Origin of the sequence: Pseudomonas sp. T1.Ur, from assembly GCF_023516725.1 — a bacterium.
Lineage (GTDB): Bacteria > Pseudomonadota > Gammaproteobacteria > Pseudomonadales > Pseudomonadaceae > Aquipseudomonas > Aquipseudomonas alvandae.
In genome coordinates this window covers 1,988,503-2,103,845 of record NZ_JAMGSN010000001.1, presented here as the reverse complement: position 1 = coordinate 2,103,845, position 115,343 = coordinate 1,988,503, and the positions used below count along the sequence as shown (strand labels likewise).

Below are 115,343 nucleotides of genomic sequence, written 5' to 3'. Positions count from 1 at the left end.
GCTTGCCACCACGCCAACTCCACCGGTTCGGCGGCTTCGCTGCGTACGTGCAGGTCGCTGCAATAGTCGCGATACGCATCCGGATTCACGGCGGGCAGCGCTTGCTCATTGATCAACGCGAACAGTTCATTGAGCACGATGTAGAACGTGGCCAGGTCGGCAGCGATGTGATGAATCACCAGCAGCACGGTGTGCTCGATACGACCGGCCTGGCCATTGCTCAACAGGACGACCCGACTGACGTCGCCGGCCTCCAGGTTGAACGGCTTATCGGCCCACTCGGTGATGCGCTGCTGCAATGCCTGCGCATCGGCCGCCTGCAACGCCACGCGCTCCAGCGGCCGGACGTGCTCGCGATGGCTCCACTGCAACAGGTCGCCATTGCGCTCGGCATAGGCGGTGCACAGCATCGGGTAGCGTCGCTGCACCGTTTCCCAGGCGTCTTGCAGGCGCCGGGGCAGATCTTCGGTGACGAACTGCGCCTTGATGCGTCCGGCGTAAGCGATGTTATAGGCGCAGCTGTCCGGCTCCAGGCGCTGGAGAAACCAGAGCGCCTGCTCGTTATCGGTCAGCGGGCGCGCCGCAAAATAATCGGCGTGCAAGGCCAGCCATTGCAACACCTCGGCGCTGTGCGCCGTCAGTTCGCGAGCCAGTTCATCGTCCAGCGCCTTGGATGATCCGGGCGTGATAACCAGTTGGTCTTCGGCTTCCGACAGGCGAATTCCACGCAGCCAGCAGCGATGCATCAGGCGATCGAGCATTTGATGTCCTTCATTTTGCTTGTTTGGAGTAAGCCGCCCAATACGGCGGCTTAATGCAAGAGCGTCGGGCTCAACCCGCCGGAGCAGGCTCGGCCATGGCGACCACGACCTTGCGCGCGCCCTGGAATGTCGAACGACCGTGGGCCACCAGCATGTTGTCGAGCATCAGCACGTCACCCGCCTGCCAGGGGAAGCTCACTTGGCAGCGCTGCAATACCGCTCGAACATGCTCCAGGGCTTCGAGTTCGATAGGCGAGCCATCGCCGTAGAAGACGTTACGCGGCACGCCCTCTTCCCCCACGATGGAAATCAGCGTCTCGCGCACGGGTGCGGCGAGATTGGAGATATGGAACAGATGCGCCTGGTTGAACCACACCCACTCCCCGGTCCCCGGGTGCTGGGCCACGGCCTGGCAGACCTGGCGCGTGGACAGCTCACCGTCATCCTTCCATTGGAACTGGATCTGGTTGGCGCGGCAGAAATGTTCGACTTGGGCGCGGTCTTCGGTGCTGAACGCCTGTTGCCAGGGCAAGTCGAGGCCATTGCCGTAGTTGCGCACGTACATCAGGCGCTTCTCGGCAAAGCGCTGGCGGATTACGGGGTCGAGTTGTTGGTAGACCTTGCGGCTGTCGGCGATGGGGGTTTCGCCGCCTATCGGAGAAGCCTGCACGCAGTGGAACCAGATTTTCATCGGCCAGTTGAGCGAGTAGGACTGCTCGTTGTGCAGCGGGATGACCTGGTGGGCCGGGTATTCGGTGGAGGTGTAGACCCGGTTGTTGAGCTTGGTGCGCGGCGTCGAGGCGTAGTCGTAGGTCAGCAGTTCATGACCGAAACTGCGGGCGAACTCTTCAAAATCCGCTTCGCCCTTGAACGCAAAACCACGAAACAGAATGCCGCCCGCCAGCGGCAACTCGGCTTCAACCGCCTCCAGGATCTGCGCCCGGCTGTCCTGCCAGATAGCCCCCGCGCCTGGTGCCTGGACAATGAACGGCAAGGTCAGTTCGTCACCCGGTACGCCTTCCATGGATTGAACCTGTGCACGCGCCAAACCCGTTTCCATCTGTGATCCCTCGCCATTCCGATGAGCGTGTTTTTTTCGAGAGCACAAACTAATACAAACGAGTAACAACCGCAATAGAGAATCATTGTCATTAATGACTTTTGTATGACAATCGCTACAAAGTCACTTGGCCTGAAGCACGCTCTCTCGCTCGGCAATATGGGACATCAGCAGGTAGGCGGAACCCAGCAAGCCCTGCATCGTATCGGCATAGCGGCTGCGGTTCAGGTAGAGAAACTGGCGGTTCTTCACCGCAAACAGGTTCTGCCATTGAGGTGACTGGCGAAACGCAGCCGTGCTGGCTTCCGAATCGAGCAGCTCCTCGTAGGTGTCGATAATGAAATCACTGTCGAAGTCGCCGATTCGCTCCAGGCTGTAAGGCACGTTCTGGCGCGCCTCGCGATACGCGGCGACACGGCCCAGGCCGAAGTCCTTGATGACGTCATCCATACCGCCACGGCCGATCAGCTGGAAACCATCGGTATAGACTTCGAGCGTCGTGACCGTGATGCGCGAAGGATCCTTGACGCGCTTCTTGAACTCGCCGACGACCCATTCGTATTCGTGGAGCATTTCTTCGTAGCGCTGCTGCTTGCCGACCAGTTCGGCGAGCTGCCTGGCGTAGGTCTTGATGTCGCTTTCCCGCGAGGGCAACAGCACGACCGGTGCGATTTTGCTGAGCTTTTCCTTGAGGTCCGCGTGGTACGACAGGCCGATGATCAAGTCAGGCTTCAACGCAGCGATGGCTTCCAGGTCGGGGGCCTGGTGCGAGCCGATGTACTGGATGCCCGTCACGTCGAAGCGCTCCTGCGCACCACGGAACACCACGTCCGAGAACAGCTTCTTGCGGCCGGTCGAGCCACAGGGCTTGATGCCCAGCTCCAGCAACTGATCAGTCAAGCTGAAATCGTGCAGGGAGACGATGCAGTGAGGTGAAACAGGTACTTCGACCCGCCCGAAACTGTTCTCGAACACCTTGGTTTCAGCCGCACCGGCGTGGATCGACATCAATGCCAACGGCACGCACAGCATGCCGAGCACTCCTTGGAACATTCCCTTCACTCTTTCCCGCACGCATTTTTCTCCAATGTTTTCCAGATATGCATCGCTGTGTCTTCAGCGACTGCGTTGACGCGCCAACAACAGGATCAGATAAGGCGCACCGATGATGGCGACGACCAGCCCCGCCGGTAACTGCAACGGCGGGAAAAGTCCTCGTCCCAGCGTATCGCCCGCCAATACCAGCAACGCCCCCACCAACGCCGACAACGGCATCAGCGCACCATGACGATCACCCGCCAGTTGGCGCGCCAGGTGCGGAGCCACCAGCCCGACGAAGGTCATGGTGCCGACATTCGCCACGGCCGCCGCCGTCAGCATGACGCTGCACAGCAACAGGAAAATCATCACGCCCGTGACGTTCAGGCCACGGCTGAGCGCGACTTTTTCGCCCAATTGCAACAGGTTCAACTGACGGTGGAAAAACAGCAACGGAACCCCCGCCAGCAGCAGCCAGATACCGAGGCTACGGACCTGAGGCCAACCGGCCCGGTGCAAGCTGCCGCCCAGCCACATCAGCGCCGATTCCACCTGATCGATGTTGCCGTAGGTGATCAACAGGTCGGCCACCGCACTGAGCATGGCGGTCAGCCCGACGCCGACAAGAATCAACCGCAGCGGTGAAATGCCCTGGCGCCACGACAGCAATGCGACGAACAATGCCACGGCCAACCCGCCCGCCAGTGCCGCCAACGGATAGAGTTCCAACGGCAGCAGCGTGGGCCAGAGCACGATGATCAGCAGCATCGTGACACTGGCGCCCGATTCCACACCCACCAGGCCCGGCGCCGCCAGCGGATTGCGCGTCAACGACTGCATCAACAGGCCTGCCAGCGACATGGCCATGCCGGCGAGAATCGCCAGCACGACACGCGGCAATCGCAACTCCCAAAGCAGGTTGCGCATCGTCGAGTCGACACGGCCAGGGGACCACAAGGCTTGCCAGGCCTGGGCGACACCCAACGAATAACTGCCGACCGTCAAGGCGTACAACGACACGGCAACCAATGCGAACATCAACACCAGCACCCAGATCACATCGATCGGCCGGGCCACCCAAGGCAACCAGGGCAGCGCCCTGGGCAAGGTCAGTCCCAGGCGCGTCATTTGACTTTCCTCAACACCAGCGCCACGAAAATCGGCCCGCCAATCAGCGCCGTGACAATCCCGGTGTTGAGCTCGAAGGGACGCACCACCGTTCGTGCGGCGATGTCCGCCAGGATCAGCAGCAGCGCGCCGAGCAAGGGCGCGGCCAGCAACAGCCGTCGATAATCGTCACCGAACAACAGGCGCGCAGCGTGAGGCACCACCAGCCCGACAAAGCCGATCGGCCCCGCCAGAGCGACCGCGCACCCCGAAAGCAGGACCACGGAGGCCAGGCCGAACAGGCGCATCTTCAACAGATTGACGCCCATGCCAGCGGCAGCCTGTGGACCCAGTCGATGGGCGTTGAGTGCCCGGACATTGACCAGGCACAGAAGCATGCCCAACACGACGTACGGCCAGACCCACGCCTGCATCGAGCCTCCGGTCACGCCAATCGACCCGGTGAGCCAACGGCGCAGGCTGTCGAGCCCCTGCTGGTCGAGCAACAGCAGGATCGAAGTGATGGCGCTGAACAATGCCGCAATCATCGCCCCGGACAAGGTCAGCCGGATCGGGTTATGCCCCCGGCCCGCCAGTAGCAGGACGCCGATGGCTGCCACCAGCGCGCCACTGAACGCGAACAACGGGATCATCGACAGGTCGTGCCCCGGCAATACCAACAAGCCGAACACCACGAATAGTGCCGCGCCACTGTTGATGCCGAGGATGCCCGGGTCGGCCAATGGATTGTCGCCCACGGCCTGCATGATCACCCCGGCCAGGCCAAGGCTGGCACCCACCAGCATGGCCACCAGCAGGCGCGGCAGGCGGCTGCCGCGAATGACGCTCTGGTCGGCGTTGTCCGGCGCATAAGCCACCAGCGCCTGCCAGGCTTCGCTCCAAGGGATGCTCTTGGCGCCAACCGCGAGGTGCAGCAGCGCGGCCAAGCCGATGGCGACCAGCAAGCCCAGCCACACCGGCAATCGCAAACCGTGACTCACATCGCCTCCCGCACAGCCGAGGGCTGGCTACGGGTGGTTTGCGGGACACACAGTGGGTCGCCCGAATAAGGGTCGGTGATGATGTGCGCATCCAGGTCGAAGACCGCCTTGAGGTTCTCGCGGGTGAAGACGTCGACGGGCGCGCCCTGGGCCAGCAAACGGCCTTCGCGCATCATCACCAAGTGATCGGCATAACGCGCGGCCTGGTTGAGATCGTGAAGCACGGCGACGACGGTCTTGCCTTGCTCGCGCAGGTCCACCAGCAGTTCGAGCAAGGTGATCTGATGCGCGATATCGAGAAACGTCGTGGGCTCATCCAGCAGGATCACCGGAGTGTCCTGGGCCAGGGTCATGGCAATCCAGCAGCGCTGCAATTGGCCGCCCGACAGCGTGGCCAGCGAACGATCGAGCAAAGGCGCGATGCCCGCCAGGTCGATGGCACGATCGATTGCCCGCTGATCCTGCTCGGACCACTGGCGCCACCAGCTCTGCCAGGGAAAACGCCCCTGCATCACCAATTCCCGGACGCTCATGCCGGCCGGCGAGGTGGTGCGCTGGGGTAACAACGCCATGCGTTGCGCCAGCGCCCGGCGCGAATACTGGCCCAGGGCCTTGCCGGACAGCTGCACCTCGCCCGCGCTCGGTCGCAGCATGTGCGCCAACACATTGAGTAGCGTGGTCTTGCCGCAGCCGTTGGCTCCGATCAACGCCGTGAAGCAGCCTTCGGGAATATCCAGGCTGACACCGTTGAGAATCTGTTGCTCGCCATAGCTCAGCCGCACGTTGCTGGCTTTCAGCATGACTGTCCCTCCACCGCCCTAGAGGGCCTGATCGAATCGTCCATCGTACCGAACCCTCGCAATCGTTTCCCGGTGACAGCACCGCAAAACCCATCGAGGGCCAAAAAGTGGGGCACAGAATATGTCGAAACTAAAATAATTTCCCTACAAGACTGACAATATTAATGCAAACCCTTATCATTCACAGTCAGATTATGGCCAGTAGACACTAACCTCGCTCGCCTGCCTGACGCCGCTGGACCGGGACAGCAGGCTCGCGAAGATGAAAAACAACCCCAAGGACCTCCTCGATGCTCGAAAGAAAAACAACAGTTGGCACCGATAAACGTTACGTCTCGCGTCACCCGGCTTTTCACCTGAGCACTCTGGCCCTGGCCTTGGGGAGCATCTTTTCAGCCCAGGCGATTGCCGCACAGGAAGAGGCCGCCGCCAACGCCCCTCTTCAGTTGGGCGAAATCAACATCAATGCCGCCGCCGTGGAAAATCCGACGGCGCCGCTGACCGGCAAGGTCGCCCTGCGCAACGGCAGCGCCACCAAGTCCAACGCGGCCATTACCGAAACGCCGCAATCGGTGTCCGTGGTCACCGCTGATGAAATGCGCGATCGCAAGTCCGACACCCTGGCGGACGCCCTCAGCTACACCCCGGGCTTCACTAGCCAACCGAGCAGCTTCAACCGCACGGCCGACCGGTTCCGCATGCGTGGCTTCGACGTCGAGTCCGCCACTGGCGGCTCGCTGCGCGACGGCATGCGCCTGCAATACAACTCTTATGACGGCGTCCAGGAACCCTTTGGCCTGGAACGCGTGGAAGTTGTCCGTGGCGCGGCTTCGGTGCTGTACGGCCAACTGTCGCCTGGCGGCTTCGTCAACGGTGTCAGCAAACGACCGACCGAAACCCCGCTCCATGAACTGGGGCTGCAATACGGCAACCACGATCGCAAGCAACTGACCGCCGATTTCAGCGGCCCGCTCGGCGACAGCGATGTCCTCAGCTACCGCCTGACCATGCTCAAGCGTGACAGCGACACCCAGCAGGACTACATCAACGACGACAAGCTCTACATTGCCCCAGCCCTGACCTGGCGCCCCGATGAAGACACCTCGCTGACCCTGCTCTCGTTCTACCAGAAGAGCGACACGCGCTTCTCCGCCCCACTGCCCTACCAATTGGTCAAAGGCGTGGGCAAAGGGCCGTTCACCATTGGCCGCCACGATTTCATCGGCGAACCCGACTACGACGACATGAACGGCGAGATGTCCGCCATCGGTTATGAGTTCGAACACCGGTTTGACGAACACACCCGTATCAGCAACAAGCTGCGTTACTACGAAGCGGATGTGAAGTGGAAGTACATGCAGGCACAAACCAGCACAGTTGCCGTCAACGGAGCAGCCAATACCGGCGTCCTCCGCCGTCAGTACAGTGACCGGCGCGAGCGCTCCCGGGCGTTGGCCAGCGACACCAACATCGAGACGCGTTGGAACATTGGCGGTATTGAAAACACCTTCCTGGTGGGTGCCGACACCTATGACGCGTCTTACGATTCACATAATTTCCGGGCGAACTCGACCTCTATCAATATTGGTGACTACAACTACGGGCAGCCGGTCGTCGTGAACAAGTCCCGGATAAATGATCGCGGTTCGCAGATCGACACCTTCCAGAAAGGCATCTACCTGCAAGACCAGATCAAGTTCGACGATCACTGGCTGTTGCTGCTAGGTGGCCGCCACGACTGGGCGGATCAGGATCAGGAAGCGTTCAGGACGGGGCTGAAGGAGAGCCGGGACGACGAAGCCACCACCTGGCGCACCGGCCTGGTGTATCAAGCAGATAACGGCCTGGCCCCTTACATCAGCTATAGCGAATCGTTCTTCCCGGTCGCAGTGGCTGAAGCAACGGACCAGACCTTCGATCCTACCGAAGGCAAGCAGTACGAAGTCGGCATCCGCTACCAACCCCCTGGCAGCAATATATTGCTCAGCGCAGCGGTCTATGAGCTAACACAGGAAAATGTCGTGAAACGCGACCAGGCTGGGGGCAATCCCCAGCAGATTGGCGAACAGCGTTCTCGTGGTTTGGAATTGGAAGCCAAGGCCGACGTCACGCCTCAACTGACGGTCATCGCGTCGTACGCTTATACCGATGCGCGTATCACCAAAAGCCAGGTTCAAAGCGAGGTAGGCCAACGCAGCGAGGATACGCCTTACCATCAGGCGGCTCTTTGGGCTGACTACAACTTTGCCCTCTTCGGCGTGCCACAACTGAAGGTGGGTGGTGGAGCTCGCTACAAAGGAACTACCCAGGCCTCGCTTATCGATTCCCAACTACCCGCCTACACGCTGTTCGATGCAATGGCGAGCTATCAGATCGACAAGAACTGGGATATCGCCCTCAACGCCAACAACGTGACGAATAAAAAATACGTCTACTGTGAAGCATCCACCTGCCGCTACGGCGACGAGCGTGAATTGGTGACCTCCGTCAACTTCCGCTGGTAAAACCCCTGGCTCGGTCGGCGCCCACAAGCGTCGACCGAGTCATTTCACACCGTACAAGCACCTCTCTGCCCCGCCCATAATTCCCTTCATCGCACCATCCTCCTGAATCCTCTTTTGACCTTGACGCATCGGATGACGATCGTCATATTACGATCATCATAAGCCAGACAAAAACCGGCCAAGGGGATTAATCCATGGAAACTGGAACTGCATCAGCGATTGCAGACGCGCAGCCACACGCATCGAGTCCAGCCCTGACCGGCCGAATCGTCGCGTTGCTCGCCGGCCTCGCGGCCATCGGCATGCTCTCCACCAATATCATCCTCCCGGCGTTCCCGGTCATCGGCGACGACCTCGGCGTGACTGCCCGGGAACTGGGCCTGACGCTCTCCAGTTACTTCGTCACGTTTGCCCTGGGCCAGTTGGTGGTCGGGCCGCTGGCCGATCGTTATGGACGGCGGAAACTGGTGCTGGGCGGACTCTTGGTATTTATCGTCGGCACCGTCATCGCAGGATTCGCCACCACGCTCGATGTCATGATCGCCGGACGCGTCGTCCAGGCATTGGGCGTGTGCGCGGCCTCGGTGCTGTCGCGCGCCATCGCTCGGGACCTCTTCGAAGGCGAGACCTTGGCCCGCGCCCTGTCATTGACCATGGTTGCCACGGCCGCTGCGCCAGGTTTTTCGCCGCTGGCCGGCAGCGTCCTGTCCGTCACGCTCGGATGGCGCGCCATCTTCATCCTGGTGGGGTTGGCCGCCGTGGTGCTGGCGTTCTTCTACGTTCGCGATCTTGGCGAAACCCATCCGGCCGACCGCCGGGCGCCGCATTCCACCGGCAGCGTCCTGCGCGCCTACGCAAGGCTGGCGACGGACAAGCGCTTCATCCTCCCTGCCCTGTCGATGAGCCTGTTGCTCAGCGGCTTGTTCGCCTCTTTTGCCGCCGCCCCGGCCATTCTCATGAAAGGCATCGGCCTGACCTCGGTGCAGGCCGGCCTTTATTTCGCCTCGACGGTGTTCGTCGTGTTCGCCGCCGGCATGGCCGCACCGCGCCTGGCCCACCGCTATGGCCCGCGGAACATTGCGTTGCTGGGGATTACCTGCGCCATGGTCGGCGGAGGGCTGCTCATCGTCGGGCCGGCCCATCCGGGCCTCGGCTGGTATGCCGTTTCGATGGTGACGTTCCTCTGGGGGATGGGGTTGGCGAATCCGCTGGGCACGGCGATCACCATGGGACCTTTCGGCAACGAGGCCGGGATGGCCTCGGCGCTGCTGGGTTTTCTCTCCATGGGTGCAGCAGCGTTGACCACCTGGCTCGCTTCCGTATTGAGCTTTGCGCCCATCACCACGCTGGGCGCGATCCAGGCGTTGACCTGCCTGGTCGCGCTGGGCCTGTTCTTGCGGCGTCGCTGACGCGGCGTCAGTCTTCCCAGCGACGGAACAACACGCTGGCGTTGACGCCACCGAAGCCGAACCCATTGGACAGCGCATGGGTGATCGGCATTTTCCGCGCCTTCAAGCCAACCAGATCGAGCCCGTTGGCCGCCTCATCGGGATGGTTCAGGTTCAAGGTCGGTGGCACGACCTGGTCACGAAGCGCCAGGACCGTGAAGATCGCTTCGATGCCGCCCGCCGCGCCCAACAAGTGGCCGGTGGCGGATTTGGTGGACGTGATCGCCACACCGCTGCCCGCGCCGCCGTCCGGACCAAAAATCGCACGAATCGCCGCCAGCTCACCGGCATCGCCGACCTGGGTAGACGTCGCATGGGCGTTGATGTGCTGCACCTCGGCGGGACTGACATCGGCCTGGCGCAGCGCCTGTTCCATGGCGCGGCGGGCGCCGTTGCCATCCTCGGGACCAGCGGTCAGGTGATAGGCATCGGCGCTGGTACCGTAACCGACCAGCTCGGCCAGGGGCTTGGCGCCACGGGCCAGTGCGTGTTCCAGCGACTCGATCACCAGCAACCCGGCACCTTCGGCCATGACGAAACCGTCTCGATCCCGGTCGAACGGCCGCGAGGCCTCTTGCGGACGCTCGGCAAATCCCGTGGACAACGCCCGCGCCGCCGCGAAACAACCCAGGGTCACGCGGTCGATCGCGGCCTCGGTGCCGCCGCAGATGGCAATGTCGGCCTCGCCACTCTTGATCAGCCGGGCGGCATCGCCAATGGCTTGTACGCCGGCAGCGCAAGCGGTAACGGGTGCACCGAGCGGGCCTTTGAAACCATGCCGGATGGAGACCTGCCCGGCCGCCATGTTGGCCAGGAAAGCCGGCGCGGTGAACGGCGACAACCGTCGCGGACCGCGCGCATCCGTGGTGCGCACCGCATCGGCAATCGTGGCGAAACCACCGACGCCCGAGGAGATGATCGTGGCGGTCCGTTCCTGATCGACGGCTTCGACCGGATGCCAGCCCGCCTGCTCCAGGGCTTCGTGAGCCGCCACCAGGGCGAACTCGATAAATCGGTCCATCTTCTTGCGATCCTTGGGCGCGATAAGGCGCTCCGGGTCGTAACCGGCGATGCCATCCTCTTCCAACGTTGGCACCTGCCCGCCCACGGCGACGCCGGTGCCTTCGGTGACATCGCCGGACAGGTTGCGAATGCCGGAATGCCCGGCCAGCAACCGCTTCCAGACCTCTTCGACAACGCAGCCCAGCGGTCCGACCATGCCAACGCCGGTGACGACGATGCGTTTTTGACCTTCTCGATTTTTCATGAAGCCCTCTTCGTATCAGGACGGATCTTGAACCAGATGGAATACATCGCTGGCAGGAACACCAGCGTCATGATGGTGCCGACGAACGTGCCGCCAATCAGGGTGTAGGCCAGCGTGCCCCAGAACACCGAATGCGTCAGCGGAATGAACGCCAGGATCGCCGCCAGCGCGGTGAGCAACACCGGTCGCGCCCGCTGCACCGTGGCTTCGATCACCGCGTGGAACGGATCGAGGCCTTCGCTGGCATTGTGATGGATTTGCCCGATCAGGATCAGCGTATTGCGCATCAGGATCCCCGACAAAGCGATCAGGCCGACCAGCGCGTTGATACCGAAGGGCTGGTTGAAGATCAGCAACGTCGGCACCACGCCGATCAGCCCCAGCGGTGCGGTCATGAACACCATGATCATGGCCGAGATCGAACGGACCTGCAGGATGATGATCAGCAACGTCATGGCGACCATGATCGGCACCAGCGGCACGATGGCCTTGCCGGCCTTGCCCGACTCCTCGATCGCGCCCGCCTGCTCGATCCGGTAACCGGCGGGCAGGCTGTCAATGACCGGCTGCAATTGCTTGATGATGGCGCTGGAGACGTCCGGTGGTTGCAAGCCCTCGGCGATGTCGCCGCGCACGGTCATGGTCGGGGTGCGATCACGACGACGCAGGATCGGGTCCTCCATGCGCACATCGACTTCGCCGACCTGGGACAGCGGAACACGCTGGCCCGTCGCGCCCACCAGGGTGAAGCCTTCGATCTTGGCCGGATCGAGGCGGATGTCCCCCGCTGCGCGGCCGACCACCTGCACCGAGCGGATGTCCTCGCGAACCGCCGTGATCGGCACGCCGGTGAGCAGGAATTGCAACTGCTGGGCGACCGCGCTGGAGGTCAGTCCCACGGCCTGCAAGCGGTCCTGGTCCAGGTTGAAATGCAGGGTCGGCACCAAGGGTCCCCAGTCGGTGTTGACGGTCCTCATCAGCGGGCTCGCCTGCATGATGCCCTGGACCTGGCTGGCGATCTCGCGCAGCTTCGAAGGGTCGGGCCCCATCACCCGATACGCCACCGGGAACGGTGAGTACGGGCCAAACACCAGTTGCGTCACCCGCACCCGCGCCTCGGGCGCGAGCCCATCGGCGATCGCTTGGCGGAGGCGGAACTTGAGGGCTTCGCGCGCCTCCTGGCTGTCCGTCAGCACGACAATCTTCGCAAACGACGGATCGGGGAGTTCCGGCGCCATCGCCAGGTAGAAACGCGGCGCGCCTTGGCCAATATAAGCCGTGACGATCCGAGCCTCTTCCTGCTGATGCAGCCAGGCCTCGACCTTGGCGGTGGTGGTGCTCGTCTGCTCGATGGAGGTGCCGTACGGCATCTGCACTTCCACCAGCACCTCCGGCCGGTCCGAAGTCGGGAAAAACTGTTTCTTGACCAGGCCCATGCCGAGGATCGCCACCACGAATGTCGCGATCACCGTACCGGCCACCCACCATTTGCGCGCGATGACCCGCGTCAGCACCTGGCGGAAGCGGTTGTAATGGCGAGTGTTGTAGATGGCCGCATGGCCGCCTTCGACCTGCTTGATGTCGGGCAACAGTTTCACGCCCAGGTACGGCGTGAAGGCTACCGCGACCACCCAGGAAGCGATCAGGGCAATGCCGACGATCCAGAACATGTTGCTGGTGTACTCGCCGGCGGTCGATTGCGCGAAACCGTTAGGCATGAAGCCGATGGCGGTCACCAGCGTGCCGGAGAGCATCGGCGCGGCCGTGTGGCTCCAGGCATAGGCGGAGGCCTTGATCCGGTCGTAGCCCTCCTCCATTTTCACCACCATCATCTCGATGGCGATGATCGCGTCGTCCACCAGCAACCCGAGCGCGAGGATCAGTGAGCCGAGGGTGATGCGGTCGAAATTCTTGCCAGTGGCAGCCATGACCACGAACACCACGGCCAACGTCAACGGCACAGCCGCCGCCACCACCACACCGACGCGCCAGCCCATGCTGAGGAAGCAGACGATCATCACCACCAGCAGCGCGACGAAGAACTTGACCATGAACTCGCCGACCGCCGAGTCGATGTTCACCGACTGATCGGTGACTTTGCTCAGGGTCATGCCCAGCGGCATGCCCTCGTTGATTTTGCCCGTCTCGGCGTCCAGCGCCTTGCCCAGGTCCAGGCCGTTCCAGCCCTCGCGCATGATGACGCCGAGCAGCAGCGCCTCTTCGCCGCCGCTGCGCACCAGGAATGAGGCCGGGTCTTCATAACCGCGCTCGACGGTGGCCACGTCGGACAGTTTCAGCGAGCGCCCCTGGACCGTGACCGGCGTGTCGCGAATCTTCTGCAGCCTGTCGAAGGCGCCGTCCAGGCGCAGGAAAACCTGCGGCCCGGCGGTTTCGATGGAGCCGGCGGGTGTGAGCATGTTCTGGCTGTTGAGGGCGGCAAAAATGTCCTGGGGCGAAACACCGAGGGTCGCCAGGCGATCATGGGAAAACGACACGAAGATCCGTTCGGCCTGCTCGCCAATGATGTTGACCTTCTTCACGCCCGGTACGTGCAGCAACCGTTGGCGCAACGCCTCGGCATCGCGCACCAGCAAGCGCTGCGGCTCGCCCTTGGCTTTCAGCGCGAACAGCGCGAAGGTCACGTCGGCAAACTCGTCGTTGACCATCGGCCCGATGACGCCCGCCGGCAGCTTGATCGCCTCGTCAGCCAGCTTCTTGCGCGCCTGGTAGAACTCTTCCTGCACCTGCGACGGTGGCGTGCGGTCGACCAGCGACACCATGGTGAAGGCAAGTCCGGGGCGGGTGTAGGTTTCCGTGCGGTCGTACCACTTCAATTCTTGCAGGCGTTTTTCCAGCGGTTCGGCGACTTGGTCCTGCATCTCCTGGGCCGTCGCGCCCGGCCAGGCCGTGATGACCGTCAGTTGCTTGACCGTGAACGGTGGGTCCTCGGCGCGGCCCAATTGGAAAAACGCGAGGACGCCCGCGACGGCGATCAGGAACAACAGGAAAACGGTGATGGAGCGCTCGCGAACGGCGAGCGCCGACAGATTGAAGCTCATGGGTGGTTCCCCGCAACCTTGACGTCGCCCGGAGGAGCCACATTCACCGCCTCGCCTTCGTGCAACAGATGCGTGCCCAGCGCGACGATCCGTTCACCCATTCTCAAGTCGCCGGAGACCTGCGCGGCATCGTCGCTCAAGCCGAGGACCTGGACGGGGCGCCAGGCGACTTTCGCCGGCTCGCCCGTGATGACCCAGACGCCGGTGCCCTTGCCCGCATCGTGCACGGCGGCAATCGGCACTTGCAGCACCTGCCCTTGCCGAGCGCCCGCGGCGATCCGAAGCGTGACGGTCGAACCCAGCGGCGCATTGCCCAACGCGCCCTCCAACACATACCGCGCCTCGAAGGTACGCGTTACGCGGTCGGCGGAATCCGACAGCAACCGCAACTTCGCGCTGACCACTTGCGAAGCGTTGCCATACAGCGTTGCCTGCGCAGTGGCCCCCGGGGCGGGCCGCAGCGTCTCGGGCAATTGCACAACGGCTTCACGTTGCCCGGCCCGCGCCAGTCGAACCACGATCTGTCCCGGAGACACGACTTGCCCCGGCTCGGCCAATGTCTCCATCACCACGCCATCGGCGTCGGCGAGCAGCACGGCGTAGCCGGAGGCATTGCGGGCCACATCGGCCTGGGCCTGGGCCGCGCTGAGTTGCGCTTTTGCGGTGTCGGCGGCGGCCTTGATCTGGTCGTAACCCGAGGCGGAGATGGCGCCTGCGGCGACCAGTTCCCGATAACGAGCCTCATCGTCGGCGGTCTGCTTGGCCCTGGCCCGGGCGGCGGCGACAGCCTCTTCCTGGGCCCGCGCCTGCAGGCCGAGGTCGATAGGGTCCAGGCGCATCAGCGGTTGCCCGCGCTTGACGGTCTGGCCGGTATCGACCAGGCGTTCCAGCACCTTGCCCGACACACGGAAACCGAGGTCGCTCTGGACCCTGGCCGTGACTACGCCGGTGAAGGAACGTGAGATCTCGGGGGAGCCCAATACTTCGGCCACCCTCACCAAGGGCGCCGCCGTACGAGGATCTTTCTCGGTGGATGACTCGCCACACGCCGTCAGGACGAGAGGCAACAGGCAAGCGGCAAGGGTGACAGGTCGACGCCGGAGCATAGGGTCCCTTCTTGAACGGACTGATGGAAAGCGTATTCTCATTCTCGTGACCATTTCTGTCAATCGTCACACACCAGTCAATTTCTGTTCTCTTCAAGCCCCCCTTTGCTACCGGACCTCTATCATCCTGAATCCCGTTGAACGCCTTAACGAGCCTGATTGACAGGATGTGACCATACCGTAATATGGTCACAATTCACGTCCCCCAAGGAAACGCCATGCCTCCCCTCCGCCCACTTGCGCTTCTACTGAGCACCTGCTTGATGGCAGGTTGCGCAGTCGGCCCGGACTACCATCGTCCGGCCGCCCCGCTTTCAAGTCGGTACCTGGGCCAACCTTCGGTCGAACAGCGGTCCTCGACCAGCCAGGCCGAGTTGATTGCCTGGTGGGATAGTTTTGGCGACCCCATGCTCGCGGGCTTCGTCGTCAAGGCGCTTGAACAGAACCTGGACTTGGCACAGGCGTCGGCGCGGGTGACGCAGGCCCGGGCGGGACTGGGTGCAGCGAACGCTGCTTTGCTGCCCTCGGGCAACCTCAACGGCCAAGCCGCGCGCGCCTACCAATCGGTCGAGACGCCGCTCGGCCAGGTGCTGGATTCCACGCCTGGCTATGATCGATACGGAAGTTCCTACGAGCTCAACCTCGGTGCCAGTTGGGAGATAGACGCCTTTGGTGGCCTGCGGCGCGGACGCGAAGCGGCGCTGGCCGATTACCAGGCATCCGAGGCCGGCGCTGTCGCCACACGACTGGCCGTTGCCGCGCAAGTCGCCGATACCTACATCACGGTTCGTGGATTGCAGGCCCGGCTGGACATTGCCAACCGACAGGTCAGCACGCAGCAAGACCTGCTGGAAAAAGTCCAGTTGCTCTACAGCAAGGGCCTTGCCGCCAGCTATCAGGTTCGCCAGGCCGAGGGGCAATTGGCTCAAGTCCAGGCAACGATACCGGTACTGCGGACAGGATTGGATGCAGCAATGAACGCCCTGGATGTCATGCTCGGCACGCCGCCCGGCACTCATCGACCACAACTGGCCGAGCGCCGCGAGATTCCCCTTGCGCCGCAAATAACTGCCATGGGAACCCCTGCGGACCTGCTGCGCCGCCGGCCAGACCTCATCGTCGCCGAGCGCCACCTGGCGGCTTCCAATGCACGCATCGGCGAAGCCGTCGCCGAGTACTATCCGAAGTTCTCCCTGAGCGCCCTGCTCGGCAGCGCCACGGCAGTATCGAGCGGTAACCTGTTCAGCGGCGGCGCCAGCCAGTCGGCGGGCGTGCTGGGCCTGCGTTGGAGGCTGTTCGATTTTGGCCGCATCAATGCCCAGATCGACCAGGCCAAGGGACAGGAAGCCGAAGCGCTGGCGGCCTATCGCCAATCCGTGCTGCGCGCCACCGAAGACGTCGAAAATGCGCTCAGCGCCCTGGTCAATCGCGAAGCCCAGGCAACCACCCTGGCGCAAGGCGAAACATCCTTGAGCGAGGCCCGCCAGTCATCCTTCGTCGCCTATCAAAAAGGCACCGCGAGCTTGATCGATGTGCTTAACGCCGACGAGACGCTATTGCGCACCTCCGACACCCGGGCGCAGGCGCGAACGGAATCGGCACGGGCAGCGGTCGCGGCATTCAGGGCGCTTGGCGGTGGCTGGCAGTCGCCGGGGGAAGGTCCGCTGGCGACTCGCTGAGTGCACCAGCGTCCTGACTGCAAACAGTCTTGAGAGCGAATCCGTAGCTACAAGCGTGACCAGTAGACAAAATGGTCACGTTTCTGCTCGATCTGCTTCAGGATCGCATGGACGCGCCGTCAGTCGAAGCCTCAGGGCATCAGGCTGCGCAAAATGAGATTGGCGGTCAGCGCAGGACCCTCTTCGACGAAGTCCAGGCTGTGCTGCAGCAGCAATGGATTGACGAAAGGCCGCAGGGTCAAGTGGATGGCATCCACGGTTTCGTCCAGTGGCGTGCGGCGTTCAAACTCACCGAGCTCACGGCCCTCGCGAATGATCTGCAACACGAACCCCTTGATCCTGGCGTCGTAGACGCGGGAGCTGGGCCAGCGTTCCGAAGCCGAGAAGGCCGCGATGTCGTAGAGCTTCCGATCGTTGAAGAACAGGCTCACCCCGGTAACCACCAAGGTCTTGACCAGCCGACGAAAACGCTCGGTCGCCGAAATCCCCTCTTCATTGATGGCCTTGTCCACGGCGTCGACGATCGTCGACAGACAATTGGAGCAGATGGCTTCGCCAATGGCCTGCTTTGAGTCGAAGAACTTGTAGATGTACGCTTTGGAAAAACCGATGGCCTTGGCCAGGTCGGAAACCGTGGTCTTGCCGAAGCCGTACTGGCTGAAATGTTCGTGGGCAGCCGCGATGATCTGGTCACGAATTTCGTGATCGGCTGGGCCGCGGGCGCTGGGCGGTGCTATCGATGGCGGGTTCATGGGGGCAGCTTACGCATCCATGGGAGGGTTGACAACTTATGACCAAATTAAGATTCAGTCACAATCAAACCAACCGTTGTTTCGATAACTTGCCACACCGCCGCTACCCGATCACCCGCGCATACACCGACCTGTCGACATTGCCACCAGACAGAATCACCCCGACCTTTTTCCCCTCCATCCTCCCCCGCTCCTGAATAAGCGCCGCCAACGCCGCCGCGCCAGCACCTTCGGCCAGATTGTGGGTGTCGGTGTAATAGACGCGCATGGCCTCGGCAATTTCCTCATCGTTGACCGCCACGATCCGTGCCGCCCCGGCGCTGTAGATGGCGAAGGCTTCTGGAATCGGCTTGCGCACGGCCAGGCCGTCGGCAAAGGTGTTGGCTGAGTCCGTTTCGTGGATTTCCCCGGTTTCGAAGGATAATTTCGCCGCCATCGCCTCGGTGGACACCACACCCACGATTTCGGTCCGCAAGCCCAGGGCATCGCGGGCGGCGATCACCGCGCAGATTCCCGAGCCACAGCCGATGGGCACGTAGACGGTGTCCAGGTCAGGCGCGGCCTTGAACAACTCCAGCGCATAGGTGGCGACGCCCTTGACCAGCTCGGGGTGAAACGGCGGTACGAGATAGAGTCCCTGGCTTTGCGCCAGGCGTGCCGCTTCTTCCCGAGCCTCATCGAAATCGCGCCCGTATTCGATCACTTCGCCGCCGAAGCCACGCATGGCCTCGTTCTTCTCGATCGAATTGCCCTCCGGCACCACGATCAGCGCCCGCAGCCCCGCAGCGCTCGCCGCCAGCGCCTGGCTCTGGCCATGGTTGCCGCGGGTCGCGGTGACAATCCCTTTCGCTTGCGGATACTCGCGCTTGAGCCACTGCATGAAGGTAATGCCGCCACGTACCTTGAACGCGCCCGTCGGGGTGTGGTTTTCATGCTTGACCCACACCGTGCAACCGAGGCGCTGGGCCAGCAACGGCCAGGCGTACTGGGCCGTGGCGGGCATGACCTGGTAGACCTGGCGAGCTGCTTGTTCAATATCGTCGAGCGTGAGTGGATGCATGGTGGGGCTCCTTGAGTTTCGGCCAGTCTAGTCAGAGACGCCGGACCCAGGCTTTCAAAAAACCGACCTGACTTTTATGCCGCCGCTTCACTACTATGGACACCATGAGCCATCGAAACCGCCCGCAGCCACCGCGCCCGACTGAATCGACCCGTCGCATCGAGGCCGGCCCGTGGCTGATCGAATTGCTCCCCGGCAGCGCCTACGCGGCTCGATACGTCGCGACCGAGGCGGCGATCGGCTTTGCCTTCGACAGCCAGCGCGGCCAGCACGCCATCGGCAGCGATCGGGTACTGCCTTTCAATGCGATGCCCAACGGCCTGGCGTTCGTCCCGGCCCAGTGTGATGTGTACTCGGAGTCGGCCCATGGCGGTGAATACCTGCGGGTGACGCGCACCGACGGCGTCGTGTTGGCGGGCGATCGAGCCTTCAACAATCGCATCGACCCGCGCGCCATCGCCCTCGCGCAACGCATGCGTCGCGCGCTGCTGCTCGGCTCGATCGACGATGACTGGGAAGCCTGGGCCCTCGCGCTGGCTGAACGCGCAACGTCGGTCAACGCCCTGTCGGCACGGCCCCAAGGCTCTATCACCGACAGCCGCATGCGTCTGCTGGATGAGTTCATCGATGCCGGCCTCGACCAACCGCTGGGCGTACAGGTCATGGCGCAACTGCTGGGGTTATCCGAAGGGTATTTCATGCGGGCCTTCAAGATCGCGACCGGTAACAGCCCCCACGGCTACCTGATCGACCGGCGCCTGGCCAAGGCCCGGGCACTGATACGTGACTCCTCGGCGACCCTCGCAGAAATCGCCCACGCTTGCGGCTTCAGTTCGCAGGCGCACATGGCAACGACGTTCAAGCAGCGTCTTGGCGTGAGCCCGACACGATTGCGTTAAATGACGAAGTGCATTTGACGCCTTTGACTTAATGGTCCAGTTTTTAAAAGACGCCAAGACAGCATCCCGTTCGTTAATCAGAGGGCCACTGCCGCCTATGAGTGAAGTACGAAGGACCTTCCCCGTCGTTGAACGTCGTTGGGCATGCCAGTGCCGTTGATCCCTCTGGTTGTGTGTGACGACTCCACCATGGCGCGCAAGCAAGTGCTGCGCGCGCTGCCGCAAGACTGGCCGGTTGCGGTCACCGAGGCCGCCAACGGCCGGCAGGCCATGGATGCCATACGCCAGGGATTGGGGCACGTCGTGTTGCTCGACCTGACCATGCCGGAGATGGACGGATATCAAGTGCTGGGCGCCTTGCGCGCCGAAGGCCTCACGGCGCAAGTCATCGTGATATCAGGGGACGTCCAGGACGAGGCCGTGCGCCGCGTCCATGAACTGGGCGCCTTGGCCTTCCTGAAAAAACCGTTCGACGAAAACGAACTGCGCCAGACACTCAACCGGTTGGGACTGCTGACCCAACCCGGCAAGGCGCCGCTGCAGAACCGGCCGGCATCGAACGCGGCCATCAGCTTCCAGGACGCGTTTCGCGAAACGGTCAACGTTGCCATCGGCCAGGCAGCGGCGCTGATTGCCAAGGTGCTGGGGGTCTTCGTGCAACTGCCAGTGCCGAACGTCAACGTTCTCGAGGTGGGCGAATTGCACATGGCCTTGAACGATGTCGGCAGCTCCCAGCAACTCACGGCCATCTGCCAGGGCTTTATCGGCAGCGGCATCGCCGGCGAAGCCCTGCTGATCTTCCACGATTCGGAGATTGGCGATATCGCGCAACTGATGCAGCGCCAGAGCGTCGATTACTCTGATCTGGAAATGTTGGTGGACCTGTCGAGCATCCTGATCGGCGCATGCCTGAGCAGCATTGCCGAGCAGATCGACGTGATTTTTTCCCAAGGGCATCCGCAGATTCTTGGCCAGCATGCGGCTATCGAAGAACTGATCCAGGCGAACCGCGTCCGTTGGAAAAAGACCTTGGCGGTGGAAATCAGCTATAGCCTGGAGGGGCAGAATATCCGGTTCGATCTGTTGCTGCTGTTCACGGAGGACTCCATCGAGCGGCTGACCCACAAACTCGCCTACCTGATGAACTGAGCCATGAACGAATCCATCGATCTGAACGAATTCCACTGGTTGCTGGCCATCGTTCAGAGCATCGACGTCGGCGTGGTGGTGCTCGATCGCGAGTACCGCGTGCAAGTCTGGAACACCTTCATGGAGAACCGCTCCGGCGTTCAGCCCAAGGACGCCCAGAACCGGAACTTCTTCAGCCTGTTCCCGGAAATCGACCGCCAGTGGTTCAGCCGCAAGGTGGAAAGCGTCGCGACCCTCGGCACCCCCGCGTTCACGGTCTGGGAGCAGCGGCCGTACTTGATGCGCTTCAAGAGCTACCAGCCGATCACCGGCCAGGAAGAGTTCATGTACCAGAACACCACGCTGCTGCCGCTGCGCTCGCCGGACAACCGCATCAACCACATCTGCCTGGTGATCTACGACGTCACCGACGTCGCCACCAATCGCCATCAGATCCAGGCCGCCAATGCCCAACTGCAATTGCTCTCCAGCACCGATCGCCTGACCGGCCTGTACAACCGCGGCCATTGGGAAGGCAGCCTGAAAGCCGCCTACGCCCGGCACCAGCGCTACGGCAATGCGTTGAGCCTGGTGATGCTGGACATCGACCACTTCAAGCACGTCAACGATACCTACGGCCACCAGGCGGGCGACAAAGTCATCGAGCAGCTCGCCCAACTGCTGCGCGAGCATGCGCGCGAGTCCGACGTGCCCGGGCGTTACGGCGGAGAGGAGTTCGGTGTGGTGCTGTCAGACACCGACCAGGCCGGCGCACGGATTTTCGCCGAGCGCCTGCGCCAGGCTGTCGAGCAGCTGTTGGTGCAATACAACGGCCAGGACATCCGTTTCACCATCAGCCTGGGCGTGGCCGACCTTAGCGTGCCGGCAAACGACCACGCCGAACTGATCGCCCGGGCCGACCAGGCGTTGTACACGTCGAAGAAAACCGGGCGCAATCGCGTGACGATCCACGGTCACTGACCTACCAAAACTTTGTGGGAGCGAGCTTGCTCCGGGCGGCGATCCGACGAAGACGTCGGCACATCCACCATCACTGCAAGCTGATCCACCGCTTTCGCGAGCAAGCTCGCTCCCACAGAGATCCTGGGTGTCCATGAGCTTTGCATTCAGCGCAGGACTATTGTGGGAGCTAGCGTGCTCCGGGCGGCGATCCGATGAAGACGTCAGCACATCCACCATCACTGCAAACTGATCCACCGCTTTCGCGAGCAAGCTCGCTCCCACAGAAATCTTGGGTGTCCATGAGCTTTGCATTCAGCGCAGGACTATTGTGGGAGCGAGCTTGCTCCGGGCGGCGATCCGATGAAGACGTCAGCACATCCACCATCACTGCAAACTGATCCACCGCTTTCGCGAGCAAGCTCGCTCCCACAGAGATCTTGGGTGTCCATGAGCTTTGCATTCAGCGCAGGACTATTGTGGGAGCGAGCTTGCTCGCGATAGCGGTGGTTCAGCTTGCATCCATGTCATGTCTAAGATCGCCATCGCGAGCAAGCTCGCTCCCACAGGGAATTTCGCGACGATCCGGAATCTGATTCCACCGTGTGGAGGCGAGTTGGCTCGCGCTCACGACTATTGGTCAGTCCAATCTATTTTTTTAACGATTGGTCTTGCCAATATTTTTTTTGGCGCGTAGTTTCGAATCGGCATCAGCGGTACATCGCTGCCGCCCATTATAAAAAACAGCGCCTCGGTTCCAGCAGCCGTGCGCCCAAACCCTCCTCCCGCCTGCGCTCACGCATTGCCTGCAGGCACGCCAAGGAGCCTCACCATGCTGACGGTCATCTGCAACGAACCCGGTTCATTAACCGCCCTCGAACGTGAAAAACCCCTCAGGAAACCGGGAGAAATCCTCATCCGGGTCAAGCGCGTCGGGGTCTGCGGCACCGACCTGCACATCTACACCGGCAATCAACCGTATCTCGAATACCCACGCGTGATGGGCCACGAATTCTCCGGGACCGTGGACGCCACCGACGATGCCAGCGAGCTGGCGGTGGGTGACGTCGTCTATGTGATGCCCTATTTGTCTTGCGGATCCTGCATTGCCTGCCGCCAAGCAAAGACCAACTGTTGCACGCGGATCCAGGTGCTGGGGGTTCACTGCGACGGTGCCTTCACCCAATACCTCAGTGTTCCCCATCAATTCGTGCACAAGGCCGAGGGGGTTTCCCTTGATCAGGCAGCGATGATCGAATTCCTCTCGATCGGCGCTCATGCCGTGCGTCGCTCCAGTATCCAGGCAGGGCAAAACGCCTTGGTGGTCGGCACTGGCCCGATCGGCATGGCCGCGGCGATCTTCGCCAGCCTGCGCGGGGCGAAAGTCACCGTGCTGGACACCCGCGAGGATCGCTTGTCGTTCTGCAAGGAACACCTGGACATCCACGCGGCGGTGCAAATCGGCGAAGGCGACAAGCTAGCCCTGGCCGAACTGACCGGAAATGATTTTTTCGACGTGGTATTCGACGCCACCGGCAATGCCCGGGCGATGGAGCGCGGGTTCGAGTTCATCGCCCACGGCGGCACCTACGTGATGATTTCCGTGGTGCGGGATTCCATCACCTTCTCCGACCCTGAATTCCATAAGCGTGAAGCCACGCTGATGGGCAGCCGCAACGCCACCCGGGAAGACTTCCGGCACGTCGAGCAATGCTTGCGCGACGGGTTGATTCCCGATGCTGCCCTGAACACCCACCGACTGGCGCTGGCCGACGTGCCCGACTCGTTCGCCACCTTGCTCGACCCCAAGCAAGGCGTCGTCAAGGCCATCATCGAGTGCTAGGAATCGGAGGACGCAGCATGAACCCAGCTTCTTCTTTGCTTGTCCTGGCACCCGGCGATGACGTCGCGGTGGCCCGGGGCGATATCGTCGAAGGCCAGGCGGTGAGCGCCGACGGCATTACACTGACCGCTCGGCAAACCATCCCATCTGGCCACAAGATCGCCCTGCGCAAAGTGTTGGCCGGCCAGCGCGTGCTCAAGTACGGGCAGGTCATCGGCGAGGCGACCCAAGGCATCGAACCCGGTGAGCACGTCCACGTGCATAACCTGGACATGCCCGCCAGCAACGCCGGACACAGCGTACGAAACGTCTACGTACCCACGTCGCTCAGCCCCCATCCCGCTACGTTCGAAGGCTACGTGCGTGATGACGGGCGCGTCGCCACCCGCAACTACATCGGCGTCGTCTCCAGCGTCAATTGCTCGGCCACCGTCTGCAAGCAGATCGCCAACGCCTTCTCTGCCGAGCGCTTGAAAGACTTCCCCAACGTCGACGGCGTCGTTGCAATCACCCATGGCAGCGGCTGTGGCATGGGCGCCAAGGGCGAAGGTATCGACATCCTCAAACGCACCTTGCGCGGCTATGCCGACCACGCCAATTTTGCCGGTGTGCTGCTGATCGGACTCGGTTGCGAGGTCAACCAGCTCACGCCGTTGATGAATGAACTGGGGAATCGCCCCGCTGCGCTCAAGACCAGCCTGGTCATCCAGGAGGAAGGCGGTACCCGCGAAACCGTGCAACGCGGCATCGCCCATGTCGAAGCGATGCTGCCCCTCATCAACCAATGCCGGCGGGCGACCGTTGCCGCCAGCCATTTATGCGTCGGCTTGCAATGCGGCGGCTCGGATGGTTACTCGGGCATCACGGCCAACCCGGCGCTTGGCGCCGCCGTGGACCTGCTGGTGCAACAGGGCGGCACCGCGATTCTTTCGGAAACACCTGAGATCTACGGAGCCGAACACTTGCTGACGGCCCGCGCCGCGTCCGTCGAAATTGCGGAAAAACTGATGGAGCGAATCCATTGGTGGGAAGCCTACGTTCGCCACAACGACGGCGACATGAACAACAACCCATCTCCGGGCAACAAGGCTGGGGGCATCACGACCATCCTGGAAAAATCCCTGGGCGCGGTGGCGAAAGCCGGTGCGAGCGGACTGATGGGCGTCTACCAGTACGCCGAACCGGTCGATGCCCCAGGGTTGGTGTTCATGGATACACCTGGCTACGACCCGGTGTCGGCGACCGGCCAGGTGGCGGGCGGCGCGAATCTCATCTGCTTCACGACAGGTCGCGGTTCGACCTATGGGTGCAAACCCACGCCATCCTTGAAGATCGCCACGAACACCCGGCTGTTTCAGCGCATGGAGTTGGACATGGACTTCAATGCCGGCGGTATCGTCGATGGTGTGGAGTCGGTGGCGCAGGCCGGGGAGCGGTTGTTTCGGCTGATGCTGGAGACCGCTTCCGGACGTCGCACGTGCAGTGAGGAGAACGGCTTGGGCGATAACGAATTCCTGCCCTGGCAGATCGGCGCGGTGATGTGAGACGGCGTCATTGCTACCCTTTTCCTGTGGGAGCAAGCTCGCTCCCACAATCAGGCGCCTATGGTAGCCTTGGCCCATTCTCCGATGGACGCCACCCATGGTTTCACCGATCAACGCCACCGAACGCAAGCCGTATCAGAAAATCGCCGATCAACTGCGCAGCTACATTGCCCAAGGGGATTTCAAAGCGGGCTCCAGGCTTCCTCCCGAGCGCGACCTGACCCAACTGCTGGGGGTTTCCAGGCCGTCGCTGCGTGAAGCGCTGATCGCCTTGGAAATAGACGGCGACATCGAGATCAAGATGGGTTCCGGTGTGTACGTACGAGCCAGGTCCAAGGACGGAAAAAGCCAGGCCATGACCTTGGGCGAGAGCCCTTCCGAGCTGATGCAGGCCCGTGCGTTGATCGAAGGTGAGTCGGTGATCCTGGCCTGTTTGCATGGCAAGAAAAGCGACCACCGCTACCTGCAGGAATGCATCGACGCCATGCGCGCAAGCATTGCCAACGGCCTGCCGCCGCTGGAGGACGACCGCAAGTTCCATCAGCGCCTGGCAAAAATGACCGGCAACTCTGCCCTGGTCCGAATCATCACCGCCCTCTTTGATGAACGACACACCCCCCTCTCCGCTCACCTGAGCAAGCACTCGGAAAACGCCCTGACCTGGGAAGCCGCCGTCGTCGAGCATGAGGCGATCCTGCACGCCGTCGCCAGCAAGGACGTGCTCGGTGCCCAGACCTCGATGCGCCAGCACCTGAGCCGTTCGGAGAACCGCTGGCTGCAAGCACTGGAACCGGAAGACAACAGCGACTGAGCCCAAGGATTGGCTTCTGCGGCGAGGGAGCTTGCTCCCGCTGGGTTGCGCCCCGTAGGAGCTGCGTAGGAGCTGCCGAGTGCAACGAGGCTGCGATCTTTAACCTGCTCGTTGAGTCGTGAGCGAAAGATCAAGATCAAGATCAAGATCAAAAGATCGCAGGCTTCGCCAGCTCCTACAGAGCCCCGTAGGAGCTGCCGAGTGCAACGAGGCTGCGATCTTTACCCTGCTCGTTGAGTCGTGAGCGAAAGATCAAGATCAAGATCAAAAGATCGCAGGCTTCGCCAGCTCCTACAGAGCTGCGTAGGAGCTGCCGAGTGCAACGAGGCTGCGATCTTTAACCTGCTCGTTGAGTCGTGAGCGAAAGATCAAGATCAAGATCAAAAGATCGCAGGCTTCGCCAGCTCCTACAGAGCTTGCTCCCTAGCCACAAGGTTAATGTGCCGTCTGCTGCAGTTGCTGGCGCACCGCCAGTTCCACGCCACGGATTTCCGCCAGGCCCTTGAGGCGACCGATGAGCGAGTAACCGGGATTGCTCTTGCGCTGCTGGTCGTCGAGCAGTTGATGCCCGTGGTCCGGACGCAGCGGCAACCGCGGGCCGCCTTCGCGTTCGCGCCGGCGTTCTTCAGCCACCAAGGCGCTGATGACCCCGACCATGTCCACGTCGCCGTCCAGATGATGCGCCTCATGGAAGCTGCGCGGGTCGGCTTCCCGGCGGGTCGAGCGCAGGTGGGTGAAATAGATGAATGGCGCAAATTGCTTGGCCATCGCCACCAGGTCGTTGTCTTCGCGCACGCCATAGGAACCGGTGCAGAACGTCAGGCCATTGGCCGGGCTCGGCGCCGCATCCAGCAGCCATTGCGCGTCCTCGGCGGTGGACAGGATGCGTGGCAAGCCAAGCAGTGCCCGAGGCGGGTCGTCCGGGTGGATCGCCATGCGCACGCCCACCTCCTCCGCCACCGGGATCACCGCGCGCAAGAAGTAGCCCAGGTGTTCACGCAGCTTGGCCTCGTCGATGTCGGCGTAGGTGCCCAGCAGGTCGCGGAAGTTATCCAGGCTGTAGTGTTCTTCGGCGCCGGGCAAACCCGCGATCAACGTATTGACCAGGGTTTCGCGCGCGACCGGCGTCAATTGCTCGACATAGGCCTTGGCCTGCTGGATATCCTCGGCGCTGTATTCGGCCTGGGCACCGGGGCGCTGGAGTATGAACAGGTCGAAGGCGGCAAACGCGGTCTGATCGAAACGCAACGCCCAGCCACCGTCCGCCAGCTCATGGAACAAGTCGGTGCGGGTCCAATCCAGCACCGGCATGAAGTTGTAGCAGACGATATCGATGCCGCAGCTCGCCAAGTTGCGCACGCTTTGCTGGTAGTTGGCGATGTACTCGTCGCGCCGCCCGCAGCCGCGCTTGATGTCTTCATGCACCGGGATGCTTTCCACCACCGACCAGCTCAGGCCGGCCGCTTCGATCATCGCTTTGCGCGCCGCGATGGCCTCCACCGGCCACACCTCGCCATTGGGAATCTCATGCAGCGCGGTGACGATGCCGGTCGCACCGGTCTGGCGAACGTCCGCCAGGGAAATCGGGTCTTTGGGGCCAAACCAACGCCATGTCTGTTCCATGTTGTTCTCCTTGTCTGTCAGTGGGGTGTGGCAACGGTCTGCAATAGGTTGCCCACGCCGTCGCGGGCCAGGGCGCTGTAGGCGCGGTGCACGGCATCGCGAAAGGCCGGGCGTGCCGACAATGCCGGCGGGAATATTTCGTCCAGGCCGAGAAACGCGTCCACCCGCGATGCGCCGTCGAAGCGCCCGGCAAGATCGGCGAAGGTGGCGCTCAACGGGTCGTCGACCACATGCGCCGCACGTCCGGGCAACGGCTGCGTGCAGTAGTGAATCCAGGCGGCGATGCCCAGCGCGGTGCAGTCGATGCCGCGTCCCTGGTCAAGCAATTGCTGGGCGCCGAGCAACCAGCGTTGCGGCAGTTTCTGCGAGCCGTCCATGGCGATCTGGCGCAAGCGGTGCTGCAGGCTGTCGTTGGCAAAGCGCGTCCGAAGATCTTCGGCATACTTCATGAGATCAATCCCGGCCGGCATGTGCAAAGTGGGCACCGCTTCCTCGGTCATGTAGCGCTCGATGAGGCGCGCCAGCCGCCCATCGTTGACGGCTTCGAAGACTGATTCATGACCCGCCAGCAAACCCACGTAGGCCAGCAGCGAATGGCTGCCATTGAGCATGCGCAGCTTCATCGTTTCAAACGGACGCACGTCATCGACCATCTGCACGCCTTCCACTTCCCAGTCCGGGCGGCCGAGGGGAAAGTGATCCTCGACCACCCATTGACTGAAGCTTTCGCTGACCACTGCCGCGCGGTCGTGGCAATCCAGCTGCTCCAACCGGCGGAACGACTCCTCGTCCATGGCCGGCACGATGCGGTCGACCATGCAGCTGGGAAACGCCACCTGCTGCTCGACCCACTGCGCCAACGCTGGATCTTGCAACGCCGCCAGGGCTCCCACGGCCTGGCGGGTGCGCTGGCCGTTGTCGGGCATGTTGTCACAGCACAACACCGTGAACGCCGCGATGCCTGCGGCGCGACGTCGGCGCAGGGCTTCCAGGACGATTCCCGGCGCCGAGCGTGGCGTGTGTGGATGAGCGATGTCATGGGCAATCGTCGGATCATCGCGGCGCAACTGCCCGGAAGAAGGGCTCAGGCAATAGCCTTTTTCGGTGACGGTGAGCGTGACGATCCGGGTTTGCGGCGCGGCCATGCGCTCAAGCAGCTGCTCCAGTTCATGACCGCCCTCGCCCGCATACAAGGCCTCGCGCAGCACCCCGATTTCCCGGAGCGTCACTTGCTCGCGATCGCGGTACTCGGCCACATGGTAGCGGCCGTCCTGCTCGCGCAATTGCTCGACCAAGGTGCGATTGGAGCGCAGGTTGGCGCTGCACAAACCCCAGTCGCTTGCGCCATGGCGATTGAGATGACGTTGCAGATAAACCGCCTGGTGGGCGCGATGAAACGCGCCCAGGCCCAGGTGCACGATACCGATCTGCGTTGCGCTACCGGTGCAAGGTACGCGGTTCACTACGGGCATCGATTCACTCCTTCTGTTCAGGGATGGCCCAGGGCCGACGCGGGTTGCGGGCTTTGTGCCGCCGAGTTGCCGGTGTCCGCCACCGCCAGCGGTTTCACGTAGCGCGCCACGCACACGGCACCGATCACGGTCAGCAGCCCGGCGAGCAGGAACGCACTGGTGAACGAACCGGTGAACTGCACCAGGAAACCCGTCAAGGTCGGGCCGACAATGCCCGAGGTATTCGCCAGAAAATGCATGAAGCCACTGACGCCACCCACCCGCGCCGCCGGGACGGTGTCCTGGATGATCGCCCAGTAGATCGCACCGGTGAGGTAGAGGAAGAACACCGCCAGCGCGACGAGAATCACCGCCGGATACAAGGTCGTGACCATCCCCGCACAGGCGATGCAGGCGGCGCAGGCCAGCAGGCAGGTCACGAGCACGACTTTGCGGGAGAACATCATCCGCCCGGTCTTCTTGAACACGAAGTCGGAGATGAAGCCACCGAGGGCCAGGCCAATGAACCCCAAGACCCAGGGAATGACCGTGGCGATGCTCATGTCCTTGACGTTCAGGCCGTGGGCCATGGTCAGGTAGCTGGGGAACCAGGTCAGGAAGAAGAACAGCGTGTAGTTATAGGAAAAGAACGCCAGGGAGGTGAACAGCACCGTCGGCTGCTTGAGGTAGAAACGCAGCGGGAATACCGGTTGCGCCGCCATTTCGCTTTGCCCCTCGGCCCGCAGGATGTCCTCGGCGCCCTCGCCTTCAGGCCGTTCCTTGACGAACTTGAACCACACGGCCGCCCAGATCAGGCCGACCAGCATGATGATAATGAATGACACCTTCCAGCCGTAGGTGACGGCGATAAAGCCCACCACCGGACCGGAAATCGCCCCACCCAGCGGCGTGCCGGACATCGACGCACCAATGGCCCGCGCCCTGCGCTTGGGGGTGTACCAGTTGTTCACCATCTTGCTGGTGGTGACGCTCAGCGGTCCTTCGCCCATGCCGAACAGGATGCGGATGAGCACCAGCGATGCGAAGCCCACCGTCAGCACGGTGAGGCCGCTGAACAATGACCACAAGACCATCGCCAGCAACAAGGTGGTCTTGGCGCCGTAACGGTCGGCGGCCCAGCCACCGATGAAGTTGAAGGCGGCATAGCCGACAAAGAAACTACTGAAGATCATGCCCATCTCACCCGTACTCAGACCGTAGTCCTTCTGGATGAAAGGCGCCGCCACAGACAACGCCGACCGGTCGAGGTAATTGATGACCCCGGCCAGGAACAGCATGATGATGATTAAGCTACGTCCTTGACCAAACATGGTGGAACCTCCCGCTTGTTGTGTTTATTCGGTGAGGGTGCCCATGACGGGCACGATGGAACGGTGGTACAGACGGCTCAGTGATGGGCGTTCGTCAGCTCCACCAGCACTTTTCGGGTTTGCTCGGGGTGCTTTTCGATCAGGTCGATGGCGCCGGGCATCTCGTCGAAGGTGACGCGATGACTGATCAGGTCCTGGACCTGCAACTTGCCGCTGGCAATCAACTCGATCACCCGGGGGAACTTGCGGTTGTTGAGCCGCGAACCCACCAGGGTCAGTTCCTTCTTGATCATTTCCAGCTGCACCAGATCGCTGGGCGTCGCATTGAAACCCAGCAACCCGATGCGCCCGGCCGGCGAGGCCAGGCGCACCATCTGCGGCATCAGTGCCGGTATGCAGGCGGCATCGACGATCAACGGCACACCTTCGCCGTCAGTCAGTTCGCGCATGACGGCTTCGACATCGACTTCCTGGCCGTTGAGGGTCCGGCTGGCGCCCAGCGCCCGGGCCGTCTCCAGGCGACTGTCGATGACATCGGTGACGGTGATGTCAGTCATTCCCAGCGCCTTGGCCATCTGCACCAGGGTCAGGCCGATCACCCCGGCGCCGTAGATCAGCACGCTGTCGCCCGGCTGCGGCTGCATGCGATCGAGCACATTGAGGGCAATGGAATAAGGCTCGACGAGAGCGCCGTGGCTGAGGGACATCGAGTCGGGCAAACGGTGGGCGTTCTCGGCCGGTACGCAAACCTGCTCGCTGAAGCCGCCGTCGCGGTGTACGCCGATCACTTGCAGACGCGTGCAGACATTCGGCCTGCCGATGCGGCACGGGTAACAGCTGCCGCAACTGATCACCGGATCGATGCACACCCGGTCGCCCGCCCGCAGATGTTCAACGCCTTCACCCACTTGCCGGATCACCCCGGAGAATTCATGGCCGGTGACACGGGGAAAACGCACGAATGCGTTCTGCCCATGAATGATGTGCATGTCCGAGCCACAGATGCCGGCGTAAGCCACATCGACCTGGACCTCACCCGGGGCAACCTCGGGTCGGTCGACCTGGGCCAGCCCGAACTCGAACGGTGCTCTTACCTGGAACGCTTTCATCGGGTCACTCCTGGCGGGACGTTCGCCCCGCTTCCTCAAAGGGTTAAAACCGTTTCACCAATGCCAGAGCGTGCCGTCTTCAAGACGGTTGACCGGCAGGCTGGCGCGCTTGTAGGGGTACTGGCGGGCGAGGTCTTCATCGATGTCGACGCCGTGCCCCGGTGTTTCGCCCGGCGTGAAGTGGCCGTCCTCAAAGCGATAGGCATGGGGAAAGACTTCATCGATGCGGTCCTCGTGAGGCATGTGTTCCTGGATGCCGAAGTTGGGCACCCATGTATCGAAATGCAGCGCCGCGCCCATGCACACCGGGGACAGGTCGGTGGCGCCGTGAAAGCCCGTGCGCACCTGGAACAGCGCGGCGAAATCGGCAATCCGGCGCACATGGGTAATGCCGCCGGCGTGCACCAGCGTCGTGCGGATGTAGTCGATCAACTGTTCCTGGATCAGCTCGCGGCAGTCATGGATGGAGTTGAACACCTCGCCCACGGCCAACGGCGTGGTGGTGTGCTGGCGGATCAAGCGAAAGCTCTGCTGGTTTTCCGCCGGTGTGCAGTCTTCCAGCCAGAACAGGTTGTACGGTTCCACGGCCTTGCCCAGGCGCCCGGCTTCGATCGGCGTCAAGCGATGGTGTACGTCGTGGAGGATGTGCAAGTCGTCGCCAAAGCGTTCGCGCACGGCGGCGAAGAGCTTGGGCACGTAGTTGAGGTATTTGGCGGTGTCCCACACGTGTTCGGCGGGCAGGTCGCTGTCGGCCGGCTCATAACGCTCGCCGCTGCGCTTGGCGACGCCGTAGGTGGTGGCGATGCCGGGCACGCCGCATTGCACGCGCACGGCTTTGTAGCCCAGCTCGACGTGACGGGCGACTTCGTCCAGGCACCCTTCGATGTCCTTGCCCGTGGCATGCCCATAGACCATCACCCGCTCGCGGCTCCTGCCGCCGAGCAATTGGTACAACGGCATGTTCGCGGCCTTGGCCTTGATGTCCCACAGCGCCACGTCGACGGCGGCGATGGCGGTCATGGTCACCGGCCCCCGGCGCCAGTACGCACCGCGATACAGGTACTGCCAGATGTCCTCGATGCGGTGGGCATCGCGACCGATCAGCGCGGGCAGGACGTGTTCTTCCAGGTAAGCGACGACCGCCAGTTCGCGGCCATTCAAGGTTGCATCGCCGATACCGTAGAGGCCTTCATCGGTGACGATTTTCAAGGTGACCAGGTTGCGCCCCGGGCAGGTGACAATGACGCGCGCTTCAATGATTTTCATAAAGTCAGGCCTGTGCAACAGAAGGAAGTGAGGACGCGCCCATGTTCGGCATGGCCGCCTTGGGAATCAGCGCGCCCCGGTACTGGACGACCTGGGCCGCCAGGCGATGGCCCCAGCGAGCGGCCTGCTCCGGATCGCCGCCGCGCAGGCGGCAGGCGAGGTAGGCAGCGCTGAACGAATCGCCTGCGGCGGTGGTGTCGACGACATGGGCGACGGTTTGCGCAGGGACTTCAAGGCGCCCCGTCGGGCACTGGATCAGGCAACTGGCGGCGCCACGCTTGAGGGCAACTTCGCGAATGCCTGCCTCGGCGTAGGCGCTGAACAAAGCCTCCGCGTCGCGGTAGCCGAACAGCAGCGCATCGTCTTCCCAGGTCACCAGCGCCAGGTCAGTCAGGTGCAGGACGTCGCGGTAGGCCTGCCGGGCCGTTTCAGGATTGGACCAAAGGTGGGGACGGTAATTGTTGTCGAAGACGACGCGCGTGCCCGTTCGACGAGCGTGATGCAGGGCCTGGACCAAACGTTGGCGCCCTTGCGGCAAGAGGATCGCCAGGCTGATGCCGCTCAAGTAGACGTAGTCGTAATCGGCCAGCGCATCGAGCATGGCTTCGGCTTCGGGCCCCTCGAACATGCGCCGCGCAGCCGCTTCCCCGCGCCAATAGAGGAAACGTCGTTCGCCATGAAGATCGGTCTGGATGAAGTACAGCCCAGGCAACGCATCTTCGAGCACACGCACATACGCGTCGCCGATGCCCTCGTCCAGCCAGGACCGGCGCATGGCAACGCTGAACGCATCGCTGCCCACCGCCGTCATGTAGTCCACGGCCACTGCGCCACGCGGGTTCAATCGCGCCAGGTAGACCGCGGTGTTGAGCGTATCGCCACCGAACGTCTGGGTGATCGCCGCACCCGGCTCGCCGCGCATCTCGATCATGCATTCCCCTACCAAAGCAACCTTCAGCGGGCGTGTATCTGGGCAATGATTAAGCGTCAAATCCATCATTACGCGCCTTTCTTGTTTTTAAAACGGCGTTTCATTTTTATCTCAAGGCCCGAGTCTAGTCAGATTTCCAGTCGCGTCAAGCAAAAATGAAACAGCGTTTTGTTCTGCTAGCGTATATCCTTGGGTTTTACTTTCACGTTGGAGCCTTCATGGACAACAGCGTCATTCCCAATAACGATCTGGTGTCGGCGGTGGGCCGGACCATGGCCGTGCTCGAGGCCCTGGCCGAGCATCCGGAAGAAAGCGGCGTGTCGGAAATCGCCACCAAACTGGACATGTCCAAGGCCACGGTCTATCGCTTCTTGCAGTCGCTCAAGGCCCGTGGGTATGTGGTGCAGGACGCCGAGGATCGCTATCGCCTCAGCGTCCGCTTGTTCGAATTGGGCGCCCAGGCCCTGCCCCACCTGGACATCGTCCGGGAAGCGGAGCCAGGGATGCGCCGGATCAACGAACTGACGGGCGAGACCGTGCACCTGGGGATTCTCGATGAGGGCAGCATCGTCTACGTGCACAAGATCGACTCCAAGTACAACCTGCGCATGTACTCGCGAATCGGCCGGCGGGCGCCGTTGTACTGCACCGGGATTGGCAAAGTGCTGATGGCCTGGCTCGAAGAAGACGAGCTGCTCGACCACCTCGCGCAGGAAAGCTTCGAGCGTCGCACGGCGAACACCTTGACCAGCGTCGAGGCGTACCTACAGGAATTGGAAATCGTCCGCCGGCAAGGCTATGCCGAGGACCACGAAGAGTTCGAAGACAACATGCGCTGCCTCGCGGCACCGATCCGCGACCGTTTCGGCCATGTGATCGGCGGGATGAGCGTTTCATTCCCGTGCTTTCGCTTCAGGGAAGAGTTGAAGCAGGACTATGTGAAGCAGTTGATGCAAGCCACCCAGCAGATCTCAGGTCAGTTGGGCTGGCATGCGCGGTAATACCCATCAGTCAAGCAAAGCCCCTGTGGGAGCGAGCCTGCTCGCGAAGGCGATCCGACGAAGGCGTCGGCACACCCAACATCATTGCAGGCTGATCCACTGCTATTGCGAGCAAGCCCGCTCCCACAGGCTTCAACTGGCGGGCATCAGAACCAGGTTTCCATCTGGATGCCGTACTGCCACACGCCGCCAGCGTTGAAGTCGGTCTTGCCGAAGGAATCCGTGGTGCTGTACCTGTCCAGGTCCGACGACCAATTCATGACGCTGGCGAACAAGCGCAACTCGGGACGCGTGAGCAGATCGCCCAAGTCGGGTTTGAAGGTCGGGGCGACCGTGAATTTCCAGAAGTTACCGTCGACTGCGTTGCGTTGCAGGTAGCCCTTGGGGTCAAGCTTCATGGTTTGCCAGCTCATCTCATAGGCCATCTCGAAATTGCTGTTGATCGCATTGGCCAACCGCACGTTGAGGGTCATCCAGCGATAGTCGTCGCCCTTGACGTAACGGTCCTTGCTTTGTTCGGCCAGCAGGCTCGGGCCGATGCGCCAGTCGGAGGCCAGGGGCGTTTCGCCGTACAACGCCACGCGCAGGGCTCGGGCGTCGTCGATCAGCTCACCATCGGCGCCAACGTTCTTGACCTCGGCACCCAATCCTTGGCCGTAGAGCAACGCCGTCTTGAGGAAGCCTTCGCGACCGAAAAAGTTTTTCTGGTGATTGGCAACCATGGTGTGCAAGCCGGAATCGGCCGGTGCCAGGCCTGCTTCGTTGACGCGGGTGCCGAAGTCGTTTTTCTTCGAGCCGATGGCGTTGAACATCCATTGCCACTGCCCACCGTCGAAAAACTGGTTGGACGTCAGGATGTAGCTTTCCACATCGGCATTGACGCCGCCCTCGCTGAAATCCCCGTAGTTGCGACCGATCAATGAGTAATTCGAGCGCCAATTCCTGTTCATCTGCACATCGTAGATACCGCCGCCGGTACCCGCCAGATAGACAACATCGGAGTCCAACCAGTGGATGTCGAAATTGTCCCTGTCGAAGCGCTTGCCTGCCCACAGGGTCGAGTTTTCGAACATCGCGTTGCCCTTGAATGCCGCGAGGTGATCGAGTTCAGTGAACACCTGGCGCACATTGAGGTTGCTTTCTTCAGCGGTCCAATCGTTGGAGCTTTCCACGCCGTCGGCAATGGATACCGTGAATTTGGAGCGGGTGCCGTTCTGCGCGTACAGCTCTTTCGACAGGTCGATGCGCATGTAGGTGTCGTCCTCGTTTCCGAGTCGCCCGACGGCGCCACCGACAGAACCGGCCGGGGTGGTGTACGGACCGCCACGCCCACCGCCCAACCCATCGTTGATCAGCAAGCCGGAACGGGCGTAGCCCTTGAAGCTGAAGCCGTCGGTGAGGTGCGCGCCACTGCCCGGCTTTTCCGTGCTTTGCTGGCTGGCCTCGAGTTTTGCCAGGCGGGCATCGACCGTCGGCGTCGCAACGGCGGCAACAACCGGTGGCGTGGCGAGTTTGAGTTGCTGCAGTTCCCTGGCGAGTGCCTGGGTTTGCTGTTCGGCGGCGGCGGCGCGTTTTTCCGCTGCGCTGGCACGGGCTTCAAACGCCGCCATGCGCTCTTCCAGAGTGGCGGCTTGAGAGGTGGCTGCCGAGGCGCCGAGCGCGCTTGCGAGTAGCCAGCTTGATGCTTTTTGCATGTGGAATTTCCCTGTCTTGTTTTTATTGTCCGGTGGCCGCAGCCGGTCTTTTCGCCAAGGTTCCGAGTTATCGATCCTGAGAAAAAAAAGGATGCCTCGTTGCGAATACACTGCTACATTTGGCGATGTTAACGTTAACTTTTCCAAAAACAAAAATAAAGAGGGCTTTATGAAACAGCTCAAATCGCTCCTTCCAGCGGCGGTGCTTGGCCTTTGCATCGGATTTCCGTCCCTGTCGACGGCTGCCAACCTGACGATTTCCTGCGGTGCCGTGGGTGCCGAATTGCAACTGTGCAAGGAGGCTGTCGAGGCGTGGTCGAAGCAGACCGGCAACAGCGTCGAAGTGGTCTCCACGCCTAACTCGGCGACCGAGCGGCTGTCGTTCTATCAACAGATCCTCAGTGCGCAATCCAGCGACATCGACATCATCCAGATCGACATGGTGTGGCCGGGCATGTTGGCCAAGCACTTGATGGACCTGCGCGAGGTACTGCCTGCCAACGCGACCCAAGGTTACTTCCAGGCCCAGGTGGACAACGCCACGGTGAACGGGCGCTTGGTGACGATGCCGTGGTTCACCGACTCGGGACTGCTGTATTACCGCAAGGACTTGCTCGAGAAGTACAACAAGCCCGTGCCCCAGACCTGGGAAGAAATGACGAGCACCGCCAGGGCCGTCCAGCAGGCCGAGCGTGATGCCGGGAACGCCAACGCATGGGGTTACGTTTTCCAGGGGCGCGCCTATGAAGGCCTGACCTGCAATGCGCTGGAATGGATCAGCAGCCAACCGCAAGGCGGGCTGGTCAACGCCCAAGGCGAGATCGTGGTCAACAGCCAGGCCTCAAGGGCGGCGTTGACCTTGGCCAAAAGCTGGGTGGGCGACATCGCCCCCCGTGGCGTGCTCAATTACACCGAGGAAGAAGGACGCGGCGTCTTCCAGTCCGGCAATGCACTGTTCATGCGCAATTGGCCGTATGTCTGGGCCCTGGTGCAAAGCCCGGACAGTGCGGTCAAGGACAAGGTCGGCGTCGCTCCCCTGCCCCGCGGCGGCGCCACGGGCAGCCACGCGTCCACCCTCGGCGGCTGGGGCCTGGCGGTGTCGCGCTACAGCGCCAACCCCAAGCTCGCCGCCGAACTGGTGAGCTACCTGAGCAGCGCCCAGCAGCAGAAACACCGCGCCCTGGTGGGTGCCTACAACCCGGTGATCGAGTCGCTCTACCAGGACCCCGAGTTACTCGCCGCCATGCCTTACTACAGCCAACTGCACAGCATTCTCAACGACGGGGTCATGCGCCCCGCCTCGATCACGGCCGACCGCTATCCACGGGTGTCCAATGCATTCTTCGATCAAGTGCACGGCGTGCTCGCGGGCGAGCGACCGGTGGACCAGGCGCTGGCCGAGTTGGAAAGCGAACTCACACGGATCAAACGCCGGAGCTGGTAAGCCCCAAGGAAGGAAATCACCATGTCTGTCTCCACGACTCTCGCCCCCGGCGATGACGAGCAACTGTTCCCCCGGGAAACACCGGTACAACGCCGTCGCGTTCGCGCCGCCTGGCTGTTCCTGACCCCGATGTTGCTGTGCCTGGCGATGGTGGCAGCCTGGCCGTTGCTGCGCACGTTCTGGTTCAGCCTGACCGACGCCAGCCTGGCCGCCACCGGCGACGCCACCTTCATCGGCTTTGGCAACTACCTCTTCCATAGCGGTTCCGCCTGGTCAGGCCTGCTCGTCGATCCACAGTGGTGGAATGCGGTGCGCAACACCTTGCATTTCACCGTGGTGTCGGTGGGGCTGGAAATTGTCCTCGGGCTGCTGGTGGCGCTGCTGCTGAACGTCAAGTTCACCGGTCGCGCCCTGGTGCGGGCGTTGATCCTGATCCCCTGGGCGATCCCGACCATTGTCTCGGCGAAAATCTGGTCATGGATGCTCAACGACCAGTTCGGCATCATCAATCACCTCATGCTCGGCCTCGGCCTGATTGACGCGCCCCTGGCCTGGACAGCCGACGCGGACCTGTCGATGTGGGCGGTGATCATCGTCGACGTCTGGAAGACCGTGCCCTTCGTCACGCTGCTGATGCTGGCGGCCTTGCAGATGTTGCCCAGCGACTGCTACGAAGCCGCCAGGGTCGATGGCATTCACCCGGTCAAGGTGTTCTGGTGGGTCACCCTGCCGCTGCTGATGCCGGCATTGTTGGTGGCAGCGATCTTCCGCATCCTCGATTCGCTGCGGGTATTCGATGTCATCTACGTGTTGACTTCGAATTCGTCGAGCACCATGAGCATGTCGGTCTATGCCCGCCAACACCTGGTGGAATTCCAGGACGTCGGCTACGGCAGCGCCGCCTCGACCTTGCTGTTCCTCGTCGTCGCGGTGATCGCCATGGCCTATCTGTACCTCGGACGCCGTCAATTGGAGGTGCGCTCATGAGCCCTCGCCTGTTGAAAAAAGCCTTGTTGCGCCTCGGCTTCTGGAGCCTGATCGGGACCTTGCTGGTGTATGCGGTCTTTCCGTTCTACTACGCCATCGTGACGTCGCTGAAGCCGTCCAGTGCCTTGTTCCAAGTGAGCTACTGGATCGATAACCCGGACTTCTCCAACTATGCCGCCGTGCTCAACCAGGCTTCGTTCCTGCGGGCCATCGGCAATTCGCTGGAGGTTTCGCTGTGCGTGGTCGCCCTGGCCTTGTTCCTCAGCCTGACCGCCGCCTATGCCTTGGGCCGGGTGAAGTTTCGCGGACGCGGCCCGGTGTTGATGATGGTCCTCGGCGTTTCGATGTTCCCCCAAGTCGCGGTGCTGTCGGGATTGTTCGAAGTCATCCGTGCCCTGGGCCTGTACAACACTTCCTGGGCGTTGATCCTGAGCTACACGATTTTCACCCTGCCCTTCACCGTCTGGGTGCTGACCACCTTCATGGGGCAACTGCCCCATGAGTTGGAAGAGGCCGCGATCATGGACGGCGCGTCCCCCTGGGTCACGCTGACCCGCGTGCTGCTGCCGCTGCTCTGGCCGGCGCTGGTCACTACCGGCCTCTTGGCCTTCATCGCAGCGTGGAACGAGTTCCTCTTCGCCCTGACCTTCACCCTCACCGATTCGCAACGCACGGTCCCGGTCGCCATCGCGCTGATTTCCGGCGGCAGCCCCCATGAGCTGCCTTGGGGCTTGTTGATGGCGGCGTCGGTGCTGGTCACGGTGCCCTTGGTGATTCTGGTGCTGATCTTCCAGCGCCGCATCGTTTCCGGCCTCACTGCCGGTGCGTTAAAGGGTTGAGGCCCAACACAGACAACAAAGGAACAGCATCATGATCAAGTTGAAGCTGGATAACGTGAACAAACAATTGGGCGGCGCACGCATTCTTCGTGACGTCAGCCTGGAAATCTCGGCAGGCGAATTCGTCGTCTTCGTCGGCCCGTCGGGCTGCGGAAAGTCCACCCTGCTGCGGCTGATCGCCGGGCTGGACTCGATCTGTGGCGGCGACCTGCTGATCGACGGACGCCGGGTCAACGACCTGGAGCCGCGCGAGCGTGGCGTCGGCATGGTGTTCCAATCCTATGCGCTGTACCCGCACATGAGCGTCTACGACAACATCGGTTTTGGCCTCAAGCTGGCCAAGACCGAAAAGACCAGCCTGCGCGAGCGGGTGCTGAAAACCGCGCAGATCCTGCAATTGGACAAACTGCTGCAACGCAAGCCAAGGGAGCTGTCGGGCGGCCAGCGCCAGCGCGTGGCCATGGGCCGGGCCATGGCGCGGGAGCCGGACATCCTGTTGTTCGACGAACCACTCTCCAACCTCGACGCCTCCCTGCGCGTGCAGATGCGCAACGAAATCGCCCGCCTGCATGGGCGACTGGGTTCGACCATGATCTACGTGACCCATGACCAGGTCGAAGCGATGACCCTGGCCGACAAGATTGTCGTGCTCAATGGCGGTCGTATCGAGCAGGTCGGCTCGCCACGGGAACTCTACGAGCGTCCGGCCAGCCGTTTTGTCGCCGGTTTCCTCGGCTCGCCCAAGATGAATTTCCTGCCGGCAAGCCTGCATCACCCAGGCGAAACCAGCCTGATCGACAGCCCCTTGTCGGGGATGACGCGCCTCCCCATCGACAGCACCCACCTGGCGACGAACAGCCCGCTGAGCCTGGGGATTCGTCCGGAGCACGTCTCGCTCAAATCGACCCAGGGAAACGCCGGGATCGTCGTGGCCGGGGTCGAATACCTGGGCAGTGAAACCTACGTCCACCTGGAAACAGGCGACGACGAACCGCTGATCTGTCGCTGCGAAGTCAACGCTGGATGGCGGGTGGGTGATCGGGTCGAACTGCAACTGGATATCGACCACCTGCACGTCTTCGACGGGCACGGCACGGCGTTGAAGCGCCGCACCCTTGAAAACCTGCCCGACGGCCTCGCCTCGCGCTCGGCCCATGCGGGCGCCCTATGACCTTGTCCTTGAATACCATGAGCAATCCAACACCCGCTTCTCTCGAAATGGCCCAGCAGGCTCTGGAAGATGGCCTGCCGCGCCTGATCCACGACTATCGACCCGACTATCACCTGGCCCCGCCAACCGGTTGGATGAACGACCCGAACGGGGTGGTGTTCTTTCGTGGCGAGTACCATGTGTTCTACCAGCACCATCCCTTCGCCGCCCAGTGGGGCCCGATGTACTGGGGCCACGCCAAGAGCGCCGACCTGGTGCATTGGCAGCACCTGCCCATTGCCCTGGCGCCGGGCGATGACTTCGACCGCGACGGTTGTTTTTCCGGTAGCGCGGTGGTGTGTGGCGACACCCTGGCGCTGATCTACACCGGGCATACCTGGTTGGGCGACGTCGGTGACGAACGCTTCATCCGCCAGGTCCAGTGCCTGGCCACCAGTGTCGACGGCGAGCGGTTCGTCAAGCATGGCGCCGTCATCGAGCACGCGCCGCAAGCGGGAATCATGCACTTTCGCGACCCCAAGGCCTGGCACGCGGATGGCTACTGGTACCTGATCGTCGGGGCGCGCCTGGGCGATACGCCGTTGTTGCCGCTGTACCGCTCCGCCGACCTGCGCGACTGGGAATTCCTCGACTACGTGTGCAGCGGCAATGACGGCGATGGCTACATGTGGGAATGCCCGGACCTGTTTCGCCTGGACGGGCGCGATGTGCTGCTGTATTCCCCGCAAGGCATGAAGCCCGAAGGTTACGAACGGCTCAACAAGTACCAGACCGGTTATCGCATTGGCCGCCTCGACAGTGACTGGCACTTCTCCGGCGGGCCGTTCATCGAACTGGATAACGGTCACGATTTCTATGCTGCGCAAACATTGGAAACCGTCGATGGTCGGCGTCTGGTGTGGGCCTGGCTGGACATGTGGGAAAGCCCGATGCCGAGCCAGGCCCATCACTGGTGCGGCATGCTCGGCTTGCCGCGCGAGCTGGAACTGCAAGGCGATCGCCTTGGTGTGTTCCCGGCACGGGAACTGGTCGCGTTGCGCCAGGCGCCATTGCCGAGCGTCGCGCCGTGGGGCGAATCGGGCTACCGCTGGGTGCGGCAAGTGACGGGCGACAGGCTCGAAATCCATGTGCACCTGGACCTGCTCGGCTGCACCGAAGGCCAATTGGGCATCGCCTTGCGCTGCAGTGCCGATGGGCAGGAACAGACCTTGCTCTATTACGACGCGGCACTGGGACGCCTGGTGCTAGACCGCGACCGCTCGGGTGCGCAAGTGAGTGGCCAGCGCAGCGTCTCGATAGCGCCGGTGGAAACGCAACTGCACCTGCGGGTGTTCCTCGATCGTTCGTCCATCGAGGTGTTCGAGGAAAACGGCCGCTTCAGCCTCAGCAGTCGCCTCTACCCACGGCCCGACAGCCTCGGGGTGAAGCTGTTGGCAAACGGGACAGGTGGGCGTGTCGCCATTCCCAAGGCGTGGCCGCTGGGCTCGGGATGGCTGTGAGTCGCGTCAATCGAGTCGCGAGAAACCGGGGGCCTGTGTCATGATTCGGCGTCAACCTGACTGGCCACACCTCGCATGACTTCCGTGAAAGACGTTGCACAGCTGGCCGGCGTATCCCTGATGACGGTTTCGCGCGCGCTCAACACGCCGGAAAAACTGAGCCCCGAAACCCTTCAACGGGTACGTCGCGCCATTGATGAACTGCAGTTCGTACCGAGCCTGTCGGCGCGCCGGATGCGCGGCGACAACTTGCAGGCGCGCACCATCGGTGTGTTCGCACTGGACACCGCGACCACGCCGTTCGCCGTCGAGTTGCTGCTGTCTATCGAACAGACCGCACAGCAGGCTGGCTGGAACGTCTTTATCCTCAACCTGCTGAGCAGTCCGCCCACCGACCAGAACATCGACTTGATGCTGTCGCACCGTCCCGACGGCTTGATCTTCAGCGCCATGGGGTTGCGCCAGGTGAGCATTCCCGAGCGACTCAAGAGCAAGCCTCTGGTGCTCGCCAATTGCCTGGCCGATGACAGCCAACTGGTCAGCTATGTGCCGGATGATGAAGCTGGACAGTATCGCGCCGTGCATCATGCGCTGAGCCAAGGCTATCGGCGTCCGCTGTGCATCAATCTGCCCAGGAAGAGTGTCGCCTGGAACCTGCGCCAACAGGGCTTGCAACGCGCCTGCCAGGCATTCGGGCTGGCGCCAGGCGCAGTCCTGCAATACGACCTTTCCGACCACGATGCCTATGGTGAAACCGCCGCCATCCTGGAACGGCATATCGTCGACGGCTCTCCGCAATTCGACATCCTGGTCTGCGGCAACGACCGCATTGCCTTTTGTGCCTATCAATGGTTGTTGGGCCGTGGCCTGAACATTCCCGACGACGTGGCTGTGCTCGGCTACGACAACATGATCGGCATCGCCGAACTGTTCATGCCGCCACTGACCACGGTCCAACTGCCGTACTACGAGATTGGTCGCCAGGCGGCCCGGCACCTGATCGAGACCCTCGAGGTCTCGGGCACCCAGCCCGTGGATTGCCCTCTGGTGGTCAGGGCGTCGTTGTAATCCGTCCGAGGCCTACGTGCGAGCTTGCTCCGGGCGGCGATCCGACGAAGACGTCGGCACAGCCAACATGTTGTCGTGGCAAGGGAGCTCGCTCCCGCTGGGGCTGTAGGAGCTGCCGAGCGCAGCGAGGCTGCGATCTTTCCAAGAACATTGGACCTCAAGCGAAAGATAAAAAGATCGCAGGCTTCGCCAGCGCCTACAGAGCCCAGCGGGGCGGTGCGACGTCTCGCTAAATCCCCTCGCCACAAAAGCCTGTTCAGCCATTTGTAACTGATAGCCCGATCACTGCAAACTGATCCACCGCTTTCGCGAGCAAGCTCGCTCCCACAGGGACAGTGAGTGTTCATGAGCCTTGCATTCAGCTTGCTCCCACAGTCTTTAACGCCCAACCGTTACTTCGCGAACAGCTGGCCCATGTCCTTGAACGCCTTGAACTCCAGCGCATTGCCGCACGGATCGAACAGGAACATCGTCGCCTGCTCGCCGACCTGGCCCTTGAAGCGCACGTAGGGTTCGATCACGAATTGCGTGCCGAAGGATTTCAACCGCTCGGCCAGCGCTTCCCATTCAGCCCAGCCCAACACCACGCCAAAATGCGGCACCGGCACATCGTGGCCGTCCACCGCATTGCTGTGCACGCTTTCCTGGGACGCGGTCTTGGGATGCTCGTGAATCACCAGTTGATGCCCGTAGAAGTTGAAGTCGACCCACTGCTCGCTGGAACGGCCCTCCTCCAGTCCAAAGACCTGGCCATAAAAAGTGCGGGCTGCCGCCAGGTCATACACCGGAATCGCAAGGTGGAAAGGTGAGAGGCTCATCGGGACTCCAAGAAGGTTTTTTGTTTATCAGGTACGCAACGGCGCGTGCATTCCATCGTAGGCGCGCACGCACAACAAAAAAATCAATATAAATTTCTTAGAAACACAACTAATGTTGATCAATGATCAAAGAACTCAAGACCCTCATCGCCGTGGCGCGCGAAGGCACCTTCGCCGCCGCCGGGCACAAGATCGGCCTCACCCAGGCGGCGGTCAGTGCGCAGATCCAGCGCCTGGAAACCGAGCTGGGCTTCGACCTGTTCGACCGCAAAGGCCGCTCGGCCCACCTCAACAAGCGGGGCCAGCAGATACTCCTGCAAGCCCAGGAGCTGATTCGCCTTTACGAGAATCTCGGCGCCACGACGCCCGGGCTTCCACCCAGCGTGCTGGTGAACATCGGTGCGATCGCCTCCGTCCAGCGCGCCTACCTGCCGGATGCCCTCGCCAGGTTCCACCAGCAATGCCCCCAATGCCGAACGCGTGTCGTGCCGGGCCTGTCGGTCGAGTTGATCAACCTGGTGGACGCCGGCGAGATCGACATGGCGGTGATGATTCGCCCGCCGTTCTCGCTGCAAAGCGATCTGCGCTGGACGACGCTGGCGCTTGAGCCTTATCGGCTGATCGTGCCCCGTGGGATGCCGGGCGAGGATTGGTCGGCGCTGCTGTCCAGCCAACCCTTCATTCGTTATGACCGCTCTTCTTTCGGCGGCAGGCAAGTCGATCGCTTCCTGCGGCAGATGCATTTCACACTGCGTGAGGTGTGCGAGCTGGATGAACTGGACGCGATCATCAAGCTCGTCGAGAAAGGCGTCGGTGTCGCCCTGGTGCCGCAGACATCAGCCCATCAGCCATGGCCCAAGGGCGTGCGGGCGCTCGACCTCGGGGCGCACACGTTTCATCGTGATATCGGCCTGATCCACCGGTCGAGACAGAGCCTGGCAGACCCCGTCGCGATCCTGGCCGAACTGATCATCGAGCAGGCCGGCGGCGGGATCGGATAGACCCCGCCGTGGACCCTCACCAGACCGCGATATGCGAATCCGCCCGAGGCTCGGTCCCGCCGCACAGGACGCCGCTGACGGGATCGCGCAGGATGATCTGGCCGCGTCCGTAATCGGTCAGGTCACTGGCAACCACGACTTCGTGTCCCCTTCTTGCCAGCGCATTGATCAAGTCCCGCGAAGCCCCCTGCTCGATCCCGACCTTCATCCCGCCCAGCCATTGCCAACGCGGCGCGTCCAGGGCCGCTTGCGGGTTCAGGCCGAAATCCACCAGGTTCATGACCATCTGTACATGCCCCTGGGGCTGCATATAGCCGCCCATCACGCCGAAGGGGCCGAGGGCCTCGCCATTGTGGGTGAGGAAACCCGGGATGATGGTATGAAAAGTCTTCTTGCCCGGCGCCAGGCAGTTGGCGTGGGTCGGATCGAGGCTGAACTCCTGACCGCGATTCTGCAGGGCAATGCCGCTGTCGGGCAGCACTACGCCGGAGCCGAACCCGTGGTAGTTGCTCTGGATGAACGAGACCATGTTGCCCTCCCCATCCGCCGTCGCCAGGTACACCGTGCCGCTGGCGTGGGGATCGCCGGGCTTGGGCGGTTGGGCCTGCTCGCCGATCTGGCCGCGACGGCGGGCGCTGTAGTCAGCGCTGAGCAGATCGGCGACCGCCACGCGCATGTGCAGGGGGTCGGTGATGTGGTGCAGGCCGTCGCTGTAGGCCAGCTTCATCGCCTCCAATTGGCGATGCCAGGTCTGTTGGCTGTCGCGGTGATCGAAGTTGAAACCCTCCAGGATATTCAACGCCATCAACGCCACCAGACCCTGCCCGCTCGGCGGGATTTCCCAGACATCCACGCCTCGGTAATTGACGTGGATGGGCTCCACCCACTGGGCGCGATAGTCCTTGAGGTCCGAGGCGCGCAGGTAGCCGCCGCTGGCCCGGGAATGGGCGTCCAGGCGCTCGGCCAGGGCACCGCGATAGAGGCTTTCACAGCCGGTGTCGGCCAGTTCCTGGAGCGTGCGGGCCTGGGCCGGATTGCGAAAAATCTCCCCGGCCCGAGGCGCGCGGCCATCGATCAGGAAGGTCTCGAACCAAGTGTCCAGCACGGCATCACGGTGGGGCGTGAACTCGTTCACCGCGACCTGCCATTGATGGGCGACCACCGGTGACAAGGCAAAGCCGTCCCGCGCCAGGCTGATGGCCGGCTGCAGCAGCTCGGCGAAGGGCAGTTTGCCGAAGCGTCGGGACAACTCGGCCCAGGCTGACGGGCAGCCCGGGACCGTCACCGGTGTCCAGCCATAGACCGGCATCTTTTCATGGCCGGCGGCCTTGACCGCCTCGATGCTCAAGGCGGCCGGCGCATGGCCGTTGCCGTTGAGGCCATGCAGCTGGCCCTTGCACCAGACCAGGGCGAAAGCGTCACCGCCCATGCCGCAGCCCGTGGGTTCCACGACAGTCAATGCTGCCGCCGTGGCGATGGCGGCGTCGATGGCATTGCCGCCTTTTTGCATGATCTCGATGCCCGCCTGGGCGGCCAGGGGCTGGGACGCGGCGACCATGCCGCGACGGGCGAAGACGCTCTGGCGCTGCGATGGATAAGGGTACTCATGGGCAGAAAATTTCAGCATGGCGAAAGGCTCTTCAATGCAGGAATTCAGTCGCTGGAAAAAGTCATAGCACCCGGCTGAGAAATGCCCGGGTACGCGGATGAGTGGGGTGGCAGAAAATCTGCTCCGGCGGCCCCTGTTCGATCAGCTCGCCCTGATCGAGCACCACCACGCGGTCGGCCACTTCCCGGGCAAAACCCATTTCATGGGTCACCACGACCATGGTCATGCCCTCCTCGGCCAGTTCCTTCATCACCTGCAGCACCTCGCCGACGGTCTCCGGATCGAGGGCGCTGGTGGGTTCGTCGAACAGCATGGCCTGGGGTTTCATCGCCAAGGCACGGGCAATTGCCACCCGCTGCTGCTGGCCGCCGGAAAGCATCGACGGATAATGACCGGCCTTGTCCGCCAGCCCGACCCGCTCCAGCAACCCGCGGGCCTGTTCCAACGCGGCGGCGCGCGGCACGCCGAGCACCTGGATCGGCGCCTCGATGATGTTTTCCAGCGCCGTCATGTGCGGGAACAGGTTGAAGCGCTGGAACACCATGCCGATGTCGCGCCGCTGCCGGGCGATGTTGCGCTCCGACTCACGCACCAGGCTGCCATCGGCCCGCTCGCGGTAGCCCATGGCGCGGCCATTGACGCGGATGCGTCCGCCCTGGATGTCTTCCAGCAGATTGATGCAACGGATGAAGGTGGTCTTGCCGGAACCCGACGCGCCGATCAGCACCACCACTTCGCCGCGCCGTACTTGCAGGGAGATGCCCTTGAGAATCTGCAACTCGCCAAAGGACTTGTGAACGTCCAGCGCCTCGATGATCAACTCTTCGCTCTTGTGCGCCATGGTCAACGTGCCCTCAGCAGGTTAAGGGTGCTGCGACCGAACATCCGCATCGATGCCGGTGGCGGTGACGAGGGCCGGTCCGACTGGCCGAAGCGGGCCTCCAGCCAACGCTGGAAAAAGCCCCACAGGGTGGTCAGCAGCAGGAAATAAATCGCCACCACCAAATACAACTCGAACACCCGGAACGTCGCCGACGTGACCATCTGGGTACTGAGCAACAACTCCTGCACGCCGATCACGCTGACCAGCGTGGTGTTCTTGAGCATCACGTTGAACTCGTTACCCAGCGGCGGCACGATGACCCGGAACGCCTGGGGCAAGACGATGCGGCGCATCAGCTTGGCGAAGGTCATGCCCAGGGAGCGTCCGGCCTCGTATTGGCCCTTGTCCACCGCGCCGATGCCGGCGCGAATGATCTCGGCCATGTACGCGCCCTCGTTGAGGCCCAGGGCAATGATCGCTGCCTGGATATTGCCGGGGATCACCAGGCCAAAGAGTTCGATGTCTTCGAAGCGGAAGATCCCGCCGGCGGCCAGCGCCGTGTAGAGGAAGACGATCTGCACCAGCAGCGGCGTACCGCGCATCAGCCACACGTAAAAACGCACCGGCAGATGCAGCAACGGGTTCCTCGACAGCCGCAGCAGCGCGGCGGCCAATCCCAGCACGCAGCCCAGCAGCATCGCCAGCACACTGATCACGCAGGTCAGCCAGAGCCCGGTGAGGTACACCCCGCTGGGTTGCAGCAGGTACTGCCAGAACACATCCCAATTGAAATTCATCAAGGGTCTACCTCAATCAAGTGTGTCACTGGCGACATGCCATTTGCCGAGCAGTTGGCTGTAGCTGCCGTCGCCGCGCATGTCGCTGACGACTTGCTGCACGGCGGCGGTCAGTTGCGGATCGTCCTTGCGAATGCCCAGCCCGGTGAGAATCCGACTGAAGGCTGGCACGCCTTCCTCGAACAACTCGGGCGCCATTGCCGCGTAGTAACCGGCGGTTTCCACGGTGGTGCCATAGGCGTCGACCTGGCTGATGCGCAGGGCCTGGAAGGCATCGGTGTCGGTGTTGTAGACCACCAGTTTCATCGGCGGCTTGCCGGCCTTCGCCAGGCTTTCATTCTCGGCGTCGAGCAGGGTCTTGATGGTGGACCCGTTGAGCACCGCAACCTTGTGTCCGGAAAGATCCTTGAGCGTCTTGAGGCCCTTCGGATTGCCCTTGGGCACCACCACCGCCTGGCTGGAATACATGTAGTTGACGATGTCGATCACCTCACGGCGCTCGGGCTTGTCGAACAGTTGATCGACGATCATGTCGCACTGCCGGGCCAACAGCGCCGGCAACAATCCGGAGAACGGAATCACCCGCCACTCGACCTTCTTGTTGCCCAGGCGCTTGGCGATTTCCAGCCCCAGGTCCACGGTCAATCCCTTGGGTTTCTGCGCCTCGTCGAAGGACACCAGCGGCGGCGAGTCCATGCCCGAGCAGTAGACGAGTTTATCGGCCTTGAGCAGGCGCTCCGGGACAACGGGCGCGGCAGCCGCCCACTGAGCACAGAAACCCAAGGATAAAGCGGCGACCAACAGGCGAGGCTTATGCATGACCAGACACTCCAGTTCATTAATGACGGGCAGTACTCAAAGTCAAAACACGGGGTAGGTTCAGCGCCTACTCTCGTTATTTTTTCGATTGCAGGAACTCGATCAGTTCAGGAACGGTGCCTTCGATGTGCGCACGCACCACCGCCTCGGCCTTATCGGCATCGCCCGCACGCAGGGCATCGAGGATCAGCATGTGTTCCTGGCGCGCACTCAGGGGCTTTTCGACGTGCTGCAGCCACAGGCGCATGGGCGCTTCGATCAGCGAATAAAGCGCGCTGATCTGCTTCAGCAAGCGCGGTCGACCGCTGAGGCTGCACAGGTATTCATGGAAGGCGCGATGACGGCTGACCCACTCGGCGCTTTCCTCGCGATAGTCGTCCATCTCGTCCAGCAGGCGCTCCAGGGCGGCCAGTTGGCGTTCGCCGATTTTCGCCGTGGCAACGCGGACCGCCAGGCCTTCGAGGGCGCTGCGCATTTCAAAGACTTCGTGCAATTCGTCAATGTCCAGGCCACTGACCACCGCGCCGCGATTGGGCCGCAGCGTCACCAGCCCCTGGGCATCCAGGCGCCGGAAAGCCTCGCGCACCGGCATCCGGCTCATGCCGATCTCATTGGCGATGTCCTCGGCGATCAGCCGGTCACCCTTGCGCAGGCGACCGCCGCAAATGGCTTCGAGCAGGAAGTTGTAGGCTTCTTCTTCGGCGGTGATTGGCGCTCGTTCAGCGTAGGTCGGGGCAAACTGCATGGCAGCACCTTCTGCATTTTTGTATCCAATTATCCATGGATTCATAAAAGCAGAATGCGTGCCAACCGCACCGCTGGCTGTGCAAGGGATTGATTTTCAGGAATTTGTCGAAGAAAACCGCGAGCACGCTACAGGCTGGGTCGCAACCGGTGTGCTACCAAACAGCTCAGTGGGTGCCTTTTATGGGTGCAGGGCGGGATGGTTGGGTAACACTGCGGCCCATCAAGCCGGTGCCCGGGGTGTGTCCGAAGGCGACTCACCGAACAGTGCCCGGTAATGGGCGGCGAAGTGACTCAGGTGGAAAAAACCCATCGCCACGGCGATCTCGCTGACATTCAGTGCGGCCGCACGGGTGCTGATCAACCGTCGACGCACGGCGTTGAGCCGCAGGTTGCGCAGGTACTCCACCGGACGCATACCGGTGACGGCCTGGAAGCTGTTCTGCAGGGTCCGGCGGCTCACGCGCAGTTGCTCGCACAGGTCCAGGATGCTCAACGGTACTTCGGTGCTGGCCATGACCATTTCCTGGCAGCGCTTGACCAGGTAGGCATTGACGGCCACGTTGCCACGACGTCCACGCACCTCGTCCGAGGCGTGGTTGAACAGATCGAGGAAAGCGTTGAGCAGCACGTCTTCGAGGATTTTCTCCACGGCGGGGTTGACGGCGTCCGCTTGTTCCAAAAGGTGACGAAACAGCGGCTGGATCTGTTGCTGGACCCTCGACAGCACCGCTTCATCCACGCTGATTTGCGAAACGCTCTTCAAGCGCTTGAGCTGCTGGTCCGGCAACTCATAGGCCGCCAGCTTGGCAAAACGCACCGTGTCGACATTGGCCGCGAAGAAATGCGTGCCTTCCGGGGCGTGCAAGGTGAAATCCTCGCCATCGCGCAACAGCACGACGCTGTGGGCGCCGACTTGGTGCCCCTGGACCACCGGCGCGTTGCCCAGCGACAGGGCAATGCACAAGCGCCCTTTCGGCGCGCTACCGCGTTGCACCACGCGCTTGTCCAGCACCTCCTGGAAGATCTGGAAGCGCTCGGCGCACACCTGCCGCAATTCGCTGGACAGGCAGCCACGGCCGAGTTGGTCATAGACCTGCTGCCAGCCCAGGATCGAACCGGCGTGTTGCTGAGGATCATTGAAGGTACGGACTTCGGCGAACATGATCGTTGTTCCTCGGTGGATCTGTGCCTATACCTGAAGCTGCGCAGGAGCTGCGTAGGAGCTGCGTAGGAGCTGCCGAGCGAAGCGAGGCTGCGATCTTTCCCCAGACACTTGAATCTCAAGCGAAAGATCAAAAGATCAAAAGATCAAAAGATCAAAAGATCGCAGCCTTCGGCAGCTCCTACGGGAAGACCAAAGCCAATTCCGTGCCAAGCATGTGCAAGCGGTATTCAGCGGTCTTGATGTCCAACGGCGCCAACAACGACCCGGACAGCACCACCTGCCCCGCCTCAACGCATTGCCCGTCCGCCAGCAATCGCCGGATCAACCAACACAGGTTCGCCACCGGCGTGTCCTCGCGCGCCAGGACGTTTCCTTCGCCGCACGTCACCCCGTCGCATTCCAACCGATAGTTCACTTGGGACAATTGATCAGGAGTGAACCTCACCCGTGGCCCCAGGCAATACAGCCCCGCAGCGGCATTGTCGGCCAGAAACGCCCCGACGCCGAAACGCCAGCCCTGCCAGCGACAATCGGCAATCTCGAATGCCGGCGCGATCTCGGACACGGCGGCGAGTATGTCCTCGTCGCTGTAGAAACCCGGCACCAGCGTGCGCCCCAGGGCAAACGCCAGTTCGATTTCCAGCTTCGGCTGGATCAACCGGGCAAGCGGCACCGTACAGCCGGGCTCCAAGGCCATGGCGTCGGTCAACCCGCCCAATACCGGCTCATCAATACCAAAGCGCTCCTGCGCTGCGCGGCCGGCAAAGGCGACTTTCCACCCGGTCGATCGCTCGCCACCGGCCTGGCGTCGGCGCAATGCCTCGCGTTGCAAGGCATAACCCGCCGGCAGGTCGTAAGCCTCTGGCGCCAACGACGGTAACGCGTGTGCGGTCCGCCCGGCGTCGTGGAGCCGCACCAACACATCGTCTTCGTGCCTCATGACAATTGCTCCGCCAACTTGCGCAAGACCCCGTCGAGCCTTTCCGGCGTGGTGATCGCCGCGACAAACCGATCCGGCCGCACTACCACGATGCAATCACGCACCTTGGCAAACCACTCGCCCAGGCGATTGTCGACGTCTTCGATGCAGATGGCGCCGCTGGCCGACAAGGGTTGGTTGCGCCCCGCACCACTGCGCGAGCGATTGATCTGGATGAAGCGAGTACCCCAGCGCGCCCAGTAGGCGGCGGTGTCTTCACCCAGGTGCGCCGCCGGATTGACCCGATAACCGAGCACCGCGTACGAGTGTCCCAGCACGTCGTCCAGATGCCGACGTTGTCCCTGGGCATCCTCCACGGCCGGCTGGATGAACAGTTGCCCGACCAGATCATCCTCATGCAGCTCGGCACGCTCGTGATAGACCAGACCTTTGGTGATGGTCGCCTTGGGCTTGAACTTGAATTCGAGCAAGTGCGAGCGAAGGTTGTCGACGCTGTTCACGGCCTGGAACAGCCAGTCCCGCACGCCGGCCATCAGCGGGTTGGTCAGCCCCAGCACCGCGCCCATGTTGTCGGCCAGCGCAATGAGGTCCGTCGCATGGCCGCGACGTTCCTGGTCGTAGCTGCCGAGGATCGACGGCGACGCCCGGCCCTGGAGAATCGCCGCCAGCTTCCACGCCACGTTGACCACGTCCCGCAGCCCCGAATTGAGCCCCTGCCCGGCCCACGGCGGGGAAATGTGCGCCGCGTCGCCCACCAGGGCCACGCGCCCCTCGACGAAACGCGCCGCCACGCGGGAATTGTGGGTGTAGGCGCGGATCCGGATGATCTCCAATTGATCGACGGCCTCGCCGATATGACCCCGGATCAACGTGCGGATCGTCGCCTCTTCGCACATGCGGGCCTCGTCCTCGCCTTCCAGCAGCATGAACTCCCAGCGCCGCTGCTGGTACGGCAAATAGATGCAGACGAAGGGTCGCTGGGGATCGGCGTGCAATGCCGTATAAGGCGCATCCAGGGTGTCGTTGGCCGTGTCCACCACCACCCATTTGCGCGGATGGGTCAGCCCCAGCAGCTCGATTCCGAGTTTCTTGCGCACGCTGGAACGCCCGCCGTCGGCGCCGATCACGTACTGCGCCTGCAGCTGATACAGCTCACCCTGGGCATCGCGCACCTGCAAGGTCACGCCCTGGTCGTCCTGTTCCAGGTCGAGCATTTCATGGCCTTGGCGCAGATCGACACCCGGGTGCTTGCCCAACTGCTCACGCAAGGTCCCTTCAAGCAGCTGCTGCATGAAGATGTTGCGCATCGGCCAGCCGTAGTGGGCCGTGCTCGGCTTGACCTCGGCAAAGCACACGCCGCGCGCATTGTAGTAACGCAGGGGCACGTTGCAGATCATGTCCCGCGCAGCCAGCTCCGCGATGCCGATGCCTTGCAACACGCGCAGCGCTTCATCGTCCATGCCCACCGCCCGGGGATACGGCAGGATGCCCTCGGCCAATTCGAGGACGATGCAGTCGATCCCGTACAGCCCCATGTAATGCGCCGCCGTGATCCCGTTCGGGCCGCCGCCCACGATGACGACCTGGGTTTTGTCCTGCTTCATCGCTATCCACCGCTCTATTGTTGTAATTGCAAGAGTTGGCCGCGCAGGTAATCCGCGACGACCTGGTTGAACACTTCGCCCTGGTCGTCATGGACATAATGGCTGGCGTCGGCGACTTCCGCTGTCTGCACCTGCGCATTGGCCTCCCGCATCGCCTCCAGGGTTGCCAATGGGAGAAAATCCGAACGCACGCCACGAATGAACAGCGTCGGGCAATCCAGCGCTCGCACCGCTGGCCACAGGTCAGTCGGCGTAATGCTCAGGCGCGCCTCGGCAATGCCTTTCTGGTCGTGACGCCATTCGATGCCTTCAGGCGTTTGCTTCATCGAGTAGGCTAACCGGGAGGCCAGGCCCTCGGCCGACAAGCCCGGTCGCGATTGCCGCCAGAATTGCGCGGCACTGTCCCAGTCTGGAAACAGCAGCGGCGTCTGGCTCATTTCGCGGCGGATACGCTCGGCGCCCTCGCCGCGGATCGACGAGCCGGGGCCGATGTCCTCGATCACCAGCGCTTGCAGCCGTCCGGGATTGAGCCGGGCGTATTCCAGCGCGTTGGTCCCGCCAAGGGAATGCCCCACCAGGACAAAACGCTCCAGCCCCAAGTGAGCGACCCAGTCTTCCAGGTCGCTCACATAGGCTTCGGTGCGATAGCTGGAAGCCTCGCCCCAATCGCTCTGACCACGGCCGCGCTGGTCCAGGGCATGGCAGCAATAATGCTCGCCCAGCGCATCGGCCAAGGGCGCCCAGGTCTGGGCGAAGGAGCGCAACCCGTGGAGCAGCAGGACCGGAATGCCGGACGGGTTGCCCCACCGCACGTAATGCAGGCGCATGCCCGATCGATTGCTGAAAAACTGACTGTTTGCAGACATTGGTCGTTCCCCCGCGATCAGCACGCCTCAATACAGGCCGTCATTGCCCTTGACGTCCGCCGCCTGCAGGCCGCCCAGGCGCGCATGCAAACGCCCGCGCGTGGCAAAGGCCCAGATGATGACCAACTCGTCCGCCGCCGGACCGTCGCCGAACGACAGCGAAATGCTGTCGTAGTGGGAACGGACATACAGCGCGTCCTTGTGGGCCAGCGGCACGTCGATGGTCACGCCAGGCCCGCCACGCTTGCCGGTGGACGGCACCCAGGACTTGCCGCCGCTCAGCGCACCCCGGATCGGATCCGCGGCCGGGTTGGTCAGCAACGCATTGCCATGCTCGTATTCGCCCTGGCTGCCCACCAGGCACGCCTTGCCGTAGCTGACGATCTCGCGCTGCCCAGCCATTACCCGAATGCGTCGGCCAAACTCCTGGCCCAACAACGGCGAAGGCTCGACCAGCTCCGCCAGGCTTTCGCTGAAGCGTCCGGCATACGGGTTGGCGATCACCGCGCCGATGGCGTATTTGAACAACGGCTCGCCATCGGCCAACTGGCCGGTTTCGTTGGCCAGGGTTTCCTCGACGAAGCTGTACCATTTGCGGATGTGATAGCTGGCGAAATTCGCGGTTTTCATGACAGGAGTCTCATCAAAGTGGATCGAGATTGAAATGCCGGCTGGGCGCGCCAGCGGCCTTGAAGCGGGCCTTGCCGCGCGCGTCGTCGTGTTCGGACTCGAGGAAGAATTCCATGCGGTTGCCGTCGGGGTCGTTGAAGTACACGCCATTGCCGATCTCGTGATCGGTGATCTTCACCACCTCGACGCCCTTGCTCAGCAACATGCCGTAGAGCTTGCGCAAGGTGGTCATGTCCCCAGCGATTTCCAGCCCGTAGTGCTGCAGCCCCAGGCCGCCCTGATGCGCGCCGGGCGCTGCCTGGATCAGCGCGATGTCGTGATGCTTGGCACCGAATGCCATCATGATCCAGCTTTCTCCCCGGGCACTTTCATGCATGCCCAGCACGTCGGCGTACCAATGTGCCGACGCTTCAGGGTCGCTCACGAACAACGACAGGTGAGTACGAACGACTTCGACTTTCATCGCGCGATACCTCAGTTTTTCTTGACGATGGATTGATGCCCGGACTTGATCTGCGCCACGGCGGGCGTCCAGAGCACATCAGCAATTTCGCTGAATTCACGCCACTGCTTCTGCCAGCCATCACCGCCGTTCTCGGACGTGAACAAATGGCCGTACTTGGTGCCGGCGACGATCTGCCGAGGATTGGCCGGGTTCAAGGCAATTGCCCAGACACAGGAGTTGGGTTGTTGCGGCAGCGGCAGCACTTCCCAACTGACGGCAGCGTCCCTTGAAACGAGGACTTTGCTGGTCGTGCCCGGGGTGCCGTCGGAAATGCTCAGGTAAAGGGTGTCTTCGCTGCCCAGCGCGGCATTCATGGCCCGCACGTAATACAGGCCGAAGGCTTCCCGGGCGATGATCCCGGTCCAGGTCTGCCCTTCGTCGAGGCTGCGGTAGACCGCGTTGACGCAGACCACCACGATGACTTTCTGCCCGTGGTTGGGCAGGACCAGGATGTTGTGCACGTCCGAGTTGTAGTCCCACAGCAAGCGGTCATCGACACGGGTCCAGCTGTCGCCACCGTCGCGACTGTGGAACAACCCGCCCTCTTCCAGGCCGAACCAGAGCTGGTTGCGATCCGTCGGGTCGTAGGCGAAGGCCAGCAAGCGCGGCCGGCTGACGCCGTCGCAGAATTCCGGGATCTCCACCGGGGCACGGTCCCAGCTTTCGCCGCCGTCGAGGGTGCGCCAGAGCACGGCGCGGGAAGGCGCGCCGGTGCCGACGAAAATGCGCCGTGCATCCTGGGGATCCACCGCGACTTTCCAGACAGTCTGCCCATTGAACGGCGAATCCACTCGCTGCCAATGGCCGCCGGTGTCGCGGCTGACGCACAGACCGATATCGGTACCGGCGTAGATCACTTCAGGCGTATCGGGATGGACACTCAGGGACCGGGTGATCGCATCGAATTCCAGGTCCTGGCCCAGGCCCAAGCGATGCCAGGTACGGCCATCGTCGGCACTGCGGATGACCGCCTGCCCCACGGTGGCGACCAAAAGGGTTCCGTTACTCATCACGGGTTGCTCCTCAAATGAAGATGCCACGGGTCAAGCCGCCATCGATGCCAATGGACTCCCCCGTCACGGCGCCGGCCTTGGGGGATGCGAGGAAACCGATCAGCCAGCCCATCTCGATGGGCGCCAGGGTGCGCCGGATCGGCGTCGCGTCGATGTAGCCCTGCTCCACCTGCGCGGGGGTCTTGCCCTGCTTGACGCCTTCGCGCTCATACAGCTCTTGGATATGCGGGGTGTCGACCACGCCGGGGTGGATCAGGTTGACGGTGATGCCGGCAGGGCCCAACTGGTCGGACAGAGTCTTGGTCATGTGGGCGATGGCCAGGTTGCGCATGCCCGAAAGCACCTTGCTCCCACGCCCGGTCAGGCCGCCAATGTTGATGATCCGTCCGAAGCCACCGGCCTTCATGTGCGGGGTCACGGCCTTGGCGCAACGGAAATAGCCGATCACCTTGGTGTTGAGGTCCGAGAGCAACTCATCGTCGCCGGCATGTTCGATGTCGTTGCGCACCACACCGGATGGGGCCGCGGCGCCGTTGACCAGGATGTCGATGCGGCCAAAATGCTTGTGGGCCGCCTCGACCATGTCGGACACGGCCGACATCTGGTTGGTGTCACAGAACAACGGCAGCACCTCGTTGCCGGTTTCGGCGGTGATTTCCTCGGCGGCCTGCTGGAGAAACTCCATGCGCCGGGCGCAGATCACCACCTTGCAACCTTCCTGGGACAGAAAACGCGCGACTTCCTTGCCGATGCCCATGCCACCGCCGGTGACGATGGCCACACGGCCCTTCAATTCCAGATCCATAGCAGTTCCTCTTGTGATTGTTCGGCTCAGGCCAGATCGACGAAGACACTTTTGGTTTCGGTGTAGGCATCGATCACGTTCTTGCTCATTTCCCGACCCCAGCCGGATTGCTTGTAGCCACCGAAGGGCGAAGCCGGGTCAACGACGTTCCAGCAGTTGATCCACACCGAGCCGGCCTTCAACTGCGCGGCCACGCGGTGGGCGGAACGCAAGTCACGGGTCCACAGGCCAGCGGCCAAGCCGTAAGGCGAGTCGTTGGCGCGCAGCACCAGTTCGTCGATGTCGGTCCAGCTCATGACGGTCAATACCGGGCCGAAGATTTCTTCCCGGGCGACACAGGCGCGCTCGGCGCGATCGAGAAACACGCTGGGGCGGATGAAATGGCCGCGTTCAAGATGGGCTGGCCGGTCGCCGCCGCAGATCAGCTCCGCGCCTTCCTCCTGGCCCCGATGCAAGTAACCACGCACCGTGCCCAACTGCCGGGCCGAGACCAGCGGGCCCATGCTGCTGGCCGGATCCAGCCCCGGCCCCAGGACATGGGCGGCCGCATGGCGCTGGAGTTCTTCAAGCACTGGGTCAAGGACGCTGGCATGCACATACAGGCGCGATCCGGCGGTGCAGACCTGGCCCTGGTTGTAGAAGATGCCATCGGCGGCACCCTTGGCGGCGCGGACGATGTCGGCGTCCGGCAGGATGATGTTGGGGGACTTGCCGCCCAATTCCAGCGAGACCTTTTTCATGTTGCCCGTGGCCGCCTGGGCGATCAGCCGGCCCACCTGGGTCGAGCCGGTGAAGGCGATCTTGTCCACGTCCGGGTGCTGGGCCAGCGGTGCGCCGGTCTGGGCGCCGAGACCGGTGAGCAGGTTGACCACCCCGGCCGGGAAACCGGCGGCCTCGATCAATTGCACCAGGCGAATCGCGACCAGGGGCGTCTGTTCGGCGGGCTTGAGCACCGCGACACAACCGGTCGCCAGCGCCGGGCCGAGCTTCCACACGCACATGGTCAGCGGGAAGTTCCACGGCACGATCAACGCGCAGACACCCACCGGCTCGCGCAAGGTGTAGTTGAGCATCGGTGCGCCGCTGGAAGGCGATATCGGCAGGGTGCTGCCTTCGATCTTCGTCGGCCAACCGGCGAAGTAGCGAATGATGTTGGCGGCGCTGGCCGCTTCGCCCCGGGCTGCTGCGATTGGCTTGCCGTTTTCCAGGGTGATCAGTTGCGCCAGTTCCTCGCGATGCTGGTCGAGCAGTTCCGCCAGGCGAAACAACAGCAACCCGCGCTGGGCCGGCGAATGTTGCGCCCAGGCACCGGTGAAGGCTGCACGGGCGGCGGCGACAGCAGCGTCCACGTCACGCTCGCCGCCGGCGGCCACCTCGGCCAGGGTGTGTTCAGTGGCCGGGTTTTCCACGGCAAACCGGCGGCCATCGGCCGCGTCCTGCCAGGTGCCGCCGATGAACAGGCGCCCGGGTTGCGACAGGAACTGCTCGACCGCAGGTAATAACTCAATCGGGTTCATATCCCCTCCTTCACAGCGCCATTTCAATCAGGCAAGGACCACCGTCGGCCTTGGCGTTGGCCAAGGCGCGCTGCAACTCGCCGTTGGTGTGCACGGTGCTGGCCGGCAAACCGTAGCCTCTCGCCAGGGCCTTCCAATCAATGCGTGGGCGATCCAGCACCGTCAGGCTCAGGGCTTCGGGGCCCAATTCGGTCATGCCGAAGCGGCGCAACTCGTTCTGCAAGATGGCGTAGCGGTGGTTGGCCGCGATCAGGATCACCACCGGCAGTTGCTCCCGGGCGATGCTCCACAAGGTCTGGATGGTGTACTGCGCGCTGCCGTCCGATTGCAGGCAGAACACCTTGTTGCCACGCTCGGCCATCGCGGCGCCAAAGCCCACCGGGATGCCCTGGCCGATGGCCCCGCCGGTGTTGGTCAAGACCCGATGCCGCGCGGCATGGGCCGAGGCGGTGAAGAACGGATAGCCGCATGTCCCGCCTTCCACCGAAACGATGCTGTCGTCCGGCAACGAGGCGGCCAATACCTGCCCTACCGACTGCGGCGTCAGTTCCGCCTCGGCGGCAGGCAATTCGATGCCCATCGACGTGGGCACATGGGCCGGTGCCTCAAGCGCATCGGCCAACGCGGTGAGCGCCCCGGCCACGTCGTCTCCCACCTCGGCCAGGCACAGCAGGCGGTCACGCTCGGCCAGCCGGGAGGCAATGCCTTCGTAGCCGAAGTAGCTGATGGGTTCGGGGACGCCTGCGCACACCACCGCGTCGTATTGGTCGAGGATCTCGATGGCCACTTCGGGGAAGTACGGCAGGCGATCCAGGTCGGGCAGGCCGCCACCGCGATAGCTCATGCGCGGAAAGGTCTCGGCGAACATCCGCACGCCCGCCAACTGGGCCAAGCGCCCCGCCGCTTCCAGGCCTGCGACGGACAAGCCCTGGTCGCCGACGATAAATACCAGGCGCCGGCCATCACGCAAGGCCTGGGCGACCGCCTCGATCCGGTCACCGGCAAAACGCCGGATCGGGGCCTGCAACGCCGTGAACGCGCTTTCGTGTTGCACGGCATTGGCTTGCAGGTCCATCGGCAGGATCAGGCTGGCGATCTGGCCCTTGGCTTGCCAGGCGGCACGTACCGCCTCCTGCAAATCCTCCCCGACACCCGATGCCGTGCGCGACGTGCGCACCCACCCGGATACGCTCCCGGCCAACGCCTGGATGTCACTGGCCAGCGGCGGATCGTAGTTGACGTGCCAGGACGCGTGGTCGCCAATGACGTTGACGATCGGGGTGTTGGCGCGGCGGGCGTTGTGCAGGTTGGCAATGCCATTGGCAAAGCCTGGCCCCAGGTGCGTCAGGGTCATCGCCGGCTTGCCGGCAATGCGCCCGTAGCCGTCGGCGGCGCCGGTGCAGACCCCCTCGAACAACGACAACACCGGCTTGAGGGCTGGCCCGCTGGCCATGGCCGCCACCAGGGGGATTTCAGTCGTCCCGGGATTGGCGAAGCAGTATTCGATACCGCTCGCCACCGCCGCCTTCACTATCAGTTGCGCACCATTCATTTCCAGCCCTCTTCATCGAGCGTTTGCAATGGCTGAGATTTATCACACAGCGAAATCGACAAAACAAGCTATTTTTTACACATAAACTCGTATTTTGAGATTTATGTGTATTTATGACGGATTTATCCCAGTCGATTAACTTGCATTTCTCAAATCTTGAGTTACCGTGACAGCGCGCTACAGACCGACCCTGCGGGCTTTTCATCATCGATGGGTCTACCTATAGTGCTCACCCAAACGGCCACCCACGCGCCACTCCACCCTTTAGGAGCGAAATGAGCAGCTTGAGCAAGATGCTGAGCGTCCTGGACCTCTTCGGCCCGGATCGACTGAAGATCGACCCCGACACCATTGCCGAGCGCATGGGCCTGTCCCGGGCGACCGTGTACCGCTACGTGAAGGACTTGTGTGACGCTGGCCTGCTGGTGCGAGTGGATGCCGGCAGCTACAGCCTGGGGCCGCGGATCATCGAGCTCGACTGGATGATGCGGCAGTACGATCCGATCCTCGTCGCCGGCCGCGAGCTGATGCACGAGCTGTCCGAACGAACCGGCCTGGCGGTGTTCGCCAGCGTTTTCTATGACGGCCACATCATCAACACCTACATCGCCGAGCCCGACGACACCTACCAGTTCTCGTTCGGCCGCGGCCATCCGCTGCCGTTTTTCCGGGGTGCGCAGTCCAAGGTGTTGATCGCGTTCCAGAAAGGTCGACGCTTGCAGCGCCTGTTCGAAGAACACCTGGCCAACGAGCCCGACAATCCCTATGACTGGCCGGGTTTTTCCAAGGCGACGAAAAAGATCCGCAAGGACGGTTATTGCCTGACCCACGACGAACTCAACCAAGGGCTGACCGGTATCGCGGCACCGATCATCCACCCCGGGCTCGACGAAGTGGTGGGCAGCCTTTCCGCCGTGGGCAGCACTGACAGCTTCAAATTGCTGCGTCAGGAGACCGTGATCGAAATGGTGATGGACACGACCCGGCGGATTGCCGAGCGGATGCAGCATCCGCCTGCTGTCGGCTAGAAACCGGCGGTGCGGCCATACCGCTGCCCCGTAGGCGCTGTCGAGCGAAGCGAGGCTGCGATCTTTTCGCCTACCATCGAGTCTCAAGCGAAAGATCAAGATCAAGATCAAGATCAAGATCAAAAGATCGCAGGCTTCGCCAGCTCCTACAGAGCCCCGTAGGCGCTGTCGAGCGAAGCGAGGCTGCGATCTTTTCGCCTACCATTGAGTCTCAAGCGAAAGATCAAGATCAAGATCAAGATCAAGATCAAAAGATCGCAGGCTTCGCCAGCTCCTACAGAGCCCCGTAGGAGCTGTCGAGCGAAGCGAGGCTGCGATCTTTTCGCCTACCATTGAGTCTCAAGCGAAAGATCAAGATCAAGATCAAGATCAAAAGATCGCAGGCTTCGCCAGCTCCTACAGAACCCCGTAGGAGCTGTCGAGCGAAGCGAGGCTGCGATCTTTTCGCCTACCATTGAGTCCTGAGCGAAAGATCAAGATCAAAAGATCGTCCGAACGCGGCCCGAGCCTTCGCCAGCTCCTACAGACCCCAGCGGGAGCAAGCTCCCTCGCCACAGGGTTTAGTCTCAAAACGGCACGGCCACCGTTACCTGGCTGTAGACGTTGGTGCCATTGCCGCTCACTTGATTGCCCCCCGTCGCTGCATCCCGGTCCGGCTTGTAGAGGCCGATCAGCGGCGTGACGATCAAGTACTGGTTCACGGCCCACTCGGCATAGAAATCCAGCTCACGGGCATCCAGGTTCAAGGCGTTGTCCTTGCGCACCGTGTTGAAATCGAAGTACAGCGCACCGAGGGTCAGGTTCTCCAATGGCGTAGCCTTCAGGCCGAGGTGGTGAATGCCGCTGTTGCTGTTGAACGGCCCGGCATAGTTACCCGCGACTTCGCCCTGGAACCAGGTGCCATAACCGGTACTTTGGCCGGTGAACAACGAGTCCCACTTCTGGGAATAGCGGGTATAGCGATAGGTCAGTTTCGGCGCCCAGGCGATGTCCGCGAAGGTGTAGCCGGCCTCGGCGTACCAGGCGTTCTGCGGGCCAGCGTCCTTGTCCTGCCAGGCGTATTCGAAGACCAGGCTGGCATTTTCGATACCGGCGTCGCCTTCACCGCGAATGCTATAGACGTCCATGCCCTTGCGTTGCCGCTGGAAATCGCTGGCCCAGCGGTCGTTGACATCGATGCCATGCACCCAGGTCAGCCCCAACGTGCCGGCCTTGGCGGTGTAGTCCAGCGTGCCCGCCGCCAGTTCGGTTTCGGCCTGGGCGCGGTTGTCTGACTTGAGCCACGCCATGCTGCCGTGCAGCCCTTCCTGCCCACCCAGGCGCAACACGGCGGTTTGATCGAACGCGTGCCGAGCGGCAAGGTAATAGGCGCCACCGCGATTCAGGCGTCCGTCTGCCGGCCCCTTCCCCAGGTTCGGTCCGTCATCGTTGATCAGGAAGCCCCTGCCCAGCTTGACGACCTGCCGCCCGCCGGAGATATCGACACCGTCCTGCCCCAGCAACGGGAAAAGATCGGCGGAGCGCCAGCCCAGGTAGGCGTCCTCGATTTTTGTCGTGCGCTCGCTGCCCAGCGTATTGCCGGCCGCGTCGCCATCGCCCCAGGTGGCGGAGCTGACCAGGCTGAACGCGCCATAGGCGGTGCCCTGGCCGGCGAGGCCCTGGTCACCGCTCACGCCATATTTGATGAAGCCTTCGCGCCAGGTCGAACCGCCCGGCCTGCCGTCATAATTCTTGCGGCTATTGAAGTGGCCGAACACCGCCAGCAGGTCGGCGTTGAGGTGAGTGTCGTCATCGGCATACAGCTCGTAAGCCTGGACCTGATTGGCGGCATAGAACGCCAACGTGCAGGCCAGGCCACTGCCGAAAAATCCCATACGCGATAGAGACCGCATGGCTTGAACTCCTTGAGGTGCGCCTTGACAGGCTGTTTTTATAGTGGGAAGCCGGCACCGCAAACGGCGCCGGCTGGCCGGGCTAGCGGCAGTTGGCGAGCGCGTCGTCCAGCGCGCCGACCATCACGCCGGCCTCGTCGGATGTGAGGGTCAACGGTGGCGACAGGACGATCTTGTTGCCGATCGGGCGCACCAGCACGCCGGCCCGGCGCGCATGCTCGGCAATCCGCGACGCCAGGCCGTTGGCGGGATCCAGCGGTTCACGGGTGACCTTGTTCGCCACCAGATCGAGGGCAATCATCAGGCCCTTGCCGCGCGCTTCGCCGACCAGCGCATGGCGTTCGGCCAACGGCTGCAATTGTTCCAGCAACTGGGCGCCAACCTTGCCGGCGTTGCCCGGCAGGTCCTCGGCCTCGACGATGTCCAGCACCGCCAGCGCTGCGGCGCACGCCGTCGGGTGTCCGCTGTAGGTGTAGCCGTGCATGATCACGCTGGTGAAACCCGGGCCGTTCTCGATGGCATCGACGATGCGCTGGTTGAACACCGTGGCGCCCATGGGGATGTAACCGGCGGTGATGCCCTTGGCCAGGCACAGCACGTCCGGCGCGACGCCCCAACCGCGACTGCCGAGCATGCAGCCGGTGCGGCCAAAGCCGGTGACGACTTCATCGGCGATCAGCAGGATGCCGTGGCGATCACACACCTCACGCAGCTTTTTCCAATAATCGGCAGGTGGCACGATCACGCCACCGGCGCCCTGCACCGGCTCGGCGATCAGCGCCGCGATGGTCTGGGCGCCAAGCAAGGCGATCTGGTCTTCCAACTGGCGAATGCAGTGGGCGGTCAATTCCTGCGGGTCGCGGCAGTCCCAGGGATTGCGGTACAGCCACGGCGTATCGAGCAAATGGCAGCCGGCCAACAACGGCCCATGGTTGTAGTGATAGACGCCGTTGCCGCCCACGGAGGTGCCGCCCATATGCACGCCATGGTAGCCATTGCGCAACGACAGGAAGCGCGTGCGCCCCGGCTCACCACTGGCGATCCAGTACTGGCGGGCCATTTTCAGGGCCGTCTCGACCGCGTCCGAACCGCCGGAACTGAACAACACCCGCGCCATGTCTTCCTGGGCGAACATCGACGTGAGTCGTTCGGCCAGGTCAAACACCCGAGGGTGGGCGATGCCGTCGAAAGTCTGGTAATACGCCAACTCGTCCATTTGTGCGGCAATGGCCGCCTTCACTGAAGCGCGGTTGTGCCCCACGTTCACGTTCCACAAGCCGCCGACGCCATCGAGCATGCGGTGGCCGTCGATATCGGTGATGTAGTTACCGTCGCCACGGGCGATGACCAAGGTCTTGGAGCGGTTGGCCGGCGCCGAGGAACTCATCGGGTGCCAGAATTTCTTTTGCGCTGTCTTGTAGTGCTCGTACATGGTTGCAGTCCTCACAGTGGTTCACGCTTGCGTATGTACAGCAGCTGCTGGCCGGTGAATTCCAGCAACCCTTCAAGGCCGAACTCGACGCCGAACCCGGACATCTTGCTGCCGCCAAATGGCGTGTTCGGTTGGATTTGCGCGTGGCAGTTGACCCAGGCGACGCCGCTTTCAAGGCGACTGGCCAACGCCTGGGCCTGGTCCACATCGCTGCCCCAGACCGAACCGCCCAGGCCCATGTCGCCAGCGTTGGCGCGGCGCAGGACATCCTCGACGTCCTGGTAGGCAATCAACGGCAACACCGGGCCGAACTGCTCTTCGTCCACCAGGCGCTGGCCGTCGCTGACATCGGCGACGAGGGTCGGCGGATAAAAGAAACCCGCTCGATCCAGGCGCTCGCCGCCACACAGCACGCGCGCGCCCTGGGCCCGGGCATCCGCCACCAGCGCTTCCACCAGCGCCAGTTGTTCAGCGTTTTGCACCGGACCGAAGGTGACCTCCGGCGCCAGGCCGTCGCCAACGACCTGGCGCCCGGCGATGAGTGCCAGTGTCTCGGCGAACGCCTCGTATTGGGATTGGTGCACATACAAGCGCTTGAGGGCGGCGCAGGTCTGCCCCATGTTGAGGAACGCCGCCTGGAAGATCTCTTCGGCCACCGCCTCGACCGGCGTGCCGGGCAGGACGATGGCGGCATCGTTGCCGCCCAGCTCCAGGGTCAGGCGCTTGAGGTTGGCTGCGGCGCCGCGCATCACGCTCTGGCCGGTGGCTGTCGAGCCGGTGAAGACAATTTTCTGGATACCGGCGTGGGCCGTGATCGCGCTGCCGAAACCCTGTTCGCCCGTCACGACATTGATCACGCCCCGGGGCACATGACGGGCGATGATTTCCACCAGGCGCAGCGTGCTCAGGGGCGTCAGGCTCGACGGCTTGCTGATCACACAATTGCCGGCTCGCAGCGCCGGCATGATGTGCCAGACGGCAATCATGAACGGCCAGTTCCAAGGCGTGATCGAGGCGACGACGCCCAGGGGCTTGCGGTGCAGTTCAATGCGCTGGGTCGGAGTTTCTTCCACCAGCTCCACCGGGATCTGTTGCTCGGCGGCATAACGCGTCCAGGCCGCCGCGCCCATGACTTCGGAGAACGCCAGCGCCAGCGGCTTGCCTTGTTCGAGGACGATGAGCCGGGCCAGCGCGTCGGCATCCTGCTCGATGTCCGCAGCGATGGCCAGCAGACGTTGGCGGCGATCTTCATGGGTGCTGTGCCGCCACTCGACAAAGGCCGATTGCGCCGCCTCGACCGCGCGGTCCAGTTGGGCCAGGGAACCGGCGGGGCAGCGGGCGAACGCGGCGCCCGTCGCCGGGTTGACCACATCGAAATGGCCGTTTTCGCCGTCGACCCGCATCCCGTTGATGAGCATTTGGTAATCGTGCATGGAACCTTCCTTTCACGCGCCGCCGGACCGTCCCGAACGACAGCGCAGTTGTTTTTTTGTGTGGGTGTGGAGCGCTGGCGTGGCGCCTAGAGCTTGTGGCTGCCCAGCGCCGCGAATCGCTCCGGCGAGACCTTGCGCAAGCGCACGGCGAGAAACACGCCGACCACCAGCGCGACAGGAATGACGGCGCAAAGTCCGTAGGACAGGAGCTGACTGGCGCCCGTCAGCACATCGAAATGAATCACGGCGAGGACGAGGACCGCCAGCAGCGCCAGGCAAGAAAAGCCCGGAAGAAGCCGACCGCGCCAAAGCCCCAGCTTCAATTCCGGGTGGCGCCGGAAGTAGACGAACACCGCCGCCGACGTCAGCGCCATCAGCAGGATCACGCACAGGGTGGCCAGGTTGGAGAACCAGGCGAACAACTGCAGGATCGGGTCGGCGTCCAGCGCGGCGAAGATCAGCACCACCACGGCGGCGATCAGGCTTTGCAGGACCGAGCCCATGTGCGGGCTCTGGTGCACGCGATGGGTGGTGCCCAAGCGGCTGTGCAACAAGCCGTCCCGGCCGATGGCATAGAAATAACGCGCCGCGGCATTGTGGAACGCCAGCAGTCCGGCGTAGATGCTGACCATGAACAGCAGCCGGATGATCTGCGTCAGGTGCGGGCCGACAAAGTGATCGGACAGGCCGTAGATGAAAGTGGTCGGATCCTGCAGGGCTTGCAGCGTCGGTACGATCTTGTCCGCCCCGACACCCACGATCATCGACCAGACCGACAGCGCATAAAAACCACCGATCAGCAGCACGGAGCTGTAGGTGGCGATGGGAATCGTGCGGTGCGGATTCCTCGCCTCTTCTCCATAGATCGTCGTGGCTTCGAAGCCGATGAACGCCGCGAAACAGAACAACAGGCCGATGGATGGCGCGCCGCTGAAAACGCGGCTGCGGTCGAACGAATCGAGATTGATGCCGCTGTCGCCACCGGTCTTGAGGATGGCGAAATCCAGCGTCAGGATCGCCAGGTATTCGGCAATCACTACCACCGACAGCACCCGCGCCGACAGGTCGATCTTGCGATAACCGAGAATCGCAACGCTCGCCATCGCCAACAGCGAATACGTCCACCATGGCAAGTCCAGGCCGAAGACGCTGGCCATCGTGCCGCTGACCACGCCGCCGAACATGCCGTAGAGGCCGACCTGGAGAATGTTGTAGGCGAACATCGCCAGCACCCCCGCTGCGCCGCCGGCCAAGCCACCCAGGCCGCGAGAGGTAAACGCATAGAAACCACCGGCGTTGGTCATGTGCCGGGACATGGCGGTGTAACCCGCCGAAAAGGCCAGCAACACCAACAGCGCCAGCAGCAACAGCGCAGGTGTGCCGGCGCCATTGCCAAGCATGATGCCAATGGGAAAGCCGCCGGCGATGACACTCAGGGGACTCGCCGCCGAAATCACGAAGAAGATGATGAAGCCGACACCCAGTGCGCCACGCTTCAACTCCGTCGAGCTGCTGATCGGGAAAGATACGCTCATTGTTCTTGACCTTATTGTATGAGGCAGTGGCTGCTGGATCGGAGTCGGCCAGCTTCGCCGATATCCAAAAGCGTGTTGTTCTGCTTGCACGCTGGATTCGATGCTATGCCCTTGCCAAAACCCTTCGCTATCCCAAAACGGCAGCATCAAAAGCAGTGCCCCAAAACAGGCCAGCCCCATCAGGGAAGGACATTCCTGTGGCGAGGGGATTTATCCCCGCTGGGGCGCGAAGCGGCCCTAAATGCAGGCAACGCGGAGTATCAGAATACTGAGTTGACTGTTAGGGGGCTGCTGCGCAGCCCAGCGGGGATAAATCCCCTCGCCACAAGGACGTCGGCGCTTTAAGTGAACCGCATGCGCTCAATCTCGGCGCACAACGGCTGCCGATTCGGGATAACGGGGGCGCGCGTCCTGCCGCAAGATAGCCTTGCCCACCGTTCAGACAGTGCTGGGCTCATCACAACAAAAGTCCCTAAGCCCAGGAAAACCCCAGCATGTTTTTCGCTCGTCTCTCCATTCAATGGCGGATCACCCTACTGAGTGGCCTGTGCCTGCTGGCGGTCGTCGGGGCACTGACCGGTGCCTCGCTGTATCAGAACCAGCAAGGCGCCACGCTGCTGAAACGGCAAAGCAGCCAGCTACTCGGACAATCAGCGCTGGAGGGCCTGCAAGCACAGGCCTTGGCCCATGGTCAGCGGGTGGAGCGCTTTTTCAGCGAAACGGCGATTTATGGCGAAGGGTTTGCCCAGCAGGTGCTGCAACTGCGTGCCCAGGCGCTGAACGGACGATTGACGGCCGCGCAACTGCGCCACGACCTGATTGGCGTGACTCGCGAGGCGCTGCTCAAGCGTGAGAAAGTCCTCGGTCTCTACGTCGTGCTGTTGCCCGATGCCCTGGCGACCGAGGATGTCAGCTTTGCCGGACAGCGCGACCTCGCCAGCAACGAAAAAGGCCGCTTTGCCCTGTACTGGTCGCAAAGCCAGCCCGGGCACCTGGCGCAGGAAGTGCTCAGCGAAGCCCAGATCAGCGCCAACACCGCGCCCCCGGGCAGCGAACCGGAAAACGCCTGGTACGCCTGCCCACAAGACCAGGGGCATACCTGCGTGACGGAGCCCTACGCGATTGAAGTCGAAGGCAAGCAGGCCCTGATGAGCAGCATCTCCATACCGCTGCTGGACCAGGGCAAAGTCATCGGTGTCGTCGGCATGGACATCAGCCTCGATACCCTCCAGCAACTCGCCGCCAGCCTTGCCAACGACTTGTACCCCGGCCACAGCGAGATCAGCATTCTCTCCCCATCGGGGCAAGTGGCCGGCCACAGCGGCAGCGTGACGGACGCTTCTATCGACGTGCACCAAGCCGTGCAAACCGCCGTGGCGAACAGCCCTTGGCAACTGCAGATCCGCGTGCCGGAAGCGCTCGTGCAAGCGCCCGCCTTGCACATGCAAGCGCAACTCGACGACAAGCATCGCCAGGCAAACTGGTTCAACCTCAGCCTCGGATTGCTGGCTGCCGGCCTCGGGCTGCTGCTCATCTGGCTCACCGCCTACGGCGTGACACGGCCATTGTTGCGGGTGGCTCACATGCTCGACGCCATTGTCGAAGGTGACGGCGACCTCACCCAGCGCCTGCCCGACGAACGCCAGGATGAGCTCGGTCAGTTGGCGCACGGCTTCAACCGTTTCCTCGACAAGCTCCAGCCGATCATCCGGGATATCCAGCAAGCGTCCCGGGACACTCGGGACACCGCCGACACATCTGCGCGGGTCGCCGGTGAAGTCAGCGCGGGCATGCAGCAGCAGTACCGGGAAGTCGAATTGGCGGCGACTGCCTTGCACGAGATGAGCGCCAGCGCCCAGGAAGTGGCGCGCCACTCCCACCAGGCCGCCGACGCCGCAACGGTGGCGGAGAACGCCAGCCGATCGGGACGGGAGATGTTCGCCCACGCCGTCAGCAGCATCGACGCCCTCGACCGGCGCCTGGAGGCAACGCTTGGGCAGGTCAAGGCACTGGCGGACAACAGCCAGCAGATCAGCCAGGTACTGGACGTCATTTGCGCCATTGCCCAGCAGACCAACCTGCTGGCCCTGAACGCCGCCATCGAAGCAGCCCGGGCGGGCGAACAGGGACGCGGCTTCGCGGTGGTGGCCGATGAAGTCCGGCATTTGGCGAGCAACACCCAGAATTCCGTCGAGCAGGTCCGCACCGTGATCGAGGCCTTGCAGCAGCTGAGCCAGGACGTGGTGCTGAGCACTCAATCAAGCCGGGAACTGGCCCGGGGCAGCGTCGTTCACGTCGAACACACCCATGGTGCGCTGCAACACATCACCCAGGCCGTGGAAGTGATCGAACAGATGAACCAACAGATCGCCAGCGCGGCCCTGGAGCAAAGCTCCGTGGTGGAAGACATCAGCCACCGCGTCAGCGGCATTCGTGGCATCAGCGAAACCCTGGCCGGCCGGATGCAGGAAGCTTCCCAGGCGAGTCACTCACTGCACGCCATGGCCAACCACCAGCAGCAGTTGGTGGGGCATTTTCGGATTTGATCCGGGAGGCGTTACACAATTTCACAGAGCCGCTACAAAGCTTAACCCCTGTCATCGGCCCGGTTCCCTACCATGGGCGGTTCAATAGTGGGGAAGCACCATGTCCAAGAAACCTGCCGTTACGCTGGGCCTGTTGATCGGTGCGCTGTTGCTCAGCGGCTGTGATGACACCTCGACCACGGAAGAATCCGCACCGCCGGCCAGCGTGCGTATCGAGATTGTCCAGGCTCGACCGCTGTCCATCAGCGCCGAACTGAGCGGTCGCATCGCCGCACCGCGAGTGGCCGAAGTCCGCGCCCGGGTCGCCGGCGTGGTTCTGCAGCGGGTCTACCGCGAAGGCAGCGACGTCAAGCAGGGACAGGTGCTGTTTCGCATCGATCCGGCACCGTTCAAGGCCGACCTGGACAGTGCCGAGGCAGCGTTGCGCAAGGCCGAGGCCAATGCGTTCCAGGCCCGTTTGCAGGCGCAGCGCTATGCCCAGTTGATCGACGACCAGGCCATCAGCGGCCAGGACTATGACAACGCCCGGGCCAACGTCCGCCAGACCGCCGCCGATGTCGCCGCCAACAAGGCCGCCGTGGAACGGGCCAAGCTGAACCTGGGCTACGCCACGGTGACCGCGCCGATTTCCGGGCGCATCGGTCGCGCCCTGGTGACCGAAGGCGCACTGGTGGGGCAGAACGAAACCACGCCATTGGCACTCATCCAGCAACTGGACCCGATCCACGCCGACCTTACCCAATCGACCCGTGAACTCAATGACCTGCGCCGCGCCTTTCGCGCCGGTCAGTTGCAAGCGGTCGGCCAGGGTCAGGCCAAGGCCACCCTGATCCAGGACGACGGCAGCCCCTATCCGCTGCCCGGCAAGTTGCTGTTCACCGACCTCAGCGTTGACCCAAGCACTGGCCAGATCACCCTGCGCAGCGAGTTCCCCAACCCCGACCTGGACCTGCTGCCCGGCAGTTTCATTCGGGTGCGCCTGGAACAGGCGGTGAACAGCCAAGGGATCACCGTGCCGCAACGGGCGATCCTGCGCGACAGCGCCGGGATCGCCCAGGTGTTGCTGCTGGACGCCGAGCAGAAGGTCAGCCAGCAACCGGTGCAGTTGGGCGCCGCGCAGAATGATCGCTGGATCGTCACCGAAGGCTTGAAGCCGGGCGATCGCATCGTCGTCGAAGGTGTCCAGCACGCCCGCCCCGGTGAAACAGTCCGGATCGATGATTCCCCTCTTCCTCTCGCCCAGGCTCCCGGGCCACAGGCAGGACACTAAGCCATGCCGCAATTCTTCATCGACCGCCCGGTGTTCGCCTGGGTCGTCGCGCTGTTCATCCTCCTGGCCGGGATCCTGGCCATTCCACAACTGCCGGTGGCGCAATACCCGGTCGTGGCGCCGCCACAAATCGAGATCTACGCGGTGTACCCGGGCGCGTCGGCGCAGACCATCGATGAAAGCGTGGTCAGCCTGATCGAGGAAGAACTCAACGGCGCCGACAACCTGCTGTATTTCGAATCCCAGAGCAGCCTCGGCAGCGCCACGATCACCGCGACGTTCCAGCCGGGCACCCACCCGGAATTGGCCCAGGTCGATGTGCAGAACCGCCTCAAGGCGGTGGAGTCGCGCCTGCCGCAGGCGGTGACCCAGCAAGGCTTGCAGGTGGACAAGGTCTCCGCCGGCTTCCTGCTGCTGATCACCCTCACCTCCAGCGACGGCAAGCTCGATGACGTGGCGCTCAGCGATTACCTGGCGCGCAACGTGATGAATGAGATCAAGCGCCTGGACGGCGTCGGCAAGGCCCAGTTGTACGGCGCCGAGCGGGCCATGCGAATCTGGATCGATCCGCGCAAGCTGGTAGGTTTCAACCTGACCCCGGCGGACGTCAACGCCGCCATCGTCGCGCAGAACGCCCAGGTCTCGGCCGGCAGCCTGGGCGATCTGCCGAGCCGCAGCAGCCAGGAAATCACCGCGACCATCGTCGTCAAGGGCCAGCTCTCGACGCCGCAGGAATTCGCCGACATCGTGCTCAAGGCCAACCCCGACGGTTCGACGGTGCGCATCGCCGATGTCGCGCGAGTGGAAATCGGCAGCCAGGAATACCAGTTCTCCACGCGCCTGAACGGCAAGCCATCCACCGCCGTAGCGGTGCAGCTGTCGCCGGGCGCCAATGCGCTGGACACCGCCACCCTTGTGCGGGCGAAGATGGACGAGCTGGCGCGCTACTTCCCGGCCGGCGTGGAATACAAGATTCCCTACGACACGTCGCCGTTCGTCAAAGTCTCGATCACCAAGGTGGTCTATACCCTCGGCGAGGCGATGCTGCTGGTGTTTGCGGTGATGTACCTGTTCTTGCAGAACATCCGCTACACGCTGATTCCCACGCTGGTAGTGCCGGTGGCGCTGATGGGCACCTTCGCGACGATGCTTGCCCTGGGTTTCTCGATCAACGTATTGACCATGTTCGGCATGGTGCTGGCCATCGGCATCCTGGTGGACGATGCCATCGTGGTGGTGGAGAACGTCGAGCGGATCATGGCCCGGGAAGGCCTGTCGCCCAAGGAGGCCACGCGCAAGGCCATGGGCCAGATCACCGGGGCGATCATCGGCATCACCCTGGTGCTGGTGGCGGTGTTCATTCCAATGGCGTTCATGCAGGGCTCGGTGGGGGTTATCTACCAGCAGTTCTCGCTGTCCATGGCAACATCGATCCTGTTCTCGGCGTTTCTCGCCCTGACCTTGACCCCGGCGCTGTGCGCGACCTTGCTCAAGCCGATCGCGCAAGGCGACCACCACGCCAAACGCGGGTTCTTCGGCGCGTTCAACCGTGGCTTCGATCGATTCGGTGACCGCTATCAGGGTTGGGTGGCCTACGCGGTAAAGCGCAGCGGTCGCTACCTGCTGATCTACGGCGTGCTGCTGGTGGGCATGGGCCTGCTGTTCAGTCGCCTGCCCTCCTCGTTCCTGCCGGTGGAAGACCAGGGCTACACCATCACCGACATCCAGTTGCCGCCGGGCGCGAGCAAGAACCGCACGGTACAGGTCGTCGAACAGATCGAGGCGCACAATGCCGGCGAGCCTGGCGTTGGCGACAGCACGGTGATCCTCGGCTTCAGCTTCTCCGGCAGCGGACAGAACGCCGCCCTGGCGTTCACGACGTTGAAGGATTGGTCGCAGCGCGATTGCGATGATTCGGCGGCGTCCATCGCCGATCGTGCCAACCAGGCCTTCGGCGCGATCAAGGACGCCATGGTGTTCTCGGTGCTGCCGCCGCCGGTGGACGGCCTCGGTACGTCCAGCGGTTTCGAGTTTCGCTTGCAGGACCGCGGCGGCCTCGGCCATGCCGCGCTGATGCAGGCCCGCAGCGAACTGCTCGCCGCCGCCGAAAAAAGTCCGGTGCTGATGAACGTGCGCGAAAGTGCCCTGGCGGAAGCGCCGCAGGTGCAACTGGAGGTGGATCGCAAACAGGCCAATGCCTTGGGCATTTCCTTTGCCGATGTCGGCGGCGTGCTGTCCACGGCGGTGGGCTCGGCCTACATCAACGACTTCCCGAACCAGGGGCGCATGCAGCGCGTGGTGGTCCAGGCCGAAGGTGACCAGCGCAGCCAGGTGGAGGATCTGCTGAAGATCCACGTGCGCAACAGCAATGGACAAATGGTGCCGCTGTCGGCGTTCGTCCAGGCCCGCTGGACCCAAGGGCCGGCACAACTGACCCGCTACAACGGCTACCCGGCGGTGAGCATTTCCGGCGAACCGGCACCGGGCTACAGCACCGGGCAAGCCATGGCCGAAATCGAACGGCTGGTGGCCCAGGGACCAAAAGGCATGGGCCAGGAATGGACCGGCCTGTCGCTGCAGGAACGCTTGTCCGGCAGCCAGGCGCCCATCCTGCTGGGCCTGTCGCTGCTGGTGGTGTTCCTGTGCCTGGCGGCGCTGTACGAGAGTTGGTCGATCCCGACCTCGGTGCTGCTGGTGGTCCCGCTGGGCGTGCTCGGCGCGGTATTGGCGGTGTCGTTGCGCGGCATGCCCAACGATGTGTTCTTCAAGATCGGGCTGATCACCATCATCGGCCTGTCGGCAAAAAACGCGATCCTGATCATCGAGTTCGCCAAAAGCCTGTACGACGAAGGCCACGACCTGGTCGACGCCACGCTCCAGGCCGCGCGCCTGCGCTTGCGGCCGATCATCATGACCTCGTTGGCATTCATCCTCGGCGTGGTTCCGCTGGCGATTGCCACAGGGGCCAGCTCGGCGAGCCAGCAGGCCATTGGCACCGGCGTGATCGGCGGGATGATCAGCGCCACCCTGGCGGTGGTGTTTGTCCCGGTGTTCTTCGTGGTGGTGATGAAGCGCGTCACGCGCCGTAAAGCCGATTGAGGGGTGGCGGCGCTACTTGCCCTTGAACGCTTCCCGACGGGCCGTGCGCTCGGCGAGGAAGCGTTCGCTGATCGACGGCTGCAAGTCCTTGCGTTCCACCGGAACTCCGCAATTGGGGCAAACACTCGCCACCCCCACGTCGTGTCCACAGGCGCGATGCACAAAGTGCATCGCCAACCCTTCATCCTCGCCCTTGCGCCATGTTTCGCCCCAGGCGCGCAACGCGTAGATCACCGGATAGAAATCCCATCCCTTGGCGGTCAGCTGGTACTCGTAGCGCAAGGGCTTTTCGTTGTAGGGACGACGCTCCACCAAGCCGTCGGCTTCCAGTGCCTTGAGGCGCGAGGTGAGCATCTGCGGCGTGGCGCCGGTCTGGATCTGGATCTCCTCGAAGCGTGTCGTGCCCATGTACAACTCACGCAACACCAGGATCGTCCACTTATCGCCGACCACCCCCACCGAACGCGCCACCGGGCACACCGTCTCGTTTGTTTCGTATTGCTTGTTCATCACTTTCCAGAATCCGCAAAGCCACTATTTTTTTCATAGTAACACGGCGATTGCGGATGCGATTGGGCTGTAAAAAATACGATGTACACCGCTAGATCATTGACTATATGATTTTCATAGTTAGTATTGAGCGTGCCTTTCCCAACCGGAGCATTCAAGACATGACCCAGCCTGTGTATTCCCCAATGCGAACCGGCCTGCTGTTGGTCGACCCCTATAACGACTTCCTGTCCGAGGGCGGCAAGCTCTTTCCCTTGTTGAAAAAGGTTGCCCAGGACGTTCACCTCCTCGACAACCTGCGCGCCGCTGTGGCGGCCGCTCGGGAACAAGGCATCCAGGTGTTCTACGTGCCCCATCGTCGCTGGCAACCCGGCGACTACGACAACTGGAACCACCCCAATCCGACCCAACGCCTGATCCAGCAACGCCATACGTTCGCAAAAGGCACCTGGGGCGGCGAATGGCACCCGGACTTCGTGCCACAGGACGGCGACATCATCGTCCAGGAGCATTGGGGCCAGAGCGGGTTCGCCAATACCGACCTCGATTTCCAGCTCAAGCAACAAGGCATCACCCACGTGATTGTGATGGGTTTGCTGGCGAACACTTGCATCGAGTCCACCGCACGTTTCGCCATGGAGCTCGGTTACCACGTGACGCTGGTGCGCGACGCAACCGCCGCGTTCAGCCCGGGAATGATGCACGCAGCGCACGAACTGAACGGTCCGACATTCGCCCACAGCATCGTCGATACCGGCACGCTCATTTCGACCTTGCAACCGCACTGAAGGACCGCGCCATGCCCGCGTCGAATGCGATCCCCGCGCGCCTGGTCGGCGTGATGGCCGTGTGTTGCGCCCTGGCCGTGTCGACCCTTTACTACCATCAACCGTTGCTGCCGATGATGGCCGCGTCGTTCGGCCTGACCTCGACCCAAGCCGGCCTGATCGCCACGCTGACGCAACTCGGTTATGGGACGGGCCTGCTGCTCATCGTGCCCCTCGCCGATAGCCGACAACCCCGCCGCTTGGCATTGCGGGCCATCGGGGCAAATGCCGTCGCGTTGCTCGCCTGCGCCGCGGCGCCGAGTTTCGCGCTGCTGTGCGTCGGCAGTTTCCTGGTTGGGGTGACGGCGATTACCGCACAGTTGATCATCCCCGCCCTGTCGAGTCTGGCCGCGCCCGCGGAACGTGGCCGGGTGGTAGGGACGTTGCTGAGCGGATTGTCCGCCGGATTGCTGCTGGCGCGGACCTTCGGTGGTCTGCTCGGCGAGCACTGCGGTTGGCGATCGGTGTTCTGGGTGGCCTCGCTCATCGATGGGGTGCTGTTGATGATCGTTGCTGGAAATCTACCCGCTCTGACGAACCTTTCACCCATGCGCTATGGCGCGCTGATGCGTTCCCTCGGCAGCCTGTTGCGCGAGGAGCCTGTACTGCGCTTCTGCGCCGCGAGCGGATTCCTGATTTTCGCCGCCTTCAGCGCTTTATGGGCCACGCTGGCCGCGCTGCTGACCCAGCCGCCATACGCGTTCGGCTCCGCCACCATTGGCCTGTTCGGCCTGGTGACAGTGTTGGGCATCGCCGCATCGCCACGCATCGGCACGTTAGTCGATCGACTGGGCGCCCGAACGCTGGCCGTCGCGGGTGCGACAGTGCTGGTCGTGGGTTTCGTCTTCATCGGGGCTGGCGGACAGCATCTGGGCTGGCTGATCGTCGGCATGGTGCTGTTGGACTTCGGCAACCGGGCCGGGCTGGTGGCGAATCAGGCACGCGTCCAGACCCTGCGCGCCGAGGCCCGCAGCCGATTGAACACGGTGTTCATGGGTTCGTACTTCCTCGGTGGTGCACTCGGCGCTGCCCTGGGCAACTACGGCGTCCACCGGAGCGGCTGGATCGGGCTCGCCACCGTCGGTGCACTGCTCGCCCTCGCGGCGACCGCCACCAGCGCCCTCGCGCCCCGAGATACCCGCGTCACGTTGGCGGACGCTCCGCCATGACAGCCGGTCGCCCAGGCTGTCGCCCGATGCTGCCCTGCGCCTTGTCCACCAGTCGCTGCACCCAACCGGCGTCCCGGTCGTTGATCACGGCGTAACGGTCCGGCGGGGAAAACCCCCAGCGATGGGATGCTTCGGCGAGGCGGCTGGACTCATCGGCGGACATCCAATACGAGGTTTCGGTCAGCGGCAAAGGCGCACCGTCAAAACGCTGGCCCAGCGTCAGCTGGGTCCCAGGGGCAAAGGCAATCGCCAGCTCCTGCTGGGGTTTCATCCGCTGTTCGGGCGCAGGCATACGCCTGACCTGCCCGTGGCGGAAGGCGCCGGGACACTCCTCACTGAGCACCAGCCAGTGGCCGGCCGTGGTCATGGCCAGGATCCACTGCGACACGCCGCAGCTTTGCACGCGCACCAGCTTGTCGTCTTGCCAGCGCATGAGGCTGAGGGCCTCGGGACTATCATCGTAGGACCACAGGCTGATGCCCGAGACCAGCGTATGACGCTCAAGCTCGACCACCCCTTCATCCGGCATCGAGTGCCAGTAGCGCTTGGTCGGGTCGCGTGAATCGCGACGGTAATTGGACGATGCCCAACCGGCGATGAAAAGCACCGTCGCCAGCACCTGCCAGCCCCAGGATCCATCGATGATCCGGTCGACATCCAGGCCCGGGACGAACCATTTCTCGACGAGGCCCAGGCCAATCACGAACGCCAGGCTTGGCAGCATCAGGCCAACGCTCACCGGCGCCGCCAGCACCATGACCCAGCTGAAGCGGTGCATGGATGCACGCTCGCGCGCCCTGGCCGACTCCTCTGGGAGCATGGGTGATTGCTCGCGAGGGCCGATGGCTGGATCAGGCGTCTCGAAGCGGATCATTTGCTTGTAGAGTTCGTCACTCATGCTGAGGCCCGACACTGGCTTGTGCCCTGTCCACCAATCGTTGCACCCAGCGGGCGTCCTCGGTATTGACCACGGCGTAACGGTCCGGCGGGAAGAAAACCCAGTGATGGGCGGCTTCGGTGAGGCGCTTGATCTCATCGGCGGACATCCAATAGGGCGTTTCCACCAAGGGCACAGGCGCACCCTCAAAGCGCTGGCCCAGCATCAGCTGGGTTCCGGGTGCGAAGGCAATCGCCAAGTGCTGGCGGGGTTTCATCTGCTTGTCGGGCGCGGGCATTCGCCCCACTCGCCCATGCCAGAAGTCACCGGGAAACTCTTCCTTGAGCACCAGCCAGTGGCCCGCGGTGGTCATGGCGAGGATCCACTGCGACACGCCGGAGCTTTGCACGCTCACCAGTCTGTCGTTTTTCCACAGCATGACGCTGCTGCAATCGGGGTCTACATCGTTGCCCCACAGGCTGATGCCGGAGACCAACGTATGACGTTCAAGCTCGACCAGCCCTCGATCCGGCATCGATTGCCAGTAGAGTTTGGTCGGGTCCCGTGAGTCGCGCAGGTAATTGGACAATGCCCAACCGGCGACGAAAAGCACCGTCACCAGCGCCATCCAGCCCATGGAATCACCGACGATCCGGTCGACATCCAGGTCCGGGGCGAATAACTTCTGGGTCAGGCCCAGGATCGTCAGGTACGCCAAGCCTGGCAGCACCAGACCCATGCTCAACGGCGGTAGCAGCACCACGAACCAACTGAAGCGGTTCATGAAGGCGCGGTCGCGCGCCCAGGCCAATTCCTGCGGGAGCATTTGTGATTGCTCCCGTGGAGGGATGTTGGGATCCGGGGTTTGAAAACGGAAAAAACGTGCGTGGGAGTCGTCGCTCATGGGTCGAATCGTTCTCTCGAATCAGGTGCGCATCTTCGAGGATTTTTCGTGGCGAGGACAGTGCTCCATTTTTCGGTAGCTGGACTACCGCCTTCGTCGGATCGCCGCCCGGAGCAGGCTCGCCCCCACACGGTCATCAGCACACCAATGATCCCTTGTGGGAGCGAGCCTGCTCGCGAAGAAGGCGCCAGCGAAGCCAGCGATCAATCCGCCTGCACGGTCACCTGACGCTGCTCACCCAATCCTGCAATCCCGAGGCGCATGGTCTGCCCCGGGCGCAGGAACACCGGGTTGGGCTTGATGCCCAGCCCAACGCCCGGTGGCGTGCCGGTAGAGATGACATCGCCCGGTTGCAGGCTCATGCACCGGCTCAGGTAGGCGATCAGTTGCGGCACGCTGAAGATCAGCGTCCGGGTGTTGCCGTCCTGATAGCGATGCCCGTCGACTTCCAGCCACAGGTCCAGCGCATGCGGATCGGGGATTTCGTCTTTGGTCACCAGCCAGGGTCCGAGGGGGCCGAAGGTGTCGAAGCCCTTGCCTTTGTCCCACGTGCCGCCGCGTTCGAGCTGCCACTCGCGCTCCGACACATCGTTGATCACGCAATAACCGGCGACATGTTCCAGGGCGTTCGCTTCGTCGATGTAGCGCCCGCCTTTGCCGATGACCACGCCCAGCTCGACTTCCCAATCGGTCTTGAGCGAGCCACGGGGGATCTGGATGTCGTCATTCGGCCCGCAGATGGCGCTGGTCCATTTGTTGAAGATGATCGGTTCCTTCGGCACCTCCATGTTCGATTCGGCGGCATGGTCGGCGTAGTTCAGGCCGATGCAGATGAACTTGCCGACCTGGCCGACGCACGGGCCGATCCGCGGCTGGCCGGCCACCACTGGCAGGCTGCGCGGGTCGATGGCGGCGAGTTTTGCCAGGCCTTCCGGCCCGATGACATTTCCGGCGATGTCCGGCACATGGCCCGACAGGTCGCGGATCTGATGGTCGTCATCCAGCAACCCGGGCTTTTCCGAACCTTTCTCGCCGTAACGCAACAGTTTCATGAAGTGCTCCTGTTCAAGTGAAAACTCAAAGGCTCATGCCGCCATCGATCACGTGCACGGCGCCCGTGGTGTAGGCCGACGCGTCGCTGCCCAGGTACAACGCCAGTTGCGCGATCTCCTGGGTATTGCCAATGCGCCCCATGGGTTGGCGGTCGAGAAACTGCCGGTAGACCTGTTGCTCCTCGACACCCTGCTGCGCGGCCTGGGCGGCAATGCGCTGGCGCAGCGATGGAGAATCCACGGTGCCGGGACAGATCGCGTTGCAACGGATGCCCTGGCTGACAAAGTCGATGGCGACGGATTTGGTCAGCCCCACCACCGCGGCCTTGCTGGCAGCATAGGCGAAACGATTGGGCACGCCTTTGACACTGGAAGCCACCGACGACATGTTGATGATCGAGCCGCCGCCACGGGCCAGCATGCCCGGCAGGAAAGCGCGGATCATGCGGTACATGGCGGTGACATTGAGGTCCATCGAGCGCGCCCAGGCCGCTTCGTCGCAGTCGAGGATGTTGCCGCTGTGCACGACGCCTGCGCAGTTGAACAGCACGTCCAGTCCACCGATTCGCTCGCGGGCCGCGTCGATGGCGCTGGCCGAGGTGACGTCGAGCGTAATGGCGGTCACCCCTTCGATACCTGCCAGCGCGCGAATATCAATGTCACTGGCGAACACCTCGGCGCCGGCCTGGGCGAAGGCTACCGCGCTCGCCAGGCCGATGCCCTGTCCGGCTGCTGTCACCAGCACCCGCTTGTTCTGCATGCTCATGCCGTCTCCAATTGCGCCGCCGGGGCCGCGCTTTTCGGTGTCCGGCCGAGCATCGAGGCCGGGATGGCCAGGATCAACCCGCCACTGACCAACAGGCACAGCGCCAGGACGTACGTACCGTTGTTGATATTGCCCGTGAGCGTCTCGGCCACGGCGGTGATCATCGATCCAGTGAAGCCCGACAGGTTGCCGATGGCGTTGATCATGCCGATCCCCGCAGCGGCAGCGACGCCTGACAGAACGGTGCCGGGCAAGGTCCAGAAGATCGGCATCAGGCTGAGGATCCCCGAGGCGGAGACGCTGAGGAACAGCACTGACAGCACCAGGTTATCGGCGAAGTAAGCACTGAGGATCAGCCCCGCGCCACCGATGAACGCCGGAATCGCCGCGTGCAGGCGGCGCTCGCCGGTGCGGTTGGAATGCCGGGCGTTGAGCAGCATCGCCACCACCGCCACCGAGTAGGGAATGGCAGTGAGCAAACCGATGTGCAGGCTGTTGGTGATGCCGGTGCTCTTGATGATCGACGGCATCCAGAACGCCAGGCCATAGAAACCGGTGTTGAAGGTCAGCAGGATCAGCACCAGCAACCAGACCCGAGGGTTGAAGAACACCTCGCTCAAGCGTGTGGCCTTGCCGTGGTTGTCGGTTTGCAGATTGGCCTTGAGCATGGCTTTTTCCGCCACCGAAAGCCACTTGGCCTTGTCGATGTTATCCGCCAGGCAGACCACCACCACGACCGCCATGATGATCGAAGGAATCCCCTCGATCAGCAGCATCCACTGCCAGCCGGACAGGCCGTGCACACCCTGCATGCTGTTCATCAGCCAGCCGGACAGAATTCCACCCAGCGTCAGGCTGACCGGCAATGCCAGCAGGAACCCGGACATCACCCGGCTCTGCCGATGGGTCGGGAACCAGTAGTTGAGGTAGAGGATCACGCCAGGAAAAAAGCCCGCTTCGCAGATCCCCAACAGGAAGCGCAGCACGTAGAACATCGTGCTCGATTCGATGTGGAAGAACGCCGCCAGCGGCACGGTGTAGGCCACCGCCATGGAAATCACCGCCCAACTGAGCATGATCCGGGCGATCCAGAACCGCGCGCCAAAGCGATGCAGCAACAGGTTGCTGGGCACTTCGAACAGGAAGTAGCCCCAGAAAAACATACTGGCGCCCAACGCATACACGGTGTTACTGAATTGCAGCTCGTTGAGCATGTCGAGCTTGGCGAAACCGATGTTCACCCGGTCGAGGTAGGCCGCCATGTAGCACAACAGCAGGACCGGCAGGATTCGCCAGATCACCTTGCGGTAGGTCCGGTCCTCGAAGTCGAGTTCGCCGGCTTGCGCCTGGGCGGGCAAATGCTCGGAGATGGTTTGCATGAGGTAACCCCTGATTGTTTTTATTGGGTCACGTCGAATGAGCGAGTCATCCGGCGATTGAACGAGGACTCTACTGTCGGGAAGCGATTCTTTCCCAATGGCATTTTTGGATTAGTTGATAACCATCTGTTATCGGAATCCAAAGAGAGCAATCTCTGGCCGCAGGGTTCAGCGCAGGCTGAGCCACCGCCATCGCGAGCAAGCTCGCTCCCACAGTTGTTTCGTGTTGGCTGAAAGATCCGCGGTACTCCCGCCCCCTGTGGGAGCGAGCTTGCTCGCGATGGCGGCGGCACATTCAACGACTCAGCCGGGCGTTGTCCTTGAGGATCTCGGCAAACTCCAGCGCCGCGCCCACCAACGGCTCGTCTTTGCGGGTGAGGATGCCGTAGTCCTGCGGCACCAGGTGCAGCGGCGTATCGAGGGTCTTGAGCTGGCCGCTTTCGAGCAGTGGGTCAACCATCGCATTGGGCAGCATGCCGATCATGGGCCCGCGTTGCAGGACCTGGAGAAAGGTCTGCATGGAAATCGTGTCGATGGTGTTGCGCGGCATGCCCACCCCGGCTTCGGCGAAGGCCAGCTCCATGCGGGCGCGGATCGGCGTGCCGACCGGGTAGAGAATCCATGGCAGATCCACCAGTTGCTGCAAAGACGTCGGCCCGGCATTAGCCAGCGGATGGCGATCATTGACCACGATGCAGAACGGTTCGGGGGCCAGGGGTTGGAAGTCATAGCGCTGCTGCTGGCTTTGATCGGTAAAACGCGCCACGGCCAGGTCGAGCTTCTTTTCTTCAAGCATCTTCATCAGGTGATTGCTGGTCTGCTCCACCACTTCGATGGACAGCAGCGGCCAACGCTGCTTGATCTGCAAGATCGCCTCGGGCAGCGCCACCGCCGTCGCGGCGAAAATACCGCCGACCTTGAGGTAACCGTGGCCGCCCTCGCGCAGGCTGCTGATCTGTTCGACGAACGAGCGCGCGTCATTCAGGGCGATTTGCGCATAGCGCAGCACGTGCTCCCCCAGGGCAGTGGGCGGCATGCTGCGCGGGCGGCGCTCGAACAGGGCGAAGCCGAGCAGGTTTTCGATTTCCTTGAGCATCTTGCTCACGGCCGGCTGACTGAGGTTCATCTGCTCGGCCGCCAAATGCATGTTGCAGGTGCGTCCCAGGGTGTCGATCAGCAACAGATGGCGGAATTTGAGCCAGCCGCAAAAGCTGGAAAAGGACAGATCGGACATGGGCATTCCTCGGCAGCGCAATAACCGGGCGTTATCGGATACTGAATATATCTCATTGGAGTTCATCGACAACGCGCCCTAGCGTGAAGGCTTTACAAACCAGGAAGCCTGTCCATGTCGCTATTGCTTACTCCCGAGAACACTCTGCCGGTCGATGGCGTGGCCGGTACCCTGATCGGTCGCGCCTGGGTCCCGGGGCGGATCGCCGGGCCTTCGCCGATCGTGCTGCGCAGTGACGGCGTGTTCGACCTCTCGGAGCATTTCGCGACCTTGAGCGATCTGCTGGAAACGCCCTCGCCCCTCGCAGCGGCGCGACAGACACCGGGCACCTTCCTCGCCAGCGTCGAAGACCTGTTGGCCAACACCGGCCCACACGCGGATCCGGCCAAGCCGTTCCTGTTGCCGCCGCTGGACCTGCAAGTGATCAAGGCCGCCGGCGTAACCTTCGCCGCGAGCATGATCGAACGGGTCATCGAGGAACAGGCCGGCGGCGACGCGGCCCGGGCCGAAGCCGTGCGCGCCACGGTCCAGGGCGTGATCGGTGACAACCTGCGCACGATCGTGCCGGGTTCCGAGCAAGCCATGCGGCTCAAGGCGTACCTCATCGAGCAGGGCATGTGGTCGCAATACCTGGAAGTCGGCATCGGCCCGGACGCGGAAATCTTCACCAAGGCGCCGGTCCTGGCGGCCGTGGGCAGCGGCAGCCAGATCGGCATTCATCCGGCCTCGCAATGGAACAATCCGGAGCCCGAAGTGGTGCTGGCGGTGGACAGCCGGGGCCGGATCCACGGCGCCACCCTGGGCAACGACGTCAACCTGCGGGACATCGAGGGGCGCAGTGCGCTGTTGCTGAGCAAGGCCAAGGACAACAACGCCTCGTGCGCCATCGGGCCGTTCATCCGCCTGTTCGACGAGCAGTTCAGCCTGGACGACGTGCGCGCTTGCGAAGTCGACCTGCAAGTACAGGGCGAAGACGGCTACCGCCTGCACGGCTGCAGCTCCATGAGCCAGATCAGCCGCGATCCGCAGGACTTGGCCGGCCAGACGCTCAACGCCAACCATCAATACCCGGATGGTTTCCTGCTGTTTCTCGGTACCCTTTTCGCCCCCACCGAGGACCGTGATCATGCCGGCAGCGGTTTCACCCATAAACTGGGTGACCGGGTCAGCATCAGCAGCCCGTTGCTGGGCAGCCTGCATAACCAGGTGACCCACAGCTGCAACGCCGCGCCCTGGACCTTCGGCGTCGGCGCCCTGCTGCGTAACCTCGCTGCACGGGGACTGCTCGACCGCTGAGCCCGACCGATCGTCGATTCATCCAATTACAAGAGAGAAATGAATCATGAGTGATACGCCAAAACGCCGCCTGCGCAGCGAGCAATGGTTCAACGACCCGGCCCACGCGGACATGACCGCGCTGTATGTCGAACGCTACATGAACTACGGGATGACCCGCGAGGAGCTGCAATCGGGACGGCCAATCATCGGCATCGCCCAGACCGGCAGCGATCTGACGCCCTGCAACCGCCATCACCTGGAACTGGCGCAACGGGTCAAGGCCGGTATCCGCGATGCCGGCGGCATCCCGATGGAGTTCCCGGTTCACCCCATCGCCGAACAGTCGCGCCGACCCACGGCGGCGCTGGACCGTAACCTGGCTTATCTGGGCCTGGTGGAAATCCTCCACGGTTATCCGCTGGACGGCGTGGTGCTCACCACCGGTTGCGACAAGACCACCCCCGCCTGCCTGATGGCGGCGGCGACCACCGACCTGCCGTCGATCGTGCTGTCCGGCGGGCCGATGCTCGACGGTCGTCACAAGGGCGAGCTGATCGGCTCCGGCACAGTGCTCTGGCACGCACGCAACCTGATGGCCGCTGGCGAGATCAACTACGAAGGCTTCATGGAAATGACCACGGCGGCCTCGCCCTCCGTGGGCCACTGCAACACCATGGGCACCGCCCTGTCGATGAACGCACTGGCCGAGGCCTTGGGCATGTCGTTGCCTGGATGCGCAAGCATTCCGGCGCCTTACCGCGAGCGCGGACAGATGGCCTACGCCACCGGCAAGCGCATCTGTGAACTGGTGCGCCAGGACGTGCGCCCCTCGCAGATCATGACCCGCGAAGCGTTCGAGAACGCCATCGCTGTCGCTTCGGCATTGGGCGCATCGAGCAACTGCCCGCCGCACCTGATCGCCATTGCCCGGCACATGGGCGTCGAGTTGAGCCTGGACGACTGGCAACAAATCGGCGAGGACGTGCCGCTGTTGGTCAACTGCATGCCCGCCGGCAAATACCTCGGCGAAGGTTTCCACCGCGCCGGCGGCGTGCCGGCGGTGATGCATGAACTGCAAAAGGCCGGACGCCTGCACGAACACTGCGCCACGGTCAGCGGCAAGACCATCGGTGAGATCGTCGCCGGCAGCCTGACCTGCGACGCCGACGTCATCCATCCCTTCGAGACCCCGCTCAAACACCGCGCCGGCTTCATCGTGCTCAGCGGCAACTTTTTCGACAGCGCGATCATGAAGATGTCAGTGGTGGGCGAAGCGTTCCGCAAGACCTACCTGTCCGAACCCGGTGCCGAGAACAGCTTCGAAGCGCGGGCCATCGTCTTCGAAGGGCCGGAGGATTACCACGCGCGCATCGACGACCCGGCGCTGGACATCGACGAGCGCTGCATCCTGGTGATTCGCGGCGCCGGCACCGTGGGCTATCCCGGCAGCGCCGAAGTGGTGAACATGGCCCCGCCGGCGGCGCTGATCAAGCGCGGCATCGACTCCCTGCCCTGCCTGGGCGATGGCCGCCAGAGCGGCACCTCAGCGAGCCCGTCGATCCTCAACATGTCACCGGAAGCCGCCGTCGGAGGCGGCCTGGCGCTGCTACAGACCAACGACCGGCTGAGAGTCGATCTGAATACCCGCACCGTGAATTTGCTGGTGGACGAGGCTGAGATGGAGCGACGCCGCCTCGCGTGGACGCCGAACATTCCGCCTTCGCAAACCCCCTGGCAGGAACTCTACCGGCAACTGGTCGGGCAGCTCTCCACCGGCGGCTGCCTGGAGCCGGCCACGTTGCACCTGAGGGTGATCGCCCGCAGCGGTGAGCCGCGGCATTCACACTGACTTGATGCCACACCAAACCGCTTCCTGTGGCGAGGGGATTTATCCCCGCTGGGCTGCGTAGCAGCCCTAAAACAGTGAACTCAATCTTACTGGCACACCGGGTCGGCTAGTTTGGGGGCCGCTGCGCAGCCCAACGGGGATAAATCCCCTCGCCACAGGGCCTTCACAAGTTCCCGAGCATTTCCCACAACGACGCACCCACCCCGGTGATGCTCTCCCCGGCGATCAACCCCGCCGCCGCGGTAATCGCGAAGCGTTCGGTGAGGCTCGGCCAGCGGCAGCTCACCAGCCAGGTGAGCACGGCGCCGAGGGCCATCATCAGCGAGACCGAGGCCGGCAGCACAAATGCCAGGCCCAAGGCTGCGGTGCTGGGCAGGTAGCGGGCCCGATGGGCCGGCAGCAAGCTATCGAGAATGCCCAGCAGCAAACCGGCGAAACCACCGATGAAGATCGCCCAGCGGATGCTCGCCGACAACGAGTCCAGGCCATGGGTCAACGTTTGCGCCACGGCCTTCCAGGTGGCGACTGCCGGGGCTGGCCATTCTTCGGTGAGTAGCATGGTTTGCGGATCGGGGATCAACGCCAGGTAAGCGAGCACGCCGACGATACTGCCGATGAAGATGCCCAGCGTCTGGGCCAGCAACTGCTTGCGCGGCGTCGCGCCGATTGCCCGGCCGACCTTGAAGTCGTTCATCAAGTCCGTGCATTGCCCGGCCGAACCGCCGGCCGTGTTGGCGCTCATCAGGTTGATCGGCACCTGCCCCGGCGCGACGATGCCGAAGCTCAATTGGGACAACTGCCCGATGGCGCCGATGGGCGGGATGCCCGTGGCACCGACCACCCGGGCCGCCACCGCCGCCAGGCAGATGGCCAGGGGTATGGTCAGCAACGCCATCCACGGATTGATGCCAAACAACACCGCTTGCAGGCTGACCACCAGAACGATCGCCAGCAAAAACCCAATCGCGGGCCCGGCCTTGGGGATCGCCCAGGTCGCCCCGCCGCTGCCCCTGGTGGATACGTGAAGGGCCCACAAGCGGATCGCCAGGGAGGCCAGGGTCGAGCAGACCATCAGGCTCACGCCCGGCCACAGCAACCATTCCACCAGCACGGCGAATTGCGGCCCGCTGCTGCCGGGCGGCAATTGCACCAGGCCGTGTTCGAGCAACCACGGTGCCAATCCGCCCCATGCCAACAGCGCGCCGAGCAACAGGGTCAGGCCGACACGAATGCCGATGATGCCGCCAAATCCCACCAGCAACAGCGAAGGGTCGGCGGTGAAGGTCAGCCGCTCCAGCTGGGCGCTCGGCGACCAGCGCGGGAGGGCCCAGACGAACGTGTCGACCCACTTGGCCAGCCCGGACATCAGCGTCGCGCCAAGCAACACCTTGAGACGCGTCGCCGCTTCCTGGCCATGGTTGTAGATGTGCAGCAGGGTTTCCAGGGTCGCCATGCCCTCGGGAAACCTCAGCGCCTTGTCGTTGAGCAGCGAGGGCCGCAAGTACCAGGCGATCCAGATGCCCAGGAAGCTCACCGAAAACACCCAGGCCACCATCGGCAAGGCGTCGAGTTGCTGGCCGGTGAGCAAGGTATACGCCGGGATCGGCGCCACCAACCCGCCGGAAATGATCGACGCCGCGGCGGATGCCACGGTTTGGTTGATGTTGCTTTCATGCAGCGTCCAGGGCAATCCGGCGGTCGAGCGCTTGGCCAGGCCTTGCCAGACACCGTAGCCGACCAGCAAGGCAATGATCGACATGTTGAACGACCAGCCGATCTTCAGTCCCGCATAGACATTGGAGGGCGTCAGGAGGATACCGAGCACGATTCCCGTGATGACTGCACGCGGACTGAACTCCCGTTCGACGGGACGGACATGCGGGGTCGAGGTTTGATCCATGCGAATTCCTTGTCGGCAAAAACAGCGCGGTCACCTGAGGTGACAACCTAGGTTCTGTACGAAATGTGTTCGCGCGAAGGCCAGACAAGGCGAAACGGGGCGAGGAAGCGGAGCGTACTGGAATACATGAGCATTCCGAGCCCCGTTTCAACGCAGTATGGGCGAGTGCGGATACATTTCGTACAGAGCCTAACAAGTGAGCGCTGTATTGCCGTAAGGTTCATCCAGAGGGCAACCCCGGCATTGCGTTACCAACCCAGCTGCTTGTTGAAACCAAGGGCGTCGTAGTAGTCGTGCTGGGTGAGGATCTTGCCGTCCCTGAGCCGTATGAAACTGACGCCCTTGAAGCTCAAGGGGCGTCCCGTGGCTGGGGTTTCAGTGTTCCATGGCCCGGTATTGTTGCCCTTGAACTCCCATTCGAAGGCAATCCCTTCGCCGTTGAGGATCGGCTTGCCGAGCATGTTCCATTGCAGGTCGGGCACCGCCCGCATGAACACCTCGACCACCTGGCTCCTGGCATTTTCACGCCCCAGCTGAGGCACGCCCACCGAGGCGTCGAGGAACTCGACATCCGGGGCGAAGTACTGGGCCGCCGCTTGGGCGTCGTGGGCATTCCAGGCCTTCATGTAGCCGTGAATGACGTCCAGCGCCTGTTCCTGGCCAGCCGCCAGGACGCCATGGCTGGCGAGGATCAGGAGCAGGCCAAGCAGCATTGATTGGATTCGAGAGGTCATAGCGTCCAGCCTTTTCCAAGGGGTGTCGCCTGCCGTCGGAAACGACAGGCGTTCGAGTGCGTCTAGCGTTGCTTCCAGGCATCCGAAGCGGGGGCCGTGCCCTTTTCGTAGGGACGGAACAGCGCCATGTAGACGAGGCCCGCCAAAATCACGATGGCGCCCACCAGCACGATGCCGTAGTTCACGTACCAGGGCGCATCGGGTGTGCGGGGCCACGACATGTTGACGATGGCGAACACGCCGTAGCAGAGCGCGGCGATGTTCACGATCCAGCCCCAACGTCCGAGGGTGAATTGGCCCTGGGGTTTCCAGCCACGCAGGCGGGCATACAGCACACCGCTGACAATCATCTGGAAGGCCAGGTAGATGCCGATGGCGGCAAAACTCACCACCATCGCGACGGCGTTCTGCAGGTAGAAGCCAACGCACACGATGATCGCCGGCAGCACGCCGCAGACCAGCAATGCCGCCGTCGGCACGTGGGTCTTGGGCGAGAGTTTCTTCAACGTCGCGCTGCCCATGAGCATTTCATCCCGGGCATAGGCGTAGAGCAGACGACTGGCCGAGGCCTGCAGGCTCAGTACGCAGGACACGAACGAGACGGTGATCACGCCCATGACCACCCGGGACATCACCGGGCCGAAGGCCGCGCCGAAAATCGTCGACATCGGGTCCTTGTCCTGTCCGGAAATCACCGCGGCGATATCAGGCACGGCGAGGATCAAGGCGAGCGCCGCGAAGATCGAAGCGGCGCCGCCGATCCAGATGGTCATGCGCATCGCCTTGGGCACCTGGCGGCTGGGATTCGGCGTTTCTTCGGCAACGTCGCCACAGGCTTCGAAACCGTAGTAGAGGAACATCCCCGCCAAGGACGCCGCGAGGAACGCCGGCCAGTAGGCCCCGTCGATGGAAATATCAAAGGTATCGAACAGCACGCTCAAGGGCTGGTGACGCTCGAAAATCAACAGGTAACCACCGATCACCAGGGCACCGACCAATTCGCAGAGAAAACCGAACATTGCCACCCGCGCCAGCAGCTTGGTGCCGCTGAGGTTCAAGACAGTCGCGGCGGCGGTCAGTACCAGCGCCACCAGGGTGTTGGTGACCGGCGAAGGTTCGAAACCCAGCAGGCTGGCGATATAGGGGCCGGCCCCCAGCGCCACCGCTGCAATGGTGACGCACAGCGAAATGGCGTAGATCCATCCGACCATCCACGCCCACTTCTTGCCCACCAGGCGCCGGGCCCACGGGTAGACGCCACCGGAAATCGGGTACTGGGACACGACCTCGCAAAAAATCAGGCACACCAGCATCTGGCCGAACCCCACCAACAGGTAGGACCAGAACATCGGCGGCCCGCCGGCCGCCAGGCACAAGCCGAACAAGGTGTAGACGCCGACCACCGGCGACAGATAGGTGAAGCCGAGGGCAAAGTTCTGCCACAGGCTCATGCTGCGTTCAAAATTCGAGGTGTATCCCAGTGCACGGAGTTGCTCCGCATCCTGGTCCACCGCCACCGAGGCATTCATCGAGCTGTTCATGTCACCATCCTTCAGCAGGAAAATTGTTGTTGTAAGCGTCGAACAGGCCGCATCCCAGCGCTTAGAGCTGTATCCAGGTGGCCTTGATCTCGGTGTATTTATCGAAGGCATGCAGGGACTTGTCGCGCCCGTTGCCGGACTGCTTGTAGCCACCGAACGGCGCCATCATGTCGCCGCCGTCATACAGGTTGACCCAGACACTTCCGGCCCTGAGTGCGCGGGCGACGTTGTGGGCACGGGACAGGTCAGCCGTCCAGACAGCGGCCGCCAGCCCGTAGGGCGTGTCGTTGGCGATACGCACCGCTTCCTCGGCATCGTCGAACTCGATCACCGAGAGAACGGGCCCGAAGATCTCTTCCCGGGCGATCTTCATCCCATTGCTGACATTGTCGAACAGCGTCGGCTCGACATAGCTGCCACCGCTCTCTTCCAACGCCACGCGCCCACCCAGCAATAACCGCGCGCCCTCCTCCTGCCCGCCCTGGATACGCTGCAGCACCCCTTCCAGGTGGCGGCTGTCCACCAACGCGCCCACGTTGGTCTCGGGATCGAGTGGATGCCCCGGCTTCCACGCCCTCAGCGCCTCGATGACCATCGGCACGAACCGCGCCTTGATGGACGCCTGGACCAGCAGACGTGAACCGGCGGTGCAGACTTCGCCCTGATTGAAGGCGATGGCGGCGGCCGCCGCTTCGGCAGCGACCTGCAGGTCGGGTGCGTCGGCGAACACGATGTTCGGGCTTTTACCGCCAGCCTCGAGCCAGACCCGCTTCATGTTCGATTCGCCGGCGTACACCAGGAGCTGCTTGGCCACTTGGGTCGAACCGGTGAACGCCAGGGTGTCGACGTCACGGTGCAGGGCCAGCGCCTTGCCGACGGTGCCGCCATAACCCGGCAGCACATTGAGCACGCCCGCCGGCAAACCCGCCTCCAGCGCCAACTGGACGATACGGATGGCGGTCAGCGGCGAACGCTCCGAGGGCTTCAGGATGACCGAGTTGCCGGTCGCCAGCGCCGGTCCCAGTTTCCAGGACGCCATCATCAACGGGAAATTCCACGGCACGATGACCGCCACCACGCCAACCGGCTCGCGCGTCACCAGGCCAAGCTGGTCAGGCGCCGTGGCGGCGACCTCGTCGTAGACCTTGTCGATGGCCTCGCCACACCAGCGAATACTGTCGATGGAACCGGGCAGGTCTACCGCCAGCGCATCGCTGATCGGCTTGCCCATGTCCAGGGTTTCGAGCAGCGCCAATTCCTCGGAATGGGCCTCCAACAGATCGGCAAAACGCAGCATGACCGCCTTGCGCTTCGCCGGGGCCAGGCGCGACCAGACGCCCGAATCGAAGGCCGATCGGGCACTGGCGACCGCCAGGTCGGCATCTGCTCCATCGCAACTGGCAACCGCGCCCAACAAACGCCCGTCGATTGGGCTGATGCAGTCGAAGGTCGCCCCTGAACAGGCCGGCACATAGCGCCCGTCGATAAAGGCACGTCCTTCGATGTCCAGCGCGTTGGCTCGGGTTTCCCACTCTGCTCGGCTCATGTGACTCATGGTGAAGGGTGCTCCTGGGTTCGATGATGCGACGGGGCTCGCTTAAACATATGGAACCATATCTTTTAGACCCTGAGAACCCCCACCGATAGGAATACAGGCATGATTCTTTGACTTGCAATGCCCCGGATCCCTAGAATCCCCAGGCATCCGAGAGACGAAAGCGGATAAAAAACTGAAATGGAATTTTTAAGCACACGCGGAACCGTTCGCGCTTGACGCCACATCGGACGCTTGCCACAGGTGTCAATGACCCCGTCTATGAATGAATCGACCATGAGCCCCACATCGAGCCTCATACGCGTCAACCAGGAAGGGAAAACGGAATCCGTCACCCGCCGCCTGATTGAAATGATCGACCTCGGGCTGCTCGTCGAGGGCGAACAACTGCCCAGCGAAAACAGCCTGTCCACCCAGCTCGGAGTGGCTACGGTCACGCTGCGTGATGCCCTGGCGGCGTTGCGCGAGCGCGGGGTGATCGAAACCCGGCGCGGTCGCAACGGCGGGAGTTTCATCTGCGCCGCGCCGGCGACTGCAGAGAAGGCACTGTTCGATCAATTGCGGGAAATCAGCACCCTGCAGTTGCGTGACCTGGCCGATGAACACTGTGCGATTTCAGGTGCTGCCGCCCGGCTGGCGGCCCAGCGCGCCGGACCGGAGCAGCATGCGCGGCTGGACGGTTTCATCGAGGCCTTGGCAAACGCCAAGGAGCGTCGAGAGCGGCGGCGCGCCGATGCCCGGTTTCATATCGAGATTGCCGTGGCGGCGCAGTCCGTGCGCCTGACCCACAGCGAGGCGCGCTTGCAAGCCGAACTGGGCGAACTGCTGTGGCTGCCATTCGCCGGCCAGCCGGATCCCCTAGCCATTGAACGCGAACACCGGGCCATCCTCGAAGCCATCATTGCCAACGACAGCAACCTCGCCGGCGCCCTTGCCGAAGCCCATGTGGCGCGCGGCATCCGCCGCCTGAGCAGCGTGCGGTTGCAACAAATGGCGCAGGATGCCGGATGACTGGAACAGAACTTGCTGAACGAATGACTCGCCCTGCAGCTCGACGCCCAGCCCGTGTCGCCTGCCTCCCGCAGCATACCCTCCGAGTCATGAGGTAGAGCCATGGCCAATGAAATGTCGGCACACGAACTGACCCAATGCGCAGCGCTGATCAACGCTTCGATTAGTAACGTATTCAAAGGCCTTGAGGAATTGGGCGCCCAGGTATCGAGCATTTGGGAACAGCAACGGTGCAAGGCGAAGCAACCCGACCAGGGCGATCTCAAGCCGCTGCTGGCGGTCGTGCGGCGGATCCTCGACTCTGAAAGCCTCAAGTTCCATGGCGCCGGCGTGGTCTTTGCGCCGGGCGAGTTGAAGGATTGCGAGATGCACCTGCAATGGTGGTGTCGCACCCAAAAGGAGGCGATACAGCCGCTGAAGCTGAACCTCAACAGCCGCAGCGATCGTTTCTACGACTACTTGCACATGCCGTGGTACACCCGTCCCCAGCAAACCCGCCGGCCGTCCATCGAAGGGCCGTTTGTCGACTTGTATGGCACCGAGCAGTACATCGTGGCGTTTTCGCTGCCGATCTTCTTCGATGATCGCTTCATCGGCGTCGCCGCCGCCGATATTTCCCTGCACTCCCTGGAGCCCTTGCTGGTGCGTAGCCTCATGCGGATCAGCAACGAAGCGCTGCTGCTCAACGCCGAGGGCCGGGTGCTCGCCGCCAACACGTCGAGCTGGCTGGCCGGCGATCTGATCCGGGACACCTTGAACCAGGACATGGAACACAGCCGGGTGTTGAGCCTGATCGATACGTCGTCCTATTGGAGCGTGGTGGAACGGCCCGCCCCACGAATTTGACCACGGCCCTCAAGCAGCCCCTCGCCCAGCCGATAACCTCAGTGACGAAGGCCCTCAGGCCTCGCCAGGCTCTGCTGGTTGCATAGGGTGATGATCAATGGCTTTGCAGCTTAACCGCGTACTGATGTTCGGCGTCCTGATGCTCCTGGTTGCAGGTGGATCGGCGTTGGCCATCGCGGCAGAGCCGCCGCTGCGCATCGTCACCGAGGAATTGCCGCCCTACAACATGACGCAGGACGGGCGCGTGACCGGCATGAGCACCGAGGTGGTCGAGGCCGTGCTCAAGGAAGTCGGCATGACGGCATCGATCCAGCCTATGCCCTGGGCGCGGGCCTACGAACTGGCGCTCAATGAAAGCAACGTCCTGATTTATTCGATCGTGCGCACGCCTGAGCGCGAATCGCTGTTCCAGTGGATCGGCGCCATCGCCCCGACCAAGTGGTACATCTACTCGCTGGCCGACCGGCCGGTGAAACTCAACTCCCTGGCCGACGCCCACGGGCACCAGATCGCCACCGTCAATCAGGACGTGGGCGAGCAATTCCTGGTCTCGAAGGGCTTTCGCATCGGCGAGGAACTGCAGTCCAGCACCAAGTACGAACACAACTACCGCAAGCTCAAGGTCGATCACGTGGAGCTGTGGATTTCCAACGAACTCAACGCGCTGTACCTGACCCGCCAGAATGGCGAAGACCCGGACAAAGTCCTGATCCAGTCGCTGCCCCTGCCCGAACTCAGCAGCGCCGACGGCCTGAACATGGCGTTCAGCCGCAAGACGCCGCCGCAGACCGTGGAAAAATTCCGCGCCGGCCTGGAGGCCATTCGTCGCAACGGCGTCTACGATGCCATCGCGCGCAAGTGGTTGTGAGATGGACGGCAGATTCCGCCCGACTCCGTCTCTGCAACCACAGGCCAAGGCCCTCAGCTCGCTCGGGCGGCGGCTGGTGCTCGCGACCTTGTTGTTCTGTCTGTTGTTCACCCTGGCAATGGTGACATGGCGAACCTGGCTGGCGTGGGAGAACAACCTGGCGGAAATGAACTCCGAGCTGGGACTGATCGACCAGGTGTTCCGGGACACCTTGGCCCACGCGATCTGGGAAATGGATCGCGAATCCCTGGACAAGCAACTCACCAGTGTCGCGAGCGCCGCGCCCGTCGGACGCGTGGTGCTGAACATCCTGCGGCCTGGTCGATCACCGGAGATCATCGAGCTCAATCGCTACGCCTCCGGCGCCGCATCGGGTGCGGCGCCGGTGCTGCATCGCGAACTTGTCGCCGAACCCTACCTGGGTGCCCATGAAAAAGTCGGCGAGCTGACCATCGAAGGCGACAACCGACTCCTGTGGGAGCGTCTTTGGGGTGAAGCGCGCAGCATCGTCATTACCCAGATCATCCAATCCATGCTGCTGGCCGGGTTGGTGATGACGATGTTCAATCGCCTGGTGACCATTCATGTGGTACACATCGCCCGGCATCTGGGCGCGCTCGCGCCGCAGACGCTCCAGCGTCACCTCAAGCTGCAACGCTCGGTCAATCGCCAGGATGAACTGAGCCTGCTGGAATCCCAAGTCAACGAGCTGCAGGATAATCTCCGCGCACACCTGGAGCGCCAGCGCACGGACGAACTGGCAATTGCCGCCAGCCGCGACCAATTGGTGGAACTGGTCGAGGCGCGTACCGCAGAGCTCAAGGCCGCCAACGACGCCCTTGAAACCTTGTCGCGCCACGATGCCTTGACGGGTCTGGCCAACCGTCGTCATTTCGACGAGTTGAAGGAAGTCGAATTCAACCGCGCGATCCGCCACCGCACGCCCCTGGCCCTGCTCATGTGTGACGTGGATTTCTTCAAGATCTACAACGACACCTACGGCCACGTGAACGGCGACCAATGCCTGCAACGGATCGCCGACACCCTGCGTGACGTGTACGGGCGCTCCGGCGAATTGACCGCGCGGATCGGTGGCGAAGAGTTCGTCGTCGTGCTGCCCAACGTGGACACGCAGCAGGCCTGCGATGCGGCCCAACGGCTGCGCGCCGCACTGGCCGAACGCCAATTGCCCCACAGCGGCTCATCGGTCTCCCCTTTCGTCACCTTGAGCATCGGCGTCGCCCAGCTGGATCCCGAGACAATGGACCATTTCGATCAACTGATGCAACGCGCTGACCAGGCGCTGTACCGGGCCAAGCACCAGGGGCGCAACCGCGTTTCCCTCTGAACACAACGCCAGCCACGAGGTTTGTATGCGCCACCACCTGATGCTCTACGCGTTCGTACTGCTGGCCCTGGTCACCGTCAAAAGCCAGGCCGATACCATCGAAGTCGTCACCGAAGACTCGCTGTACGCCTACCTGCTCGACGACAAACTGGTCGGCCCCGGCATTCACATTACCTCCGACACCTTGAAAAACGCCGACCTCGGCGACTACCACATGGCTTTGTATCCCTGGGCACGGGCCTACGAAATGGCCCTGCGCGAGCCCAACGTGCTGATTTTCCCCCTCGACCGCACGCCGGCCCGGGAGCAACTGTTCAAATGGGTCGGTGAAATCCATCGCTCCACCAGCCGGCTCTACAAACTGCGAGACGCCGACCCCATCAGGATCGGTAATCTCGAAGAGGCCAAGCAGTACAGCATCGGCGTGGTGCGCAACGACGCCAAGCAGATCTACCTGCAGGATCGCGGCTTCAAGAGATTGGTCGTGTCGGCGGACAACCACGATAACTTTCAGAAGCTGCTCAATCATCAGGTGCAACTGGTGCCGATGCCCGAGAACACCGCACGCCTGATGAGCCAGGATGCCCAGCTGGATTTCAACCTGCTGGAGGAAGTCTACGCATTGGATGAACAACCCCACCGGGTCTACCTGGCGTTCAGCCTGAACACGCCGGACGAAACCGTCGCCAAGGCCCAACGCGCGTTCGAGCAACTCAAGGCTTCGGGCGAGGTGGAGCGCATCATGAAGGAAAAACGCTGACGGGCGACACCGGTCAGCGGCGTTGAACTCTGCTATCGAAAACCCGTCCAGACCCTCAGAGGCGTGTGGGAGCGAGCCTGCTCGCGAAGACGTCGGCCCAATCGACATCGACCGGGGCTGACACACCGATTTCGCGAGCAGGCTCGCTCCCACAGGCCGGGTTTTGCTACCTGCGGTGGAGACGTTCGATGAGCGCGCTGAACACGATGCCGGATGCCATACAGACGCTGATGCTGGAGCGCAACGACTGGGTGCCCAACAACCCGCGCCTGCCCGTGATCATTTATCGGGATGCGATAGCCAGCCAGGCAGGCGACCTGGCCACCCGCATCGAAGAGGTCTTTCGCGCCAACGGCTGGCCGCCGCAATGGCGCTACGGGATCTACGACTTCCATCACTACCACACCCAGGGCCACGAAGCCCTGGGCGTCGCCAGCGGCCGGGCGCGCCTGATGCTCGGCGGGCCCGATGGGCAGGTCCTTGAGGTGAAGGCTGGCGATGTGTTGCTGCTGCCCGTTGGCACCGGGCATTGCAACCTGGGCGCCAGCGACGACTTCCTGGTGGTCGGGGCGTACCCACCCGGCCAGGAGGCCGACATCCGCCGCGAAGCGCCGAGCGAGGCGCAGCTCGCGGCCATCGACACGCTGCCGTTTCCTGATCGGGATCCGGTGCTAGGCTGCGAGGGTGGCGTCATTCAGTATTGGTCGGACTCCCGCTGAGATTTCATCCCATCGTGCTCTTCGCCCGTCCTAGATCATCGGCGAACTGCTCACCACCCGCAGCGCCAGCCCTTCGAACGCATCCAGTGTGATGGTGAATTCGCCCTCGTCCGTGAGATCCCCTTCGACCCGCTCATTGATGATGTCCACCACCGGCCCCGGTGCGATACCTGGCAGGTGCAGGGTTTCAGTGATCGGCGTCGAGCCGAAGTTCAGCGCGGTGATCTGCGTACCTTTGCCGGCCGGCAGCTCGTGGACCATGATCAGCAACCCCGGATGCTCGACGTCCGGAATCAGTATCTGCCGGCTCGCCGCGATGTCGTAGGCCCGGCGTGCGGCCAGGATCCTGCGCAGTTGCGAAGCGAACGAATCCGGATCTTTCAATTGACTTGGCAGGCTGCCGTACAACGTCCTGGCCCGGGGCATCTGCCCAGCCGACAACGGCGCCTCCGGATTGAGGTCCACCAAGTCATAGGCACCGCGATGAATCCAGCGCGTATCGCCGTCGCGCATCAGGTGTTCGACCTGCTCCGCCGGCAACGGCAACGCCCCCACCAGGTCCCAGCCCGACAAGGCGAACACGCCCGGCTGCATGGCGTTGAACATCACCAGCAACAGATGGACTTGGCGAATCTGCTGGATATCGGCGGCGGTGATCGCATCGAGATCGCGAATGCCCAACGCGGCGGTGATGATACTGGCCGTGGTGCAGGACACGCCGTTGGTCACGAACCTGAGGTTATAAGGCGCATGTTCCCCGGACAGGCGCTCATACATTTGCTCGCGAATGTGCTCGCGCAGGATGCTGCCGGGAAACGTCTGGCCTTGGTACAGGTACGTGTCGTGGGCGTGCAGCGTCCAGAAATGCACCAGCTCCAGGGTCAATTCGTCGTGGTTCTGCAACGCGTGGATCAGCGACCCTGGATCGATGCCGAAGGCGTGCATCTGGCGCAGCATCAACCGCAGGAATTCGGTGTCGCCCATCAGCAACGCGTGCTGGTAGGCCGGTCGCGTGATGAAGTCATAGGACAGGTCCGCCCCGCCATGGGACATGGCGGCGATGTCATCGAGGGTCAGGTTCAGCTCCTGGAAACTGAAACCGCCGGCCTTGCGAATCGCACCGCCGAGCAACTGGTTGCCCGTAATCGACAACGGATGGCTTTCGGACCAGGCAGTGCCATCGAGCTTGCGTTCCACACCGAGGAAGCCGTTGGCGTCCAGGCGCAGGATCTTCGCCCCCATGCAATCGATGGCGTGCAGCGCATCACCGATGATCATCTGCTGCGCGGCAAAGCTTGGATCAAGCCAGTTCAGCGACGGCTGGCCTTCCTTGAAGTAATGCAGGTAGACCCAACGCCGCGGCTTGCCATCGATGCCCAGGACCACAGGGGTCGCACTCCAGTCGGTTTCCTTGACCCCGGGCTCGAAGAAAATCACCCGCTGCAACTGGCCGACGATGTAGTGCTTGTCACGCAGGGCGTCTACCTGCTGCGCGGTGAGGTTCTGTGCGTCGCGCCCCTCCCCGACATCCGGCAGTAGCGGCCAGTCTTCCTCGCGGATCTCCACCATGTGGTAGAGCCCCGGATAATCTTCATAGCCCATTTCCGCCAGGCGAAAATCCGCGCCTTTGCCGGTATGGGACGGGATGACATCGTCGATGACCACCGCGTTGTGCGCGGCGGCCATGCGCGTCAATGCCTGTAGCTGGGCCTCTGTGCCCAGTTCCGGGTCGATGTCGAAGCTGATGCGGTCGAAGTTGCCGTCGATGGTCGGCGTGTATTCGGTGCCGCGCAGGCCACCGGACCTTTTCAACGGGCCGTTGTGGATGCCCTGGATGCCGATTTTCGACAGCGCATGCCACAGGGTTTCATCCCCCAGCGCTTCCAGCACCGTGCCCTCTTCCCGGGTGACGATGGAAGCCGGGTACGCGGTGAACCACACGGAGGATAGCGCCGAGGCGTCGCGGGGCCGGGTGTGCGCGAAGGGCTGTTGCCATAGACGCCCCTGCCCCGAATAGAGCTTGGCCCGCTGCCTCGCAGCCTTGAGCATCGATTGTTCGACCAGCCAGTCAATATGGTTTTTCTCAGCCATCGTCATGAAAACAATCACCTGTCATAAGGAAAAATCGGCTCGCCCTCGGCATCGGAGGCGCCGCTTATGACTCATATGAGGCCGTGGCCGGGCAATCGTTGCATCGAGACCGCATCGCGATGAGGCCAGCCCGGACAATCCGATACCCGTGGCGAGGACGCTCGCTCCCGCTGGACCTGTAGGAGCTGACGAGCGAAGCGAGGCTGCGATCTTTTCACCGCCAATTTAATCTGGAGCGAAAGATCAAAAGATCAAAAGATCGCAGGCTTCGCCAGCGCCTACAAAGGCCAGCGGGAGCAAGCTCCCTCGCCACAGGGGTCTACTCAGCACTCAATCGTCATTGAACGGCGCATCAGGGTCTCGTTCACCTGGCGGACCGGGTCTTCGCAGGGTTGTGCAGTTGGTGCCACCGTCCTTTGCGCCAAGCCGGGTCCCGACGAAGGCGAAGGCATCTTCCAGCGAACCATGCAGTACCCCGTCGTGCCCCAGGCCCTCATACGTGCGCCAAGTGACTGCGTTGCCAGCGGCGCACAACGCCGCTGCGACCGCATACTGCCGCTCCGGGGTAATCGTTCGATCAGCCTGGCCGGTGGCGATGAACAGCGGGAAGGCGATGGATGCCTGCGGCATGTCGGTGGTCGGGATACGAAGGGCGTCCAGCGTTTCTGGGGTGACGGTCAACAGCTCGGCAAACGAACTGATCTGCAGTGCCTTGGACTTGAGCGCGATGTCCCGGGTACAGCCCTGCCGGGCAACCTCCAGCAATTGGAGGCCCTTGGCGGTCAGGATGTCTTCTACTCGCGGTCCGTCGTCACGCAGTCCACCGGACGCCAGCGCCAGGAACAGGGTATTGGACTGGCGCGGCGGCAGCGTAATGGGGCCTTGGGGAAAGGTGCTGTTCGGCGCCGTCAGCAGCGCGCCCAGGATAGGCAGCTCCGGCGCGTAGCGCGTGGCAAGGATCGCCGCACCCAACGCTGCTCCGCCGCCCTGGGATTGGCCGGCGAGGAGCGTGCGATTGGCAATCAACCCTGGCCGAATGGCACGGGCAGCGCGAATCGAGTCGAGGACGGAACGCCCCTCGGCCTGCCAGAACGTATAGGGATGCGGTCCCGGCCCGCCCAGGCCTTGGTAGTCGGTCACGACCACAGCAAAGCCATGCGCCAGCCAGCGATTGAGATACGCCGCGTCACGCTCGCGCAGCCCCGTCCAGGAGGGCGCGCAGGCATCGGCGATCCCCAGCGTGCCGTGGGCCCAGGCCAGCAGCGGCCAGCCTTCGGCGGGGGGCTTGCCCATTGGCAGGTACAACGCGCCACTGACCGCAACGAGACCGGAATGCCAGCGCTCGTCGGTGGAACTGTAGAGCAGACGCAACGCCTGCGAGGCGGCGGGCATCTGTGCCTGCACTGGCAGGCTCTCGCTTCTCAGCAGTACGCCAGGCAACGCGGGCATTGCTCCGGGCCATCGATAAAAGGCCGACGGCTCGGTGTCCCCTGCGGCAGGCCCGACCGGCAGCGTGCCAGCGGCCATCACCACGGACGCCCCGACGCAGGCACAGGCAAAGGCCACGATTCGGAAAAGGTTCATGGGAGGTTCGCCTCCCTGGAAAGCGCCGCACCCAAGGCGCTGCCCTGCTCGGCAATGACGCTGCGGGCGACGGGCGCCCTTTCGTTGAAACGGACGAAACCGTGGGTCACGTTCGGCAAGACTTGCAGGGTCGTCGCCACCCCTGCGTCTCTCAGCCGCTGCGCCAGTTCGCGATTTTCATCCAACAACGGGTCCAGCTCGCCGACCACCAGTCGTGCCGGTGGCAGCCCTGTCAGATCAGCAATGATTGGCTGAACCCGCCAATCGTCCTCGTCGTTGGCCAGGTAGCTTGCCCAATAGGCGCTCATGGTCTCGACCGATAGGTTCTGTCCTCCGTACCCACCCAGCCTCTGCCACGAAACGGAGCTCATGTCCCGCGAAAAGCTGCCATAGAACAATAACAACTGCCGCAGCGCATCAATCCCCGAATCGCGCAGTGCAATCGCAGCCCCCAAGGCCAGGTTGGCGCCTGCCGAGTCGCCGCCCAGGGCGTAGCCGCGCACCGGACAATCGGTGACGGCCCCCAGATGAATGACACGGCTGACAATCGCCACCACTTCATTGAACGCCACGGGAAAGCGATGCTCCGGCGACAGCGCATAGTCGATGGACAGCACCGCCAGGCCACTGTCGCGAACCAACTGTCGCAGCGGTGCATCCCAACCGGCCAGCGAGCCATGGCGAAATCCGCCGCCATGGCAGTAGAACATCAGGCAAGGCGTCTCATCGCCCTCCGGCCAATAGAGCTTGCAGGGCACCGTCCGACCGTCAACGGAAAACCCCAGCGTGCGCTCGTAGCTCAGTGGGACGCTGCGTTGCGCCGCCCAGGCATTGATCCGTTCCAGCTGCGCCCGGACGCTTTGCACATCGCCATGAACCACAGGCAGCAGGCCGGCCTCGCGCAACGACGCCGCCACCGCCAGCAAATCAGGATGAACCGGCGGGCGTGAGTCCGCTGACAGGTTTTCGCCAGGACTCATGGCTGTTCACCCTGTGCGACGGTTCGACGCCCGTCCGCGATAACGCAATGGCTGGGTGGGCTGCGCCCTTCCAGCACAGCCACCGCACACTGGGCGGCAATCAGATTGGTACGGTTGAGCCCCTCGACCGTCGAGGCCCCGACATGGGGCGTCACGACCACGTTCGGCAGTTGGATGAGTTGTTCAGTGACGGGCGACAGCGCGGGATTGGACTCGCTTTCGAAAACGTCGAGCCCCGCCCCTGCCAGTCGCTTTTCCGTCAGGGCCTTGAGCAGTTCCGCATCGCGCACCAACCCGCCCCTCGCGGTATTGATCAGCACCGCGGAACGCTTCATCCATTGCAGCGCCCGCTCATCGATCATCCCCTGGGTCGCCGGATTGAGCGGCGCATGGAGCGTGACGAAGTCGCTTTCCCTCAGCAGCGTCTCCAGGTCCACGACGCTACCTTCGGTTTGGGCGCTGTCGGGGTTGGAGGTGTGGATCAGCGGTTTCACCTCAAACCCGGACAAGCGCTGCAGCACGCCTCGGCCAATCCGGCCCAAGCCGACGATGCCAACCGTCTTGCGGTACAAATCACCGCCCAGGGGGATCGACCAATCATTGGCGGACAAGCCCTTCTGGCATTGCTTCAGCTGGCGACACACCGCCAGCATCAACGCCACGGTGTGGTCGGCAACGCTGGCGTCGTTACCGCCGATCGCAATCGTCGCCACCTTCCCCGCCGCCTCCACCGCTGCCGTGTCGACCCGTTCATAACCCACGCCACGCCGGGCGATGACTTGCAGGCGCGGTAACCTGTTCAACAGGCTTGCGGTGATATTCGCGTGCCCGACGATCCAAGCGTCAGCGTCAGCGAGGAGCCCGATCAGCTGGGATTCGCTCAAGTCGCCATCGGCTTGTCCCGGCGGGAAGTCCGCGACCACGACATGACAACCATGGTGGTCCAGGAAATCAGCAGCCGTTGAGTCGAAGAATCGCTGTGTAACCACTACGTTATGACGAGATTTAAGCATCACCGGTCTCTCGGTATAGGTTCAACGATCAAAATGCATAATCCAGATAGACCCGCGCCTCAGAACCGCTCACGACGTTGTCGGGTTGCGCGGAGATAAGTGCGACAAAGTCCTGGTCGATCCGGTAGTTGATATAAATCAAGCCCACTGAAAGTCCGGCGTATTCCTTTTCGTCGAAGCGATAATAGAGACGGTATTCGTTCTGCCGTTCATGCACATCGGTTCGGCGACCACTGAAAGGATCGGTGGCGTCAAACGCGCCTTGTTTATAGATGGCCATGACTTTAAAACCGTCCAGCGATGTCCCCAACAACGAATGCCCGCCCAGGTCATATTCGGCACCCAGTTGCCAGGTGCGCTCGCCATGGTTATTGAAGTCATTACCGGAGCGCGTCCAGGCGTCCATCCTGCCGTCGACATTGTCGCCATGATCGAAATAGGCGTAACCCAGTTGCCCGTTGCTCAACTTGGCATTTGTCTCGGAAAACGAAACACCCAGGCGCAGTTTATCGAGCAACAAACCCAGGTTGATATTCAACCAGGTGGCGTCGTCATCATAAGCGGCCTCACCGGCCTCCCAATCGCGCTCCCAGACTTGCCCGGCTTTTTTGAACGCATAATATTGAGTGTCCAATATCACACCGGCCTTGTCGCCGAGGGGTGCTTTCAATGTCAGCCCATAACGGGTGTTTTCATTGAAGTCCCGCGCCACCCCATGGGCGTAACCCAGTTCAATGGCTTTCAAATCGTAATTGATGCCGTAGGTATACAGGTCCTTTATTTCCTCGCCCGTCTGGCTCAGCAGGTGCTCGAATTCTTCCCGGTCCCGCGGCGAAGTACGGTTGATATACGCGGTTTCGAACCCCAGCGTACCCGGAAGTGGACCGATGCCCATGTCGGTGAAATTCAGGTGGGCCCGGCCGCCCTGATAGGAACCCGGCACAATCCGAGTGTCGAGAGTGACCAACGTCCCCGCATCGAACCGGCCCCGGCCTATCTGGGAGTCGGCGTTCCAACCGTCCCCTTCATAACGCAGTTTGAAATAACCCTGTCCGACCTTGGCGAAGCCGCCGTTAGTACCATCGGAATCGTCAAACAAGTCCCGACCATTGTCCTTTGAATCGATCATCGCCACGCCGTACAACGACGCGTCAAATCCGACGACCCCGGCCCAATAACTGGAGTTGTAATCCAGGATCGCGCCGATTCCTGTCCCTCCCAATTCGGCACCGTCGGGAAATCCTCCAAAACGGTCTTCAATCAAGTCATTGGATATCCGCGTATTGATATACATCGAACGAAGATACGCATTCAACTTGCCTTCATGCTGGAACCTGTCTGGATGACTGATGCTTGCTGAAAGACAAACATCAGACACACACAATGTCGACAGCAACGTCATAGCGACGGCGTTAATCGATTTCATCGACCACCTCATCTATTATTCTTATTTTGACGTGAGCAGACGCGAACAGGCGTCCTTGAAACTTCGGCGCAGTGAATTAGTTGATCAGATAATTGCCCGTGTCATAGCGGCCGTTACAATCAGGACAAGGCTGCTGCCTATGGCCCAGAGCAGGCAATAGCGTTGCATATCGCCCATGTCACGCTTGATAATTCCACTGATGAGATAAACCGCCGCAACCAATGGGCTTAATGCATGGACCGGTTGCCCCAGCACCGCCGCGCGCGCGATATGCATCGGGTCGATGCCGTATTCGGCAGCCGCCGCCCCGAGCACCGGCAAGATACCGAAGAAAAACGCGTCATTGGACAGCAGGAAATTAAGCGGCAAGGCAACCAGTGCGGTAATGATGCCGAAGTATTGGCCACCGCCCTCGGGAATCAGCTGGACGATTTTCTCTGACATGCCGTCGACCATCCCGGTGCCTGACAAAATCCCCGTGAAGGCACCTGAGGCAAATATAAGCGCGATCACCATCAGCACGCTTTCCGCGTGAGCCGCGACTCTCGCCTTCTGCTCCGCCAGGCGCGGATAGTTGATCAACAGCGCCAGGGAAAACCCTACCATCATCAACATCGGCAACGGTGCCAGCCCTGTCGCCATCGAGTACATGAGGCCGGCGGTAAGCGCCAGGTTGATCCAGAAAAGTTTCGGTCGATGGGTTTCACTCTGCACGGTCGGTAACGCGGCCTCCTCCGGTGCGGCGTCCTGGGTACCGGGCGTCCATCCCAAGCGGCGCCGTTCCTTGCGGCCTATCCAGAACGCCACGAGAAACGCGTAGGCAAGTCCGGCGAACATTGCCGGCACCAACCCCAGGAACATCTGCGCCACATCGAGGTGAAGTGCACTGGCGGCGCGGGCGACCGGCCCTCCCCACGGAATCAGGTTGACCACCGTGTTTGTCAGCAAGAGCATCAACGCCAGAATAAGCGGGTTCATTCCGAGGCGCAGGTAAAGCGGCAGGAATGCGGTCGTTACGATCAGGACGGTCGTTGCGCCATCCCCATCAAAAGAAATAACCGTGGCCAGCAGTGCAGTGCCAAGTACCACTCTAAGGGGATCATTGCCTACGTAGCGAAGAATGCATCGTACGGCGGGTTCGAAGAGCCCAGCGTCGAACATGATTGCGAAATACAGGATTGCAAACATCAGCATCAATGCGGTGGGCGCTACTTGCTTCACGCCATTCATCACCATCCCGCCCAGTTCCGGTCCTGCCCCACTGGCCAGCCCAAAAGCCACCGGAATGAGGATGAGTGCCGTCACGGCAGAAAGTCGCTTGCTTATGATCAATGCCATAAACGTGACGACCATTGCGAAACCTAACCAAGCCATGCGTTTCACCTTTTCGTTATTATTTTTATCGATGCATCGAAATCAATGTGAACATCTCTTGCGCAGCCGAAATCTACATAGGGGGTGAAACCCTGTAAATCTTGATTTTTTTCGTCAACATCCCGGCTGGATCGGGCTTATCAGCCGTCAGTCGTCCCACAAACCCAGACTGGGATTTTTCCGCCAATACACATTGACGACATGACGGCATATCTAATAAACATGTACGCCTTTCAATCAACTTGAGTGGGCCCGTCATGCCAGAACAAGAAGGCCTTTACCTCTCCGCAGACGAGGCGGCCGCCCTGCTCCGGGTCAGCCTGCCAACGCTGTACGCCTACGTCAGCCGCAAGAATATTCGCTCCATCAAAATTGCCGGGACGCCCAAGCGTCGCTATTGGGCCGAGGATATCCAGCGGCTGGTGAAAGTCCCGGCGACAGAAAAACCCGTGGCGAAACGCTCGCCGCCGTCGGACAGTGCAATTACGCTGATCACCGATGATGGGCTGTTTTATCGCGGCCATGACGTCGTCGAGCTCGCGGAACGCGCAACGGTCGAAGAGGTGGCCGAATTGATCTGGCAGGTGCCTTCGGCATTCGGCGAGTCGCTGCCTCGGGCCCCGAAGGACAGCGTCCAACTGCTGAAGATTTATGAGCACATGTCCGCCCAGGAAAAAGCCATCGCGCTTTTTCCCCTGGTTCAGCGAGAGAACCCCAAGGCGTTCGACCTTTCCCCCGACAGCTACGCCCGTACAGGCGCCGATGTCGTGAGATGGTTCGCCGCGCTGGTCGTGGGGGCGACCGAGCCAAGCACGCAACCCTTGCACGAGTTCATCACCCGGTCTTGCGGTGCCCCGCCCGCCCATGCCGATCTGATTCGGCGCCTGCTGATCCTCAGTATCGACCATGAGCTGGACCACACCACCCACAGCGTCCGCGTCGCCGCCACGACCGGTGCCACCCCTTACTACGCCGTTATCGCCGCACTCGCCGCCGCACGGGGCCATAAGGTCGCCTATGGCAGGAATGAGGCCGCCAGCCGGATGATCGAAGAGATTTGTACCGCCGTAGACCCTACGCGGCCGATCTTGCAGCGCTACAACCAGGACGGACACATCGTCGGGTTCGGCCCCAACGTCCACTCGATCAACGACCCGCGGGCCAGCAATCTCTTGGCTGCGCTGACCGCTGCCTTCGATGGCGACGGCGAGTTCATCAAGCTGCAAAAGGCTTTTTCGGTGGCCTCGGAGCTCGTGGCGTACCCACCGGAATTCATTCTCATGGTGAGCTTCATCGGCAGGAAACTGGGATTGCACGGGCAGGAAATTTCATTGGGAGGCGTAGGACGCTCTATCGGCTGGATTGCCCACGCCAGCGAGCAGTACAACCAGCACCACGAGGGCCGGCCTCGCGCTCGCTACACCGGGATGTTGCCAACGGCGACCCATACCGGACGCCGTTGATTTCGCCGCGGACGCTCCTTTGGGCGATGCCATTGGAGCGCAGGCACTTTTCGTACAAACCCTAGGAAACAGCCATCGCGGTGAACAACGACTCGAACTCGGCCTGATCTTCAAGTCCCGCCACGAATTCAAGCACTGCGGCCTGTGCCGATGCGTCGATATGGGGCATCGCCATGCGCCGGAACTTGCGTTCGAAGTCGCTATCGGTCATCGGCGTTTCCACCGATCCGGGCCCGGTGATCATCTCGCTCACCACTTGCTCGCCGGAAACCAGGGTCACGCGAACACGGTTGGCAAGGTGCCGTGGGAACAGCGCCGTCAGCGCCGGATCCTCGACGACACTGGTCTTCTCCATCAAGGCAATCGCCGCAGGGTCGGCGATCATCTCGGCTGCGTACGAGCCAACCGTGATGTCACCGTCCAGCAATGCCCGAGCGACGTTGTATGGCAGGCTGTGGTCAGCCGTTTCGCGGGTTCTCGGCAACCATTTCTCAGGAGTATCGGCAAGGACGCGGCGGTTGAATTCGGACGTTTCGATTGAAATGGAAGCAATGTCCCTGGCACTGTCAATCCGCTTGCGGATATCCAGCGCCGCCCAGACGGCCGTGTGCAGCTCGCCATTGGTGGGAAACGTCTTGGTCAGGGAGCGGCGTATGGCGTAATCGCCGTTGTCGGGTGTACCAAACCCATCAACGTCCAGCTCGAATCGCCCCGAAACCTGTTTGAAGAAGCCCATCTCGCCTTCAAACACCGGCGACGGCCCTGTCATGCCGTGACGCGCCAGCTGCGCTGCGAAAATAGCGTTGCGCGCCGCATTGGCTGCGGAACAGCCCTTCCAATCGGACAGTGAACCACTGCGCACTTGGCGCATTGCCACGTGCCCACTCAGGGCGATGTTGATGGCTTGCTCGGTGTGCGCCACGTCCAGCTTCATCAGGTTGGCAGCCGCTGCGGCCATCGCGACGTTGATGTAATTGACGTGGTCCCAACCACGCTTGTTCAAGCTTGCCGCATCCTGCAGGCGCATCTGGATTTCATAAGCCAGGACGATGGCCGAGACCAGCTCGGCGCCGGTTGCGTCCTCGGCTTGCGCCAGCGCCAGACAGGCCGGGATATTGTCGCTCGGGTGGCCGGGCTCCAGCCCCATGTAGCCATCGTTGTAATCCAGGAAACGAACCATCAGGCCGTTGGCGAACGCAGCGATTTCCGCCGTCGTTTTGAGGTTCGTGCCGAATACGCTGGAGGATTGCGCCGTATTCGCGGCGGCGTAACACAACGCCGCCTTGACCGGATCAGCCCCGTAGGCGCCCAGTACGCACGCCAGGCTATCGATGACACGCTGGCGTACCAGCTTGATGATGTCTTCGGGCAGCCGCTGCTCCCGGAATTGGCAGGCGTAGCATGCAAGCCGCCTCGCAACGGTCGAGTCCGTCATGATGACCTCTAGGGATTAGGGTTTGTACGAAATAGGTTGGATGGGCCTCGTCCATGAGGCGAACGTGGGCCTCAGTCGATCACCACATCGAGCAGCCGCACGTATTGCTGGCCGGCGTGCATGTCCCGCTCGACCATTCCGCCTTGGGGCGTTGCACGGGGATAGGAAATCTTGACCATCTTCAGGTCGGGCACGGCGATGCGCTTGACCCGTTCGGGATCAGCCCCGTAGAGACTGGCGAATTGCGCCGGGGACAGCGCCGCGCAGTCGCTATAGCGCTCGAAACTCTCGCGCCCGTTGAAAAAGACATCGAACGTGATCCAGAACGGTCCCGCCTGTTTGGATCGCACATGTCGGCAGACATCACGCAACTTGGTCATTAGGCAAGCTCCTTTACAGCCATCGATTCATCCGATAAATCAACCCACGCCAAGCGGACCAACTCCAAAGGGTCTTCAAGTTGCACCACATGATTCAACTTGAATTCAAATATCTGCCCGCGAGGTATATCAGCCGGCGTAAAGGCAAATCCGTAGGACGGCAGTTCCTTGCCCATGACACTTGGATAATGGAAGAAATAAGGATTACAGGCGTGAGCAATGGTATTGGCCATTTCCTGAGTGGCGGCCGTTGCCACGAATAACATGCCTATTTCAGGTGGCGGCAATGTTCCAGCCGCGGGCTTTACACCGGTAACAGCATTCCATCCATACATCCGCAGGGAAATATGGAACTCACCCAACTCCTCGGACGGAATGGATTGCCGCGTTCTTTTATAGAGCGCGTCCAGCAAACGATCATGAAAACCGTCGATATCCTTGAGCACGTCGGGGTCCTGTATGCCCACCAACATGATGGTTTGATACATACCGGCCGCGGCGCCCTCCAACTTCATGGTGTACGGCATGGGTTCCCAACGCGAGCCTTCTACCCGGACAGCACGGCCATTCAAATCGGTGTAACGCGCATCGGCAACATTCAAGATGCCGCCGGGCTCCAGCAACCGAAACGGGTCGCTGTTCTCGTACAACATATGGGCCGAGACACTGTGGGGCGTGCACTGGTTGTCCTGGCTCAGCGGCTCGACTTCGAAGCCATTCGCGTCGACGCTCAACAGAATGCCCGCCCCCAGCGTCGGGTTGACGGCACATTGCACGCCACACTCCCCGGTCTTGCCGGCGTGCCACGACGGGCCCCAAGGCGCGCCTTTCCAGATGGGGTAGCAGCCGATGACTGCGGTATCGGTCGAGCGGCCAGCCAATATGATATCGGCGCCTGCGTCCAGCGCAGCGAGAAAGGGTTCCACGCCGAGTGCCGCGACAATATGCTCACAACTGTCCACCGTCTCATCGTCCAATTCGGCATGAGGCGGGAGCGGCTTGATACGGCCTGCTGCATTCAATTTTTTAATTGTCTGCTTGTCCTGCTCGCAATAAATGAGCGCAATCTTCGGCGACACGCCTAATTCCCGAGCGATCTCCACGGCAATATCCCGCGTCCAATCCAGATTGAGATTGCCGCCCGCCTGCCCCGCGGTCCCGACGATAATCGGTACACCGGACCTCGCCTGCGCCTTCATTAGAATGGTCAGGTCGCGCTTGACTGCACCGCGATTGTTCTTGGACTTTCCAAGTGCTAGATAGGCCGCACCGCTGTCCGTGGAACCCGCGTCCGTGGCAATGACTTGGGCCCCTGCCGCCAACCCGTATTCAATTTCTTCTTCGCGAACACCTGCTCCCAAAGAACCGCAGGGAACGATTACCTTTACGCAACCTTCAAATAACTGCTCCATAACATCCTCTTCTTGGCGACTCAGTGGGCCAATAATAGGGATTGTAATTACGTTGACAAGTGGACAGATTCTGTCCACATAGTCCTGAAAAAACACCATCAGGTATTTATCAAAGGGACTTTCCCAAGCAACTTTCCCTGGAACTATCGGCCAACACAAAGACCCGTCGAATGCAGATAAAACGCGTTGGCGTGGAAGGTTTTTCTTATAGGACGGGGCATTTTTTTTGAGTCGGTGCCAAAGCCCGGTCGAGCCCTGAAATCGCATAAAAGCGTCCTTCGTGGCGCCAACAATCCGTCACCAAAAACCCACATGTAAAAACTTTTAAATAAGGTGCCATTTTCCCGACAGATGGCACCGACGTCCCATTGCTGAAGGTTTGAAGGCAGGCTCATGATCCGCCGGGATATCGCTGTGCGTTCAGGCGCCCTACCGCGCTGACACAGGACGTAATAACCGCATCGCTCGATGGAGCAACATTAGGATGATGACTGTCTATTTTCTTGTCATGACGATCTGTAGTGGCATGGAAGGCTGTGTGGAAGAGCGAAAAACCGGGCCGACCTACGCCTCCAGGGAAATCTGCATTGAAACGGCCAAGGACATAACGCCGCGCAAAGGCGTTAAATATAAGTGCCGCAGCGAGCGGCTGTGGGTTTCCAACGAAGTGAAACCCGTTGGAAGTTACGACGCGGTCGTTTCTACCAAGGTCAAGGAGCAGCCTTTACCCTGAGTTGGGCGTAAACGCTTTGCGTCATCCTTCCAATACCAGCGACATGTCCGGGTACCGGGCGCACATGAAATCGACGAAGGCGCGGACTTTCGGAGCGGCCAGGCGCCTGGACGTGTGCAGGACCCAAAGCTGCGCTTCGACCGTCGACACCGTCCCCCACTGAACCAATTCCCCACGGGCCAGTTGGCTCCAGGCAATGGACTGCGGAAGAAGTGCCGCTCCACCACCGGCCACTGCAGCGTCGCGAATCATCAGGAACGAGGAAAACCAGAGCCTGGGGATCGGCTCCAGGATCAAGCGCCCATCGTCGAGGTTCCACTGGGTCGGCTGGAAGTTGGAAAACACGATAGCCGCAACGGCACTGACTGCGCCGGTTTCTGGCTTGGCGACGCCAGGCGCGGCCACGACCACCAACCGGTCCTTGGCGAAGCAGCGCCCGACCAGATTGCTGTCCGGGCGTGGGTTGATCCGGATGGCGACGTCAAATTGCTCCTCGACCAGGTCCACCAGGCGATCCTCCGCCAGCACCTCGATCGACACCTGCGGATAAGCGGCGCAGAACTCCGCCCCGATGCGCCCCATCGCCAGTTGCGAAAACAACACCGGAGCCGCCACCCGCAAACGCCCACGCGGCGTCGAGACGCCTTCCTGGGCCGCTGTCATGGCTTCGACGACTTCGCCCAACGGACCTTCGGCCCGGGCGATCAGCGTTTCGCCGGCTTCGGTCAGTTTCAGTCCCCGGGCACTGCGCTCGATCAGCCTGACGCCCAGTTGTTCTTCCAGTTCGGCGATGCGGCGCGACAGCGTAGCTTTCGACCGACCGCTGGCACGGCTGGCCTTTCCCAATCCTGCATGGGTGGCGACCAACGCAAAATCGATCAGCGCGTTCAGGTTCATGGTGTTCCACTTTTGAAACGAAGTGTCTGCATTCTGGCGTCTTCGTTTTACCTCTGCAACGGCCTATCGTCTGCTCACTGCAATCGAAATCCCCCTTTGATAGCCGCGACAGGAGATACATCCATGAGCATTTTGATCACAGGCGCCACCGGCACCATTGGTTCACTCATCACCGCACGACTCGCCGAGCAAGGCGCCGATGTAAAAGCGCTGGTGCGCCAGCCCGGTAAGCGTGAGTTTCCGGCAGGCGTCACCGAAGTCACCGGCGACCTGACGGACGTAACCTCGATGCGCGCAGCCCTTGCCTCGGTGCGCACGCTGTTCCTGCTCAACGCCGTCACGCCCGACGAAGTCACCCAGGCCCTGATCACGCTGAACCTGGCCCGTGAGGCCGGCATCGAGCGCATCGTCTACCTGTCGGTCATACACGCCGACAAATTCACCAATGTCCCGCACTTCACTGGCAAGCACACGGTGGAGCGCATGATCGAAAGCCTCGACATTCCGGCGACAATCCTGCGCCCGGCGTACTTCATGCAGAACGAGCTCATGGTTCAGCAGACCCTCCAGGATTACGGGGTCTACCCGATGCCGATCGGCTCGGCGGGCGTCGCGATGGTCGATGTGCGCGACATCGCCGACATCGCCGTCGCCGAGTTGCTGCGGCGCGACCGGGCACCCGCTGCGCTTGGACGCGTCACGCTGGAACTGGTCGGCCCGCACGCGTTGACCGGCGCATCGGTGGCGCAGATCTGGCGTTCGGCCTTGGGTCGCGAGGTCGCTTATGGCGGCGACGACGTGGCGGCCTTCGAAGCCCAGATGGCCTCGTTCGGTCCAAGCTGGCTGGCCTATGACATGCGCTTGATGATGGCCGGTATCCAAAGGTTCGGCATGAACGCAGAGGAAGGGACGGTCGAGCGACTGCAAGCCATCCTGGGTCGTCCGCTGCGCACTTATGAAGACTTTGTCCGCGAGGCTGTCGGCAACGCCTGAATGCTCAGTAGCGTGTGCTCTGGCGGTGGGAGGCCATGGCTTTCCACCGCGCTCGACAAATAGCTTCCCATTTTTCGATGAACCGATACTGTAGCGACATCTTATTTTTCCGAGCTGTCGCTCATGACCCCCAAGCTTGCCGAATCTGCCATCGAAAACGATCTTCCGAGACCTGAGCCCATCAGCTTGCGGGTGGCTTTCTGGTTCTGGCTGAAACTGGGTTTCATCAGCTTCGGCGGCCCTGCGGGGCAGATTTCGATCATGCACCAGGAGTTGGTCGAGCGCCGACGCTGGATCTCCGAGCGACGCTTCCTCCACGCGCTGAACTACTGCATGTTGCTGCCCGGCCCCGAGGCCCAGCAGTTGGCGACCTACATCGGCTGGCTGATGCATCGTTCCTGGGGCGGCGTGATCGCCGGCGCCCTGTTCGTCCTGCCGTCGCTCTTCATCCTGATCGCGCTCTCCTGGATGTACATCGCCTTCGGCGAAGTCCCGGTGGTGGCCGGCCTGTTCTATGGGATCAAGCCAGCCGTCACGGCGATCGTTGTTCAGGCGGCGCATCGAATCGGTTCGCGGGCATTGAAGAACAATTGGCTGTGGGCCATCGCCGCGGCTTCGTTCACGGCGATTTTCGCGTTCAACGTGCCCTTCCCCCTGATCGTGCTGGGTGCAGCGCTTATCGGTTATGTCGGTGGCCGCCTGGCACCGGAGAAATTCCAGGTGGGCGGACATGGCGCCGCGAAAAAGTCGTTCGGCCCCGCCCTGATCGATGACGAAACACCTACGCCCGATCACGCCCGTTTCAGTTGGCCGAGGCTCGCCTTCCTGGCGTTGCTGGGTGTGTCGTTGTGGAGCCTGCCGATGGGCTTGCTGACCGCGCTGTTCGGCTGGGAAGGCACGTTGACGCAGATGGGCTGGTTCTTCACCAAGGCCGCCCTGCTGACGTTCGGTGGCGCTTATGCGGTGCTGCCTTATGTCTATCAAGGCGCGGTCGGTCACTACGGCTGGCTGACCCCGACCCAAATGATCGACGGCCTGGCGCTCGGCGAAACCACGCCCGGACCGCTGATCATGGTGGTGGCTTTCGTCGGGTTTGTCGGCGCCTATGTCTCGCAGGTGTTTGGCGCCGATCAAGTGTTCATGGCCGGTGCCGTTGCGGCAGCCCTGGTGACCTGGTTCACCTTCCTGCCCTCCTTCCTGTTCATCCTGGCGGGCGGCCCGTTGGTGGAATCGACCCACAACGAACTCAAGTTCACCGCACCGCTTACCGCCATTACCGCAGCAGTGGTCGGGGTGATCCTCAACCTCGCATGTTTCTTTGGCTATCACGTGCTCTGGCCAAGCGGATTCAGTGGAAGCCTCGACTGGCCTTCGGCGCTGATTGCAATCGGGGCAGCGATCGCGCTGTTTCGCTTCAAGCGTGGGGTGATCCAGGTGTTGTTCGGCTGTGCGCTGGTGGGCTTGGCCGTGCACCTGTTGCGCTAGGGCTCGAATTACTTCGAGGGGCAACTTTTGCGCAGGCTGCTGTCTACCGGATGCGCGGTGCCTGCCGCTTGACTGGAGACCGTTTCCCCATGCGCCATCTCACCCCCCTCGCCTTCGCAATCGTGTGCATGACGGCGCAGCTGGCCCATGCCGAAGACCTCGACCGGGCCCGGGAGCAATACCTTCGCTACTGGGCACAACAGCGGGAAATGGAAAAAACCGAACGGGAGAACGACTCGCACCAACAGGCCCAGGAGGCAATG

General features: G+C 62.5%; 95 protein-coding genes and 1 pseudogene (2 of these 96 only partly in view). 37 read left to right on the top strand and 59 right to left on the bottom strand.

From position 1 onward, the window contains the following. From M8Q45_RS09670 to M8Q45_RS09645, 6 genes are all read right to left on the bottom strand, one after another. Positions 1-761: the 5' end (the start) of a non-ribosomal peptide synthetase gene (locus M8Q45_RS09670; RefSeq protein ID WP_249874519.1), read on the bottom strand. The gene continues 4,054 nt to the left of window position 1, outside the view; the window shows 761 of its 4,815 coding nt (coding positions 1-761); the start codon lies at positions 759-761; its stop codon lies off the left edge, out of view. Between the two features lie 70 nt (positions 762-831). Next, positions 832-1,785 (bottom strand): TauD/TfdA family dioxygenase, encoded by a 954-nt coding sequence (locus tag M8Q45_RS09665; protein WP_502940554.1) that lies wholly within the window; start codon positions 1,783-1,785, stop codon positions 832-834. 159 nt (positions 1,786-1,944) lie between these two features. Next, complete coding sequence (locus tag M8Q45_RS09660; protein WP_249874517.1) at positions 1,945-2,874, bottom strand: iron-siderophore ABC transporter substrate-binding protein; 930 nt, start codon at positions 2,872-2,874, stop codon at positions 1,945-1,947. Positions 2,875-2,937: 63 nt separating this feature from the next. Continuing rightward, the gene (locus M8Q45_RS09655) at positions 2,938-3,987 is read right to left on the bottom strand and encodes a FecCD family ABC transporter permease (protein ID WP_249874516.1); all 1,050 of its coding nucleotides are present in this window, start codon (positions 3,985-3,987) and stop codon (positions 2,938-2,940) included. Continuing rightward, on the bottom strand, positions 3,984-4,967 hold the full coding sequence (locus tag M8Q45_RS09650) for a FecCD family ABC transporter permease (RefSeq protein WP_249874515.1): 984 nt from the start codon (positions 4,965-4,967) through the stop codon (positions 3,984-3,986). The genes M8Q45_RS09655 and M8Q45_RS09650 overlap by 4 nt, the downstream gene beginning before the upstream one ends. Further along, positions 4,964-5,767, bottom strand: a complete 804-nt coding sequence (locus M8Q45_RS09645) for an ABC transporter ATP-binding protein (protein WP_249874514.1) — start codon at positions 5,765-5,767, stop codon at positions 4,964-4,966. The genes M8Q45_RS09650 and M8Q45_RS09645 overlap by 4 nt, the downstream gene beginning before the upstream one ends. Before the next feature lie 290 nt (positions 5,768-6,057). On the opposite strand from M8Q45_RS09645, the gene M8Q45_RS09640 reads away from it, so the two are divergent. Continuing rightward, positions 6,058-8,271: a TonB-dependent siderophore receptor gene (locus M8Q45_RS09640; protein WP_249874513.1), complete on the top strand. Its 2,214-nt coding sequence runs from the start codon at positions 6,058-6,060 to the stop codon at positions 8,269-8,271. Positions 8,272-8,465: 194 nt separating this feature from the next. After that, entirely contained in the window at positions 8,466-9,680 is a 1,215-nt protein-coding gene (locus M8Q45_RS09635; RefSeq protein ID WP_249874512.1) for a multidrug effflux MFS transporter, read from the top strand. A gap of 7 nt (positions 9,681-9,687) precedes the next feature. Here M8Q45_RS09635 and fabF read toward each other — a convergent pair whose 3' ends face one another. Genes fabF through M8Q45_RS09620 form a run of 3 tightly spaced genes read right to left on the bottom strand, consistent with a single transcriptional unit; the run spans position 9,688 to position 15,151 of the window. Then, positions 9,688-10,986: a beta-ketoacyl-ACP synthase II gene (gene fabF, locus M8Q45_RS09630; protein ID WP_249874511.1), complete on the bottom strand. Its 1,299-nt coding sequence runs from the start codon at positions 10,984-10,986 to the stop codon at positions 9,688-9,690. Continuing rightward, positions 10,983-14,045 carry an efflux RND transporter permease subunit gene (locus tag M8Q45_RS09625; protein WP_249874510.1) on the bottom strand — a complete coding sequence of 1,021 codons (3,063 nt, stop codon included), beginning with the start codon at positions 14,043-14,045 and terminating at the stop codon, positions 10,983-10,985. Before M8Q45_RS09625 ends, fabF begins: the two co-directional genes overlap by 4 nt. Next, a complete protein-coding gene (locus M8Q45_RS09620) occupies positions 14,042-15,151 on the bottom strand; it encodes an efflux RND transporter periplasmic adaptor subunit (RefSeq protein ID WP_249874509.1) in 1,110 nt (369 codons plus the stop codon). The genes M8Q45_RS09625 and M8Q45_RS09620 overlap by 4 nt, the downstream gene beginning before the upstream one ends. 218 nt (positions 15,152-15,369) lie before the next feature. On the opposite strand from M8Q45_RS09620, the gene M8Q45_RS09615 reads away from it, so the two are divergent. Then, positions 15,370-16,830, top strand: a complete 1,461-nt coding sequence (locus M8Q45_RS09615; RefSeq protein ID WP_249874508.1) for an efflux transporter outer membrane subunit — start codon at positions 15,370-15,372, stop codon at positions 16,828-16,830. 131 nt (positions 16,831-16,961) lie between these two features. On the opposite strand, the gene M8Q45_RS09610 is transcribed toward M8Q45_RS09615, so the two are convergent. Together M8Q45_RS09610 and M8Q45_RS09605 are read right to left on the bottom strand one after the other, a co-directional pair. Beyond that, positions 16,962-17,582 (bottom strand): TetR/AcrR family transcriptional regulator, encoded by a 621-nt coding sequence (locus M8Q45_RS09610; RefSeq protein ID WP_249874507.1) that lies wholly within the window; start codon positions 17,580-17,582, stop codon positions 16,962-16,964. Between the two features lie 103 nt (positions 17,583-17,685). Next, positions 17,686-18,642: a threonine dehydratase gene (locus tag M8Q45_RS09605; RefSeq protein ID WP_249874506.1), complete on the bottom strand. Its 957-nt coding sequence runs from the start codon at positions 18,640-18,642 to the stop codon at positions 17,686-17,688. Positions 18,643-18,746: 104 nt separating this feature from the next. Here M8Q45_RS09605 and M8Q45_RS09600 point away from each other — a divergent pair, with 104 nt between their 5' ends. From M8Q45_RS09600 to M8Q45_RS09575, 6 genes are all read left to right on the top strand, one after another. Continuing rightward, positions 18,747-19,541 carry a helix-turn-helix transcriptional regulator gene (locus tag M8Q45_RS09600; RefSeq protein WP_502940255.1) on the top strand — a complete coding sequence of 265 codons (795 nt, stop codon included), beginning with the start codon at positions 18,747-18,749 and terminating at the stop codon, positions 19,539-19,541. A 144-nt stretch (positions 19,542-19,685) separates the two neighbouring features. Continuing rightward, positions 19,686-20,690, top strand: coding sequence for a response regulator (locus M8Q45_RS09595; RefSeq protein WP_283939026.1), 1,005 nt, complete (start codon positions 19,686-19,688; stop codon positions 20,688-20,690). Positions 20,691-20,693: 3 nt separating this feature from the next. After that, positions 20,694-21,650 (top strand): sensor domain-containing diguanylate cyclase, encoded by a 957-nt coding sequence (locus tag M8Q45_RS09590; protein WP_249874503.1) that lies wholly within the window; start codon positions 20,694-20,696, stop codon positions 21,648-21,650. Between the two features lie 811 nt (positions 21,651-22,461). Then, entirely contained in the window at positions 22,462-23,472 is a 1,011-nt protein-coding gene (locus tag M8Q45_RS09585; protein WP_249874502.1) for a zinc-binding alcohol dehydrogenase family protein, read from the top strand. Positions 23,473-23,489: 17 nt separating this feature from the next. After that, a complete protein-coding gene (locus M8Q45_RS09580) occupies positions 23,490-25,016 on the top strand; it encodes a UxaA family hydrolase (RefSeq protein WP_249874501.1) in 1,527 nt (508 codons plus the stop codon). Between the two features lie 97 nt (positions 25,017-25,113). Further along, positions 25,114-25,827: a FadR/GntR family transcriptional regulator gene (locus tag M8Q45_RS09575; protein WP_249874500.1), complete on the top strand. Its 714-nt coding sequence runs from the start codon at positions 25,114-25,116 to the stop codon at positions 25,825-25,827. Positions 25,828-26,262: 435 nt separating this feature from the next. Here the strand turns inward: M8Q45_RS09575 and uxuA are convergent, their stop codons facing one another. The 6 genes from uxuA to M8Q45_RS09545 form a co-directional block, all read right to left on the bottom strand. Then, the gene (gene uxuA, locus M8Q45_RS09570; protein ID WP_249874499.1) at positions 26,263-27,450 is read right to left on the bottom strand and encodes a mannonate dehydratase; all 1,188 of its coding nucleotides are present in this window, start codon (positions 27,448-27,450) and stop codon (positions 26,263-26,265) included. Between the two features lie 17 nt (positions 27,451-27,467). Then, entirely contained in the window at positions 27,468-28,922 is a 1,455-nt protein-coding gene (locus M8Q45_RS09565) for a mannitol dehydrogenase family protein (RefSeq protein WP_249874498.1), read from the bottom strand. 17 nt (positions 28,923-28,939) lie between these two features. Next, on the bottom strand, positions 28,940-30,232 hold the full coding sequence (locus M8Q45_RS09560) for an MFS transporter (RefSeq protein WP_249874497.1): 1,293 nt from the start codon (positions 30,230-30,232) through the stop codon (positions 28,940-28,942). Between the two features lie 77 nt (positions 30,233-30,309). Further along, the gene (locus M8Q45_RS09555) at positions 30,310-31,341 is read right to left on the bottom strand and encodes a Zn-dependent oxidoreductase (RefSeq protein WP_249874496.1); all 1,032 of its coding nucleotides are present in this window, start codon (positions 31,339-31,341) and stop codon (positions 30,310-30,312) included. Between the two features lie 54 nt (positions 31,342-31,395). After that, on the bottom strand, positions 31,396-32,607 hold the full coding sequence (gene manD, locus M8Q45_RS09550; protein WP_030141589.1) for a D-mannonate dehydratase ManD: 1,212 nt from the start codon (positions 32,605-32,607) through the stop codon (positions 31,396-31,398). A gap of 4 nt (positions 32,608-32,611) precedes the next feature. Then, on the bottom strand, positions 32,612-33,604 hold the full coding sequence (locus tag M8Q45_RS09545) for a sugar kinase (protein ID WP_249874495.1): 993 nt from the start codon (positions 33,602-33,604) through the stop codon (positions 32,612-32,614). A gap of 152 nt (positions 33,605-33,756) precedes the next feature. On the opposite strand from M8Q45_RS09545, the gene kdgR reads away from it, so the two are divergent. Continuing rightward, positions 33,757-34,539, top strand: coding sequence for a DNA-binding transcriptional regulator KdgR (kdgR, locus tag M8Q45_RS09540; protein ID WP_249874494.1), 783 nt, complete (start codon positions 33,757-33,759; stop codon positions 34,537-34,539). 146 nt (positions 34,540-34,685) lie between these two features. Here the strand turns inward: kdgR and M8Q45_RS09535 are convergent, their stop codons facing one another. Next, positions 34,686-36,233, bottom strand: a complete 1,548-nt coding sequence (locus tag M8Q45_RS09535) for a carbohydrate porin (RefSeq protein ID WP_249874493.1) — start codon at positions 36,231-36,233, stop codon at positions 34,686-34,688. A gap of 169 nt (positions 36,234-36,402) precedes the next feature. Here M8Q45_RS09535 and M8Q45_RS09530 point away from each other — a divergent pair, with 169 nt between their 5' ends. The 6 genes from M8Q45_RS09530 (at position 36,403) to M8Q45_RS09505 (ending at position 43,241) form a co-directional block, all read left to right on the top strand. Beyond that, complete coding sequence (locus M8Q45_RS09530) at positions 36,403-37,677, top strand: ABC transporter substrate-binding protein (RefSeq protein WP_249874492.1); 1,275 nt, start codon at positions 36,403-36,405, stop codon at positions 37,675-37,677. A 21-nt stretch (positions 37,678-37,698) separates the two neighbouring features. After that, a complete protein-coding gene (locus tag M8Q45_RS09525) occupies positions 37,699-38,664 on the top strand; it encodes a carbohydrate ABC transporter permease (protein ID WP_249874491.1) in 966 nt (321 codons plus the stop codon). Next, entirely contained in the window at positions 38,661-39,503 is an 843-nt protein-coding gene (locus M8Q45_RS09520) for a carbohydrate ABC transporter permease (protein WP_249874490.1), read from the top strand. Before M8Q45_RS09525 ends, M8Q45_RS09520 begins: the two co-directional genes overlap by 4 nt. A gap of 31 nt (positions 39,504-39,534) precedes the next feature. Next, the gene (locus M8Q45_RS09515; RefSeq protein WP_249874489.1) at positions 39,535-40,674 is read left to right on the top strand and encodes an ABC transporter ATP-binding protein; all 1,140 of its coding nucleotides are present in this window, start codon (positions 39,535-39,537) and stop codon (positions 40,672-40,674) included. Next, positions 40,671-42,173, top strand: coding sequence for a glycoside hydrolase family 32 protein (locus tag M8Q45_RS09510; protein WP_249874488.1), 1,503 nt, complete (start codon positions 40,671-40,673; stop codon positions 42,171-42,173). Before M8Q45_RS09515 ends, M8Q45_RS09510 begins: the two co-directional genes overlap by 4 nt. Before the next feature lie 75 nt (positions 42,174-42,248). Further along, positions 42,249-43,241 (top strand): LacI family DNA-binding transcriptional regulator, encoded by a 993-nt coding sequence (locus M8Q45_RS09505; RefSeq protein WP_249874487.1) that lies wholly within the window; start codon positions 42,249-42,251, stop codon positions 43,239-43,241. Between the two features lie 392 nt (positions 43,242-43,633). On the opposite strand, the gene M8Q45_RS09500 is transcribed toward M8Q45_RS09505, so the two are convergent. Beyond that, the gene (locus tag M8Q45_RS09500) at positions 43,634-44,059 is read right to left on the bottom strand and encodes a VOC family protein (RefSeq protein WP_249874486.1); all 426 of its coding nucleotides are present in this window, start codon (positions 44,057-44,059) and stop codon (positions 43,634-43,636) included. 122 nt (positions 44,060-44,181) lie between these two features. Between M8Q45_RS09500 and M8Q45_RS09495 the strand changes: the two genes are divergently transcribed. Then, positions 44,182-45,060 (top strand): LysR family transcriptional regulator, encoded by an 879-nt coding sequence (locus tag M8Q45_RS09495; protein WP_249874485.1) that lies wholly within the window; start codon positions 44,182-44,184, stop codon positions 45,058-45,060. A 16-nt stretch (positions 45,061-45,076) separates the two neighbouring features. Here the strand turns inward: M8Q45_RS09495 and M8Q45_RS09490 are convergent, their stop codons facing one another. From M8Q45_RS09490 to M8Q45_RS09420, 15 genes are all read right to left on the bottom strand, one after another. Continuing rightward, positions 45,077-46,687, bottom strand: a complete 1,611-nt coding sequence (locus M8Q45_RS09490; protein ID WP_249874484.1) for a gamma-glutamyltransferase family protein — start codon at positions 46,685-46,687, stop codon at positions 45,077-45,079. Positions 46,688-46,730: 43 nt separating this feature from the next. Then, the gene (locus tag M8Q45_RS09485) at positions 46,731-47,510 is read right to left on the bottom strand and encodes an amino acid ABC transporter ATP-binding protein (RefSeq protein WP_249874483.1); all 780 of its coding nucleotides are present in this window, start codon (positions 47,508-47,510) and stop codon (positions 46,731-46,733) included. Positions 47,511-47,512: 2 nt separating this feature from the next. Further along, entirely contained in the window at positions 47,513-48,289 is a 777-nt protein-coding gene (locus M8Q45_RS09480) for an amino acid ABC transporter permease (protein ID WP_249874482.1), read from the bottom strand. 12 nt (positions 48,290-48,301) lie between these two features. After that, positions 48,302-49,108 (bottom strand): ABC transporter substrate-binding protein, encoded by an 807-nt coding sequence (locus tag M8Q45_RS09475; RefSeq protein WP_249874481.1) that lies wholly within the window; start codon positions 49,106-49,108, stop codon positions 48,302-48,304. 76 nt (positions 49,109-49,184) lie between these two features. Then, positions 49,185-49,853: a GntR family transcriptional regulator gene (locus tag M8Q45_RS09470; protein WP_249874480.1), complete on the bottom strand. Its 669-nt coding sequence runs from the start codon at positions 49,851-49,853 to the stop codon at positions 49,185-49,187. 222 nt (positions 49,854-50,075) lie between these two features. After that, positions 50,076-51,017 (bottom strand): helix-turn-helix domain-containing protein, encoded by a 942-nt coding sequence (locus tag M8Q45_RS09465; RefSeq protein WP_249874479.1) that lies wholly within the window; start codon positions 51,015-51,017, stop codon positions 50,076-50,078. 181 nt (positions 51,018-51,198) lie between these two features. Beyond that, positions 51,199-51,960 carry a 2-keto-4-pentenoate hydratase gene (locus M8Q45_RS09460; RefSeq protein ID WP_249874478.1) on the bottom strand — a complete coding sequence of 254 codons (762 nt, stop codon included), beginning with the start codon at positions 51,958-51,960 and terminating at the stop codon, positions 51,199-51,201. Next, positions 51,957-53,564 carry a bifunctional 3-(3-hydroxy-phenyl)propionate/3-hydroxycinnamic acid hydroxylase gene (locus tag M8Q45_RS09455; protein ID WP_249874477.1) on the bottom strand — a complete coding sequence of 536 codons (1,608 nt, stop codon included), beginning with the start codon at positions 53,562-53,564 and terminating at the stop codon, positions 51,957-51,959. Before M8Q45_RS09455 ends, M8Q45_RS09460 begins: the two co-directional genes overlap by 4 nt. A gap of 14 nt (positions 53,565-53,578) precedes the next feature. Further along, positions 53,579-54,430 carry an alpha/beta fold hydrolase gene (locus M8Q45_RS09450; protein WP_249874476.1) on the bottom strand — a complete coding sequence of 284 codons (852 nt, stop codon included), beginning with the start codon at positions 54,428-54,430 and terminating at the stop codon, positions 53,579-53,581. Between the two features lie 27 nt (positions 54,431-54,457). Next, complete coding sequence (locus tag M8Q45_RS09445) at positions 54,458-55,060, bottom strand: amino acid synthesis family protein (protein ID WP_249874475.1); 603 nt, start codon at positions 55,058-55,060, stop codon at positions 54,458-54,460. Between the two features lie 13 nt (positions 55,061-55,073). Continuing rightward, positions 55,074-55,523 carry a VOC family protein gene (locus M8Q45_RS09440; protein ID WP_249874474.1) on the bottom strand — a complete coding sequence of 150 codons (450 nt, stop codon included), beginning with the start codon at positions 55,521-55,523 and terminating at the stop codon, positions 55,074-55,076. Positions 55,524-55,534: 11 nt separating this feature from the next. Then, entirely contained in the window at positions 55,535-56,575 is a 1,041-nt protein-coding gene (locus M8Q45_RS09435) for a VPS10 domain-containing protein (protein WP_249874473.1), read from the bottom strand. Positions 56,576-56,588: 13 nt separating this feature from the next. Further along, positions 56,589-57,383 carry an SDR family NAD(P)-dependent oxidoreductase gene (locus M8Q45_RS09430; protein ID WP_249874472.1) on the bottom strand — a complete coding sequence of 265 codons (795 nt, stop codon included), beginning with the start codon at positions 57,381-57,383 and terminating at the stop codon, positions 56,589-56,591. A 26-nt stretch (positions 57,384-57,409) separates the two neighbouring features. Continuing rightward, positions 57,410-58,900: an aldehyde dehydrogenase family protein gene (locus M8Q45_RS09425; RefSeq protein WP_249874471.1), complete on the bottom strand. Its 1,491-nt coding sequence runs from the start codon at positions 58,898-58,900 to the stop codon at positions 57,410-57,412. 10 nt (positions 58,901-58,910) lie between these two features. Further along, the gene (locus tag M8Q45_RS09420; RefSeq protein ID WP_249874470.1) at positions 58,911-60,452 is read right to left on the bottom strand and encodes an acetolactate synthase large subunit; all 1,542 of its coding nucleotides are present in this window, start codon (positions 60,450-60,452) and stop codon (positions 58,911-58,913) included. 275 nt (positions 60,453-60,727) lie between these two features. Here M8Q45_RS09420 and M8Q45_RS09415 point away from each other — a divergent pair, with 275 nt between their 5' ends. Beyond that, positions 60,728-61,480: an IclR family transcriptional regulator gene (locus M8Q45_RS09415; RefSeq protein WP_249874469.1), complete on the top strand. Its 753-nt coding sequence runs from the start codon at positions 60,728-60,730 to the stop codon at positions 61,478-61,480. Positions 61,481-62,046: 566 nt separating this feature from the next. On the opposite strand, the gene M8Q45_RS09410 is transcribed toward M8Q45_RS09415, so the two are convergent. The 4 genes from M8Q45_RS09410 to M8Q45_RS09395 form a co-directional block, all read right to left on the bottom strand. Beyond that, a complete protein-coding gene (locus tag M8Q45_RS09410; protein WP_249874468.1) occupies positions 62,047-63,372 on the bottom strand; it encodes an alginate export family protein in 1,326 nt (441 codons plus the stop codon). Between the two features lie 82 nt (positions 63,373-63,454). Then, positions 63,455-64,804 (bottom strand): aminotransferase class III-fold pyridoxal phosphate-dependent enzyme, encoded by a 1,350-nt coding sequence (locus M8Q45_RS09405; RefSeq protein ID WP_249874467.1) that lies wholly within the window; start codon positions 64,802-64,804, stop codon positions 63,455-63,457. A gap of 11 nt (positions 64,805-64,815) precedes the next feature. Beyond that, the gene (locus tag M8Q45_RS09400) at positions 64,816-66,237 is read right to left on the bottom strand and encodes an aldehyde dehydrogenase family protein (protein ID WP_249874466.1); all 1,422 of its coding nucleotides are present in this window, start codon (positions 66,235-66,237) and stop codon (positions 64,816-64,818) included. Positions 66,238-66,323: 86 nt separating this feature from the next. Continuing rightward, a complete protein-coding gene (locus M8Q45_RS09395; RefSeq protein WP_249874465.1) occupies positions 66,324-67,772 on the bottom strand; it encodes an APC family permease in 1,449 nt (482 codons plus the stop codon). A gap of 494 nt (positions 67,773-68,266) precedes the next feature. Between M8Q45_RS09395 and M8Q45_RS28605 the strand changes: the two are divergent. From M8Q45_RS28605 to M8Q45_RS09380, 4 genes and pseudogenes are all read left to right on the top strand, one after another. Continuing rightward, a pseudogene (locus tag M8Q45_RS28605) lies at positions 68,267-69,460 on the top strand (PDC sensor domain-containing protein); the annotation flags it as partial. A 102-nt stretch (positions 69,461-69,562) separates the two neighbouring features. Next, a complete protein-coding gene (locus M8Q45_RS28600) occupies positions 69,563-70,318 on the top strand; it encodes a methyl-accepting chemotaxis protein (protein WP_502940553.1) in 756 nt (251 codons plus the stop codon). Between the two features lie 100 nt (positions 70,319-70,418). Next, a complete protein-coding gene (locus M8Q45_RS09385) occupies positions 70,419-71,588 on the top strand; it encodes an efflux RND transporter periplasmic adaptor subunit (RefSeq protein WP_249874463.1) in 1,170 nt (389 codons plus the stop codon). 3 nt (positions 71,589-71,591) lie between these two features. Further along, positions 71,592-74,687: a multidrug efflux RND transporter permease subunit gene (locus M8Q45_RS09380; RefSeq protein WP_249874462.1), complete on the top strand. Its 3,096-nt coding sequence runs from the start codon at positions 71,592-71,594 to the stop codon at positions 74,685-74,687. A gap of 12 nt (positions 74,688-74,699) precedes the next feature. Here M8Q45_RS09380 and M8Q45_RS09375 read toward each other — a convergent pair whose 3' ends face one another. Next, entirely contained in the window at positions 74,700-75,197 is a 498-nt protein-coding gene (locus tag M8Q45_RS09375) for a winged helix-turn-helix transcriptional regulator (protein ID WP_249874461.1), read from the bottom strand. Between the two features lie 161 nt (positions 75,198-75,358). Between M8Q45_RS09375 and M8Q45_RS09370 the strand changes: the two genes are divergently transcribed. Both M8Q45_RS09370 and M8Q45_RS09365 read left to right on the top strand, forming a co-directional pair. Beyond that, complete coding sequence (locus M8Q45_RS09370) at positions 75,359-75,985, top strand: cysteine hydrolase family protein (protein WP_249874460.1); 627 nt, start codon at positions 75,359-75,361, stop codon at positions 75,983-75,985. Positions 75,986-75,996: 11 nt separating this feature from the next. Next, a complete protein-coding gene (locus M8Q45_RS09365) occupies positions 75,997-77,193 on the top strand; it encodes an MFS transporter (RefSeq protein WP_249874459.1) in 1,197 nt (398 codons plus the stop codon). Here the strand turns inward: M8Q45_RS09365 and M8Q45_RS09360 are convergent. The 6 genes from M8Q45_RS09360 to M8Q45_RS09335 all read right to left on the bottom strand — a co-directional run bounded on the left by M8Q45_RS09360 (position 77,168) and on the right by M8Q45_RS09335 (position 83,405). Then, positions 77,168-78,091, bottom strand: a complete 924-nt coding sequence (locus tag M8Q45_RS09360; RefSeq protein ID WP_249874458.1) for a hypothetical protein — start codon at positions 78,089-78,091, stop codon at positions 77,168-77,170. The two genes, M8Q45_RS09365 and M8Q45_RS09360, sit on opposite strands and share 26 nt — an antisense overlap. Continuing rightward, on the bottom strand, positions 78,084-78,974 hold the full coding sequence (locus tag M8Q45_RS09355) for a hypothetical protein (RefSeq protein ID WP_249874457.1): 891 nt from the start codon (positions 78,972-78,974) through the stop codon (positions 78,084-78,086). The genes M8Q45_RS09360 and M8Q45_RS09355 overlap by 8 nt, the downstream gene beginning before the upstream one ends. 203 nt (positions 78,975-79,177) lie before the next feature. Further along, positions 79,178-80,026 (bottom strand): ureidoglycolate lyase, encoded by an 849-nt coding sequence (locus tag M8Q45_RS09350; protein WP_249874456.1) that lies wholly within the window; start codon positions 80,024-80,026, stop codon positions 79,178-79,180. A gap of 25 nt (positions 80,027-80,051) precedes the next feature. Then, positions 80,052-80,792 carry an SDR family oxidoreductase gene (locus M8Q45_RS09345; RefSeq protein ID WP_249874455.1) on the bottom strand — a complete coding sequence of 247 codons (741 nt, stop codon included), beginning with the start codon at positions 80,790-80,792 and terminating at the stop codon, positions 80,052-80,054. Then, entirely contained in the window at positions 80,789-82,171 is a 1,383-nt protein-coding gene (locus tag M8Q45_RS09340) for an MFS transporter (protein ID WP_249874454.1), read from the bottom strand. Before M8Q45_RS09340 ends, M8Q45_RS09345 begins: the two co-directional genes overlap by 4 nt. 295 nt (positions 82,172-82,466) lie before the next feature. Next, complete coding sequence (locus tag M8Q45_RS09335) at positions 82,467-83,405, bottom strand: LysR family transcriptional regulator (protein ID WP_249874453.1); 939 nt, start codon at positions 83,403-83,405, stop codon at positions 82,467-82,469. A gap of 114 nt (positions 83,406-83,519) precedes the next feature. Here M8Q45_RS09335 and M8Q45_RS09330 point away from each other — a divergent pair, with 114 nt between their 5' ends. Both M8Q45_RS09330 and M8Q45_RS09325 read left to right on the top strand, forming a co-directional pair. Further along, positions 83,520-84,701 (top strand): fumarylacetoacetate hydrolase family protein, encoded by a 1,182-nt coding sequence (locus tag M8Q45_RS09330; protein WP_249874452.1) that lies wholly within the window; start codon positions 83,520-83,522, stop codon positions 84,699-84,701. Positions 84,702-84,747: 46 nt separating this feature from the next. After that, a complete protein-coding gene (locus M8Q45_RS09325; protein ID WP_249874451.1) occupies positions 84,748-86,532 on the top strand; it encodes an IlvD/Edd family dehydratase in 1,785 nt (594 codons plus the stop codon). A gap of 163 nt (positions 86,533-86,695) precedes the next feature. Here the strand turns inward: M8Q45_RS09325 and M8Q45_RS09320 are convergent, their stop codons facing one another. The 4 genes from M8Q45_RS09320 to M8Q45_RS09305 all read right to left on the bottom strand — a co-directional run bounded on the left by M8Q45_RS09320 (position 86,696) and on the right by M8Q45_RS09305 (position 92,262). Beyond that, positions 86,696-88,432 (bottom strand): OPT family oligopeptide transporter, encoded by a 1,737-nt coding sequence (locus tag M8Q45_RS09320; RefSeq protein ID WP_249874450.1) that lies wholly within the window; start codon positions 88,430-88,432, stop codon positions 86,696-86,698. A gap of 248 nt (positions 88,433-88,680) precedes the next feature. After that, positions 88,681-89,166, bottom strand: coding sequence for an ester cyclase (locus M8Q45_RS09315; RefSeq protein ID WP_249874449.1), 486 nt, complete (start codon positions 89,164-89,166; stop codon positions 88,681-88,683). Positions 89,167-89,228: 62 nt separating this feature from the next. Next, positions 89,229-90,707, bottom strand: a complete 1,479-nt coding sequence (locus tag M8Q45_RS09310) for an APC family permease (protein ID WP_030141634.1) — start codon at positions 90,705-90,707, stop codon at positions 89,229-89,231. A 61-nt stretch (positions 90,708-90,768) separates the two neighbouring features. Continuing rightward, positions 90,769-92,262: an aldehyde dehydrogenase gene (locus M8Q45_RS09305; protein WP_249874448.1), complete on the bottom strand. Its 1,494-nt coding sequence runs from the start codon at positions 92,260-92,262 to the stop codon at positions 90,769-90,771. Positions 92,263-92,538: 276 nt separating this feature from the next. Here M8Q45_RS09305 and M8Q45_RS09300 point away from each other — a divergent pair, with 276 nt between their 5' ends. From M8Q45_RS09300 to M8Q45_RS09275, 6 genes are all read left to right on the top strand, one after another. Next, positions 92,539-93,273: a FadR/GntR family transcriptional regulator gene (locus tag M8Q45_RS09300; protein ID WP_249874447.1), complete on the top strand. Its 735-nt coding sequence runs from the start codon at positions 92,539-92,541 to the stop codon at positions 93,271-93,273. Between the two features lie 102 nt (positions 93,274-93,375). Next, the gene (locus tag M8Q45_RS09295) at positions 93,376-94,119 is read left to right on the top strand and encodes a PDC sensor domain-containing protein (protein WP_249874446.1); all 744 of its coding nucleotides are present in this window, start codon (positions 93,376-93,378) and stop codon (positions 94,117-94,119) included. Positions 94,120-94,216: 97 nt separating this feature from the next. After that, positions 94,217-94,987, top strand: a complete 771-nt coding sequence (locus M8Q45_RS09290; RefSeq protein ID WP_030141638.1) for a substrate-binding periplasmic protein — start codon at positions 94,217-94,219, stop codon at positions 94,985-94,987. A 1-nt stretch (position 94,988) separates the two neighbouring features. Next, entirely contained in the window at positions 94,989-96,335 is a 1,347-nt protein-coding gene (locus M8Q45_RS09285; protein WP_249874445.1) for a diguanylate cyclase, read from the top strand. Positions 96,336-96,360: 25 nt separating this feature from the next. Beyond that, entirely contained in the window at positions 96,361-97,095 is a 735-nt protein-coding gene (locus M8Q45_RS09280; protein ID WP_249874444.1) for a substrate-binding periplasmic protein, read from the top strand. Between the two features lie 188 nt (positions 97,096-97,283). Then, positions 97,284-97,814: a cupin gene (locus M8Q45_RS09275; RefSeq protein ID WP_249874443.1), complete on the top strand. Its 531-nt coding sequence runs from the start codon at positions 97,284-97,286 to the stop codon at positions 97,812-97,814. Between the two features lie 30 nt (positions 97,815-97,844). On the opposite strand, the gene treS is transcribed toward M8Q45_RS09275, so the two are convergent. From treS to M8Q45_RS09245, 6 genes are all read right to left on the bottom strand, one after another. Then, positions 97,845-99,911, bottom strand: coding sequence for a maltose alpha-D-glucosyltransferase (treS, locus tag M8Q45_RS09270; RefSeq protein ID WP_249874442.1), 2,067 nt, complete (start codon positions 99,909-99,911; stop codon positions 97,845-97,847). 324 nt (positions 99,912-100,235) lie between these two features. Continuing rightward, on the bottom strand, positions 100,236-101,489 hold the full coding sequence (locus M8Q45_RS09265; RefSeq protein WP_249874441.1) for a lipase family protein: 1,254 nt from the start codon (positions 101,487-101,489) through the stop codon (positions 100,236-100,238). Beyond that, positions 101,486-102,469 (bottom strand): alpha/beta hydrolase fold domain-containing protein, encoded by a 984-nt coding sequence (locus M8Q45_RS09260; protein WP_249874440.1) that lies wholly within the window; start codon positions 102,467-102,469, stop codon positions 101,486-101,488. The genes M8Q45_RS09265 and M8Q45_RS09260 overlap by 4 nt, the downstream gene beginning before the upstream one ends. Beyond that, the gene (locus tag M8Q45_RS09255) at positions 102,466-103,482 is read right to left on the bottom strand and encodes a phosphoglycerate dehydrogenase (RefSeq protein ID WP_249874439.1); all 1,017 of its coding nucleotides are present in this window, start codon (positions 103,480-103,482) and stop codon (positions 102,466-102,468) included. The genes M8Q45_RS09260 and M8Q45_RS09255 overlap by 4 nt, the downstream gene beginning before the upstream one ends. Positions 103,483-103,510: 28 nt before the next feature. Next, positions 103,511-104,908: an OprD family outer membrane porin gene (locus M8Q45_RS09250; RefSeq protein ID WP_249874438.1), complete on the bottom strand. Its 1,398-nt coding sequence runs from the start codon at positions 104,906-104,908 to the stop codon at positions 103,511-103,513. Positions 104,909-104,992: 84 nt separating this feature from the next. Further along, on the bottom strand, positions 104,993-106,282 hold the full coding sequence (locus tag M8Q45_RS09245; RefSeq protein ID WP_249874437.1) for a CitMHS family transporter: 1,290 nt from the start codon (positions 106,280-106,282) through the stop codon (positions 104,993-104,995). A 257-nt stretch (positions 106,283-106,539) separates the two neighbouring features. Between M8Q45_RS09245 and M8Q45_RS09240 the strand changes: the two genes are divergently transcribed. Next, a complete protein-coding gene (locus M8Q45_RS09240; protein WP_249874436.1) occupies positions 106,540-107,745 on the top strand; it encodes a citrate synthase in 1,206 nt (401 codons plus the stop codon). Positions 107,746-107,806: 61 nt separating this feature from the next. Here the strand turns inward: M8Q45_RS09240 and M8Q45_RS09235 are convergent, their stop codons facing one another. From M8Q45_RS09235 to M8Q45_RS09225, 3 genes are all read right to left on the bottom strand, one after another. Next, positions 107,807-109,180, bottom strand: coding sequence for an MmgE/PrpD family protein (locus M8Q45_RS09235; protein ID WP_249874435.1), 1,374 nt, complete (start codon positions 109,178-109,180; stop codon positions 107,807-107,809). Positions 109,181-109,251: 71 nt separating this feature from the next. Further along, entirely contained in the window at positions 109,252-109,560 is a 309-nt protein-coding gene (locus M8Q45_RS09230) for a DUF4387 domain-containing protein (protein ID WP_249874434.1), read from the bottom strand. Beyond that, the gene (locus tag M8Q45_RS09225) at positions 109,560-111,239 is read right to left on the bottom strand and encodes an acyclic terpene utilization AtuA family protein (protein ID WP_249874433.1); all 1,680 of its coding nucleotides are present in this window, start codon (positions 111,237-111,239) and stop codon (positions 109,560-109,562) included. Before M8Q45_RS09225 ends, M8Q45_RS09230 begins: the two co-directional genes overlap by 1 nt. Positions 111,240-111,456: 217 nt before the next feature. On the opposite strand from M8Q45_RS09225, the gene M8Q45_RS09220 reads away from it, so the two are divergent. Beyond that, positions 111,457-111,705: a hypothetical protein gene (locus M8Q45_RS09220; RefSeq protein ID WP_030141654.1), complete on the top strand. Its 249-nt coding sequence runs from the start codon at positions 111,457-111,459 to the stop codon at positions 111,703-111,705. Positions 111,706-111,726: 21 nt separating this feature from the next. Here M8Q45_RS09220 and M8Q45_RS09215 read toward each other — a convergent pair whose 3' ends face one another. Further along, the gene (locus M8Q45_RS09215; RefSeq protein WP_249874432.1) at positions 111,727-112,602 is read right to left on the bottom strand and encodes a LysR family transcriptional regulator; all 876 of its coding nucleotides are present in this window, start codon (positions 112,600-112,602) and stop codon (positions 111,727-111,729) included. Between the two features lie 123 nt (positions 112,603-112,725). On the opposite strand from M8Q45_RS09215, the gene M8Q45_RS09210 reads away from it, so the two are divergent. From M8Q45_RS09210 to M8Q45_RS09200, 3 genes are all read left to right on the top strand, one after another. Further along, complete coding sequence (locus tag M8Q45_RS09210; RefSeq protein WP_249874431.1) at positions 112,726-113,595, top strand: NmrA/HSCARG family protein; 870 nt, start codon at positions 112,726-112,728, stop codon at positions 113,593-113,595. 123 nt (positions 113,596-113,718) lie between these two features. Next, entirely contained in the window at positions 113,719-115,080 is a 1,362-nt protein-coding gene (gene chrA, locus M8Q45_RS09205) for a chromate efflux transporter (RefSeq protein WP_249874430.1), read from the top strand. An 89-nt stretch (positions 115,081-115,169) separates the two neighbouring features. Next, on the top strand, positions 115,170-115,343 hold the 5' portion of the coding sequence (locus M8Q45_RS09200) for a hypothetical protein (protein ID WP_249874429.1). Its footprint extends 99 nt past the window's final position; only the first 174 of its 273 coding nucleotides appear in the window; its start codon is at positions 115,170-115,172; the stop codon falls past the right edge of the window.

Coding starts and splice junctions, on each gene's coding strand:
- M8Q45_RS09665 (WP_502940554.1), bottom strand. CDS start 1,785: ATGGAAGGCGTACCGGGTGACGAACTGACCTTGCCGTTCATTGTCCAG.
- M8Q45_RS09660 (WP_249874517.1), bottom strand. CDS start 2,874: ATGTTCCAAGGAGTGCTCGGCATGCTGTGCGTGCCGTTGGCATTGATG.
- M8Q45_RS09655 (WP_249874516.1), bottom strand. CDS start 3,987: ATGACGCGCCTGGGACTGACCTTGCCCAGGGCGCTGCCCTGGTTGCCT.
- M8Q45_RS09645 (WP_249874514.1), bottom strand. CDS start 5,767: ATGCTGAAAGCCAGCAACGTGCGGCTGAGCTATGGCGAGCAACAGATT.
- M8Q45_RS09640 (WP_249874513.1), top strand. CDS start 6,058: ATGCTCGAAAGAAAAACAACAGTTGGCACCGATAAACGTTACGTCTCG.
- M8Q45_RS09635 (WP_249874512.1), top strand. CDS start 8,466: ATGGAAACTGGAACTGCATCAGCGATTGCAGACGCGCAGCCACACGCA.
- fabF (WP_249874511.1), bottom strand. CDS start 10,986: ATGAAAAATCGAGAAGGTCAAAAACGCATCGTCGTCACCGGCGTTGGC.
- M8Q45_RS09625 (WP_249874510.1), bottom strand. CDS start 14,045: ATGAGCTTCAATCTGTCGGCGCTCGCCGTTCGCGAGCGCTCCATCACC.
- M8Q45_RS09620 (WP_249874509.1), bottom strand. CDS start 15,151: ATGCTCCGGCGTCGACCTGTCACCCTTGCCGCTTGCCTGTTGCCTCTC.
- M8Q45_RS09615 (WP_249874508.1), top strand. CDS start 15,370: ATGCCTCCCCTCCGCCCACTTGCGCTTCTACTGAGCACCTGCTTGATG.
- M8Q45_RS09610 (WP_249874507.1), bottom strand. CDS start 17,582: ATGAACCCGCCATCGATAGCACCGCCCAGCGCCCGCGGCCCAGCCGAT.
- M8Q45_RS09605 (WP_249874506.1), bottom strand. CDS start 18,642: ATGCATCCACTCACGCTCGACGATATTGAACAAGCAGCTCGCCAGGTC.
- M8Q45_RS09600 (WP_502940255.1), top strand. CDS start 18,747: ATGAGCCATCGAAACCGCCCGCAGCCACCGCGCCCGACTGAATCGACC.
- M8Q45_RS09595 (WP_283939026.1), top strand. CDS start 19,686: ATGCCAGTGCCGTTGATCCCTCTGGTTGTGTGTGACGACTCCACCATG.
- M8Q45_RS09590 (WP_249874503.1), top strand. CDS start 20,694: ATGAACGAATCCATCGATCTGAACGAATTCCACTGGTTGCTGGCCATC.
- M8Q45_RS09585 (WP_249874502.1), top strand. CDS start 22,462: ATGCTGACGGTCATCTGCAACGAACCCGGTTCATTAACCGCCCTCGAA.
- M8Q45_RS09580 (WP_249874501.1), top strand. CDS start 23,490: ATGAACCCAGCTTCTTCTTTGCTTGTCCTGGCACCCGGCGATGACGTC.
- M8Q45_RS09575 (WP_249874500.1), top strand. CDS start 25,114: ATGGTTTCACCGATCAACGCCACCGAACGCAAGCCGTATCAGAAAATC.
- uxuA (WP_249874499.1), bottom strand. CDS start 27,450: ATGGAACAGACATGGCGTTGGTTTGGCCCCAAAGACCCGATTTCCCTG.
- M8Q45_RS09565 (WP_249874498.1), bottom strand. CDS start 28,922: ATGCCCGTAGTGAACCGCGTACCTTGCACCGGTAGCGCAACGCAGATC.
- M8Q45_RS09560 (WP_249874497.1), bottom strand. CDS start 30,232: ATGTTTGGTCAAGGACGTAGCTTAATCATCATCATGCTGTTCCTGGCC.
- M8Q45_RS09555 (WP_249874496.1), bottom strand. CDS start 31,341: ATGAAAGCGTTCCAGGTAAGAGCACCGTTCGAGTTCGGGCTGGCCCAG.
- manD (WP_030141589.1), bottom strand. CDS start 32,607: ATGAAAATCATTGAAGCGCGCGTCATTGTCACCTGCCCGGGGCGCAAC.
- M8Q45_RS09545 (WP_249874495.1), bottom strand. CDS start 33,604: ATGGATTTGACGCTTAATCATTGCCCAGATACACGCCCGCTGAAGGTT.
- kdgR (WP_249874494.1), top strand. CDS start 33,757: ATGGACAACAGCGTCATTCCCAATAACGATCTGGTGTCGGCGGTGGGC.
- M8Q45_RS09535 (WP_249874493.1), bottom strand. CDS start 36,233: ATGCAAAAAGCATCAAGCTGGCTACTCGCAAGCGCGCTCGGCGCCTCG.
- M8Q45_RS09530 (WP_249874492.1), top strand. CDS start 36,403: ATGAAACAGCTCAAATCGCTCCTTCCAGCGGCGGTGCTTGGCCTTTGC.
- M8Q45_RS09525 (WP_249874491.1), top strand. CDS start 37,699: ATGTCTGTCTCCACGACTCTCGCCCCCGGCGATGACGAGCAACTGTTC.
- M8Q45_RS09520 (WP_249874490.1), top strand. CDS start 38,661: ATGAGCCCTCGCCTGTTGAAAAAAGCCTTGTTGCGCCTCGGCTTCTGG.
- M8Q45_RS09515 (WP_249874489.1), top strand. CDS start 39,535: ATGATCAAGTTGAAGCTGGATAACGTGAACAAACAATTGGGCGGCGCA.
- M8Q45_RS09510 (WP_249874488.1), top strand. CDS start 40,671: ATGACCTTGTCCTTGAATACCATGAGCAATCCAACACCCGCTTCTCTC.
- M8Q45_RS09505 (WP_249874487.1), top strand. CDS start 42,249: ATGACTTCCGTGAAAGACGTTGCACAGCTGGCCGGCGTATCCCTGATG.
- M8Q45_RS09500 (WP_249874486.1), bottom strand. CDS start 44,059: ATGAGCCTCTCACCTTTCCACCTTGCGATTCCGGTGTATGACCTGGCG.
- M8Q45_RS09495 (WP_249874485.1), top strand. CDS start 44,182: ATGATCAAAGAACTCAAGACCCTCATCGCCGTGGCGCGCGAAGGCACC.
- M8Q45_RS09490 (WP_249874484.1), bottom strand. CDS start 46,687: ATGCTGAAATTTTCTGCCCATGAGTACCCTTATCCATCGCAGCGCCAG.
- M8Q45_RS09485 (WP_249874483.1), bottom strand. CDS start 47,510: ATGGCGCACAAGAGCGAAGAGTTGATCATCGAGGCGCTGGACGTTCAC.
- M8Q45_RS09480 (WP_249874482.1), bottom strand. CDS start 48,289: ATGAATTTCAATTGGGATGTGTTCTGGCAGTACCTGCTGCAACCCAGC.
- M8Q45_RS09475 (WP_249874481.1), bottom strand. CDS start 49,108: ATGCATAAGCCTCGCCTGTTGGTCGCCGCTTTATCCTTGGGTTTCTGT.
- M8Q45_RS09470 (WP_249874480.1), bottom strand. CDS start 49,853: ATGCAGTTTGCCCCGACCTACGCTGAACGAGCGCCAATCACCGCCGAA.
- M8Q45_RS09465 (WP_249874479.1), bottom strand. CDS start 51,017: ATGTTCGCCGAAGTCCGTACCTTCAATGATCCTCAGCAACACGCCGGT.
- M8Q45_RS09460 (WP_249874478.1), bottom strand. CDS start 51,960: ATGAGGCACGAAGACGATGTGTTGGTGCGGCTCCACGACGCCGGGCGG.
- M8Q45_RS09455 (WP_249874477.1), bottom strand. CDS start 53,564: ATGAAGCAGGACAAAACCCAGGTCGTCATCGTGGGCGGCGGCCCGAAC.
- M8Q45_RS09450 (WP_249874476.1), bottom strand. CDS start 54,430: ATGTCTGCAAACAGTCAGTTTTTCAGCAATCGATCGGGCATGCGCCTG.
- M8Q45_RS09445 (WP_249874475.1), bottom strand. CDS start 55,060: ATGAAAACCGCGAATTTCGCCAGCTATCACATCCGCAAATGGTACAGC.
- M8Q45_RS09440 (WP_249874474.1), bottom strand. CDS start 55,523: ATGAAAGTCGAAGTCGTTCGTACTCACCTGTCGTTGTTCGTGAGCGAC.
- M8Q45_RS09435 (WP_249874473.1), bottom strand. CDS start 56,575: ATGAGTAACGGAACCCTTTTGGTCGCCACCGTGGGGCAGGCGGTCATC.
- M8Q45_RS09430 (WP_249874472.1), bottom strand. CDS start 57,383: ATGGATCTGGAATTGAAGGGCCGTGTGGCCATCGTCACCGGCGGTGGC.
- M8Q45_RS09425 (WP_249874471.1), bottom strand. CDS start 58,900: ATGAACCCGATTGAGTTATTACCTGCGGTCGAGCAGTTCCTGTCGCAA.
- M8Q45_RS09420 (WP_249874470.1), bottom strand. CDS start 60,452: ATGAATGGTGCGCAACTGATAGTGAAGGCGGCGGTGGCGAGCGGTATC.
- M8Q45_RS09415 (WP_249874469.1), top strand. CDS start 60,728: ATGAGCAGCTTGAGCAAGATGCTGAGCGTCCTGGACCTCTTCGGCCCG.
- M8Q45_RS09410 (WP_249874468.1), bottom strand. CDS start 63,372: ATGCGGTCTCTATCGCGTATGGGATTTTTCGGCAGTGGCCTGGCCTGC.
- M8Q45_RS09405 (WP_249874467.1), bottom strand. CDS start 64,804: ATGTACGAGCACTACAAGACAGCGCAAAAGAAATTCTGGCACCCGATG.
- M8Q45_RS09400 (WP_249874466.1), bottom strand. CDS start 66,237: ATGCACGATTACCAAATGCTCATCAACGGGATGCGGGTCGACGGCGAA.
- M8Q45_RS09395 (WP_249874465.1), bottom strand. CDS start 67,772: ATGAGCGTATCTTTCCCGATCAGCAGCTCGACGGAGTTGAAGCGTGGC.
- M8Q45_RS28600 (WP_502940553.1), top strand. CDS start 69,563: ATGCAGCAGCAGTACCGGGAAGTCGAATTGGCGGCGACTGCCTTGCAC.
- M8Q45_RS09385 (WP_249874463.1), top strand. CDS start 70,419: ATGTCCAAGAAACCTGCCGTTACGCTGGGCCTGTTGATCGGTGCGCTG.
- M8Q45_RS09380 (WP_249874462.1), top strand. CDS start 71,592: ATGCCGCAATTCTTCATCGACCGCCCGGTGTTCGCCTGGGTCGTCGCG.
- M8Q45_RS09375 (WP_249874461.1), bottom strand. CDS start 75,197: ATGAACAAGCAATACGAAACAAACGAGACGGTGTGCCCGGTGGCGCGT.
- M8Q45_RS09370 (WP_249874460.1), top strand. CDS start 75,359: ATGACCCAGCCTGTGTATTCCCCAATGCGAACCGGCCTGCTGTTGGTC.
- M8Q45_RS09365 (WP_249874459.1), top strand. CDS start 75,997: ATGCCCGCGTCGAATGCGATCCCCGCGCGCCTGGTCGGCGTGATGGCC.
- M8Q45_RS09360 (WP_249874458.1), bottom strand. CDS start 78,091: ATGAGTGACGAACTCTACAAGCAAATGATCCGCTTCGAGACGCCTGAT.
- M8Q45_RS09355 (WP_249874457.1), bottom strand. CDS start 78,974: ATGAGCGACGACTCCCACGCACGTTTTTTCCGTTTTCAAACCCCGGAT.
- M8Q45_RS09350 (WP_249874456.1), bottom strand. CDS start 80,026: ATGAAACTGTTGCGTTACGGCGAGAAAGGTTCGGAAAAGCCCGGGTTG.
- M8Q45_RS09345 (WP_249874455.1), bottom strand. CDS start 80,792: ATGAGCATGCAGAACAAGCGGGTGCTGGTGACAGCAGCCGGACAGGGC.
- M8Q45_RS09340 (WP_249874454.1), bottom strand. CDS start 82,171: ATGCAAACCATCTCCGAGCATTTGCCCGCCCAGGCGCAAGCCGGCGAA.
- M8Q45_RS09335 (WP_249874453.1), bottom strand. CDS start 83,405: ATGTCCGATCTGTCCTTTTCCAGCTTTTGCGGCTGGCTCAAATTCCGC.
- M8Q45_RS09330 (WP_249874452.1), top strand. CDS start 83,520: ATGTCGCTATTGCTTACTCCCGAGAACACTCTGCCGGTCGATGGCGTG.
- M8Q45_RS09325 (WP_249874451.1), top strand. CDS start 84,748: ATGAGTGATACGCCAAAACGCCGCCTGCGCAGCGAGCAATGGTTCAAC.
- M8Q45_RS09320 (WP_249874450.1), bottom strand. CDS start 88,432: ATGGATCAAACCTCGACCCCGCATGTCCGTCCCGTCGAACGGGAGTTC.
- M8Q45_RS09315 (WP_249874449.1), bottom strand. CDS start 89,166: ATGACCTCTCGAATCCAATCAATGCTGCTTGGCCTGCTCCTGATCCTC.
- M8Q45_RS09310 (WP_030141634.1), bottom strand. CDS start 90,707: ATGAACAGCTCGATGAATGCCTCGGTGGCGGTGGACCAGGATGCGGAG.
- M8Q45_RS09305 (WP_249874448.1), bottom strand. CDS start 92,262: ATGAGTCACATGAGCCGAGCAGAGTGGGAAACCCGAGCCAACGCGCTG.
- M8Q45_RS09300 (WP_249874447.1), top strand. CDS start 92,539: ATGAGCCCCACATCGAGCCTCATACGCGTCAACCAGGAAGGGAAAACG.
- M8Q45_RS09295 (WP_249874446.1), top strand. CDS start 93,376: ATGGCCAATGAAATGTCGGCACACGAACTGACCCAATGCGCAGCGCTG.
- M8Q45_RS09290 (WP_030141638.1), top strand. CDS start 94,217: ATGGCTTTGCAGCTTAACCGCGTACTGATGTTCGGCGTCCTGATGCTC.
- M8Q45_RS09285 (WP_249874445.1), top strand. CDS start 94,989: ATGGACGGCAGATTCCGCCCGACTCCGTCTCTGCAACCACAGGCCAAG.
- M8Q45_RS09280 (WP_249874444.1), top strand. CDS start 96,361: ATGCGCCACCACCTGATGCTCTACGCGTTCGTACTGCTGGCCCTGGTC.
- M8Q45_RS09275 (WP_249874443.1), top strand. CDS start 97,284: ATGAGCGCGCTGAACACGATGCCGGATGCCATACAGACGCTGATGCTG.
- treS (WP_249874442.1), bottom strand. CDS start 99,911: ATGACGATGGCTGAGAAAAACCATATTGACTGGCTGGTCGAACAATCG.
- M8Q45_RS09265 (WP_249874441.1), bottom strand. CDS start 101,489: ATGAACCTTTTCCGAATCGTGGCCTTTGCCTGTGCCTGCGTCGGGGCG.
- M8Q45_RS09260 (WP_249874440.1), bottom strand. CDS start 102,469: ATGAGTCCTGGCGAAAACCTGTCAGCGGACTCACGCCCGCCGGTTCAT.
- M8Q45_RS09255 (WP_249874439.1), bottom strand. CDS start 103,482: ATGCTTAAATCTCGTCATAACGTAGTGGTTACACAGCGATTCTTCGAC.
- M8Q45_RS09250 (WP_249874438.1), bottom strand. CDS start 104,908: ATGAAATCGATTAACGCCGTCGCTATGACGTTGCTGTCGACATTGTGT.
- M8Q45_RS09245 (WP_249874437.1), bottom strand. CDS start 106,282: ATGGCTTGGTTAGGTTTCGCAATGGTCGTCACGTTTATGGCATTGATC.
- M8Q45_RS09240 (WP_249874436.1), top strand. CDS start 106,540: ATGCCAGAACAAGAAGGCCTTTACCTCTCCGCAGACGAGGCGGCCGCC.
- M8Q45_RS09235 (WP_249874435.1), bottom strand. CDS start 109,180: ATGACGGACTCGACCGTTGCGAGGCGGCTTGCATGCTACGCCTGCCAA.
- M8Q45_RS09230 (WP_249874434.1), bottom strand. CDS start 109,560: ATGACCAAGTTGCGTGATGTCTGCCGACATGTGCGATCCAAACAGGCG.
- M8Q45_RS09225 (WP_249874433.1), bottom strand. CDS start 111,239: ATGCGATTTCAGGGCTCGACCGGGCTTTGGCACCGACTCAAAAAAAAT.
- M8Q45_RS09220 (WP_030141654.1), top strand. CDS start 111,457: ATGATGACTGTCTATTTTCTTGTCATGACGATCTGTAGTGGCATGGAA.
- M8Q45_RS09215 (WP_249874432.1), bottom strand. CDS start 112,602: ATGAACCTGAACGCGCTGATCGATTTTGCGTTGGTCGCCACCCATGCA.
- M8Q45_RS09210 (WP_249874431.1), top strand. CDS start 112,726: ATGAGCATTTTGATCACAGGCGCCACCGGCACCATTGGTTCACTCATC.
- chrA (WP_249874430.1), top strand. CDS start 113,719: ATGACCCCCAAGCTTGCCGAATCTGCCATCGAAAACGATCTTCCGAGA.